This window comes from Neobacillus sp. Fa239 (assembly GCF_055395235.1).
Genome location: NZ_AP041611.1, coordinates 2,897,161 through 3,012,503, shown reverse-complemented (window position 1 = coordinate 3,012,503; position 115,343 = coordinate 2,897,161). Strand labels below are relative to the sequence as shown.

The 115,343-nt window shown below is 37.6% G+C and carries 107 protein-coding genes, 1 other RNA gene, 5 pseudogenes and 2 riboswitches (2 of these 115 only partly in view); of the genes and pseudogenes, 86 read left to right on the top strand and 27 right to left on the bottom strand.

Going from position 1 to position 115,343, the window contains the following annotated elements:
* A protein-coding gene (locus ACZ5XR_RS14565; protein WP_464496997.1) for a DUF3231 family protein crosses the window boundary here: on the top strand, positions 1-209 show its 3' end. The gene continues 832 nt to the left of window position 1, outside the view; the window shows 209 of its 1,041 coding nt (coding positions 833-1,041); its start codon lies beyond the left edge, outside the window; its stop codon occupies positions 207-209.
* 673 nt (positions 210-882) lie between these two features.
* Here the strand turns inward: ACZ5XR_RS14565 and ACZ5XR_RS14560 are convergent.
* On the bottom strand, positions 883-1,104 hold the full coding sequence (locus tag ACZ5XR_RS14560; protein WP_464496996.1) for a hypothetical protein: 222 nt from the start codon (positions 1,102-1,104) through the stop codon (positions 883-885).
* 365 nt (positions 1,105-1,469) lie between these two features.
* Here ACZ5XR_RS14560 and ACZ5XR_RS14555 point away from each other — a divergent pair, with 365 nt between their 5' ends.
* Positions 1,470-1,595 (top strand): hypothetical protein, encoded by a 126-nt coding sequence (locus tag ACZ5XR_RS14555; RefSeq protein ID WP_464496995.1) that lies wholly within the window; start codon positions 1,470-1,472, stop codon positions 1,593-1,595.
* Between the two features lie 782 nt (positions 1,596-2,377).
* Here ACZ5XR_RS14555 and ACZ5XR_RS14550 read toward each other — a convergent pair.
* A complete protein-coding gene (locus tag ACZ5XR_RS14550; RefSeq protein ID WP_464496994.1) occupies positions 2,378-2,500 on the bottom strand; it encodes an anti-repressor SinI family protein in 123 nt (40 codons plus the stop codon).
* Between the two features lie 28 nt (positions 2,501-2,528).
* Positions 2,529-2,615, bottom strand: a riboswitch (cyclic di-GMP riboswitch).
* Positions 2,616-3,293: 678 nt separating this feature from the next.
* Complete coding sequence (locus tag ACZ5XR_RS14545) at positions 3,294-3,428, bottom strand: FbpB family small basic protein (RefSeq protein ID WP_464496993.1); 135 nt, start codon at positions 3,426-3,428, stop codon at positions 3,294-3,296.
* Positions 3,429-3,669: 241 nt separating this feature from the next.
* Between ACZ5XR_RS14545 and ACZ5XR_RS14540 the strand changes: the two genes are divergently transcribed.
* The gene (locus tag ACZ5XR_RS14540; protein ID WP_464496991.1) at positions 3,670-4,107 is read left to right on the top strand and encodes a P-loop nucleotide/nucleoside kinase family protein; all 438 of its coding nucleotides are present in this window, start codon (positions 3,670-3,672) and stop codon (positions 4,105-4,107) included.
* Positions 4,108-4,448: 341 nt separating this feature from the next.
* Here ACZ5XR_RS14540 and ACZ5XR_RS14535 read toward each other — a convergent pair whose 3' ends face one another.
* Positions 4,449-4,658, bottom strand: coding sequence for a hypothetical protein (locus tag ACZ5XR_RS14535; protein ID WP_464496990.1), 210 nt, complete (start codon positions 4,656-4,658; stop codon positions 4,449-4,451).
* Between the two features lie 614 nt (positions 4,659-5,272).
* Here ACZ5XR_RS14535 and ACZ5XR_RS14530 point away from each other — a divergent pair.
* Complete coding sequence (locus ACZ5XR_RS14530; protein WP_464496989.1) at positions 5,273-6,286, top strand: DUF3231 family protein; 1,014 nt, start codon at positions 5,273-5,275, stop codon at positions 6,284-6,286.
* A 303-nt stretch (positions 6,287-6,589) separates the two neighbouring features.
* Here the strand turns inward: ACZ5XR_RS14530 and ACZ5XR_RS14525 are convergent, their stop codons facing one another.
* Positions 6,590-6,751, bottom strand: a complete 162-nt coding sequence (locus ACZ5XR_RS14525) for a hypothetical protein (protein ID WP_464496988.1) — start codon at positions 6,749-6,751, stop codon at positions 6,590-6,592.
* 243 nt (positions 6,752-6,994) lie between these two features.
* On the opposite strand from ACZ5XR_RS14525, the gene ACZ5XR_RS14520 reads away from it, so the two are divergent.
* The 6 genes from ACZ5XR_RS14520 (at position 6,995) to ACZ5XR_RS14495 (ending at position 12,136) form a co-directional block, all read left to right on the top strand.
* Positions 6,995-7,576: a L,D-transpeptidase gene (locus ACZ5XR_RS14520; protein ID WP_464496986.1), complete on the top strand. Its 582-nt coding sequence runs from the start codon at positions 6,995-6,997 to the stop codon at positions 7,574-7,576.
* A 178-nt stretch (positions 7,577-7,754) separates the two neighbouring features.
* Positions 7,755-8,537 carry a metal ABC transporter ATP-binding protein gene (locus ACZ5XR_RS14515; protein WP_464496985.1) on the top strand — a complete coding sequence of 261 codons (783 nt, stop codon included), beginning with the start codon at positions 7,755-7,757 and terminating at the stop codon, positions 8,535-8,537.
* A complete protein-coding gene (locus tag ACZ5XR_RS14510) occupies positions 8,538-9,371 on the top strand; it encodes a metal ABC transporter permease (RefSeq protein WP_464496984.1) in 834 nt (277 codons plus the stop codon).
* 38 nt (positions 9,372-9,409) lie between these two features.
* Complete coding sequence (locus ACZ5XR_RS14505; protein WP_464496983.1) at positions 9,410-10,330, top strand: metal ABC transporter solute-binding protein, Zn/Mn family; 921 nt, start codon at positions 9,410-9,412, stop codon at positions 10,328-10,330.
* Positions 10,331-10,343: 13 nt separating this feature from the next.
* Complete coding sequence (locus tag ACZ5XR_RS14500) at positions 10,344-10,757, top strand: Fur family transcriptional regulator (protein WP_464496981.1); 414 nt, start codon at positions 10,344-10,346, stop codon at positions 10,755-10,757.
* Between the two features lie 311 nt (positions 10,758-11,068).
* Positions 11,069-12,136: a glycosyl hydrolase family 18 protein gene (locus ACZ5XR_RS14495; protein WP_464496980.1), complete on the top strand. Its 1,068-nt coding sequence runs from the start codon at positions 11,069-11,071 to the stop codon at positions 12,134-12,136.
* Positions 12,137-12,242: 106 nt separating this feature from the next.
* Here the strand turns inward: ACZ5XR_RS14495 and ACZ5XR_RS14490 are convergent, their stop codons facing one another.
* Complete coding sequence (locus ACZ5XR_RS14490; protein ID WP_464496979.1) at positions 12,243-13,232, bottom strand: N-acetylmuramoyl-L-alanine amidase; 990 nt, start codon at positions 13,230-13,232, stop codon at positions 12,243-12,245.
* Positions 13,233-13,736: 504 nt separating this feature from the next.
* Here ACZ5XR_RS14490 and ACZ5XR_RS14485 point away from each other — a divergent pair.
* On the top strand, positions 13,737-14,561 hold the full coding sequence (locus ACZ5XR_RS14485; RefSeq protein WP_464496978.1) for an MBL fold metallo-hydrolase: 825 nt from the start codon (positions 13,737-13,739) through the stop codon (positions 14,559-14,561).
* Between the two features lie 461 nt (positions 14,562-15,022).
* On the opposite strand, the gene ACZ5XR_RS14480 is transcribed toward ACZ5XR_RS14485, so the two are convergent.
* On the bottom strand, positions 15,023-15,313 hold the full coding sequence (locus ACZ5XR_RS14480) for a GNAT family N-acetyltransferase (protein ID WP_205178585.1): 291 nt from the start codon (positions 15,311-15,313) through the stop codon (positions 15,023-15,025).
* Positions 15,314-15,344: 31 nt separating this feature from the next.
* On the bottom strand, positions 15,345-15,560 hold the full coding sequence (locus ACZ5XR_RS14475) for a (4Fe-4S)-binding protein (RefSeq protein WP_464496976.1): 216 nt from the start codon (positions 15,558-15,560) through the stop codon (positions 15,345-15,347).
* 363 nt (positions 15,561-15,923) lie between these two features.
* Here ACZ5XR_RS14475 and ACZ5XR_RS14470 point away from each other — a divergent pair, with 363 nt between their 5' ends.
* Entirely contained in the window at positions 15,924-16,097 is a 174-nt protein-coding gene (locus ACZ5XR_RS14470) for a hypothetical protein (protein ID WP_464496975.1), read from the top strand.
* A gap of 136 nt (positions 16,098-16,233) precedes the next feature.
* Here ACZ5XR_RS14470 and ACZ5XR_RS14465 read toward each other — a convergent pair whose 3' ends face one another.
* Entirely contained in the window at positions 16,234-17,457 is a 1,224-nt protein-coding gene (locus ACZ5XR_RS14465; RefSeq protein WP_464496974.1) for an IS110 family RNA-guided transposase, read from the bottom strand.
* Between the two features lie 406 nt (positions 17,458-17,863).
* Between ACZ5XR_RS14465 and ACZ5XR_RS14460 the strand changes: the two genes are divergently transcribed.
* Positions 17,864-18,031: a hypothetical protein gene (locus ACZ5XR_RS14460; protein WP_464496972.1), complete on the top strand. Its 168-nt coding sequence runs from the start codon at positions 17,864-17,866 to the stop codon at positions 18,029-18,031.
* Between the two features lie 450 nt (positions 18,032-18,481).
* Here ACZ5XR_RS14460 and ACZ5XR_RS14455 read toward each other — a convergent pair whose 3' ends face one another.
* Positions 18,482-19,273, bottom strand: a complete 792-nt coding sequence (locus tag ACZ5XR_RS14455) for a 3D domain-containing protein (RefSeq protein ID WP_464496971.1) — start codon at positions 19,271-19,273, stop codon at positions 18,482-18,484.
* A 482-nt stretch (positions 19,274-19,755) separates the two neighbouring features.
* On the opposite strand from ACZ5XR_RS14455, the gene ACZ5XR_RS14450 reads away from it, so the two are divergent.
* The gene (locus ACZ5XR_RS14450) at positions 19,756-19,905 is read left to right on the top strand and encodes a DUF6946 family protein (RefSeq protein ID WP_464502328.1); all 150 of its coding nucleotides are present in this window, start codon (positions 19,756-19,758) and stop codon (positions 19,903-19,905) included.
* A 160-nt stretch (positions 19,906-20,065) separates the two neighbouring features.
* Here ACZ5XR_RS14450 and ACZ5XR_RS14445 read toward each other — a convergent pair whose 3' ends face one another.
* A complete protein-coding gene (locus ACZ5XR_RS14445) occupies positions 20,066-20,443 on the bottom strand; it encodes a hypothetical protein (RefSeq protein ID WP_464496970.1) in 378 nt (125 codons plus the stop codon).
* Positions 20,444-20,932: 489 nt separating this feature from the next.
* Between ACZ5XR_RS14445 and ACZ5XR_RS14440 the strand changes: the two genes are divergently transcribed.
* Positions 20,933-22,789, top strand: coding sequence for an ABC transporter ATP-binding protein (locus ACZ5XR_RS14440; protein ID WP_464496968.1), 1,857 nt, complete (start codon positions 20,933-20,935; stop codon positions 22,787-22,789).
* Positions 22,790-23,022: 233 nt separating this feature from the next.
* Here the strand turns inward: ACZ5XR_RS14440 and rnpB are convergent.
* Positions 23,023-23,408: RNase P RNA component class B (rnpB, locus tag ACZ5XR_RS14435), an RNA gene on the bottom strand.
* 279 nt (positions 23,409-23,687) lie between these two features.
* The gene (locus tag ACZ5XR_RS14430; RefSeq protein ID WP_464496967.1) at positions 23,688-24,389 is read right to left on the bottom strand and encodes a 3D domain-containing protein; all 702 of its coding nucleotides are present in this window, start codon (positions 24,387-24,389) and stop codon (positions 23,688-23,690) included.
* Between the two features lie 571 nt (positions 24,390-24,960).
* Between ACZ5XR_RS14430 and ACZ5XR_RS14425 the strand changes: the two genes are divergently transcribed.
* The 12 genes from ACZ5XR_RS14425 to lacD all read left to right on the top strand — a co-directional run bounded on the left by ACZ5XR_RS14425 (position 24,961) and on the right by lacD (position 36,654).
* Positions 24,961-25,269 (top strand): magnetosome magnetite crystal formation protein family, encoded by a 309-nt coding sequence (locus ACZ5XR_RS14425; protein ID WP_464496966.1) that lies wholly within the window; start codon positions 24,961-24,963, stop codon positions 25,267-25,269.
* 72 nt (positions 25,270-25,341) lie between these two features.
* Positions 25,342-25,476: an aldo/keto reductase gene (locus ACZ5XR_RS14420; RefSeq protein WP_464502327.1), complete on the top strand. Its 135-nt coding sequence runs from the start codon at positions 25,342-25,344 to the stop codon at positions 25,474-25,476.
* An 80-nt stretch (positions 25,477-25,556) separates the two neighbouring features.
* Positions 25,557-26,606 (top strand): LacI family DNA-binding transcriptional regulator, encoded by a 1,050-nt coding sequence (locus ACZ5XR_RS14415; RefSeq protein ID WP_464496965.1) that lies wholly within the window; start codon positions 25,557-25,559, stop codon positions 26,604-26,606.
* 104 nt (positions 26,607-26,710) lie between these two features.
* Positions 26,711-27,985 carry a Gfo/Idh/MocA family protein gene (locus ACZ5XR_RS14410; RefSeq protein WP_464496963.1) on the top strand — a complete coding sequence of 425 codons (1,275 nt, stop codon included), beginning with the start codon at positions 26,711-26,713 and terminating at the stop codon, positions 27,983-27,985.
* 209 nt (positions 27,986-28,194) lie between these two features.
* Complete coding sequence (locus ACZ5XR_RS14405) at positions 28,195-29,445, top strand: ABC transporter substrate-binding protein (RefSeq protein WP_464502326.1); 1,251 nt, start codon at positions 28,195-28,197, stop codon at positions 29,443-29,445.
* Positions 29,446-29,531: 86 nt separating this feature from the next.
* Complete coding sequence (locus tag ACZ5XR_RS14400; protein ID WP_464502325.1) at positions 29,532-30,452, top strand: carbohydrate ABC transporter permease; 921 nt, start codon at positions 29,532-29,534, stop codon at positions 30,450-30,452.
* A 75-nt stretch (positions 30,453-30,527) separates the two neighbouring features.
* Entirely contained in the window at positions 30,528-31,301 is a 774-nt protein-coding gene (locus ACZ5XR_RS14395) for a carbohydrate ABC transporter permease (protein WP_464502324.1), read from the top strand.
* A 98-nt stretch (positions 31,302-31,399) separates the two neighbouring features.
* On the top strand, positions 31,400-32,311 hold the full coding sequence (locus ACZ5XR_RS14390) for an ROK family protein (RefSeq protein WP_464496962.1): 912 nt from the start codon (positions 31,400-31,402) through the stop codon (positions 32,309-32,311).
* 13 nt (positions 32,312-32,324) lie between these two features.
* Positions 32,325-33,491 carry an SIS domain-containing protein gene (locus ACZ5XR_RS14385; RefSeq protein WP_464496961.1) on the top strand — a complete coding sequence of 389 codons (1,167 nt, stop codon included), beginning with the start codon at positions 32,325-32,327 and terminating at the stop codon, positions 33,489-33,491.
* Between the two features lie 43 nt (positions 33,492-33,534).
* Complete coding sequence (gene nagA, locus ACZ5XR_RS14380; RefSeq protein ID WP_464496959.1) at positions 33,535-34,713, top strand: N-acetylglucosamine-6-phosphate deacetylase; 1,179 nt, start codon at positions 33,535-33,537, stop codon at positions 34,711-34,713.
* The gene (lacC, locus tag ACZ5XR_RS14375) at positions 34,713-35,648 is read left to right on the top strand and encodes a tagatose-6-phosphate kinase (RefSeq protein ID WP_464502323.1); all 936 of its coding nucleotides are present in this window, start codon (positions 34,713-34,715) and stop codon (positions 35,646-35,648) included. The genes nagA and lacC overlap by 1 nt, the downstream gene beginning before the upstream one ends.
* A gap of 16 nt (positions 35,649-35,664) precedes the next feature.
* Positions 35,665-36,654 carry a tagatose-bisphosphate aldolase gene (gene lacD, locus ACZ5XR_RS14370; protein WP_464496958.1) on the top strand — a complete coding sequence of 330 codons (990 nt, stop codon included), beginning with the start codon at positions 35,665-35,667 and terminating at the stop codon, positions 36,652-36,654.
* Between the two features lie 227 nt (positions 36,655-36,881).
* Here lacD and ACZ5XR_RS14365 read toward each other — a convergent pair whose 3' ends face one another.
* A complete protein-coding gene (locus ACZ5XR_RS14365) occupies positions 36,882-38,297 on the bottom strand; it encodes a LysM peptidoglycan-binding domain-containing protein (protein WP_464502322.1) in 1,416 nt (471 codons plus the stop codon).
* Between the two features lie 312 nt (positions 38,298-38,609).
* Here ACZ5XR_RS14365 and ACZ5XR_RS14360 point away from each other — a divergent pair.
* Positions 38,610-38,786, top strand: a pseudogene (locus tag ACZ5XR_RS14360) (butanediol dehydrogenase); the annotation flags it as partial.
* Positions 38,787-38,893: 107 nt separating this feature from the next.
* Here ACZ5XR_RS14360 and ACZ5XR_RS14355 read toward each other — a convergent pair.
* Entirely contained in the window at positions 38,894-40,093 is a 1,200-nt protein-coding gene (locus ACZ5XR_RS14355; RefSeq protein WP_464496957.1) for an MFS transporter, read from the bottom strand.
* 208 nt (positions 40,094-40,301) lie between these two features.
* Between ACZ5XR_RS14355 and ACZ5XR_RS14350 the strand changes: the two genes are divergently transcribed.
* Positions 40,302-41,378, top strand: coding sequence for a M42 family metallopeptidase (locus ACZ5XR_RS14350; protein WP_464496955.1), 1,077 nt, complete (start codon positions 40,302-40,304; stop codon positions 41,376-41,378).
* Between the two features lie 122 nt (positions 41,379-41,500).
* On the opposite strand, the gene ACZ5XR_RS14345 is transcribed toward ACZ5XR_RS14350, so the two are convergent.
* Positions 41,501-42,049, bottom strand: a complete 549-nt coding sequence (locus ACZ5XR_RS14345; protein ID WP_464502321.1) for a cell wall hydrolase — start codon at positions 42,047-42,049, stop codon at positions 41,501-41,503.
* A gap of 418 nt (positions 42,050-42,467) precedes the next feature.
* Here ACZ5XR_RS14345 and ACZ5XR_RS14340 point away from each other — a divergent pair, with 418 nt between their 5' ends.
* From ACZ5XR_RS14340 to ACZ5XR_RS14260, 17 genes are all read left to right on the top strand, one after another.
* Positions 42,468-43,385 carry a hypothetical protein gene (locus ACZ5XR_RS14340; protein WP_464496954.1) on the top strand — a complete coding sequence of 306 codons (918 nt, stop codon included), beginning with the start codon at positions 42,468-42,470 and terminating at the stop codon, positions 43,383-43,385.
* Positions 43,386-43,489: 104 nt separating this feature from the next.
* A complete protein-coding gene (locus ACZ5XR_RS14335; protein ID WP_464496953.1) occupies positions 43,490-44,362 on the top strand; it encodes a gamma-glutamylcyclotransferase in 873 nt (290 codons plus the stop codon).
* Between the two features lie 2 nt (positions 44,363-44,364).
* The gene (locus tag ACZ5XR_RS14330) at positions 44,365-44,889 is read left to right on the top strand and encodes a hypothetical protein (RefSeq protein WP_464496951.1); all 525 of its coding nucleotides are present in this window, start codon (positions 44,365-44,367) and stop codon (positions 44,887-44,889) included.
* A 151-nt stretch (positions 44,890-45,040) separates the two neighbouring features.
* Positions 45,041-45,865, top strand: coding sequence for an Nmad3 family putative nucleotide modification protein (locus ACZ5XR_RS14325; protein ID WP_464496950.1), 825 nt, complete (start codon positions 45,041-45,043; stop codon positions 45,863-45,865).
* Between the two features lie 699 nt (positions 45,866-46,564).
* The gene (locus tag ACZ5XR_RS14320) at positions 46,565-47,377 is read left to right on the top strand and encodes a phytanoyl-CoA dioxygenase family protein (protein ID WP_464496949.1); all 813 of its coding nucleotides are present in this window, start codon (positions 46,565-46,567) and stop codon (positions 47,375-47,377) included.
* A 40-nt stretch (positions 47,378-47,417) separates the two neighbouring features.
* Entirely contained in the window at positions 47,418-48,413 is a 996-nt protein-coding gene (locus ACZ5XR_RS14315; protein WP_464496947.1) for a Gfo/Idh/MocA family protein, read from the top strand.
* A 40-nt stretch (positions 48,414-48,453) separates the two neighbouring features.
* Positions 48,454-49,743: an extracellular solute-binding protein gene (locus ACZ5XR_RS14310; RefSeq protein WP_464496946.1), complete on the top strand. Its 1,290-nt coding sequence runs from the start codon at positions 48,454-48,456 to the stop codon at positions 49,741-49,743.
* A 57-nt stretch (positions 49,744-49,800) separates the two neighbouring features.
* Entirely contained in the window at positions 49,801-50,754 is a 954-nt protein-coding gene (locus ACZ5XR_RS14305) for a carbohydrate ABC transporter permease (protein WP_464496944.1), read from the top strand.
* A 10-nt stretch (positions 50,755-50,764) separates the two neighbouring features.
* Complete coding sequence (locus tag ACZ5XR_RS14300) at positions 50,765-51,634, top strand: carbohydrate ABC transporter permease (RefSeq protein WP_464496943.1); 870 nt, start codon at positions 50,765-50,767, stop codon at positions 51,632-51,634.
* A gap of 574 nt (positions 51,635-52,208) precedes the next feature.
* Entirely contained in the window at positions 52,209-53,120 is a 912-nt protein-coding gene (locus tag ACZ5XR_RS14295; RefSeq protein WP_464502320.1) for a LacI family DNA-binding transcriptional regulator, read from the top strand.
* Between the two features lie 303 nt (positions 53,121-53,423).
* Entirely contained in the window at positions 53,424-55,127 is a 1,704-nt protein-coding gene (locus tag ACZ5XR_RS14290; RefSeq protein ID WP_464496942.1) for a sigma-54 interaction domain-containing protein, read from the top strand.
* Positions 55,128-55,311: 184 nt separating this feature from the next.
* Positions 55,312-57,384: a hydantoinase/oxoprolinase family protein gene (locus tag ACZ5XR_RS14285; protein ID WP_464496941.1), complete on the top strand. Its 2,073-nt coding sequence runs from the start codon at positions 55,312-55,314 to the stop codon at positions 57,382-57,384.
* A 3-nt stretch (positions 57,385-57,387) separates the two neighbouring features.
* Positions 57,388-59,175 carry a hydantoinase B/oxoprolinase family protein gene (locus ACZ5XR_RS14280; protein ID WP_464496939.1) on the top strand — a complete coding sequence of 596 codons (1,788 nt, stop codon included), beginning with the start codon at positions 57,388-57,390 and terminating at the stop codon, positions 59,173-59,175.
* A 33-nt stretch (positions 59,176-59,208) separates the two neighbouring features.
* Positions 59,209-60,456 carry a hydantoinase/carbamoylase family amidase gene (locus ACZ5XR_RS14275; RefSeq protein ID WP_464496938.1) on the top strand — a complete coding sequence of 416 codons (1,248 nt, stop codon included), beginning with the start codon at positions 59,209-59,211 and terminating at the stop codon, positions 60,454-60,456.
* A gap of 189 nt (positions 60,457-60,645) precedes the next feature.
* Entirely contained in the window at positions 60,646-62,112 is a 1,467-nt protein-coding gene (locus ACZ5XR_RS14270) for an NCS1 family nucleobase:cation symporter-1 (protein WP_464496937.1), read from the top strand.
* Positions 62,113-62,149: 37 nt separating this feature from the next.
* Positions 62,150-62,899 carry an aspartate/glutamate racemase family protein gene (locus ACZ5XR_RS14265; RefSeq protein WP_464496936.1) on the top strand — a complete coding sequence of 250 codons (750 nt, stop codon included), beginning with the start codon at positions 62,150-62,152 and terminating at the stop codon, positions 62,897-62,899.
* A gap of 244 nt (positions 62,900-63,143) precedes the next feature.
* Complete coding sequence (locus ACZ5XR_RS14260; protein WP_464496878.1) at positions 63,144-64,514, top strand: IS1182 family transposase; 1,371 nt, start codon at positions 63,144-63,146, stop codon at positions 64,512-64,514.
* Between the two features lie 156 nt (positions 64,515-64,670).
* Here the strand turns inward: ACZ5XR_RS14260 and ACZ5XR_RS14255 are convergent, their stop codons facing one another.
* Positions 64,671-66,467 (bottom strand): GmrSD restriction endonuclease domain-containing protein, encoded by a 1,797-nt coding sequence (locus ACZ5XR_RS14255; RefSeq protein WP_464496934.1) that lies wholly within the window; start codon positions 66,465-66,467, stop codon positions 64,671-64,673.
* A gap of 215 nt (positions 66,468-66,682) precedes the next feature.
* Here ACZ5XR_RS14255 and ACZ5XR_RS14250 point away from each other — a divergent pair, with 215 nt between their 5' ends.
* Together ACZ5XR_RS14250 and ACZ5XR_RS14245 are read left to right on the top strand one after the other, a co-directional pair.
* Entirely contained in the window at positions 66,683-68,764 is a 2,082-nt protein-coding gene (locus ACZ5XR_RS14250) for an AAA domain-containing protein (protein WP_464496933.1), read from the top strand.
* A gap of 34 nt (positions 68,765-68,798) precedes the next feature.
* Complete coding sequence (locus ACZ5XR_RS14245) at positions 68,799-69,458, top strand: DUF2726 domain-containing protein (RefSeq protein ID WP_464496932.1); 660 nt, start codon at positions 68,799-68,801, stop codon at positions 69,456-69,458.
* A 418-nt stretch (positions 69,459-69,876) separates the two neighbouring features.
* On the opposite strand, the pseudogene ACZ5XR_RS14240 reads toward ACZ5XR_RS14245, so the two are convergent.
* A pseudogene (locus tag ACZ5XR_RS14240) lies at positions 69,877-70,217 on the bottom strand (DUF898 family protein).
* A gap of 2 nt (positions 70,218-70,219) precedes the next feature.
* Between ACZ5XR_RS14240 and ACZ5XR_RS14235 the strand changes: the two are divergent.
* The 3 genes and pseudogenes from ACZ5XR_RS14235 to ACZ5XR_RS14225 all read left to right on the top strand — a co-directional run.
* Positions 70,220-70,459, top strand: a pseudogene (locus ACZ5XR_RS14235) (3'-5' exonuclease); the annotation flags it as partial.
* 79 nt (positions 70,460-70,538) lie between these two features.
* Positions 70,539-71,105 carry a hypothetical protein gene (locus tag ACZ5XR_RS14230; protein WP_464496930.1) on the top strand — a complete coding sequence of 189 codons (567 nt, stop codon included), beginning with the start codon at positions 70,539-70,541 and terminating at the stop codon, positions 71,103-71,105.
* Positions 71,106-71,210: 105 nt separating this feature from the next.
* Positions 71,211-71,501: a YgiT-type zinc finger protein gene (locus tag ACZ5XR_RS14225; RefSeq protein WP_464496929.1), complete on the top strand. Its 291-nt coding sequence runs from the start codon at positions 71,211-71,213 to the stop codon at positions 71,499-71,501.
* A gap of 408 nt (positions 71,502-71,909) precedes the next feature.
* On the opposite strand, the gene ACZ5XR_RS14220 is transcribed toward ACZ5XR_RS14225, so the two are convergent.
* The 3 genes and pseudogenes from ACZ5XR_RS14220 to ACZ5XR_RS14210 all read right to left on the bottom strand — a co-directional run.
* Complete coding sequence (locus ACZ5XR_RS14220; RefSeq protein WP_464496928.1) at positions 71,910-74,225, bottom strand: TOTE conflict system archaeo-eukaryotic primase domain-containing protein; 2,316 nt, start codon at positions 74,223-74,225, stop codon at positions 71,910-71,912.
* Positions 74,226-75,044: 819 nt separating this feature from the next.
* Complete coding sequence (locus ACZ5XR_RS14215; RefSeq protein WP_464496926.1) at positions 75,045-75,188, bottom strand: YjcZ family sporulation protein; 144 nt, start codon at positions 75,186-75,188, stop codon at positions 75,045-75,047.
* 36 nt (positions 75,189-75,224) lie between these two features.
* Positions 75,225-75,311 (bottom strand): annotated as a pseudogene (locus ACZ5XR_RS14210) (YjcZ family sporulation protein); the annotation flags it as partial.
* 322 nt (positions 75,312-75,633) lie between these two features.
* Here ACZ5XR_RS14210 and ACZ5XR_RS14205 point away from each other — a divergent pair.
* On the top strand, positions 75,634-75,765 hold the full coding sequence (locus tag ACZ5XR_RS14205; protein ID WP_464496897.1) for a YjcZ family sporulation protein: 132 nt from the start codon (positions 75,634-75,636) through the stop codon (positions 75,763-75,765).
* Positions 75,766-75,818: 53 nt separating this feature from the next.
* On the top strand, positions 75,819-75,905 hold the full coding sequence (locus ACZ5XR_RS14200; RefSeq protein ID WP_464502319.1) for a YjcZ family sporulation protein: 87 nt from the start codon (positions 75,819-75,821) through the stop codon (positions 75,903-75,905).
* Between the two features lie 486 nt (positions 75,906-76,391).
* On the opposite strand, the gene ACZ5XR_RS14195 is transcribed toward ACZ5XR_RS14200, so the two are convergent.
* Positions 76,392-77,216, bottom strand: coding sequence for a Cof-type HAD-IIB family hydrolase (locus ACZ5XR_RS14195; protein WP_464496925.1), 825 nt, complete (start codon positions 77,214-77,216; stop codon positions 76,392-76,394).
* Positions 77,217-77,588: 372 nt separating this feature from the next.
* On the opposite strand from ACZ5XR_RS14195, the gene ACZ5XR_RS14190 reads away from it, so the two are divergent.
* Positions 77,589-78,152 (top strand): YitT family protein, encoded by a 564-nt coding sequence (locus ACZ5XR_RS14190; protein ID WP_464502318.1) that lies wholly within the window; start codon positions 77,589-77,591, stop codon positions 78,150-78,152.
* A 271-nt stretch (positions 78,153-78,423) separates the two neighbouring features.
* On the opposite strand, the gene ACZ5XR_RS14185 is transcribed toward ACZ5XR_RS14190, so the two are convergent.
* Positions 78,424-78,888, bottom strand: coding sequence for a CoxG family protein (locus ACZ5XR_RS14185; protein ID WP_464496924.1), 465 nt, complete (start codon positions 78,886-78,888; stop codon positions 78,424-78,426).
* 1,019 nt (positions 78,889-79,907) lie between these two features.
* Positions 79,908-80,141 (bottom strand): hypothetical protein, encoded by a 234-nt coding sequence (locus ACZ5XR_RS14180; RefSeq protein WP_464496923.1) that lies wholly within the window; start codon positions 80,139-80,141, stop codon positions 79,908-79,910.
* Positions 80,142-80,382: 241 nt separating this feature from the next.
* On the opposite strand from ACZ5XR_RS14180, the gene fdhF reads away from it, so the two are divergent.
* The 27 genes and pseudogenes from fdhF (at position 80,383) to ACZ5XR_RS14045 (ending at position 108,197) form a co-directional block, all read left to right on the top strand.
* Positions 80,383-83,337: a formate dehydrogenase subunit alpha gene (fdhF, locus tag ACZ5XR_RS14175; protein ID WP_464502317.1), complete on the top strand. Its 2,955-nt coding sequence runs from the start codon at positions 80,383-80,385 to the stop codon at positions 83,335-83,337.
* Positions 83,312-83,809, top strand: a complete 498-nt coding sequence (locus tag ACZ5XR_RS14170; RefSeq protein ID WP_464496921.1) for a helical membrane plugin domain-containing protein — start codon at positions 83,312-83,314, stop codon at positions 83,807-83,809. The genes fdhF and ACZ5XR_RS14170 overlap by 26 nt, the downstream gene beginning before the upstream one ends.
* Before the next feature lie 19 nt (positions 83,810-83,828).
* Positions 83,829-84,038, top strand: coding sequence for a heavy-metal-associated domain-containing protein (locus ACZ5XR_RS14165; protein ID WP_464496920.1), 210 nt, complete (start codon positions 83,829-83,831; stop codon positions 84,036-84,038).
* A 14-nt stretch (positions 84,039-84,052) separates the two neighbouring features.
* Positions 84,053-84,184 (top strand): hypothetical protein, encoded by a 132-nt coding sequence (locus ACZ5XR_RS14160; protein WP_464496919.1) that lies wholly within the window; start codon positions 84,053-84,055, stop codon positions 84,182-84,184.
* Positions 84,185-84,232: 48 nt separating this feature from the next.
* Positions 84,233-85,027 (top strand): formate dehydrogenase accessory sulfurtransferase FdhD, encoded by a 795-nt coding sequence (gene fdhD / locus ACZ5XR_RS14155; RefSeq protein ID WP_464496917.1) that lies wholly within the window; start codon positions 84,233-84,235, stop codon positions 85,025-85,027.
* Positions 85,028-85,342: 315 nt separating this feature from the next.
* Positions 85,343-85,906, top strand: a complete 564-nt coding sequence (locus tag ACZ5XR_RS14150; RefSeq protein ID WP_464502316.1) for a YitT family protein — start codon at positions 85,343-85,345, stop codon at positions 85,904-85,906.
* A 383-nt stretch (positions 85,907-86,289) separates the two neighbouring features.
* Positions 86,290-86,739, top strand: coding sequence for a hut operon transcriptional regulator HutP (hutP, locus tag ACZ5XR_RS14145; RefSeq protein ID WP_464496916.1), 450 nt, complete (start codon positions 86,290-86,292; stop codon positions 86,737-86,739).
* 111 nt (positions 86,740-86,850) lie between these two features.
* Entirely contained in the window at positions 86,851-88,398 is a 1,548-nt protein-coding gene (gene hutH, locus ACZ5XR_RS14140) for a histidine ammonia-lyase (RefSeq protein ID WP_464496915.1), read from the top strand.
* A gap of 254 nt (positions 88,399-88,652) precedes the next feature.
* Positions 88,653-88,835, top strand: coding sequence for a YolD-like family protein (locus ACZ5XR_RS14135; protein ID WP_464496914.1), 183 nt, complete (start codon positions 88,653-88,655; stop codon positions 88,833-88,835).
* A gap of 104 nt (positions 88,836-88,939) precedes the next feature.
* The gene (locus tag ACZ5XR_RS14130) at positions 88,940-90,232 is read left to right on the top strand and encodes a Glu/Leu/Phe/Val family dehydrogenase (RefSeq protein WP_464502315.1); all 1,293 of its coding nucleotides are present in this window, start codon (positions 88,940-88,942) and stop codon (positions 90,230-90,232) included.
* Between the two features lie 351 nt (positions 90,233-90,583).
* The gene (gene hutU, locus ACZ5XR_RS14125; protein ID WP_464496912.1) at positions 90,584-92,257 is read left to right on the top strand and encodes a urocanate hydratase; all 1,674 of its coding nucleotides are present in this window, start codon (positions 90,584-90,586) and stop codon (positions 92,255-92,257) included.
* A 172-nt stretch (positions 92,258-92,429) separates the two neighbouring features.
* A complete protein-coding gene (locus tag ACZ5XR_RS14120; RefSeq protein ID WP_464496911.1) occupies positions 92,430-93,041 on the top strand; it encodes a HutD/Ves family protein in 612 nt (203 codons plus the stop codon).
* A gap of 180 nt (positions 93,042-93,221) precedes the next feature.
* Entirely contained in the window at positions 93,222-94,712 is a 1,491-nt protein-coding gene (locus tag ACZ5XR_RS14115; RefSeq protein ID WP_464496910.1) for an amino acid permease, read from the top strand.
* Positions 94,713-95,457: 745 nt separating this feature from the next.
* On the top strand, positions 95,458-95,544 hold the full coding sequence (locus ACZ5XR_RS14110) for a YjcZ family sporulation protein (RefSeq protein WP_464502314.1): 87 nt from the start codon (positions 95,458-95,460) through the stop codon (positions 95,542-95,544).
* 84 nt (positions 95,545-95,628) lie between these two features.
* On the top strand, positions 95,629-95,784 hold the full coding sequence (locus ACZ5XR_RS14105) for a hypothetical protein (protein ID WP_464496908.1): 156 nt from the start codon (positions 95,629-95,631) through the stop codon (positions 95,782-95,784).
* 256 nt (positions 95,785-96,040) lie between these two features.
* Positions 96,041-96,220: riboswitch (cobalamin riboswitch) on the top strand.
* A 156-nt stretch (positions 96,221-96,376) separates the two neighbouring features.
* Positions 96,377-98,152: a nicotinate-nucleotide--dimethylbenzimidazole phosphoribosyltransferase gene (gene cobT, locus ACZ5XR_RS14100; RefSeq protein ID WP_464496907.1), complete on the top strand. Its 1,776-nt coding sequence runs from the start codon at positions 96,377-96,379 to the stop codon at positions 98,150-98,152.
* Positions 98,149-98,727: a cob(I)yrinic acid a,c-diamide adenosyltransferase gene (locus ACZ5XR_RS14095; protein ID WP_464496906.1), complete on the top strand. Its 579-nt coding sequence runs from the start codon at positions 98,149-98,151 to the stop codon at positions 98,725-98,727. The genes cobT and ACZ5XR_RS14095 overlap by 4 nt, the downstream gene beginning before the upstream one ends.
* A 55-nt stretch (positions 98,728-98,782) precedes the next feature.
* Positions 98,783-99,748 (top strand): ABC transporter substrate-binding protein, encoded by a 966-nt coding sequence (locus ACZ5XR_RS14090; RefSeq protein ID WP_464496904.1) that lies wholly within the window; start codon positions 98,783-98,785, stop codon positions 99,746-99,748.
* Positions 99,745-100,767, top strand: a complete 1,023-nt coding sequence (locus tag ACZ5XR_RS14085) for a FecCD family ABC transporter permease (RefSeq protein WP_464496903.1) — start codon at positions 99,745-99,747, stop codon at positions 100,765-100,767. The genes ACZ5XR_RS14090 and ACZ5XR_RS14085 overlap by 4 nt, the downstream gene beginning before the upstream one ends.
* A 4-nt stretch (positions 100,768-100,771) precedes the next feature.
* Positions 100,772-101,653: an ABC transporter ATP-binding protein gene (locus tag ACZ5XR_RS14080; protein WP_464496902.1), complete on the top strand. Its 882-nt coding sequence runs from the start codon at positions 100,772-100,774 to the stop codon at positions 101,651-101,653.
* 141 nt (positions 101,654-101,794) lie between these two features.
* Positions 101,795-102,718, top strand: coding sequence for an ABC transporter substrate-binding protein (locus ACZ5XR_RS14075; RefSeq protein ID WP_464496901.1), 924 nt, complete (start codon positions 101,795-101,797; stop codon positions 102,716-102,718).
* A 396-nt stretch (positions 102,719-103,114) separates the two neighbouring features.
* Positions 103,115-103,540, top strand: coding sequence for a GlcG/HbpS family heme-binding protein (locus ACZ5XR_RS14070; RefSeq protein ID WP_464496899.1), 426 nt, complete (start codon positions 103,115-103,117; stop codon positions 103,538-103,540).
* A 205-nt stretch (positions 103,541-103,745) separates the two neighbouring features.
* Positions 103,746-105,710: pseudogene (locus ACZ5XR_RS14065) on the top strand (beta-N-acetylglucosaminidase domain-containing protein).
* Between the two features lie 81 nt (positions 105,711-105,791).
* Positions 105,792-106,706 carry a ketopantoate reductase family protein gene (locus ACZ5XR_RS14060; protein ID WP_464496898.1) on the top strand — a complete coding sequence of 305 codons (915 nt, stop codon included), beginning with the start codon at positions 105,792-105,794 and terminating at the stop codon, positions 106,704-106,706.
* Positions 106,707-107,360: 654 nt separating this feature from the next.
* Positions 107,361-107,492 carry a YjcZ family sporulation protein gene (locus ACZ5XR_RS14055; protein WP_464496897.1) on the top strand — a complete coding sequence of 44 codons (132 nt, stop codon included), beginning with the start codon at positions 107,361-107,363 and terminating at the stop codon, positions 107,490-107,492.
* Between the two features lie 53 nt (positions 107,493-107,545).
* Positions 107,546-107,629, top strand: a complete 84-nt coding sequence (locus tag ACZ5XR_RS14050; protein ID WP_464502313.1) for a YjcZ family sporulation protein — start codon at positions 107,546-107,548, stop codon at positions 107,627-107,629.
* A 349-nt stretch (positions 107,630-107,978) separates the two neighbouring features.
* A complete protein-coding gene (locus ACZ5XR_RS14045) occupies positions 107,979-108,197 on the top strand; it encodes a hypothetical protein (protein ID WP_464496896.1) in 219 nt (72 codons plus the stop codon).
* A gap of 114 nt (positions 108,198-108,311) precedes the next feature.
* On the opposite strand, the gene ACZ5XR_RS14040 is transcribed toward ACZ5XR_RS14045, so the two are convergent.
* The gene (locus ACZ5XR_RS14040) at positions 108,312-108,488 is read right to left on the bottom strand and encodes a Spo0E family sporulation regulatory protein-aspartic acid phosphatase (protein ID WP_464496894.1); all 177 of its coding nucleotides are present in this window, start codon (positions 108,486-108,488) and stop codon (positions 108,312-108,314) included.
* Positions 108,489-108,976: 488 nt separating this feature from the next.
* Between ACZ5XR_RS14040 and ACZ5XR_RS14035 the strand changes: the two genes are divergently transcribed.
* Positions 108,977-109,180, top strand: a complete 204-nt coding sequence (locus ACZ5XR_RS14035; protein ID WP_464496893.1) for a hypothetical protein — start codon at positions 108,977-108,979, stop codon at positions 109,178-109,180.
* A gap of 196 nt (positions 109,181-109,376) precedes the next feature.
* Here ACZ5XR_RS14035 and ACZ5XR_RS14030 read toward each other — a convergent pair whose 3' ends face one another.
* Complete coding sequence (locus ACZ5XR_RS14030) at positions 109,377-110,147, bottom strand: L,D-transpeptidase family protein (protein ID WP_464496892.1); 771 nt, start codon at positions 110,145-110,147, stop codon at positions 109,377-109,379.
* 303 nt (positions 110,148-110,450) lie between these two features.
* Between ACZ5XR_RS14030 and ACZ5XR_RS14025 the strand changes: the two genes are divergently transcribed.
* From ACZ5XR_RS14025 to ACZ5XR_RS14010, 4 genes are all read left to right on the top strand, one after another.
* Positions 110,451-110,948, top strand: coding sequence for a DinB family protein (locus ACZ5XR_RS14025; RefSeq protein WP_464496890.1), 498 nt, complete (start codon positions 110,451-110,453; stop codon positions 110,946-110,948).
* 251 nt (positions 110,949-111,199) lie between these two features.
* Entirely contained in the window at positions 111,200-111,505 is a 306-nt protein-coding gene (locus tag ACZ5XR_RS14020; protein WP_464496889.1) for a YciI family protein, read from the top strand.
* A 175-nt stretch (positions 111,506-111,680) separates the two neighbouring features.
* A complete protein-coding gene (locus ACZ5XR_RS14015; protein ID WP_464496888.1) occupies positions 111,681-112,829 on the top strand; it encodes a hypothetical protein in 1,149 nt (382 codons plus the stop codon).
* Positions 112,830-112,914: 85 nt separating this feature from the next.
* A complete protein-coding gene (locus ACZ5XR_RS14010; RefSeq protein WP_464496887.1) occupies positions 112,915-114,081 on the top strand; it encodes an iron-containing alcohol dehydrogenase in 1,167 nt (388 codons plus the stop codon).
* 607 nt (positions 114,082-114,688) lie between these two features.
* Here the strand turns inward: ACZ5XR_RS14010 and lgt are convergent.
* A protein-coding gene (gene lgt / locus ACZ5XR_RS14005; protein ID WP_464496885.1) for a prolipoprotein diacylglyceryl transferase crosses the window boundary here: on the bottom strand, positions 114,689-115,343 show its 3' portion. 143 nt of this gene lie beyond the right edge of the window; the window shows 655 of its 798 coding nt (coding positions 144-798); its start codon lies beyond the right edge, outside the window; it ends in the stop codon at positions 114,689-114,691.

Here is a 115,343-nt window from a genome sequence, read left to right as displayed (position 1 = left end):
ATCACAAGGTGGATATGTTTTCGATGAAGATCAGATCATTTGCTAACTCCATCGCCGTCAATGGCAGAAAAGATATTGCCTTTATGTATAGCAGAAATATGTGGAATGTTTTCTCATTTGTCGAAGAGGGTGCCCAAATTTTGATCGAACATGGCTGGATGGAGCAACCTCCAAAATCAATTGACCGAGCGCATTTGGCGGCTGAATAGAACGCCTTAAAATGCGTTTAAAACAGATGCATTGAAGTTGGAATAATAACAGGAATGATAAATAAGGGAATGGTTCGTACCGATGACTGGTAAAGTACTTTTTAAAGATGTACTTTTTAAAGACATTTCATGAATATTGGGCTAATCATTCGTTTTTAACCTGGCAATGGTTGATGTTATTGCTGACAACAATTAATTAAGTGGATTGTATGGATAAAGAACGTTGATAAAAGGCGGACTCATTTGATTTTAAACTACGGTTTAATTTTTGAATTCATTTCGCTTATATTTGATATGGTTGGAACTAATCATGCGCATGGGCATATCCGATTCGCTTGTACTGGGCTTTTATTCCCCCTTTAGTGCCATTTGATTTGACTTACTTACCAGTAATTTTTATTTTGGTATACCAAAGATATGGTGGAAAATGGATCAGCTTTCTTATAGCAATTTTCTCTACTTCCGCCGTTATATCATTCCTAATTGAACCGCTATTCCACCTTTTGGGAATTTATGTTTTGTACGAATGGAAATAAATATATTCTTTTCCGATTTACATTTTGGTAGCGGTTTTTGTTAAACTATTAGTTGAATTGATAAAATAAAAAAGCTGCATTAAGTGTACTATGGGTATTGCTTTAATATGGGGTAATACCAACAAACTCTTTAAATTTTAATACAAAAAAGGAAAGTAAGGTCCATGTGGTCCCCAGTATGGATTCCCATAATGACCATAACCAATAATTGGTTGATTAATATAAGGACTTATATGATTGGGATTGTGATTGGAAGTGTGGGTTTGGGGAAAATAGCTAGAATAGGTATGGCGATTATATTTTGCTTTACAAGAACCAGGATGTCCAGGATCTGGACCAGTTGTAATATGTTGAGTCATTCTAACACCACTTTCAAAGATCTTTATTTTTATAGTATGAGTATAAAGTTATCTTTGTTTGTATTATCAAATTAATTCTCAAAAAAATAAACGAATTCATCATATTGCGGGGGTTTTTAAATTTGGAAGGTGCTTGTTAAACTAACGGGTGCTTGAGTGAAAGAACGTTTTCCGGCAATGATCGCTGCGGCGGTCATTTTTCTTATTGAAGTAACGTGGCAGATTAGTATAAGTACATCCCTTAACAAATTCATTACAATTTTGGAGCAACAATGATTGTTATTAGAATTTATTTATTTATCTTTAATCTATTTTTCATAAAATCCTGGTATATTAGCTAAAAGCTCTTAAAGGAGGCAATGAAAATGTGGGTACGTATTATTCCTATAATATTCTTTAGTATGACAGCCTTTTCTCTTGTTGCTTTTCAATCAATTGAAATTGTACATGCCTTTTTCGATTTTATATCCAATAAAACAAATATTAAATAAATGAAAAGCCCCTCTGGATTTAGAGGGGCTTTCTTTTTGAACAGGCAGCATTTCTGTAATGAAGAAATATGAGGTTTGGATATAACAAAGCACCTAGGTAAGAAATGAGTGTCCAAAGCTTGGCGGCAAAAAGGACACAAATACTACCAGGAGGCTATTTAAATGAATTATTACCAATGAAAAGATTGCTCAAATAGCTTCTCAAACATTGATTATAAGTGTTGATATTGCCAAATACAAGCATGGAATTGGATGTCGAAATGCAGAAAAAGGGAAAAGATTGTTACAGAAAATGAATAAAAATGAACTGATTGTTGACTGTTTTTTATTGCTGCAGTGTTAATCAAGCGTTAGAGTTTGCTGGTTACTATCGTCAGGTAAATTAATACGGTGAAGTATTGTTTGTAATTCTATGTTTTATAAATAAGAACAGGGAATGAAGATTAACCTCATTCCCTGTTCTGTATATCCCATAATTGCTTTTACTCTGCTTGTACCATAAATTTAAAATTCAAATAATTAGTATATGAGTCCTTATTATTAGTAAATGCCTACTGTTAACTATTTTTATCATCATAGAGAAAGTCCTAAATATTATTTGCTTTTTCTATTAAAGGAAATATCATAAAATACCTTCTTTTTATAGTTGTATTTGTACTTGATTAAGAACACTTGACTTAATTTTAGAATAGAATTTTCATCATGTAAATAAATGAGTGGTTAAAAATACCTAATAATTTTTTGAAATAAATGGCGAAGAAAAAAAATAGACCAAATAAAGGTCAAGATTGTTTTTTTAGAAATTCTTTAATTTCATCAATAGAAATTCCTAAATTTCGAGCCTTAATAATAAGGTCAACCCATTCTTTGTCTAGTTCTTTTTCATAAACTGTTGCAGCAGTCATTACATTAACCTCCTAAAATATTACTATTTTAGGTAGCTCAGCCGTCATTGCTATGAATAACTTTAGACCCGTAGCTTTGCGTCCCAATCTTTCGAAGGGTTTGCCTTTTTCTAAATATTGTTAATAAGTTGAAATAATTGTAACACAAACGTTCACTATATTGAACAAAATGAAAACCGAAATAGTTCGACAATATTTGCGGAGATGCTGAAAAAGACTTTGAATTTATTTGCCTTTTATTTATATATTTTATTTAGCTAATTCAAATTTCTCCAATTTGTGTTTCATAACTAAAGGTAAGTAATACTTGAATCCACTTAATAAAAGGGGAGGTAATTTATGGGGGATAAGAATGTACGATGTGACTTTTGTAATGACTATTTCGAAGAAAATAACATCGTAGATACAGGCTATGAGTGGAAAGCATGCGAAGGTTGTGCTGATGAGTTGATTAAGTGCGAATGCTGTAGCCAGTTGTTCCTATATGAGGAATTAAGGAAGGATAAAGTAGATGGAATTTACTACTGTGAAAATTGTCCGTAGTAATAGATAAATTAAAGGATAAGTTTAGAGTGGCTGAAAATGGTAACGGGTTCGGTTTTGGGCTAAAAAAATGCAATTCACACGTCTTTTTGGATTCCATTTGTGGCCACTCCTAAAAGATTCAAGGCACGGAGTCGTATCATGACTTGGTGCCTATTGGATGATTTTTCAACTATTTAGTTTCCCGGACAGTTTCTCTCCAACGGAAAATAATCAGAGAACAAAAAGAGAGTAACAGGATGTAGTTGCTCTAAGATAGTCGTATTCGCTTAAAGTGTTTTTCCTCGATTTTTTTCTCAATTTTATCTACTAGATCAAGGTCTTTGATGATTTCCTTTTTATTATCCAACACTAGTTTATTAAAGTTTATAATTCGTTTTCTCATGAGGTCTGTCACCTTTCTTGATATTAAATTATGATCATTAGTTTATCATCTAATCGTTAAAAAATACTTAATAAAGAGGGAAAATTCTGTAAAATTAGACAAAATGAAATATTAAAAAATACCTATCCCTATGGAATTAACAATAATTAAAGTAACGAAGCAGGTTTATTTAAGAAGATGTTTAGATGAGCTATTTAATTTAGGCATATAACTTTAAAGAAAAGTTTGTCTTTTTGAAAGATTGGAGATACCTGCACGTAAACTTGAAAAGAAATATTCAGCAGTGCGTCTTACTCCTGAGGAATGGCACATCCGTTTATTCGGTCATGATTATGGGGAGAACATGACGGAATCAGATGAAGCGAAGCATGATGCTAGACATGATACTGTGGAATCTCTTATGTGGGACCTTGCAGCTAGAATTTTAGTTCTAAACATTGATGTTATCCTAGATTTTGGATGTTGGGTTCGAAGTCAACGAGACGAGTTCCGTTCTCGAGCAAAGGAATTAGGAGCTCAATTTAAAATTCATTTTGTTGATGTACCTGAAGAGTTATTGTTTGAACGTCTAAAAACTAGAAATAAACAGAATCCAGATGGGACTTTTTTAATACCTGAAACTAAACTTAAAGAGTGGATACCAATCTTTGAGCCACCTTCTTCAGAGGAACTTGAATAATTCTATACTTATAACTAAACAAGCTAATATTAGAACCTCCAACTAAAAAATGAATAAGTATTTTATCTCTCTAATTCCATTTTGCATTAAAAATATTTGGAAAAATTCTATATAAAATATAGGTATTTATATAGAGTATCTTTATGGTTTGTGAAAAATTTGACTTAAAAAAACCGGATGCTTGAGTGATAAATCGGATTCCGGCAAGGATAGTTGTGGCGGTCATCTTTTCTTGTTCCGCTAACTGGTCAGGTTAGTTCAAGCGGAAACTGCACTTATTGAAGCCATAATGGGTTCGAGTAAAAAAATTTAAAGTATCTAATTGGATAAATTAATATGTATTACAAATAATATTTTGAGGAGGGGGGTATAAAAATGGTTCCTGCAATAATTCGGATAGGATTAGTTTTAATATCAGGGGCTTCACTAATTTTTTTACCTAAAAAGTCATTTTGTAAATATTTACCTGTTACAACCTTTACATCCGTACTTGTTTTAAGTGTATGCGCTTTATCAATCCCATATAAATTTTGGATAGTTAAGGGGAACAAGACAACATTAATCCTTACTGATTTATGTTATGTATTCGGTTCCTTCTTCGCAGGAACACTGTGGATTTTTCATTTAACATTTGGAAAATTTCAGCGATATGTTGCAATAAATTTTTTAATGGATATGCTTCTTGCATTTCCTCTTAATTATGTATTTCAAAAATTAAAGGTATATAAGTTAGTTAATTGGAAAAGTATACATATTTTCTTAACATATTTCGGTTTTTCATTCATAATTTACGGATTTCAATTACTTTTAGAAAAGTGTGTTCCGTATTATAAACGATGATTATAAAGAACTGAGATAAAAGATTCTCTTCTTCAAGTAACGGGGCGGGTAATAGTTAAAGAACAAAACCCTGCGGCGGTTCTTTTTCCTTCTTGTGCTAACGAGCAGTTAAGCACAAAAACAAAAACATCAAAATTAAAAATTGTCCTATCACACCTAACGTATACTTAAAGGGTTTTGGCATTGGCGTTTAAAGGTCGTCAATGCTTTTTTTGTTCTTTTGTTTTAAATTCCTATTTATTTACATTTTTAAAACATATTTAGTAAATTGGTCGAGAAATATAAGAATACAAACAAAAAGCTAAATCACATGGGGGTAATTGTATTGGCTCTAACCAATCCTTTAAGTGCATCAGAGGTCGGTACACTTTGGCTTACATACATGGAAAAAACAATGATTATGAGAATATTGGAATACTTTATCGAAAAATCAGATGAACAGCAAGGCAAAAACCTTTTAGGAGGTCTATGGCAGGAATTAAATTATTATGTTTTACAAATGGAACAGTTGTTTAAAGAACAAGGAATTGTAAAACCTGTTGGATTTACAAAAGAAGACGTGAATTTAGAGGCACCTGCTTTATGGGACAATGGATTTGACATCATGTTTCTTCGTATTTTAAAAGAAGTGAGTATGGGTATGTACACCATGAATATGAACATGGCTTATAACGACCAAGTAATGACGATTTATGAGGGGTTAACGGCTGTCACCCACAAAATTTATAAATTAGCTACACTGTACCTGCTTGAAAAGGGGATCCTCTCCCTTCCGCCAAAAGTGACCATGCCAAAAACAACTGAATTTATTGAAAATAAAAATTATATGGGTGGGTTTAATCCATTTGTTGACAAAAGGGCTTTAAATGATCTTGAACTTGGCATTCTTCATCATGCTATTGAATCAAATAATATTGGTATGCAATTGCTTATTGGTTTTGCCCAATGTGCAAAGACCAAAGAAGTAAAAGCATTCTTTGTAAAAGGAATAGACCTTTGTAAGAAACAAATCCAAACATTTGAACAAATTCTATTAGAAAGCAATGTTCATTTCTCTGCTACATCTGGAAGTACGGTAACGACTTCAACAATTGCACCATTTTCTGAAAAACTCATGATGCATTGTGTATACCTTCTTAATGGCTTCTGTATTGTCGGAAATAGTTTCGGGGCATTTTTTGCTATGAGAAACGATATCATCATGAAAAATGCATTAATCGCTAAAGATATATTTTTCTACGGACAAGAAGGGATTGAAATTAAGATTAAACACGGTTGGTTTGAAGAACCTCCGCAAATGGAGGACCGAGCTGCCATTATAAAAGGAGAAATGAATTGATTTGTTTCTGTAGCTGAAAATAAAACTTGTGTTATTTTTAACACCTAAATGTTCGATATGGAGGGATGTATTTTGAGAAAGCTTTTACGCTTATTTTAAACTATCTGGGGCTCATGTTTAAGAAGGGATTGCTGCGGCAATCCCCATTTTAATTGAACCAATAATAAAGGAGAAGAACTTGTTCAACTAAACATTGTAAATACCCAAAAAAAAGATAGAGTATCAATATTAATACCAAAGAAAAAAGACACGATTTGGTTTCCTGCTATATTCTATGTATTTTTTCGAAATTTGATTAATGAACTATTCTTCATCCCAGAACGAGTAAAGATATTTATCCAAACTACCTGTTTTCGACACTTCATTCGTAGATTCTTCTCTCATTTTCGATATGGCTTTTTGTACATCTATTGAAGAAAAACCTTCCGTTTTTATACGATCAATTGTTTTTTCGATTGTACTCATTAAAAAAGCCTCCTCATTTTAGTAAGAAAATATTTTATGTTTAATTTTGAATTCCCCCTATTTTAACAAAAAAAATAATATTTAGACAATTTTAAGTAATTTTTGGAACAGGAAAGACCTTCTGAATATTATAGAAATTCAGGGTTTGGTGTGCAAAAATTGTTAAAAAGTCCCTGTTTTATGATAGAGATATATTTTAAAATTTATTTGTATGATTAATTAAAGTAGAGAGAAGGGATGAGGATGAAAAAAATTCCTCGATTATTCGAAATAGGTTTGGGGCTTTTATTAGGAAGTTTCATTTTACTATTTGGATTTTATAACTCTTACTTTCCAACACATACTAACAAACATCAGATAAAAAGTGAGAATAAGGCTAAACCTGTTAATTGGTTAAAGCCTACTGGAGGGACCTATCCTGAATTAGTTCCAAACGCTCCCATTTGGATCAAAGTTTCTAAAGAAAAACAAAAGGTTTACATTATGAACGGAAATAAGATTATCTATACAATGATATGCTCAACTGGGCTAGATACAAGTCCCGACACATTTACCCCTGAAGGAACCTTCAATATCCAGAGGGAAAGGGGGACAAGTTTTTATAATCCCAGTGAAAAAGAGGGGGCTAAATACTGGGTTTCGTGGAAAAATCATGGGGAGTTTTTATTTCATTCGGTTGCAACGGATAAGAAGGGAAATGTGATTCAGAGTGAGGCATTGAAGCTAGGGCATAAGGCATCACATGGATGTGTACGACTAGCTATTCCTGATGCAAAATGGATTTATGATAATATAGAATACAACACTAAAGTAGTTATAAGCTAATAAATTACACTAAAAAGCCAAGATAGAAGAAGGTTCTTCTTATCTGGCTTTTTCTTTTTAATATTTTCATTTGATTTAATACTACAAAGAGAAATAATTGACATATTAAATCGAAATCGTTACTATTTATAAATAGGAATAATGCCGATTTAATTATTAGTTTAAAGGATGTGTAGATTTGACTGAAGCAGTCACCCTTAAAAATGTAAATGTATCTTTTGATGGGAAATGGGTGTTACGGAGCCTAAATTTCTCAGTTGAATCTGGTGAATTTTTAGGAATTATTGGCCCAAACGGTTCAGGGAAAACTACGCTTATGAGAGTTTTACTTAAAATGTTTAAACCGCAAGAAGGTATAGTTGAAATCGCAAATGCTTCTGCTCTTGGCTATGTACCACAATCCAGACAAATTGATCCTGAAACACCGTTGTCAGCTCGGAATTTTGTCAGTTTAGGGCTCCATCATAAATTTAGACCATGGCTATCTCGCCAAGATAGAAAAACCGTTGAAGAGGCTTTGGAATTGACTAATGCTATGGATTTTGCAGAAAAACCAATTGGGAAGTTATCAGGCGGGCAACGCCAACGTCTTTTCTTAGCTCAAGCATTGGTGAGAAACCCGCAAATATTGTTACTTGACGAGCCTACTTCAAATTTAGACCCAGGTGCCCAAGAAGCAATTGCATCGGTAGTGGATCAAATTCGCCGTGAACGTGGGATAACAGTTTTATTTATCAGTCATGATGTTAACTTGATTTCGAGGTATGCGGATAAAATCCTGTATATGACCAAAGGCTCTTATGCTATCGGAACAGTTGATGAAATCATGCAGTCCTCTGTTTTATCTAAACTCTATGGGATGCCAGTAGAGGTTATACATGCAGGTTCTAGTTTGCTAGTCTCATTTGCAAATACAAAAGAAACCGCCAAATCGATTTGTATCCATTCGATGGCGGATTAGGTGGTGTTTTTTATTTTTCAATTTGATTTTATGCAACATGCTTTTATTGCAGGAACGATTGTTTCTATCATGTGTGGAATAATAGGAGTATACGTGATTGCTAGAAATAGCTCATTTATTGCCCATACATTTTCACATATTGGATTCTCTGGCTCTGCCTTTGCTGTATATATGGGATTTAGCCCCTTAAATGGGTTTCTTCTTTTTACAGTTGCAAGTGCACTGGCAATTGGTCAGATGGGTGTGAAGATCTTTAGACGTGAGGTATCCATTAGCGTGGTTTTAAGTGTGTTCTTAGGACTAGGATTATTGTTTTTGTCTCTTTCAACCAAAAACGCAAACTCGATGACTTCACTTCTTTTTGGAAATATACTTGGCATAAGTTCAACTGCCGTATGGCAAATTTCACTTCTATCAGTTTTCGTTATTCTTTTACTAACACTGGGGTATAAGATTCTAAATTTTGATTCATTTGACCCTGTGGGTGCTCAAGCAGCTGGCTTGCCAATACGTTTTATTTCCATCAGCTTTTTGCTTTTACTTGCAGTCGCAACCACAGAAGCTTCGCAAATGGTGGGTGCTTTACTGGTCTTCACCCTAATGACCACTCCAGCAGCAGCTGCTCGTAACCTAACTCATTCCATTGGCCGAATGATATTGATTTCCTCGTTAATAGCTTTGATTGGAGTTTGGGTTGGTTTGATTGTTGGCTACTATTCTAACTTGCCAATTAGCTTTTTAATCACAGCAATTGAGGGTTTATTGTATTTTATGTCCCTTGGATGGAGATCCCTTCATGAGCGAACGAAACCTAAAGAAGCTACTACTGTATAGTAAAACTTAAATCTGTGTACTAAGGGGAATCTTAAAATATGATAAAATTAAGCAAATTTTCAAAGATTACTGGTCTTGCGGCAACCGTATCTTTGATATTTCTATTAAGTGCCTGTGGCACTTCTTCGTACTCGTCAAACGCAGTTAATTCATCTGGGAAAATTAAAATCGTTGCAGCAGAGAATTTCTATGGAGAGGTTGCAAAATCTGTGGGTGGTGATCATGTTGAGGTTACCACCATTTTAGACAATCCTAATACGGACCCACATGACTATGAACCCACTCCTGATGCGGCAAGAACGGTTAGTAATGCCCAAATGATTGTGTATAACGGTATCGGATATGACAGCTGGATGGATAAGCTCATCAATGCTGATTCCTCTTCAAAATCGAAAACCATCACCAAAGTCGCAGATGATGTGATGGGGAAAAAAGAAGGGGATAATGAACATATCTGGTACAATCCAGATACAATGCCGAAACTTGCGAAGAAACTAGCAAATGATCTGGCAAAGATAGACCCAAGTCAGGCTAAAACGTATCAAAAAAATGCTCAATCATTTATTGATTCGTTAGCACCATTTCGACAAAAAGTCCAAAAACTGAAACAAACTACTGGAGTAAAGATTGATGTTTCAGAGCCCGTTTTTGATTACATGGCAAATGCACTTAATTTGGAAGTAAATGATCAGAAGTTTTCTAAAGCAATCGATAACGGCACTGAGCCTTCCGCTTCAGATGTTGGTCAATTACAAAATGATATAAAAGGTAAAAATATCAAACTATTCGTTAACAATATACAAAACTCTAGTCCGACAGTTGACAATCTTGTAAAAATGGCCAAATCCTCTGGAGTTCCAGTTGTAAAAGTAACTGAAACAGAGCCCAAGGGTAAAAATTATTTGCAGTGGATGAATGATCAATTAGATCAAGTTGGTAAGGCTTTAGGCATTCAGTAAGGAGGACGTATTCATGGATGTGGATAGTGCTTTAAGACTGTTAAAGGACCACGGATATAAATATACAGGTAAAAGAGAAAAAATCTTAGAGATATTTTTTAATGAAAAACGATACATGCCTGCGAAGGAAGTCATGAATTTTATGGAAGATAGTTATCCTGGTCTTAGCTTTGATACAGTATACCGAAATCTCTCACTTCTTGAGGAATTAGGGATACTAGAAGCAACGGAGTTTCTGGGAGAAAGACAGTATCGTTTTTCTTGTTCATCAGAAGATCATCATCATCATCACGTGATTTGTACAAAGTGTAAAAAAACGATCCAATTGGATATGTGCCCAATGCAGATATTACAAGATATGTTTGGGGATTTTAAGATTACAGGTCATAAATTTGAGATATATGGTTATTGCAGCGAATGTGGATAAGGATAATTTGATGGGAATATTTAACGTGCCTTTTGGTACGTTTTTTTATTTGTAATTATATCTATTTTGTTGGATGTGAATGACGAAAATTAATAGTTTTGGTGTTCTTGCCTCTGCTGATGTTCATATACATTAAATGCAGGCAATTTCACCAATCTTAGTTTTAAAAGTATCGAATCCGATTACAAGATTACTGATATTGAAAAAGAAAAAGGGGGAAGGGAAACATTAATAAGTACAATATTTCTAGCAAACTTCGATTTCATAGGTCATTCTGGATTTTATTCCTTTCTTCACTTTTTTTTATTGTAATGATCATCCCCACTATTATAGTTTATAGTTCAGGGTATGGTGAACGTTTTAAGGAGACATTAAACGCATCGACTCAAAAGCAAATTTCCTCAAAATCTCAAAAAGGGCAAGAGTCTATACAAAAATCTTCTTTAACAATTGGCTGGATCTCAGGAGATAGTCAAAATCTTCAACACTTAACTGATTATAAAAACTTAAAAGTTGTGACTCCAGTCTTAGCAACTATCGATGACCAATTTTCTTTACAAGTTACTTCCATTTCTAATGAAACAAACACCATACAAGCACAAAAGAAAGCGGTCTGGGCACGGATCATAATAAACACTGATACAGAAAACAATGTCCATGCTTTCCTTACTAATCAATATAAAGTTCAGGAATTGATTAAACAAATTTACCAATCTGCACTTAAGAATGATTGGAATGGGATTAACATAGATATAGAAAATGTGAGTAGTGGAGATCGTGAGGCCTTTTCACAATTTATTAAAAATTTATCAAATGAGTTAAATAATACTTCAATTGTTCTTTCCATTGACCTTCCTCCAGATCCCAGTGGAAAAAACAATAACAAATCACCATTTGATCACGAGATACTTGGAAAGTATTGTAATTATGTTGTTTTTATGGGATACGATCAACACTGGTCCACAGATCCTATTCCTGGCCCTGTAACATCATTATCATGGTTAAAACAGAATTTACAAGAATTTATACAAACAGGAATTTCTCCTGAAAAAATAATATTAGGACTTCCAGCGTATACGAGAATATGGGAACAAAATCAGCGAGGAAGCATTGTAAAGGATCCTGCTGAATCTATTCAGTATGTCCAAAGTTTAGTGGAACAAAATCATAGAAATCTATCATGGGATTCTACTTTAGGAGAGTATTATACTTCTTATTATGTAAATAACCTACAATATAAAATTTGGGTACCTACTGTAAAATCATTTAACATTTATCTGAATTTGATTTCACAATTCCACCTTGGTGGATCCGCAGTATGGAATCTAAATTTTATTAACACTAGTTACTGGAATCAAATATATTCCAAATTTGGATGATATAGAAAAAGAGGCAAAAAATTTATACTGGATGAATCCAAAATCATTTTGACTTAAGAGAAAAAGATCAAAGACACTAATTCTATTTTCGTGTCTTTGATCTTTTTTACGTTTCTTTTTTTTGAGATGAAAAATAATTGAGCAATCCCAGGTAAACTCCTTGAGCCACTTTGTCACGGTAAGCAGAGGTTTCTACAATCGAATCATCTTGTTTATTTGAAAGGTAGCCAAGTTCAATCAGTGTACATGGTTGTGAATTGTTTCGTAAAACGTCCAAATCATCGAATCTTGTTCCATCATTGTTTTCTCCCGTTGTTTTAACAACCTCATTTAAAATATCAGTGGCTAAAGCGGAATCTTTTGATTTTTGATAATAAAAATCAGTCAACCCATTTATGGATGGGTCATTATAACAATTGTAATGAAAACTTATGAAAGCATCCGAATGGTTTTTATTTGAGATTTCTGCCCGTTGTTCTAAGGTAATATAAGTATCGTTTGTCCGAGTCATAATCACATCGGCTCCTGCTTTTTCAAGCTTTTGTTCAACAACTTGAGCTGTAGCTAGGGTTAATGTTTTTTCATATGTTCCAACAATGCTTGTTGCCCCATCATCATTCCCTCCATGACCTGGATCCAGCACAATGGTTTTTCCTTTAAGGGACTCTAAATTATTTTGAATAGACTTTTTTGATGTTGTGTTCCCACTAACAGGTTGTGTTTTATTGTTGTTAGCTGTTTCCTTATAAATGTAATTTGTGTTAACCCACCCCATCGCACCTGAGGAAGTTTCAATTTTTGCCCATCCAGACCGTTCTGCATTGATGGTTATTTTTGTTCCAGCATTTACTTTTCCTACAACTGAGCTAGATAAACTGGGTTGTTCCCGAACATTTAAACTATTGACTCCTACGATAGCTTTTATTTTCTTAGTGATAGTAATTCGTTTGGGGGTTTTATCCTGAGAGTTCATCTTCGCTTGTTTTGTATCAACATTAATCACCCATCCAGTTTGGCTGTTTGATACTTTAATTTGATATTTTTGAGAAAGAATGATGAGGGAAGGTAATACAAAAACAAAAATCACAAGTACCATAATAAGTCTTACGTTCTTCATTTGGATGCTATGTAACCTCCATAATTTTTAAAAACTGTAAAACTAATATGGACAAGTATTTATCAGATTATAATCACTGTTATAAAGTTAATAAATAAGTGGAGGAGAAAACATGATTGTTAATGGATGGCTTGAGAACCTCCGTTGGCAGAAGATCGAAAAAAATTAGCGATGACAAAAAAGTGAAGTTGTTTTTCAGCTTCACTTTTTATGCTTATAAAATGTCGCAACATAAAAAAATACCTTATCCATAAAAATTACTGACATTAACAGCAAAATAAAAAACGGTTAATATCTTTTTCTTATTCCAAAAATATTGTGAATTTTTGCACAACGGGAGCAATAGTTTAATATCATGCTGCCATAATTGGCAACTTTCTTCTTGTACTAACGAGCAGTTTACTTGAAGAAGGATTATTGGATTATTAGGTGAATTTTAAAAGAGAGGAAATAGGAAGTGAATAAGTAAAGGAGAGATATTTTTTGAAAAACTTTATTTGTGAAACTTGTGGAGTTCAGTATGAGAGTTCAATTGAAGCACCAAAACAATGTTTGATTTGCGAGGAAGAAAGACAATTTGTTAGTTCCAAAGGTCAGGTGTGGACCACGTTAGAAAAGCTGATAGAGGTGGGTACATATAGAAATATCATTAAGCTCCAGGAAGAAGGATTACATAGCATAAAGACTAATCCAAGTTTTGGAATCGGACAGACAGCTTATCTTGTACAACATAAAAATTACAACTTATTGTGGGATTGTATTACATATATTGATCAATCAACCATTTCACATATTAATAAATTAGGCGGAATTGATGCTATTGCTTTATCACATCCCCATTATTACTCTAGTCAAGTAGAATGGGCTGAAACATTCGATGCTCCAATTTACATACACGAAGATGATAAAGAATGGGTGACTAGAACCAGCGAGAAAATCATTTTTTGGTCTGGAGAATCTCTAGAATTGCAGGAAGGTCTTATCCTTCAAAGAATTGGAGGACATTATAAAGGCGGTACTGTTTTAGAGTGGGAAAATGGAATCAGTCAAAATGGAATTTTATTGAGTGGAGATATAGTACGCGTGGCGGCTGATCGTAAGTGGGTGAGTTTTATGTATAGTTATCCTAACTTCATACCTCTGCCCAGCGTAACAGTTGAAAGAATTGCAGATAGGGTAAATGATTTTACATTTAATCGATTATATGACGCATTTAATCTGATTATTAGAGAAGATGCAGATTTGATGGTTCAAAGGTCAGCTAAAAGGTATATTGAAGCACTAAATGGAACATTATTTAATACTTAATTTACTAATTTATTAGGAAAGCTTGAAGAACTTATGAATAAACTTTTTCCTCAAATTCAGTTACCTATACCAACCTGAACATTTAACAGTAAAGTTAGTAAATAGAGATGACAAGGGGAACAAATCATATTCTTCAATAAAAGAGTGCTTGAGTTTATGGTCTGAGCTGTCATAGTGGCAGCTCTTTCTTGTTGAACTAAAGCGGCAGGTTAGTTAAATAAGGGGTTGTTTATGAATGTCGTATTTGACATAATTGCGACGAAAAAAAATCCAGTTTACCTACTGGACTTATTACGAGTTATGAATAATTGGAAGGTATAAATTACAAAAGCATAGCAAATGGCAGTGTAAAAGATGTGTTTTGGCTAGCAGTATGCCCTGATTTAGTGATTAGTCTACTTGACCTTATTTTTTTGTCCAGTTAAGTGTAGCTGATTCAACGCATATATAATAAAATGGCATCAATTTGCTAGTACACCTTGATACTCTTCCTTACTTTCAAGAACACTTTTTGCGTAAGGACATACAGGAATAATATATAAGTTTTCATCTCTTGCATATTCAGCTATCTTGTTTACTAATTCTTTGCCTAATCCACGACCATTATGTCCCTCGTATACAACTGTATGGTTTACAATAATTAAATTTCTTCCATTTACATCTTTTCCGCTTGGGATAAATTGAATTTTTGCAATAATTTCATTAGATTCCTCAATATAGAATTCATTCTTGCCCATTTTAATTTCAGTCATTTCCTCATTCTCCTAACTTTTTTAGTTCTGTTTATTTTTGCTCATAAGTAAGTGCTCTGCTTGGACAACGATCAATCACTTCCATGATTTTTTCAGCTGTTGCATTCTGTGGTGATACCCAAGGGCTTTTCTGGGTATTGAATACACTTGGCAATCCCTTTACACATTCTGCTGCATGTTTGCAAATATTGGGTTTCCAATATATTTTGATACCTTCAGCTTCATAAGTTTTAATATTTTCACTCATAATATCCTCCTTCTAATAGTTCTGTAGGAATAATAATTTTAATTCCTCTTAATTCTTCCTCTGATCTAAATTTCACAAAACTGTATGATGGGTTTTTACCAACAAACGAGCCACTTGGAAGCAACATGATAAAAACAATATTAATTTAATAGTACTTTATATTATGAGGAATCTCCAATTTGAGACTTGTTATTTAAAAATAAAATACTGTAGACGTAGTGATGTTATTTATAATTGGATTTTATTCCACAGAAATATAAACAGCAAAGGGGCAGCATTCATGTAATAAATAAGTGGTAATTGAGTAGGTTTGTGAAACATTGTACTAAAATTAACGGGTGCTTGAGTGAAGGAGGTAAATAGGTGTCGGTGTCTCATCTTTATACGCAATTTGAAAATACTCCATTATGGAACTTGATTAATAAGATAATTGATGACCTAGTTGAGAATGATGATATTGAAGAAAAAACTCAGAGAGAATATATCGTTGGATATATAATAACTAAGTTAATTGAATCCAGTGAGGGAAAAGAATAATAAATCCTTATAAAGCTCCCATGAAAATAAATTCTGACTTTCAAGGAAAATGGCAATACTAAAGAAGACGCAGCTCAATCGTTTTAAAAAAAGGGAGAGCGCCTGAGTTTTGGTAATGGTTATATGTTAGATTGGATCAGGAAACTTCAGGTTCTTTTACTGATACTGTATAACCTAGACTTTCAAGTCTTCGCATAGAGTGACGAACAATAGATTGCTGTCTTTGAATATCAAAATAATCTTCTCCTAAGTCAACATACATTTCTTTCCGAGTTAAAAGATAGTAGGAGATTCTTAACATGGCATGGGCAACGACTATGGCTGCTTTTTTACTTCCCTTTCGTGCAGCCGTTCGTCTATACATATGACCAAGATAATTTTTAGATCCTCTGACGGATTGGGCTGCTTCAGTTAAAGCAGATTTTAAATATTTGTTTCCCTTTTTAGATTTAGATGACTTTCTTTTTCCAGCGCTCTCATTATGTCCAGGTACTAGTCCTGCCCACGAACATAAATGGGCTGCGCTTGGAAACTGATTTTTGATGTCGGGTCCAATTTCAGCTAAAATTTGTTCAGCCATACGAGTGGCAATCCCAGGAATCGAATCTAATCGTTCAATATCTTCCTGAAATGATTTGACTCTTTCGGAAACTTCCTGATCAAGCATATCAATTTGTTCGGTTAGAAAATCTATGTGTGTAAGAATCGTTCGAATCATCATACGTTGATGAGGACGAATATAACCTTTAAGAGCGAGTTCGAGATCGTCTTTCTTTTTCTTTAAGGTTCGTCGAGCAAGACTAGCTAGTTTAACAGGATCATCTTCACCATTTCCTATGGCTCGAAGCATATCTTTAGAGGAAACACCCATGATTTCAGATACCACAGAAGCAAGTTTAATATTAGCACCCTCTAGAACCTTCTGAATTCTATTATGCTGTCTAGCACGTTCTTCAATAATACTCCGACGATACCGAACCAATTCTCGTAGCTCTCGCTGATTTCGATCTGGAATGAAGCTAGCTTTAAGTAATCCGTGACGAAGAAGCTTGGCAATCCATTCAGCGTCTTTTACATCTGTTTTACGTCCCGGAACTGCCTTCATATGTTGTGCATTCACAACTAAAAACACAATGTCTTCGGCTTCAAGAATATTAACAATCGGTTTCCAAAAAACACCTGTGCTTTCCATCGCCACATGAGTACACTCATGTTCTTTAATCCAATCAATCATTTTTAATAGAAAAACAGTTTTGGTTGAAAATGTTTGAATCTCCTTTCCATCTGGTGTGATAATACATGCAGTAATACTATCTTTATGGACATCCATACCGCATGCACGTTCAATGATAACTTCCATTGAGAACATCCTTTCTACGGCAAATTTAAATGGAGGCTGGTGCAATAACCAGAATAGGATTAATCTCCCATAAGTGCTTCCCGTAAGGGAGCGACAGTCTGTGATGCACCGTGGTCGTTGGAGTCAGACTAACGGATGGGCTCTAATGGCACCATAGCTTATCGACCTTCTTCTCCCAGCCGTAGTTGCAGTATTGACGGTTATAGTGCATTTTCATTCGCTGTGGTGCAGTGCGTTTTTTGCGCTGCATGGTTGGCTAACGGGGTGCTTATGTGGAAGATTAAGGCTCCCAATATAATGGCGGCTTTTCTTGTTGAAGTAATTGAAGTAATGGAACGATAAAAATAAATAAATGAATGAATTTTGTCGTAATTAACATAACTATGACTATTAAGGAGATGAAAAAATGGAAGAAGATTTTTATTTCTCAAAAAAACAATTTATAAAAGGTTTGATGATGCCGAAAAGTATAGGTAGTTTGATGATGAGAAGAGGTGATGTATCACTCGCTAAGATTAATGGTGTTTGGATTTTACACAATAACCAGGACTTGACTAGAGATTCCGCCTATTGATTCGAAAAACATGAAAATGGGGGATTTTTCTTTGCATAACCGGAAATCCTCCCCTTATTTCCCCCGAAAAGAGCTCCATTCTGAAATTAACCGGAAAATCTCCGCTTATATTAAAAATCTTCGGTTATTCAATAAAGGATAAGACTGCTTAAGTTTATAAGTATTTTTTGTAAGATAGATTGTCTTTCAAATTGAGGTGCATTTCCCTATACAAATTTTTATGCAATTTCCACCCAAATGGTTTTACACCAATAAAAAATGAATGTCAACTTCATATGCAAATTGGCACTCATTTTAACTTCCATCTTTAATGTGTGTGTTAGGAAACGGAACCCGTTAAGATATTTAATCGGTTTTTTTCTTATGCCTTCAGCATAAAAATTCAAAGAAGTTTTAACAAGTCAACTCTTAGAAAGAAAAGGTTTTGCCATTTTTGTAGAATATACCCAATTATAAGATGGTAAGCTTTAATTGTTTCCTCCCAAAATGAAGGGCAGATCGTACGGAAGCCATCATAACATCAATTCGATTCCCTTTAATCGCTCCGCCAGTATCTCCAGCGATATAGACGCCAAGACCCTCTATATAAACTTTACTGCCAAGGGGGATCACAGATGGATCAACGGCAATGACCCTTACATTTGGATGGGCATTAACGTTAATTCCTGTAGCCGTTATACCGGAACATCCAGCACATGTAGGTGTATACGCTGTGGCAGTTACAGTAATGACATTTCCTGAACTTGGAACCGTTGCGGAAGCGGTTGCTACTCGGTATACTCTTTTCTTATGTATAGGTGCTACTAAAACCTTTGGCTGGGAAGGGGTACGGTTAGCTAGCATGCTAGGTTTTTCTAATACTGCATCATATGTATTGGTAGAACGATTAGGCATTACAAGATTTAAACCAGGTTGGATGAGGCCAGAAGTTAGAGCGTTACGTTCCATAAGCTGTGAATCATGTAAGTGGTTTGTTCTCACTATGGCCCATAATGTGTCAACTTTTTGAACAGGATTAGAGATTTTCGGCGAAACCATTAGAACTTGCACAGGGCGAATGAGGTCTGTATGTAGATGATTCCAATCATTGATTATTTCTACCGTTGTATTATGTACTTGTGCTATTTTCCAAATAGTATTTCCATTTTTCACATGATTCGTTGCAGCTTTTGCATTAGCACTTATTAAAATGGCTGAGAGTACAATAATAATTTTCATCATTGTTTTAACTTTGGTAAACATGTTTAATCCTCCATGCCTGTATACTAATTTTTTTTATAATATCAAAGAGATCCTTTGAAACGAATAACAGGAGAATGTTAATTTGTTAACAAGCATGGCATTTATATTTCAAATTATTTCAAAATTATCTAAAAATTTTGAAATTGGTCAATAAATGACACTTCATGGTGAAAAGTCTGTAGGGATATGTCACTTTGTAAAACCAATGTTAGATATTACCAAAAAAAAATGGCAAAAGGAAGGCTCGGATTAATCTGAGCTATTTTTTGTTATAACGCAGCATATATTATGTTTTGTATTTCACGTTTCTTGAAAAAATTAATTTTCGACAGGATTATATTTTAAAAGTCTTAAACAGAAATGATGAAGTGAAAAAATCCACACTTGAGAAGAGTATGAATATTAAATCAGCAACCCTTGATCAGATTTTAAAGCTCCTTGGCCAAGAAGCGAGGCGTGGATTGGGGATTGGGAAATTCTAAATTCCTTCACTTGGAGCAATATCATGGCGAGAATTCCTTAAAGACCCTGAGAAACAATGGAAAAACGGGTATTCTTATTTTGAATTAGCAAATTGTTTGGAGGATGCAAACAACTTATCATCTAGAAAAAGCTGGAGTCGAATCCCATAAGAAAACCGAACCGTTATATCCGAGCATTCTTTTACACTGTTTGTACAATTTATCAAACTATATATCAAATAAGACGCTTTATCGCGTCTTATTTGATTGGCTGTTGTTTATTCAGGGAGAAATTCGTTAACCACCCTTTGAACAAGTATAATAAAATATTCTATTCTTTAACCACTAGCCAAAGGTATACTTCTGAATCTACGGTTGCGACATTATGAAGCGTAACAATCATGACATTAGGGTGTATAGGACCCGTTTGTAATGTATAGATGTTTTCCATTTGATCAGTTAAGTATCCTGCACTAATAACTTTTTCCTCAAGCTGTGCTTCTAATCGAAACTCAACATATTCGCGGCTCGTAATCCGGACTCCTGGTTTCCACGAATAGCGTTTGAATCCTTGCCCAAGATCTTCTTGGACGGCATTTTGGTAACTCAAATCAATTCGTTTTTCACCTGGGAGCCTATTCATGGTATCTGCGGATTGATCTCGAACCGTATAATGCAGCCATCCATTTACAGGTAAAAAGTTATTCATTGGCTCAACTCCTCATTAGAAAATATGAAAATAATAAAAAAGGAGGTATTCAAAATTGCTTTTCCAATTGAAATTTGGGATATTTGGCCAATCAACATAGATGAACTTATACACTACCTTTTTTATATACTTTAATTATATGAATATACCTTTAGAGTTATGCGAAAGTTACTTTCCTTTTAATTGGATAGTAATTTTCGCTGTTAATGTTTATTCAATTATGCTAAACAAGAAAGTAAAGGTAGGATATACCCGGAAGGAAACAAATTCACAGATTAATAAACTATTAATCATGTAATTAAAACGAGTGTCAATGTGCATGAATTGACACCCGTTATTTTATTAGGTATGAAAAAGGATATGGTATGATGATACAAAGACAATAAACAAATGTGGATAGATAAATCCAAGGAAGGGAGCATTCTTTTTTATACTAGCAGCTATAGAATCCGTCCTGGTCACACATTGGAAGAGTGAGGATTGATAGAAATGAGTATGCAAGAATTTCGAGGTATGGGTGGTGGAGGAAACCGGTGGAAGATGAGGGAGCTTGCGAAGAATGAGCATATGGACTGGCCCATTTTAAAGCGAGCGCTAAAAGCGTTTTTACCTTACTGGCCGCACTCCATTATCGTGACCGTTGTGATTTTGACCACCTCCATTGGCGGGGTTCTGCCTGCTTGGATGACCCAAAAGATCATTGATGAGGGCATCAATAAAAATCATATGACCGTCATTGTGTGGTATACGGTTGCCCTCATACTGGTTGCCTTGCTTAATGGTTTAATTGGCGTACTGCAGACATGGCTTAGCAATAAGATTGCCCAAAGCGTGATGGCCGATTACCGGATGTCCATCTTTCAGCATTTGCAGAAGCAAACGGTCAGTTTTTTTGCGTCAAGGCAAGCAGGGGATTTGGTGTCACATGTGACGAATGATGTGACCGCCATCCAAAATGTGGTCACCAATACCCTTGTAGGTTTTGTCAGCAACCTCTTGAACATTATCGCCACCTTGATTTTAATGTTTAGCATGAACTGGCGTCTTGCCATCCTCGCGATCATTGTCGTGCCTGGTTTTGTTTTTCCTACACAACGAGTAGGAAAGACTAGACAAAAATTGCAAGCGGAAAATCAAGATCTGTTATCCAGAATGACCGTCCAATTGAGTGAAACCCTTGGCGTCAGCGGGGCTTTATTAATTCGCATTTTTAACAGGCAAGCTGCGGAAGAAAAACAATTTTCAGAGTCAAACCGTGCCCTACGGGATTTGCAAATCCGGCAGACTCTTGTTGGCCGTTGGCTGTTCATGTGGCTGAGCATGTTTTCTTCCGTTGGTCCCGCACTTTTATGGGGATACGGTGGCTGGCTTGTATTGCACCAGCAAATGGGACTTGGTGTCATCGTTGCCTTTACAACCCTGCTGTCACGTCTATACGGACCACTCATCCAACTCGCCCAGCTCCATGTGAGCATTCTTTCCTCGATTGCCCTTTTTCGAAGAATATTCAGCATTTTGGATATGGAGCCTGAAGTCCAGGACGGCCCTAAGACCATACCTGCGAACAGTGTACAGGGGCAAATTCGCTTGGAGAATGTTTCTTTTTCCTATCAATCTAAATTAAATGAAAAAAATAGAATTCCACTGAATGAGACGAAATGGGCTTTGGAAGAGATAAACCTGATCATGAATCCTGGTGAGACGGTTGCCTTGGTCGGTCCAAGCGGGGCCGGAAAAACAACATTGCTGAATCTGATTCCGCGATTTGCCGACCCGGAAAGCGGGCATTTGTTTTTGGATGGGATGGACATTCAAACGTTGACGTTAACTTCACTGCGTTCACAAATGGGACTTGTTCCACAGGATTCGTTTTTTTTCCATGATACTGTGCTAAACAATCTTCGAATAGCCAAGGATGATGCCACGATGGAAGAGATAGAGAAAGCATGTCAAGCAGCGCAAATTCATGATATGATTGCGGATTTGCCAGAGAGCTATAATACGGTAGTAGGTGAACGCGGCTATCGTTTGTCAGGGGGAGAACGCCAGAGACTGGCGATAGCACGAGTTTTACTGCAAGGCCTTAAAATTGTTCTACTTGACGAGGCCACCAGTGCCTTGGATACGGTGATCGAGCGGAAGATTCAGGATGCTCTTGCTGTCTTGTTCGAGGGAAGAACAGCCCTCGTCATCGCTCATAGACTATCTACCATCCTTAAGGCGGATAAAATTGTGGTCATGGAAAAAGGGAGAATTCATGCGGTTGGTACCCACCATTCACTTTTGGAGACGAGTTCGTTGTACAGGGAGCTGTATGAGACGCAGTTTTTGGAGAGTCAGGGATGAGGGTAGGCAGTATTGTCATAATTTATTTTAATAATCAATTAAACTCATGAGTAAAAGGAAACCAAGGTAATCTCTGGTTTCCTTTATTATTTTTCAATAAATACAAAGAATTATGTACATGAGAAGGGATTGAAACTGAGACCATCGGGTTATAGGAATAAAAAATCAACCACTGGGTCCACCCTTCGAACATAGTGCTCTGCTCCAATAACGATAAAATCAGCTCGTGAAATGGCTGTAAGCCAGGTTTTGTGCTTCTGTACTACTATCGGCTGCAAGCCTTGTACTAGAAGTTGTAGTCATCTATCTATCGACCGATGGCCGATTCATCCGTTAGGTTCATTTCCCGCAGGATGATGCCCCTACCTAAATTTGGGTTGCTCGCTCGTGGGGTTTACCCGTTCCACCTTTTCCGTTTCCAGAAAAGCTCCGTCACTGTGGCACTTTCAGGCTATTCTCAGCATATCCCGAAGGACTTAGCATGATTTCGCCGCCGTCAGTTAATACTATGGATCAACTGCCCATCCTTGCGAATGGCACGAACACTACAGGCATCTCAGCTCTGTGCGAGCCTGGACTTTCCTCAGCTCCTGTTAAGGAACCGCGACTACTCACCATCTCATGTTTTTATTCGTTTTGAAGCGACAAGTAATAATATTTCCTAAATCAGCTGGATAATCTTTAGTTGTTTGCTTCCAGTGTTACCAATATGACGAGTTGAGACTTCAGTCTATTATGGTTGAGTGAAGGTCACCAACTACAAATGTTTACTATTAGTTTCTGATACCTAGGACATGAAAAAACTTGGTTCATTATGGAAGAAATAAATAAAAAACACTGCAACCCCAAGAAATCGATAGGGGATGCAGTGTTTTTGTTATTTGAATTCCTAATTTGGTTAATTTAATATGGTTACCTTTAGGTTTTTTACTCCAAAGTTGATTGCGTCTTGTTCGGAAGGAACGAAGACATCAATTCTATTTCCATTAATCGCGCTGCCAGTATCTGCGGCGATTGCTTCACCTACGCCTTCCACATAAACCTTACTGCCAAGAGGAATAACTTTTGGGTCAACAGCGATAACTTTTGCATCTGGATTTGCTTTAAGATTAACGCCAGTTTTTGTAATGCCAGAGCATCCCTCACAGGAAGCGGTATAAGCGGTAGCTTTCACGGTTATTTCTTTAGGGCTGGAACTATTGGTTGATGCAGCTTTTACATCAGCTGCATGTTGATCTTGAGGAGCAGGCTTATCTGTTACCGGATTATTTATCGTATTTAAGACATCATTAGGATGAATGAAATCAGAAATCGTTTGGTTCCATTCCTTGATTTTATTAATGTTAATATGATTTTCAGTAGCAATATGAAATAATGTATCGCCTTGTTTAACCGTATACTTTTTTTCAGGTGCAATCGTTAATTGATCTCCAGGGTGAATAAGGTCTACCGTATCATTTACCTTTTGGATGTTATCTATAGAAGTATTATTATCGGTTGATTGGGTGTTTCCATTTTGGATTGTTGCAGCTTGTACATTAGCACTTATTGTAGTTGAGAGTACAGCAGCTGCTAAAAGTATTTTAATTTTGTTTAGCATTCTTTTTACCCCCCATGTTTTTTGCGCTAATTTTTCCTAATCGTAACATGGATTCCTGATAGGCAAATAACAGAGGGATGTTACTTTGTTTACATAAACGGCAATTTTATTACAATAACATTTCGTTATTAACTAAATAATCAAAAAATTTACCTTTTTTAAATCATAATGAATTCCAAAAGCCTTGAAGGATACCTTTCTACACTGACATTCCTTTTATTACAATAATGTTACAAAATAGGAGTCTGAAGCTAATCTAAACCCAATAATTACATCTAATACCAATACTTTTTACTAGTAGCTCGAGTAACTTATATGCGGACAATCCTAGACCAATAAAAAATTTATAAAAAATCAGGATTTGAGGAAATGAATGAAATCATAAGGGGACGTTATTGGATAGAATAAATGGAGGTTAATACAAATATTTTCAGCAAACTGTGTTTCATATTTGAATATCGTGTGGCATTTATTTAATAAGAAGGTTATTCCGAAACACATTTTTATTTATTGATTTTCCTCATCCGGGCTCCAGTCGAACATGATCATGTTAAAAGGGAGTGAATTTCACATGGAAAATAAGGGACTTAAAATACTGATTCATGCAAGTACTTGGTTTGCACCTATACTCGTTCCCATTATCACTTATTTCATTAGTTCAGAATGGGAAATTAAAAGCTTATCGTTACAGGCTATAATTTTTCATTTTGTTATCTGGGTTTTAATTTCTGTGTCTGCAATTTTTTCTTTCATATTAATCGGGATTCCATTCCTCATTATTTTTGGACTAATTGCTTTAATTGCTCCGATCGTTGGAATTGTTAAGGCACTTCATGATCGTCCTTTTCGATATCCCATTATTGGATCGTGGTTTGAGTAATAAAACTTAAAAACAGTGCCTAAAAATAAGGCACTGGTTTCGTTTTTATTTGGGCAAAATAACAATCACTTAATGGATACATATTTTGAACAAGGGGTCAATATGATTGATACAGCACAGGTTTATGCTAACTGGCTTCCAATCGAACCTAGTATAAGTGAGAAAACAATTGGAAAATGGATGAAAGTAAGGAAAACGTTATGTTGACAGAAAATTATTGCTAATGCTATAGTTAAAATAATTATAGTAGTAATTGTGCTATGTTTGAATTCTGAGGTGTATTGTTAGTGGTAAGATTAAAGGATATTGCCGAATATGTAGGCGTTTCCATCTCGACTGTTTCGCGGGTCATTCAAAATGACCAAACACGAAATGTAAATCAGGAAACTAGGAATAAAATATGGCAAGCTGTCAAGGAATTGGGATATGTACCAAACCAGCATGCACGAAATTTGGTGAATAACAAACAAACAAAAACGAATACAAGAACAATGAAAATTGGCTGGGTGGCCAATCCAACACAAGCTGAGATTAACCCATATTTTGCCCAAATTTATACAGGTATTCGTGACACCCTTACAAGTCACGGTTATACCTTAATTACCATTACCAAAGACGAGCTTGAAAATGAGTCGCTTCTTTTAAATGCAATCCATGATTTAGGCATCGAAGGACTGATTCTAATTGACAAAATTGATGATAGTATCATCAACTATATCCAGCAAACAGTGCCTCTGGTAGGAGTGGATTTTTTCTATACCGATAAAAATATGGCCGTTGTTGATTACAACCGCGAGGCGGCAATAAAGATGGTCGTTCGCCATTTAATCACCCAAGGACATAAGGAAATAGGATTCATTGGTGGAGGCATTCATAAAACCTATGAAGATTTACATGCAGAAAATCGTTTTAAAGGCTATCAATCGGCAATGGAAGAAGCAGGTCTTTCTATCTGTTCTGATTGGGTTATTAATACGAAGTGGAAAATGGAAAATAGCTATGAAGCCATGAATCGGCTCATTAAAAGTGACCGTGGAAATTTGCCAACAGCCATGGTTTGCGCCAGCGACATGATGGCCATCGCTGCCATGAGAGCTGTGATTGAAAATGAGCTCAGCATCCCTGGGGATATTGCCTTCTTTGGAGTCGACAATATCGAGATGAGTAAGTATTCGTCACCACCCCTATCATCGGTTGAAATTCCTAAATACGAAATGGGAAAAATGGCAGCAAAAACAATTATGGATATGGTGGAAGAAAAAATTACCCTTCCAGTAAAGCTTATTTTACCGTTTGAATTAATCATTCGGGAATCATCATCTTTAAAACGAACCTGACTGGTTCTTTTTTAATCAATGTTTGGAAAACGTTTGGATAAATGATGGAAAATTTTCCGAAAGGAAAAATTATATAAATTGAAGAATTAAAAGGGGAGATTGTGGTGAAAACAATGACAGCCATTATAATCGGGGCAGGTGACAGAGGTGCAAGAGCCTATGCGCCCTATGCCTTGGCATATCCTAATGAATTAAAGATTGTCGGGGTTGCGGAACCGGGAGTTGAAAAAAGAACGAACTTACAAAAAGCACATGGGATTCCTGATGAAAATTGCTATGAATCATGGGAAGAGGTTCTGAAACTTAATCACAAAGTTGCTGATATAGCCATTATTTGTACTTTGGACAGAAATCATTTTAAACCCACAATGAGAGCATTGGAATTAGGTTATCATGTGCTGTTGGAAAAACCTATGTCTCCGGATCCGTTAGAATGTATTGAGATGGAACAGGTTGCAAGAAAGTATAATCGGCAGCTAACTATTTGCCATGTGTTAAGGTATACCGACTTTTGGTCATCAATTAAAAAGGTAATTGATAATGGAGATATTGGAGAGATTGTATCACTGCAACTAAATGAAAATGTAGAAGCCATGCATATGTCCCATAGCTTTGTCCGAGGTAATTGGAGCAACAAAGAAAAGTCAAGTCCAATGATTCTGCAGAAATCCTGTCATGACATGGATATTATTTCGTTTGTTATGGGAAAAGAGTGTAAAAACATTAGCTCCTTTGGTTCGCTAATGCACTTTAAAGAGGTAAATGCCCCGGCGGGTGCGCCTCATAGGTGTTTGGATGGCTGTCCCGCAGAACTTGAATGTCCGTTCCACGCAGGCCGTTATTATCTTGGCGAAGGAAGAGGCTGGGCGAAGAAATTTACAGAGGATTATACAAATGAGGGCATTATTAAAGCATTAAAAGAAACACCTTATGGAAAATGTGTTTACCATTCAGATAATAACGTTGTGGATCATCAGGTGGTTAACATGGAATTTGAAGATGGAGCAACTGCAACATTTAGTATGTGCGGTTTCACAAGAGAACAAACAAGGATTGTCCAAATCATGGGTACAAAGGGAGAAATCCGAGGGAAAATGGATGAAAATAGTTTTTCCGTTTTTGACTTTCTGACCAGACATGAAACCGTTATCAAGTTAGATAACCCTGTTGGCGGACACAGTGGCGGCGATAATGGCATCATCAGAACCTTCCTCCGCGAAATTCAATTTGGAAATAACGGAAAGAGTGTATCCTCCGCTTCTGCTTCTGTAAGGAGCCATCTGATGGCATTTGCTGCCGAGGATTCGAGGCTAAACAAAGGCCAATCTATTAATATTGATGAGTATTATCAAAGTTTGCGAGAAAAAAGCAAAGCTTAAGAAAAGATTGTTCACACACTGGTTTATCAGGCGTGTATCAATAATATATGTCAATGTATGAACGATGGGAAAACGTTATTATTGGAGGTGGTGAACGTTATCTGATACATGGTATAGAAGTCTCTTATTATTCATCTAAGAAAAAGCTCTTACGTTTTAAAAAGTGATTTGTAATCTATTAAAACTTAAATAAGGGGAGAGAGAATATGATGAAAAAGTGGCTAATAGTGGTATTAACTGTAGTTCTAGGGTTGCTTGGCTTAGCTGGTTGCAGCAGCAATTCCACTTCTGGTGATGCAAAAGATGGAAAAGTAGAAATTACTTATGGATTTTGGGATAAGAATCAAGTCCCTGCCATTAATGAGATTATTAAAGAATTTAACAAAAAATATCCAAACATCACAGTAAAACCTGAACTTACGCCTTATGGACAATACTTCCAAAAACTTGAAACAGCTGCAACTGGCGGTGCCTTACCTGACGTTCTATGGATGAATGGCGCGAACGTTACCAAGTATGCCGAAGGAAAGGTCATTCTTCCATTAAGCGACTTAGCTAAAAAAGATAACTATAGCTTAGATAATTATCCGAAATCATTAATTGATCTTTATACGGTTGACGGAAAGCTTTACGGAATTCCAAAAGATTTCGATACTATCGGATTGTGGTATAACAAAAAGATTTTTGATGCTGCGGGTGTGAAGTATCCGGATGATACTTGGGACTGGAATAAATTAAAGGAAGTTGCTCAAAAGCTTACTAATAAAAATAAAGGGATTTGGGGTTTTGCTTCGACAATTGCCAACCAAGAAGGATATTATAATTTCATTTGGCAAAATGGCGGACATGTCCTTTCTAGTGATGGCAAGACTGCCATGTTTGACGAGCCCGCAACTGTTGAAGCACTAAAATTCTATACTAGCTTCATTAAAGAAGGTTTGTCACCAACACAAGCGCAAATGACAGAAACTGCACCATCTGATTTATTCGCTTCAGGAAAAATTGCGATGATGTTGGATGGTTCCTGGATGGTACCGGTATACGGGAAAAATACGGATATAAACGTTGCTGTTCTTCCAAAAGGAAAAACACGTGCGGTTTCTATTCACGGTTTATCTAATGCGATTGCAGCTAATAGCAAACATCAAGATGCGGCATGGAAATTTGTTCAGTTCCTAGGATCTAAAGATGCGGCAGATGTATACGCAAAAACGGGCACAGTAATCCCAGCTTATAACGGTTCGCAAGCTCTTTGGGAAAAATCATTTCCAAATTTAAACCTTCCAGTATTTATTGATAGTACGAAATATGCTATTCCTCTGCCAAATGTGAAGAATACACAGGAAATTTGGCAATACGAGACAGATATCCTGAAAAAGGCTTGGGGCGGGGAAGAAAGTGTCGAGGACGCAACAAAAGAGTTAACGAAGCAAGCAAATACGGCATTATCTCAGCAATAGAAAAACAGAAGAGAAGAATGTACTTCTTCTCTTCTATTTCCTTAAAGGGAGGGAATACGTTGAAAGAAATTCCTCTTCAGACTGAAGTGAGAGCAACGAAAAAGTTAAAGATCACTACCTTGGCAAAGACAAGGAAACGATCCGATTATCTTTGGGCCTATCTGATGATTGCTCCTACTATGTTGGGGTTATTCATTTTTTATCTATGGCCCATTATCCAGACCATTTACTATAGTTTTACCGTATGGGGCGACTTCGGGCAGTACCATTGGACAGGGTTGGCAAATTATAAACGGATGTTTGGAGATGCAGACCTCTTACAATCTTTTAAAAATACGGCTATTTATATAATTTTTACTGTGCCAGTTGGAATTTTCCTTTCTATTGTTATAGCGGTTCTTTTAAACCAAAAAATTAAAGGGAAATCCGTTTATCGAACATTGTACTTTTTACCGGTAATCACCATGCCGGCTGCAATCGCGATGGTGTGGAAGTGGCTTTATAATGCTGATTACGGATTGATCAATTATCTATTATCGCTGGTTGGAATCAAGGGGCCGCAATGGGTTACAGATCCCAAAATCGCCATCTATTCTTTGATTGTTGTCGCGATTTGGAGTGGAATTGGTTATAACATGGTTATCTTTCTCTCGGGGTTGCAGGGGATTCCGAAAATGTATTATGAAGCGGCTGAAATCGACGGTGCCGGCCCCATAAGGGTGTTCTTTAAAATCACACTGCCATTACTTTCTCCCGTTATTTTCTTTGTGTCAATCATGTCTCTTATCGGGGCATTCCAAGTGTTTGACTTGATTTTCATGATGATTGGCAAGGGTAGTACAGCTTTGGAAAGCACAGAGTCGATTGTGTATTTATTCTATCAGCATGCCTTTGTATTAAATGATAAGGGCTATGCTGCAGCCATTGCTGTGCTTTTGTTAGTTGTGATTCTGATTATTACCGCGATTCAAATGGTCTTACAGAAAAAGTGGGTACATTATGATTAAAAGGATGTGTCACCGTTGGAAAAAACAAGACGGTTTGTTATAAGTAAAACATTTCTTATCCATTTTATCTTGATTATGGGCTCGCTAGCCATGTTATTGCCTTTTGTCTGGATGATTCTCACCTCGCTAAAAACATATAATGAGTCCATTCATGTCCCACCCGTGCTGATCCCAAAAGATTTCCAATGGGGGAACTATAAAGATGTATTTGGACTGTTGCCTTTTTTCAAATTTACGTGGAATACCGTCATCATAACGGTGATCAAGACGGTAGGCCAGCTATTTTTATGTTCGTTGGCGGCCTATGCCTTTGCACGGATTGAATTTCCAGGGAAAAACTTCCTGTTTTTATTGGCGTTATCAGTTCTAATGGTGCCAGGGCAAGTTTTTTTACTGCCGCAGTTTATGATTATGGTGAAATTGGGCTGGTTGAATTCATTACAAGCGGTGATTGTCCCAGGTTTATTTAGTGCCTTTGGTACGTTCCTCTTACGGCAATTCTTTATGGGGCTTCCAAAGGAATTAGAGGAAGCTGCTAGGCTTGATGGCTGCAACCACTTTCAAATTTATTGGAAGGTCATGCTTCCTTTGGCGAAACCTGGTTTAATTGCCTTGGGGATTTTTACAACCCTTTGGAGCTGGAATGAATTGATGTGGCCAATGATTGTAAATAGTTCTCCGGAAACAATGACCCTATCTGTCGGTTTATCATCACTTCAAGGGCAATATTCGACTAACTATCCGATTCTAATGGCAGGCTCATTCTTAGCAATCTTGCCAATGCTGATTCTGTTTATCTTCCTGCAAAAGCAATTTATTGAGGGGATAGCAGTAACAGGTGGGAAATAAATATTACATGCGGCTGGAAACGATCGCATGTAATGTTTTTCATCTGTTGGGGCAGAAGGAAAGTTTGAAAAATGTAATTTCAAATGCAGGGGTGCTATATGAAAAAGGCAATTGGCATTGATATCGGCGGGACAAAGATTGCAGCAGGAATTATATCGGAAGCAGGGGAATTGCTGAAGCGCTCTGAAGTAAAGAGCGACCCTACAGATAGGGAAAAGATGTTTGCTAAGGTGGTTGAAGCGGTAGAACAACTCTTTCAAGACACTTCTTACTCAATTGAAGATATGGAAGGTATAGGTGTCGGTGCTCCAGGCAAGGTTGACCGTGAAAAAGGAATTGCGATTTTCCAAAATAATTTACCATGGGCGGAGTTTCCTGTTGCTTCAAGACTTGGTGACCAATTTGGTCTTGAAAAAATTAGGGTAGACAACGATGTTTACACGGCAGCATTTGCCGAATGGAAGGCAGCAGAAATGAAAAACAATGAAACGTTCGTATATATGACGATTAGTACTGGAATCTCCTGCGCGGTTATTCATAATGGATCCTTTTTTAGCGGGGCGGGCTTTGCTGGAGAGGTCGGCCTTCTTCCAATATTTTCAAAAACAAGCAAAAGGGTAGATCGGCTTGAAAGACTATCTGCCGGCCCGGCGATTGAAAAAAGGGCACAAAAGGAGTTGCAGGAGACTAATCTTTCGACTAAGGACGTGTTTGAACGCTATCAAGACGGGGCACGCCAGTTTCAAGCGATCATCGATGAGGTAACGGACAACTGGGTACAGGGCCTTTATTCCATTTGTTGCTTGCTAGACCCGCATAAATTAGTGTTCGGCGGAAGTGTCATCACCAACAATCCTTTTTTGCTGAAAATCATTAAAGAAAAACTCAAATTATGCCAAATCCCAGAACAACAGCATCTCTTAAACCACATTTCAATTAGTACAATTAAGCAGAATAACGGCGTTATTGGAGCTGGATTAAGGGTGTTGGAAGAGATTCAATCAAATTAGAGAGGTGTCAGATATGTACACATTAAGTCCCGAAAAATTAATGCATTTAGGGGCAGCCGTAACAACGGCAGAAATCAAACAACAGCCAGAGTTATGGGCTGAAACATTATCATTATATGTGGAGAAGCGAAATATCATAGAAGCATTTTTGAAAAGTTTATCAGATAAGTATAATCACATTCGGGTTATTTTTACAGGAGCAGGAACTTCCGCATATGTCGGTGACACGGTGACCCCGTATTTAAAGGGAAAAATAGATGAGAAGCAGTGGGACTTGATGAGTGTTCCAACAACAACGATTGTATCAAATCCGTATCAATTTTTAAAAGCAGACATCCCGACATTACTAATCTCTTTTGCAAGAAGCGGCAACAGCCCTGAAAGTGTTGCGGCAGTCGAGCTCGCGGAGCAAGTAGTAACTGATCTATACCAAATCACCATCACCTGCTCTAGGGATGGGCAATTGGCACAACGGGCAAAAAGAGATGAAAGGAATCTCTTATTATTGATGCCTGAGAAGTCTAATGATCAAGGGTTTGCGATGACAGGAAGCTATACCTGTATGACCCTAACGGCACTGCTCATTTTTGATACGCTATCAATGGATGAAAAATGGAACATTGTCGAAACAATCCGCCGTATGGGGGAAAGCGTTATTAGTAGAGAAGTTGATATTGAAAAGGTGATTTCTTCTGATTTTGAACGAATAATTTATCTTGGGTCGGGGGGCTTTGAGGGATTAGCAAGAGAGGCACAATTGAAAATTTTAGAATTAACTGCCGGTAAAATTGCTACTTCATTTGATTCATCACTCGGATTCCGCCATGGTCCTAAATCATTTGTGAATGAGAAGGCAGTTGTTTTAGTATTTGTTTCGAATCAACCATACACACGCCAATATGATTGGGATATATTAACTGAATTGAAGCAAGATCAAATCGCAAGTTCCATATGCGCAATCGCAGTGGAAGGGGATATGAATTATGCTGGTAACACGTTCTTATTCGAAAGTGATGCCAGCACTGTTCCAGATGCCTATCTTTCCATGCCATATATAATGGTCGGACAAACGATAGCTTTACTTTCCTCCATTAAAGTCGGCAATACACCAGATACCCCATCGCCAAGTGGTACGGTCAATCGGGTCGTTAAAGGTGTAACAATCCACGAATATAAGTAAAGGGATGGTGCTGGCCACTCCCTTCCTAAACAGAGGTGCAGGTATGGAACAACAATTTGTGTTTGCAGACAGGTTTTTTCTTGAAGATGGAGTGGCAGGCCCAGGTTATTTAGAAATAAAGGACGGAAAATTTGGCTCCTTTTACCTAAGTTTGCCATTTGATACCGCCGATGTTATCAATTACGCGGGAAAATGGATTGCCCCCGGTTTAGTCGACACCCATATTCACGGCTTTAAAAATCACGATATTATGGACAATGACTTTGAGGGGTTGAAGGCAATATCTGAAGGGCTGCTTTCGTGTGGTGTAACCTCGTTTTTGCCTACTACACTGACCTCTTCGCCTGAATTGTTGAATGAAGTGGTGGAGTTGATTGGTGAAAACTATAAAAAGGTCCAGGGGGCAAAAATAAAAGGCATCTTTTTGGAGGGGCCATTTTTTACCGAAAAACATAAAGGGGCCCAGAGCAAAAAGTATTTCCGTGATCCATCTATCGAACTACTGGAAATGTGGCAAAAGAATTCTAATCATTTTATAAAAAAGATTGCCCTTGCTCCTGAAAGAGACGGAGCGGCTGAATTTGTTGAGCATGCTGTTAACAGCCAGGTAACGGTCGCACTCGCCCATAGTAATGCGACATATGCTGAAGCAAAATATGCAGTGGAGAAAGGTGCTTCGATTTTTGTGCATACGTTCAATGGGATGAGGGGACTGCATCACCGTGAACCAGGCATGGTGGGCGCCGCAATGAATCTGCCAGGAGTGTTTGCGGAAATTATTTGTGATGGGCACCATGTTGATCCTGCTGCCGCTAACATTTTAATGAATGCCCGCGGTAGGAAGGAAACGGTCATGGTGACCGACTGCATGATGGCTGGCGGCATGCCGGAAGGGCACTATCAACTTGGAGAATTTCCCGTCGAAGTAAAAAACGGGGCAGCTCGACTTGAAAGTGGAAGCTTAGCGGGCAGTATTTTGCAATTAAAAGAGGCTGTCAAAAATGCAGTCGATTGGGGGATTGCCACCCCGGAAGAAGCCATCTATATGGCAAGTACAGCACCAGCAAAAAGTATCGGAATGGATGCGGAATGCGGTATGATTGCGACCGGTTATGATGCTGATTTTATCGTATTGACACCAGATCTTGGTTTAACAGCCACGTATCTCAATGGTGTTTGTCGATTTCAAGCGAATGACGCCATTGAGAAAGGGAGAGAATGATGATTTTAACCGTTACGATGAATCCATCCGTCGATATTTCCTATCCGATTCCAAATTTTAGGCTGGATAATGTGAATCGTGTCGAAATGCCCCGTAAAACAGCCGGCGGAAAAGGGTTAAATGTAGCCAGGGTCATTAAACTGATGGACGAAGAAGTTTTCGCGACTGGTGTACTTGGCGGAACCATTGGAGATTACATTGTTTATGAATTAAAGCAAAGTGAGATTAACAATGACTTTTTTAAAATAAATCAAGAATCAAGAAACTGCATTGCGATTCTCCATGATGGTAAACAAACGGAAATCTTAGAATCCGGGCCAACCTTATCATTTGAGGAAGGGAGAGCCTTTTTAGAAAAATATCGGGAACAACTTTCAAAAGCTTCAGTTGTGACGATTTCGGGTAGTTTACCAAAAGGGCTTGAGCCTGGATTTTACCGTCAAATGGTTGAAATGGGACGGGAGAAGGGGATTCCCGTGATTGTAGATACCTCTGGAGAATCATTGAGACAGGTTCTGTTCCATAAAATAAAACCTTTTGCGATTAAGCCTAATATTGATGAGTTGTCTCAGCTTCTAGGAATAAAAGTGGGGGATAGCCTAAGCAGTTTGAAGCATTTATTAAATAATGATTTGTTTCAGGGGATTGAATGGATTGTCGTTTCGATGGGGGGAGAAGGTGCTTTTGTCAAGCATGGTAACGATTGTTATCTGGTTACCATCCCTAGGATCGATGTTGTAAACCCTGTCGGCTCTGGTGATGCCACTGTTGCCGGTTTAGCAGTTGCCCTGAAACGTGAGCAACCCGTTACGGACATTTTAAAAACAGCGATGACAACAGGAATGCTCAATGCAGTAGAAGCAGGAACCGGTTATATTGATCTCGCAAAATTTGATGCTTTTTTTGAATTAATAAAGGTTACGAAAGTAGATTAATAGAGGTGAAAAGTAGATGGTAGAATTAACGCAAAATAAATTGGCGGCTCTTAAGCGTTTATCTGACGAGAATGGAATTATCGGAGCTCTGGCCATTGATCAACGTGGTTCGTTAAAAAAAATGATTGCGGCAGGAAAGTCAAATTCTGTTGGTGATGAGGGAATTATCCGCTTTAAAGAATTGGTTTCAGAAGAGTTGACACCCTATGCAACATCGATTCTATTAGATCCGGAATATGGTCTGCCAGCAGCAAGAGTCCGCCATTTGGATGCGGGATTATTGGTGGCCTATGAAAAAACCGGATATGATGCGAAAGCTGTGGGCCGTTTGCCAGATTTATTGCCAAAGTGGTCTGTCAGCCGTCTGAAGGAAGCCGGAGCAGATGCCGTTAAATTTTTGCTGTATTATGATGTGGATGAAGATAAAATTATAAATGACTTTAAGTATGTTTATATGGAACGGGTCGGGTCAGAGTGTGCAGCAGAAGACATTCCATTTTTCTTGGAAATTGTTTCTTACGATGCCGGAAATGATGATGTGAAAAGCTTGGAGTATGCAAAAGTAAAGCCTCATAAGGTTATCGAAGCAATGAGAGAATTCTCCAAACCAAAGTATAAAGTGGATGTTTTAAAGGTTGAAGTTCCAGTGGATATGAACTTTGTGGAGGGATTTTCACAAGGTGAGATAGCCTATAGCCAGGATGTAGCGGCAGCGTATTTTAAGGAGCAAAGTGAAGCGACTGATTTACCATTTATTTTCCTAAGTGCCGGGGTAAGTGCAGAATTATTCCAACAGACCTTGAAGTTCGCCAAGAAATCCGGTTCTACCTTCAATGGCGTCCTCTGCGGCCGGGCAACATGGAAAAATGGAGTAGCTCCTTTTGCTGAAAATGGCGAACAGGCAGGACGCGCCTGGTTGCAAGACACTGGCAAAAACAATATTCAAAAACTAAATGAAGTCTTAAAAGAAACAGCAAGCCCGTGGTTTAACAAAATCTTAGGGTAATGGGTAATGCTTAAATATGGCATGTGGGCAGGAAGACCTCTTCACATGCCATTTTTTATAAAAACAATCTGTTTGTGTTCCGTATCCGTTTTCTCTTTGATGACCCCAGATTACCGGGGGTTTGGAATTTTTTATTCTGTAGTGATGCCGAGCTTACCAAGAATACATGCATAGCAGGCTGCGGCTTCCTTTTTTAATAAGTCGACAAGAACCGTCCCCCATGGCCCTTATGATTTTTTAATAACATTGAAATTGGCGTTGAGTACCGTCCAGTTTTGCTGAAATGCCGGTCCAAGGACCCAATAGCTTACACCAAGAAGATTGTATTCCTTGGCCGTGTCATATTTTGCTTGGATACTTCGGGCATCCTCAAACCATACTTCATGCTGTTTACCGGATTCATCTGTGTAATGGTAGAAGGGGGCTTGAGAGCTAGGGTCATAGCTAATCGCAACGCCATATTTTCCTGCCTGGGTCACAGCTTCTCGAGGACCAAGAAGTTTTGCATACGTACCATAAACCCAAGGGATTTTCCAATCATATCCGTACAATGGCACACCCATCATAATTTTATTTCGAGGAATCACTGTAACCGCGTAATCAAGTACCTTTCTAACATCAGGAATAGGAGCAACGGCCATTGGTTTCCCGCCAATCCAACCCCAATCATAGGTCATAATGACCACAAAATCCACAATTTCCCCATGCGCAGCATAGTCATGTGCGGAGTATAATAACCCTGATTGGTCGGCTCTGATTTTTGGTGCAAGGGCCGTTGAAACAGGGAATCCTTCCGGGCGCAAACGTTCAACCACTTTTCTTAAAAAATTATTGTAGTTTTCCTTGTCCTCAGGGTACACATATTCAAAATCAATATTTACGCCATAATACCCTTTTTGTTTTAACATGGTTAATAAATTGGTAATAAGGGTATTTTGAATATCTGGGTTTCTTAAAATCAGAGCGGCTCGATCAGAATCAAACTTAGTACCGACGTAATTCGTAATGACCAGTAATGGTGAAACGTTTCCTGCCCGAGCAACTGTAAGGATGGAGGCATCATCTAATGGAGCAATTCCTCCCGTTTCTGTAACACTATGACTGAATGGGCTGATATAGGTAAAATATGGTACGAGCGGAGCTATCAGATTGACTCCTTTTTGACCCATATCAGTTAAGTAGGCATTTACTTCCATTGGTGTTTTGACGGTTTCGGGGATCCTCAGTCTTTGTCCAACATGAATCAACGCAGGATTTTGAATTTGGTTGGCCTGGACAATCGCTGCAACGATTACACCATAGCGATTGGCAATGATGGATAAGGTTTCTCCGGGTTGAACAATGTGGTAGATCACAGGAATGGTCAGAATTTGACCGATATAAAGTCTGGATGGGTCGGTTAGCGGGTTTGCATGGATAATATCCTGTACGGTTACACCAAAACGGCTGGCGATTAACCATAGGGTGTCTCCACTACGAACTACATACTGTTGATAGGGAGCTGGGATGATTAATGCTTCGCCTAAAACCAATCGGTTTGGATCTTCCAAACCATTGACTGTTACAATTTGGCTAATCGTGGTTCCGTATTTCTGGGAGATACTCCAAAGAGTGTCACCTCTTTGGACTACATGGAATTTCATCATCATCGCCACCTCAAAAGAAGCCTAATAAATACGCAATTTGTTTTTACGATATTCACAGAATATAATTTGGTGAATCGATTTTGTTCACTCAAGTATTTCATTTTGGAAAGACGGGTGCTTGGGGTGCTTTCATCAGTTTGATCATTCTTCAGGCATTGGCAAATGCTTGGCGGTATGTAGCCTGTAATTGAGCCGAAGCAAAGAGCAAGTCGGTTTCATACCAAAAAGCAAGTTAGCATATTTTGTAGTGTTTCATTTCAAAAAAAAATCTCTCCAGACTATGTGGAAGAGATGTTTTTTGAAATTTATGGGGGCGGCTGTTTCTCAGAGTACGCCGTGATTCCAGAAGCCATGCTTCATAACATTCCAGAAGCGGTGTCCTATGAGCAGGGGGCACTTGTTGAACCATCAGCTGTAGCTCTTCATGCTGTACGTCAGAGCAAATTGAAAGTAGGAGATAAAGCTGCTGTTTTTGGAACTGGTCCATCGGATGGGCCATCACGTTCGAACCTAGTAGTCTTCAATAAGCTAAAAAAACAGCCTGGATGCAGCCAGGCTGTTTTTTACTATTAATCCAATGGAGCTGCCATGTCTTATGCTTGCTGTTTTTCCATCCGATCGCTCGGCAAATAGGCAGCAAAAAGGGAGCCTGCGAGCGGAAGGAGTGAAAGAATAGTAAAGACGGTCGCAACACCAAAAATGTCCGAGATGCCTCCCATGAAGACAGAGCCAATTCCACCAGCCCCTACACCGAACCCGATGGACAATCCTGATGCCATCCCAATATTCTCAGGGAGCATGTGCTGCATATAGACGACGCTGACCGAGAAGGAGGACAGGACACTAAACCCAAAAAAGAGCAAGTCAATAACGGCCCATACCCCATGTACATAAGGAAAAATCAGCGCAAACGGAGTCGCAATCAGCATAGAAAAGACAAGTAAACGTTTCATACCGATTTTGTCTGACCAAAGCCCGCCAAAGAAGGTTCCGAGTGCACCCGCCCCAACAAAGACAAAACTAAGGATTTCCGACTGTTGAACGGACAGATTGTGCAAATAAAAAGGTAAAAAGATCACCACTCCAATTTGGCACCACGACCTTAAGATGATCACACAAGAGAGCAGACTGGCCCCGAGGATATTGTTGGTTCCTTTCAATACCTTTTTTCTATTCAGGTTAGCGGACTCTAATTTTTGCCGTAACCATGGCAGGATTTGCCCCGTTAGGACAAGGGATAAAAAGGCAACGGGAATGAGCCATAAAAGTCCGCGTATCCCTGAATGCGTGATATAAAGGGAAACCAATAAGGGACCAAAGGCCTGTCCAGAATTGCCGCCTACTTGAAAAATGGCCTGGGCAAGTCCTTTTTTAGAACCTGACGCAAGATGCGTCCCTCTGGAGGCTTCCGGGTGAAAGGCACCAGAACCCAGCCCAGAAATGGAAATAAACAGGAGAAGCCATCCAAGCGATGGTGCCAGCCCGGTTAAAGCAAGCCCCATGATGGAGCAAAACACCCCAGCTGGATAAAGCCAAATCCGGGGTTTCCGATCCGCAAACATTCCAAATAGCGGCTGTGAAACAGACGATGTTAAATAAGAAAGTAAAACCACTAAAGTGGATTGGGTATAATTAAGATGAAACCCGTGTTTGTATAATACCACTAAAGCCGGAACCATCCCTGTGGTGACCAGATCATTTAAAAAATGCGATCCGCTAAAGGTAAAAACCGCGCGACGAAATAGCGGTTCCTGAACTTTCGCTTTCGCTAAGTATTGAGGATTTGCTGACAACGATGACACCTTCTATTTGATAGTTTAAAAGCTATTTTTTTTGCCTTATTTATAATAGCTTAACAGAATAGAAATGTCATGTCCGAATCGAGGATTCTAACCAAAACAAGGCTTACTTACTTGTCTACAATCGTAACCTATGTAAAAATAGAATAGTATATTTTGATTTTTCTATCTTTTCTAAAAAATCCTTAGGAGGATTCCTCATTTGTTTAAAGAAACATTTTTGGAAGAATTGAAGCATCTAGCTAGTTTACAAGGAACACCTGGCCAAGAAATGAATGTAGTCAAATCCCTATTTGAGCTGTTTACATCTCTCGCTGATCAGGTAGAAGTTGATCATATGGGGAATCTTTATGCTTATTTACACGGGAATCAGCCTGGACCAACGCTTATGGTTTCAACCCATTCTGATGAAATTGGTTGTGTGGTCCGTGATATTGATGATCGAGGTTTCATAAGAATCGAGCGTACCGGTGGAGTGCTTGAAACACTTCTAGTGGGACGGAAAATAAGTGTGAACGGACACTTCGGTGTTGTCGGCGTCAAGGCAGGGCATTTACAAACCGAAGAGGAACGGAAAAAGGCACCAGGTATTTATGAATTATATGTGGATGTGGGAGCAAGTTCTAAAGACGAAGTTTTGAATATGGGGATCCAGATTGGCGACCCCATCACTTATATAAGTGAAATTGAGCAATTTACGAACAAAGATTTGATTTGCGGTAAAGCAATCGACAACCGTAGTTGTTGTGTACTATTACTAGAACTTTTTAAAGCACTGACAAATCGTGAATTTAGCGGGACTTTAGTGGGTGTTGTTGCTGTACAAGAAGAGGTAGGATTGCGCGGGGCAAAAGTGGCCACCTATAAAATTAATCCAGATTATGCACTTGTTTTGGATACAATTCCTTGTGCCGATACACCGGATAGTCTTGGAAGTGGATACCCAGTTGGCATCGGAAAAGGACCCGTTATTCCTGCTTTATCTGGCGGTTCCGTACGTGGAAATATCATGTCACCGCAAATGAAAAAATTAATGATCTCTCATGCTAAGAAACTGGATATCCCTTATCAGCTCGCTGTTATGACAGGTGCAACAACTGATATATCAGCCGTTCACCTTGAACGGGAAGGAATTCGCTCTGGTGCCATCACATTTGCCCGCCGGTATTCCCACTCACCAGTGGAAGTTGCTAATCTGAATGATTTTGAAAAAGGCTTGCAGCTGCTTCAATCCTTAGTAAAAGATTTGGGTAATTGGGGAGAAATGAGCTTTATTTAAACATTTGAATTTCCACTGAAGATTCTGTTTAAAAAAATTCATTAAAAATTACGAAATAGTATGTCTTTTAATCAGATTAAAAAGGCACCAATCTGCTAAGATTAGTGCCCACTTTTTAGATATTATTTAGAAAATACATGATGTCCAATAATCGTTGTAACATGACGTGATGAATTCCAAAAACTTGTTGAAGTTGAAGGATTATAGAAAAATAATGAACCATTTCCTCTACCCATTAAAGCTACTGCTTCATTAACGGCTCTTATCGAATCTGAATCCGCTGGTTGATTAATTTGTCCGTTTTCTACAGGTGTGAATGCATAATGCCCACCAGAAATTTGATAGATGACTCCAGGCACTGTTTTAGGGAATTTAGGGCTTAGCAAACGGTTCAACACTACGGATGCCACTGCGACTTTCCCAGCGTATGGTTCTCCCACTGCCTCTGCATGAACAAGTCGTGCCACTAGTGCTTTATCTGATCCTGTAATTGGAGAGTTCGGGATGACAATATTTTCTCCTGGATATATAGTTTTCCAATGATTAGCTGCTTCTAAGCTATTTAAGGGAACTCCGAATCCTGATGCAATCTTATAATAGTTTTGGCCAGGTGAAACCGTGTGAGTAAAAGTAGCCGCTTCAGATTTACTATTTAAAGTGAAGGCTGACATGGATAAGATAACTCCTGCCGCGATAACAAATTTTTTAAGTTTATTTAGTTTGTTTAATTTTTTCATGTTTTAGTACCTCCTAGTATTTCACTCGGTTGTTCTACTATTAGGATATCAAATGTAATATTTATTTTTGCGAACCAAGATTTGGCATGGATAAAAGGGTTCTCCATTCAATTGATATAAAGCAAATTTGATAGACTGTGTTAATATTATCCATTCAAATACTTTTTCCATTATTAAGTGAAGGGGGAAAAATAACGAAATATTATTACAAAACGTTTCAGGATTGTAACAATGTAAATTTAAATAAAATCAACATTATAATTTAACAGAACCTTTTTTTTAATAAAGGATTTTTCATTCTGGTTCAAGAATATTGGTTAGAAATTGGTTTTGACATGAAAGGAAGAGGAACTTGGAAAAAAACAAGCTTGAGAAAGAGTACGAGCAATTGATGATGGAATATACTCATAATCCCAACCCTGAAATGTTAGATCGAATATACAAAATAGCCGACAAACTAGTACTGGATGAGAAAACAGCCTACCATTTAAAGCATTTGGCTTTAGAGCGGCTTGAAGAGCTTGAAAAAGTAGTCGTACTCAATCCTTTGCTTCAGTACCGAAAAGCCGTAACCCTTTTATTAATGAAGAAAAAGAATCATGCATTAAAATTGTTTCGAGAAATCATTGAAGCAGAAAATGCAGAAACGTACATAAAAGATCGATGCCTAGGATATATTCTTCGGCACTACGACTCAGTCCTTCGTCTTAACGAAGCAGAAAGATACTTGAAAGAATTAAGGAATTCAATTGATTCTACAGCGTTACATATGCTGGAGGAAATTGAACTGTCTGGCATTTATAATTTTGAAGAAGATTTCGAAGCGGAAGAAACGTTAGAAGAGCCACTCCTTATTTTTACCTCTTTCGATCGAATGGAGCAAACATTTTCAAGAAAAGTGACTGAAGCCAGTTTTCGGCTTGGAAACCGTCCCAATGATTATGATCTATATTTAGATCTGGTGCAGCAAAAATTCTTTATTTTTGGAAAAGAAATCGAGTTTTCCAAAAGGGAAGTGGATGCCTTATTTTTGATGGCTAGAATGGGTCTGAATTGCAGCATTGCCGACCTATATTTTGCCGTATACCGAGAGATTTACGACCATCAGAAAAAACAAAAAGATAAATTGCAGCAATTTACAAGCCGGTTCCGCCGGGAAAAGCTGGCTCCCATTGGGTATGGTTTTCAAGGAACAAGTCTCCCGAATTCAACTTCATTTTGTCTACTTTATAACCGTCAATATGCTGACTATCTATTTGAATTAGGCTAAAAGCTGAGTGCTTTTTAGCCTTTTTTGTTTTTTAAGGAAAATGTCAGTGATTGTCAGTGCGAATGTTTATGATGAAGTTAATCAAATCGAATGGAGTGATACGCATGAATCATTACGTTTTTGTTTATGGAACGTTAAGAAAGAATGAAGGTAATCATTATTTGCTGGAGGATGCTAGGCTTGTGGCAGAGCAGGCATGGACCAATGGTCATCTTTATGATACCGGTTTAGGATATCCAGCCGTAAAAGAATCAAGCACTGGTAAGGTGTACGGTGAAATATATATAGTCAATGATTACCAGCTTGATAGATTGGACGAATTAGAAGGATACAAACCTGATGGAAACAACAATTTGTATAATCGTAAAAAACAAATCATTTTCCATGATACTGGTTCAGCAGAAGCTTTTATCTATCTAATTGCCAAACAGAATGAAACCATGTTAAAAAAGCAGATTACTTCAGGTGACTGGAAACTGAGAGGGCTTCCTGGCAAGACACAAAACTTATTGTATTTTGCTTACGGCAGCTGCATGGATGACAAACGCTTTAAAGAGGATGGTGTGGAGCATTATTTTCAGAACCTGGCAGGTGTAGGAATACTAAACAACTATTCTCTTCGCTTCACCCGTAAATCCTCCTATTACGGTATGGGGCGTGCTGACATCGTGGAGGCAGGTGGAAGAGTAGAAGGAAAAGTCTATGAAATTCCCACGAAGGATTTAAGAGAATACCTTTACGCCCGTGAAGGTGCACCCAAAGCCTATCGTCCTACCTTTGTCACCATCCAAATAAACGGAAAGAACGTGTCGGCATTAACCTTTGTGGTCACAAACAAAAAGCTAGAAATTGCTCCACCTGGATGGTATGAAGAGGAAATTCTATGCGGTGCAAGTGGTTTCTTAAGTGAGGACTATATCGCAAACATTCAAAAGCATGTAAACTCTTTAAAACTATCAAATAATGGAGGAATGTAGAAATGGCGACTTTTACTGCACAAATTCTCATTGGACAAAAGCATTCTTATGACGGTGGCATCATCAATATTACCCATTCTCTTTATCTTTCAGAAAATGACCGACCGGCATGGGTCTTAACTCCAACCGATGTCTTCAATGAGAATCATAATAAGCAGCCTAATATTATCTGGATTCCAACTCTAGAAAATATGCTTGAAGATGCATTGGTGATGATTGGAATGTACGTATTAAAAGATAAAAATCTCCTCTCATTGGCCAATCAATTTTTCAGGAATCCGAAGGAGAACTTTATAGAATTATATGATGATATCAATCCAGAAGAGTTGCAGGAATTGTACAAAATAGCGCGGCAAATAGAAGGCTCCCATAAAATCATGCTTTCTGTTTTTCAAGGCTCAACGATACGGAGTCAGCTATCAGCCTTGAAACAGTATCAAAATGATGTGGAGGTATGTGTATCCACTTTTTCAAAGGAGTTTTCACTTTGGAGTATGCGGTTTGAGATGAATGGAGAGTTGGATTGATGCCATGGGGTATTCCCATGGTTATTTCAATTTTATTATGAAAGTTTGCTTTTCTTTTCTTTTTCCAAACTAAAAAGGAATTTGGTATTTTTTGCAGAAGTTTTTTCTTAAGTAAAATCTGTGACTAAGCTTATAAAGGAGGAAAATGAATATGACCAAAAAAGTTATCCTAAGTAGAAAGGGATTTGACTCTTCTGCAGGCGGAAAGCCTAGTTTCGTTTATGAAGACCGGCTTATTTCGTTACCTATTCCTGGGGAAGGGTCAGGTATTCGTTATAAGGACATATTCTTTGATCAAAATACTAAGCTTGATAAAGTGATGCAAGAGGTAGGAATTAAACATTATGACTCTGATTGCCACCTAGATCCAGATTTAAAATTCGACTCAATTCAAAATCGTCATAAAGAATGGAATCCGGCATTCGGGCAAGCTGATATTCCAGAAAAAGTTTTAAGAAATAATAACGTAGGACCGGGGGATATATTTTTATTCTACGGTTGGTTTAAAAAGATTGATAAAAAAGATGGTAAATTTAAGTATATACAAAATGCTCCTAATCTTCATATCATTTTTGGTTTTCTTGAAGTTGACAAAATTGTCGATTTAAATGATCCAGATGTAATGATTCCTCAATATCTGGAGTATCATCCTCATGTCGTAAAAAAAGATAAATATTTAAATAGTAATCGACTTTATTTGGGAAAAAATGCTGGTACATTTCACTTTAATGACTCTCTAGTGCTGACAAGAAAAAATGAGAAACGGAGCAGGTGGGAATTACCAAGTTATTTTGAAAATGAAAAGTTCTTAGGTGGGACAAATAAATCCATTCTACCAAATGGGAATGTAAGAATTGAATTTATAGGGAGAAACAATCAAGAAGTTTTAATAACAGATTCTCGTGATGTAGTAGAATGGGCTGAAAAATTGGTTAAAACAAATCGTATCCAATCTAATCAAATCACTATAAAGTGACAATAGTAAACAAAGATTCAACAGTAATTTTCATATAGGAGTGAAAAAATGGGGAAATTTTATATTTCTTCACTTGGAGCAATATCCTGGCGAGAATTCCTTAAAAAAACAGCAAAAGTATCGAAAAATAAATTAGTAGAATTACAAAAAAATAAAGCTTTGTGAGGCCCGATTTTACTGGGTCTCATTTTTGTTTTTTCAAAAGTATGAAAATTATGTCTAATTAGACTAAATGTTTGTTTTAGTGGAAAAAATCAGGGTCTAAAATGGCCGAAATCTTGTCTGAAGCGAGTTAGACAACAATTTTGAAAACGATTACACTTCGAATATTAAGTTATGAAAGGAGATGTTATTATTTTGGATTGCTGTATAGCTTGTGGAAAAGAACTAGTTTCTTGGGAAAAAAACCGGGCGGAGTGCCTAGATTGCAGGGAAAAAGCTAATGAAACATATAGTGATTTTGAAGCACAAGATTAAACAGAACCAAATTCAAAAAGATAGGTTAATCAAGAAATCTCTAAATTTCAGGAGATTATCTGACTAAAGCAGATGTTTTAAATTACTAAAAAGACAGTTTATAACACCATGGTTGAAAACGTATTTTCAGGAACTGAAGTTAAAAGAATATCGGTACATTAAGAATGATAAGTGTGTAAGCGATTTCAAAAAAATAATTTGATGTATAAGGAGAGGAAACAAATGCAACTTAGCAAACAAGAATTGGAGAGCCAATCATTAACGCCGGAAACTTTACAGGAAGCTGTAGACCAGATTCAGGTCAATGGATATGTTGTATTCGAAGGTGCATTGCCAAAAAACTTAATTTCAGAACTGCAAACGACATTTTTTTCGATACTTGAATCAAACTTGAATCGTCTTAAAGCTGAAGCAAGACCTGTAAATGAAGAAACACCAAGGGGAAAAAATCGATACATGATGCATCTGCCATTTATTGAGCCATTTATTGATCCTCAAATTATTACAAGCCCATTCGTCTTACCAATCATGGATCAATTATTAGGAAAAGAATATACCATTCGCTATTTTGCATCAGATACGCCACTGCCAGGATCAGATTACCAAAATGTTCATTCTGATGATCAGCCTCTTTTTCCTGAATCGGACTTGACATTACCACCAGCTGCTCTTGTTTTAAATATACCTCTTGTAGATGTAACAGAAGAAAATGGGCCGATGGAAATTTGGCCAGGGGGATCGCATCGGATTCCAGAAAAACTAAACCATCCCAAACGCATTCAAGAACTTGCAGAGTACCTGCCATCTAATAGAGTTCTCATACCTGCTGGCTCTTTGTTAATCCGGGATCTTAGGATGTGGCACCGCGGCACACCGAATAATGCCGACACACCACGCCCTAATATCGCTTTAATTTATAATCGTCCATGGTATGTGCGTGATCACCAAAGTCCTCTCATAAATATTCCTAAAGATACATATGAACAGCTTTCGTCAAAGGCAAAAGAACTGTTCAGATTGGAGAACATTCAGTAATTTGGCACTTTAGGATGTAACATGTGAAGGGAGAACATATATGATTTCTGTTGCTTTACTTAGTAATTGGCATGTGCATGGAAAGGATTATGCACAAGAGGCGAGTGAAAATCCCAATCTTTCGATTAAGACTGTATGGGATGAAGTTCCTGAAAGGGGAAATGCATGGTCTGCGGAGCTCGGAGTTCCTTTTGAAGCAGATCTTCAAAAGGTGTTATCCAATCCTGAAATTGATGCGGTGATTGTTACCACTCCTACTAATCTTCATAAGGAGGTTATCATTGAAGCAGCAAAACACGGAAAGCACATCTTTACCGAAAAAGTACTGGCCTTTACGGTAGAAGATTGTAATGAGATTTATAAATACGTAGAAGCCGCCAATGTAAATCTGATGGTTTCACTGCCGAGACTGGTTGAACCTTATTATCTTTATGCCCAAGATATGGTCGATCGCGGTATTCTTGGTGAACTCAGTCTGATTCGTTGTCGTGTGGCACATGATGGTGCGATTCCATTTGCCGGTCATCCACACGGGTGGTTGCCAGAAACCTTCTTTGAACCGGAACCTTGCGGAGGCGGAGCATTTATCGATTTAGGTGCACATCCAATCTATTTAACAAATCGACTTGCTGGTCCAGCTGAAGCTGTTTCTGCTAGATTGCAGCCATTCCTTGGATATGAAGTGGATACGAATGCGGTTGCCATTGTAGAATATCTTTCTGGAGCGATGGGCATTCTTGAGACCAGCTTTGTCACAGGGTACAGTCCATTTTTCCTGGAAATACACGGAACAAAGGGTTCGTTATTGATAGAGGATGGGCAGATTAGAGTTAAGAGCAGTCAGTTTAAGGAAGACGGTTGGATCGTACCAAAGATACTTCCTCATAAATTGCCAAGCCCTATGGAACAATGGGTTGCACAAATTCAAGAGGGGATCACTCCATCCATAATGAAAACAGATGTCGTTGCACTGACTCAAATTAATCAATACGCAGCCCAATCACATCAAGCAGGAAACCGTATCTCTATCATTTAAAGATTTCCAATGCAGTATTTTACTAGGAGAGTGAGTTCATATGAATTGGATAAAAAACAAATTTTATCTGCCAATATCTTTAATATTATCGATGATACTAGTTACTGCTTGTTCTTCCAATAGTTCCGTTAATTCATCTGCCGACAACGGAACAACTTCTAATAATGCCAAACCACAAAAAATTACGGCGATTATCGATACGACGTTTGCATCCTATCTCCAAAAAGTGGGTGCGGAATTTGAAAAGAAATATGGTGTAAAAGTTGATTACATTACTACGGATTATAATAATATGCATGACAAAATCGTAACCAGTCTTGCCAGCGGCAGTTCAGATGTTGATTTAGTCGAAGTCGATACTGTTTGGACCAGCGAATTTGCAAAATCGGGCTTTCTGGAGCCACTGACAAAATATGCAACTGCTGATACTAAGAATCAACTTGTTCCAATTTCTTATAATCAGCGTGTGCTGGATGGCCAATTATATGCATTTCCAGTTAGTAATGAAGGGAAATTTTTGTATTACAATGAAAAAATGTTAAAACAAGCCGGATATGACGCTCCACCTAAGACATGGGATGAGTTAATTAGCATGGCCAAAACGATGAAAGACAAAGGAATCGCTAAATATGGGATTGTTTGGGGCTGGTCTCAAGCAGAAGGGTTAATATGTGATTACACCAATTTCCTCAACGCTTTCCACGGGAAATTTCAAGACTCCAAGGGCAATTGGGTTTTCAATCAAGGTGGCGGCCTTAAGGCTCTGGAGTTTATGGTGAGCATGATTAAAGATAAGAATTTAACCGATCCTTCATCTACCACTCTAAACGATGGGACTGTACTAAATACTTTCGCATCTGGTGGAATTCCATTTATGGTTAACTGGTCCTTTGGTGTTAACGCTTTAAAAAACAATCCAGACATTAAACTTGCGTTGGTTCCAGGTGAACCTGGCTTGTCACAAAGTTCAACTGTAACAGGTGGAGGAGCAGTCGGCATCGCCAAAACCTCCAAAAATAAAGAATGGGCTTGGAAGTTCATTGATTTTATGAACCAAAAGAGAAGTGATATTGTTGTAAATGACTATATTGGTAGTTTACCTGTTTGGAAGGACATGGTAAATAATCCTTCCTTAGAGGCAAAGTATCCTCAATTAGGGTTAATGACAAAGCAATTTGATTATGCCATGAGCCGACCAAATATAGCTGCATACTCAGATTGGTCCCATATTTTACAAGTTGCACTGACATCCGCTTTAATTGGTGATAAAACACCAAAACAAGCTTTAGATGATGCAAAAAAAGAAATCGATTCCAAAAATATTAAGTAACGAAGGGGGGCTTCCCCCTTTGAATAGCAAGAAATAATGTTTGGAAGGTGAACAAAAATGGATGGGGAATCGACATTAGGAGTGGAACAAACATTAGATTCCGTAGCGAAAAAAAGATCGCGAAGGAAGTTTTTTAAACACAGTGAAAGTGGTTTGGCATGGCTTTTAGTAATACCAAGCTTGATATTGATATTTGGCTTGACAATCTATCCAGTTCTATATTCATTTTGGCTAAGTTTGCATGCGAAAACACTACTCAATCCAATTTCAACGTTTGTGGGTTTTAAAAACTATATTACTATTTTATCCACTTCGGAATTTTGGAATTCTCTCGGAAGAACAATATACTTCGTTGTGATATCGTTGTCCGTTCAAACGATATTGGGTCTGGCAATTGCGATCGTTTTGAACAAAGAATTTATTGGGAGAAAATTTGTTCGTGCTTTAATCCTTTTACCTTGGGCTATACCAAATATTGTGAATGGTGTTATGTGGCAGTGGATATATAATTCCGATTTTGGTGCGCTAAATCATTTACTGATGCAATTGGGGATCATTAAAGAAAATATTCATTGGTTAAGCACGCCATTTTTAGCATTAAACATGGTAATCCTTGCTGATACTTGGAAGATCATACCTTTCTACGTCATGTTGTTTTTGGCTGGTATGCAAACGATTCCAAATGAGTTGTATGAAGCAGCCCGAATCGATGGTGCGAATAGGTGGAAAGGATTTTTGCATATAACACTTCCTATGCTAAAGCCTATTTTGTTGGTCATTCTAGTGCTGCGCACGATGCAGTGTTTTGGAGTATTCGATATTATTTATATCATGACCAAAGGAGGACCTGCAGACGGAACAATGGTAGTCTCGTTTTTAACCTACTTTAAAACTTTTAGTAATTTAGACTTCGGTATGGGTTCTGCGATCTCATTTCTTGTAGCAGCATTGATATTGGTGATATCCCTCGTATATATTAGAATATTGCGCACGGATGATTCCTCACTCTAGGGGGTACAGTATGAAAAAAATATTAATAAAAACCGGGTTTTATGTAATCGTCATAGCGATCGTTTTACAAACTATTTTGCCGTTGGCATGGTTGTTTATTTCTAGTATTACAAATAATGATGAATTGGTATCGAATGCGATGCATTGGCTCCCAACTCATCCAACCATAGACCGTTATAAATCTATTCTTTTTGGAAAATCTATCTCATTTCGAGGAGTGTCCCTCGATGCCCCTGCACAAATGTTTCGACAATCCATTGTGAATAGTCTGGTGATTTCAGCTTCTGTTACCTTAATATGCTTATTCTTCGGGACACTTGCAGCGTACGCACATGCCAGACTTCGTTTCAGGTTTAAAAATCAATTATTGCTTTTGTCAATTGCATTACAAATGCTTCCACCAATTGCAATTGTTATTCCGCTATATATTTTAGTCAAACAATTAAATATGACCAATTCTTATATCAATTTAATATTGATCTATTGTTCCATTACTGTGACTTACGTAATTTGGATTATGAGTGGATTTTTTAACAGCATTTCAAAAGAGATGGAGGAATCGGCACGGATCGATGGATGTTCGCGGATCGGGGCACTATTTAGGGTGGTCCTCCCTGTTTCTCTTCCAGGACTTGTGTCAACAGGAATTTTAAGCTTCTTAACGATATGGAATGAGTTTCTTTTTGCCATGGTGTTTATAAATGACAATAACTCAAAAACCATTGCACTGGCCATCGGTGAATTTTCAACTCAATTCAGTGTGGATTATGGAATGATGGCTGCAGGTGGCATTATTGCAGCAATTCCCCCAATTCTTATTGCATTTGGGTTTCAAAAATACATTGTTCAAGGACTTACGAATGGTTCTGTAAAGGGATAGGTTTTGGAGCAATAGGCACAAACGAAAAGAACATATTATGAATAGGGATTTCATATCTCAATTGGTAGTAGAATTGGTGAATACTGGATTATCGGCGGTATTGGGTGGGACTTACTATATTTTCTTATGTAGCTTATTACAATAAAACTTTTAAAATTAGTAGTGTATTTTCGATGTAGCCAGGAGTAATGGAGTATAGGTGGTACATATTGACTAGATTACGCAGGTTAAAATATCAAAGTTGTTTAAGAAATCGTACAGGTGACTTTAGCTTTACACGACGTGTTCCCTAGAAACTAGATAAAGGGAACATGCCGTTTCTTCTCAAAGTCCGGAAGTTGAGAAAGGGCTTAAATCGTAACATGCCTTGGGAAAAGGGCGCCTAACGCATTTATGTTTTGGTTTTATATTTATGATAAAGTGCTTTTTTATATATAAAAATTGTAAAAGGAAAAGGTGGCATGGTGAAAATAAACGATGTTGCAAAGCTAGCCAATGTTTCAACAGCAACTGATCAAGAGTTTTATCTAATAATAAAAATGTCTCTAATGACACTAGAAAAAAAGTATTAGAAATAATTAATGAATTAGATTACAAACCTAATAGACTTGCAACAAATTTACGCAAAAATTCATCAGAAACGATCGCCGTTATATTACCAAACATTGCAAATCCATTCTTTGCGGAAATAGTCAAAGGGTTTCGGGACGAGGCAATTAAAAAAGGATATCATATACTTTTATGTGATACGTGTAACGATTACGGTCGAGAAGAAGAGTTTGTAAAGTTAGTCAAACAGAGATTTGTTGATGGAATCATTTTGGCTACTGCAAGAATGCCTAAGAATGAGATTTATAAGTTAAGTCAGGGGTTACCTGTTGTATTAGCCTGTGAGTACATTGAGGACTATCAAATTCCTACCGTATCCATAGACAACGTTTCAGCAGCTCGTGAAGCAACTGAATATCTAATTGAACAGGGCCACAAACGAATTGGATTAATTACAGGTCCTCTGGAAGTCATATTAAGCCGAGATCGGGTTAAAGGTTACCGTCAGGCTTTGCTGCTTCGAGACCTTCCCGTTATGGATTTTTATATACAAGAAGGCGACTTTTCCGTCAAGTCTGGGTATGACATTATGATGAAGTTCCTAGCTAACAAAGAGAGACCAACTGCTATTTTTGCTGCTAATGATGAAATGGCAGTAGGGGCTATAAAGGCCTGCAAAAGTAAAGGTCTAAATATTCCGGATGACATTTCTATCATAGGATTTGATGATATTTCACTAGCTACACTAGTTGAGCCTGAATTGACAACAGTATATCAACCGAAAGATCAAATAGGAAGTCAAGCTATGAAAATGCTGTTAGCCATGATTGAAAAAAAAGATTTGAAACAAAAACAGATCGTTTTGCCTCATAAATTATTAATTCGTCAAACGACAAGCAAAAGGAAGGAAACTAAAAATTTCGTACTGCCCTTTTAAATGACGCCATGTAACAAGGTATAAGGAAAATTTTTAATCTCACTTCAAGAGTAATTTTGTAATTAAAAGTTTGTATGTATTAATATAGATTGTAATCTGCAATAGGCATTGGACACCTATACAAACACTGCTCATCATCCAAATCAAATCCTAAACACTTGATAATGTAGGGACACTCTTCTAATTCCTTCAATATTGCCATCATATAGATTTCACTTGTTGTTTTATGTGAAAAAACAATCAAACTAGTTAAGCTTGGTTTTAATCCAAATTTTCATTAGAAGTCGAAAAGGAGGGGCTGTTTTGTTGGATTTTCAAGAGATAGGGAAGAATCTCCCTTTTGGTTTGTTAATTGTAAATTTTAAAGGTGAAATTGTTACTGTGAACCAAATCGGCGAAAATCTACTAAGCCTTAGTCAATCGAATCGAAAGCCTATTCAAGAAGTATTACCAGGAAGCTCCATCATTAAAGTGATTAAGGAAGGGAAATTTGAACTTGCCCAATATAAATTGGAGGAGGAAATGTATGTCATTCATATGGCTCTCCAACCAGGAAAACTTGGTGCAATCATATTTATTCCTGAAGGCGTCATCCAAAACTTTTTAAACACTTCGCCAAGAGTAATCGAGTTAAAACAAGAACTGGAAGCCGTCATGAATTTAAGTGGAGAATTGGTGACCATAACGGATGCAAATGGGATTATTTTAAGAGTAAATAATGCCTGTGAGCGAATTATGGGTGTAAAGGAGCATGAATTTATCGGGAAGTCCGTATCCGAGATGGAAAAAAGCGGGGTCGTTAGTTCTTCTTCCACCAAGGATGTACTGGAGAAAAAGCAAAAAGTGACGATGAATCAAATAACCAAGTCGGGACGTCGATTGATGGTCGACGGCCATCCGATTTTTCATGATGATGGGTCATTATATAAAGTCATTAATATTTCGAAAGATGTAACGGAAATCTCAATTCTGCAAAAAAAATTGGAAGATACGAAGGGGTTACTAGATTTCTATCAAAAAGAAATTAGAATTCTTCAGAAAAACGATCAGGAAATGGTATATCGTTCAAAAGCGATGGAAGAGGTATATCATTTGGCAAGCAGAGTGGCGGATGTCGATGCTACCATTTTCCTGCATGGTGAAACAGGTGTGGGGAAAGAAGTACTTGCCAGGACGATTCATAAATTGAGTAATCGAAAAGATGAACCATTTATTAAGGTTAATTGTGGCGCCATTCCGGAAAGTATTATGGAATCAGAACTATTCGGATATTCAAAAGGGACGTTTACAGGCGGGAATAAAGAAGGGAAAAAGGGGCTTGCTCTGGCCGCCAACAAAGGCACATTATTTTTGGATGAAATTGGCGAATTACCATTAAATTTACAAGCAAAACTACTTCAACTCCTTCAGGAAAAACAATTTACCCCTCTTGGAAGCATTACACCCGTACAGGTCGATGTTCGCTTTATTGCTGCGACAAATCGGAATTTGGAGGACATGGTAAACGATGGGAGCTTTCGGGAAGATTTATATTATCGCTTATATGTAATCCCCATCACCATCCCGTCGTTGGCTGAAAGAAAAGAAGATATTCCATCATTAATAAATTATTTTACTGAAAAATATAGTCATAAATATAAACAATATAAATCATTTGACCCTGAAGTCATTCAGCTTTTTATCGATTATGAGTGGAAGGGAAATGTGCGGGAACTGCAAAACACCATTGAAAGACTGATTCTGACAGTCCCTGCTTCACAAATTGGAATTCATCATCTTCCGGAAAAATTTATAAACACAAAGCCGCAAATGAAAAAACGCTTTCACCCCCATTTAAACCTAAAACAAGAAGTAGAACAATTTGAAAAGCAGCTTCTGATCCAAGTTTTAGAAACCTGTGCGACAATGAAGGAAGCAAGCCAAAAACTTGGCGTCGATGCCTCTACCATCACGAGAAAAGTGCAAAAGTACGGAATTAACATTGCAAAATTGCAATTTCATGTGTAAAGATGCAATGTTGTATTTTTCGCCAATTTATCTGAATATTTTTAATAATAAAATATTAACTCGTTGCATTTCTGCAATTTTTACCGAACGTTTTGATGAAAAAAAGCGAATTTTTCGCTTTTTTTATTTTGGCATTAATCTTGCATTAATAATGATTGAAACAATTTATTTGGAGGTAGATTACATGAAACTATTTGGAGTCGATGTCGGAGGAACATTTACAGATGTAATTTTTAATGACACGGAAAGACGATTCACAGCGATTCATAAAGTCCCGACAACGTTGGAAGATCCGTCTACTGGTGTGGTTCAAGGAATACTTGAACTTTGTGAACGTCAAAATATTGCCCTGGATGAAATCGATCATGTTTTTCACGGAACGACTATTGCTACTAATGCCATACTTGAAAACGATGGGGCCAAAACCGGCATGATCACGACGGAAGGATATCGGGATATCATCCATATTGGAAGACATCAACGTCCGCAAAACTATTCCATCATGCAAGAGATTCCTTGGCAGGACCGCCCATTGGTACAGCGGAGAAATCGTCTGGCTGTTAAGGAAAGAATGGGTCCGGCAAAGGCTCAGGTGATTACTGCATTGGAGGAAAACGAAGTTCGTGGAGCTGTAGCTACCTTAAAGGAAAGCGGCGTTGACTCCATCATCGTTAACTTTTTATTTTCCTATATTAACCCTCAGCATGAACAACGGGTAAAAGAAATTATAGCGGAAGAATACCCAGAGGCTTTTGTCACGATTTCTTCTGATGTTTCTCCGCAGTTCCGTGAATTTGAGCGGTTTACAACTGCCTCACTCAATGGGTTTGTCGGCCCAAAGGTAAAGCACTATATTCAAAATCTCGAGCAGCGTTTAAAAGATTCAGGGATTTCAGCGGAACTACATATTATGTGTTCAAATGGAGGAGTCGCCACTCCTCAGACGGTATCTGAAAAACCAGTTAATACATTGCTGTCAGGTCCTGCTGCAGGGATTCTTGGCGGAGCTTGGGCCGGAGAATTAACGAATCGTGAAAAGTTAATTACGTTTGATGTAGGAGGAACAAGTGCCGATATTGGCATTATCACGGATAGCGGCTATAGTGAATCGTCCACCCGCGATACATGGATTGCCGGATACCCTGTAATGGTACCGATGATTGATATTCATACCATTGGGGCCGGCGGGGGAAGTATTGCGCACATTGATGAGGGAGGAGCATTCAAAGTAGGGCCGAGAAGTGCCGGGTCACGCCCGGGACCTGCTTGCTACGGTCATGGCGGTTTGAAACCGACGGTCAGTGATGCCAATGTGGTTCTCGGAAGAATCGATGAAGAGAACTTCCTGGGCGGAGAAATGAAAATTTATCCGAATGCCGCCTATAAGGTCATTGATGAATTGGCTGAAAAATTAGATCTAAGCAGGGAAAGAACAGCAGAGGGTATCCTGCAAATTATGAATAACAATATGGCGAATGCGATTCGTGAAAAAACGATTCAAAAAGGGGAAGACCCAAGGGAATTCTCACTGGTGGCCTTCGGTGGTGCGGGCCCGCTCCATGCCGTAGATGTTGCGCAGATCTTAAATATTCCGGAAGTGATTATTCCTCTGTATCCTGGTATTAATTGTGCAACAGGCCTACTAACAACTGACTTAAAATATGACGTGATTAAAACGGAATTTATGCTAAGTACGGATCTGGATTTCCTCAGCTTGAATGAAGATTTTAAAGCTTTGGAAGAAAAGCTGATTCAGCAATTAATGGATGACGGGATTTCTGAACAGGATATTCAAGTGGCAAGAAGTGCAGATTGCCGCTATGCTGGCCAGGGATATGAACTGCGGATTGATTTGCCAAGCGGTGTACTCGATGAAGAAACAATTGTTGAAGCATTCAATAATTTCCATGAAAGTCATCGCGCTGAATACGGTCACAGCTTTACTGAAAGCCCAATTGAATTTGTCAATATTCGTGTTACCGGTTTAGGGCTAATGCCAAAAATTGAAAAGCAGGTCATTCATCACAGCTACAGCCTGGAAGATGCGTTATTGAAAACAGGAGAAACCATTTTTAATATCAATGGAAATCTTGAAAAGGTAGAAACAAAGTTTTATCAAAGAGAAAAGATTCCTGTTGAAACAGAATTTTATGGACCTTGTATTGTATTGCAAAAAGACACAACAACCGTGATCCCTCCAAATTGTATGGCTTTTATCGAAGAATACGGAAATATGATCATTAAGGTAGGTGTATAATCCATGACACAAGTGAAAACGAAAGTAAACAAAATTGACCCCATTACGGTTCAGGTTGTTCTGGGGGCATTAGAAAACGTAGCGATTGAAATGGGGCACAAATTGGCGAGAATGTCCTATTCCAGTATTATTCGAGAATCAGAGGATTTCGGTTGTGCGCTTGTGGACATTAAAGGGCAGCAGTTATGCGAGTCCTCCCATAGTACACCACTTCAATCCGGTCCGATTCCCGGATATGTTGCAGGGATCCGCCAAATCATGGAGGAGCGCAATGATACTTTTCATCCAGGGGATGTCATCATGCATAACTCTCCTTACCACGGAGCCTCGCATGGACCCGATGTAGGATTTTGTATTCCGGTATTTTATAAAAATGAACTGATTGGTTTTTCCGTAACAACCGCACATCATTTGGATATCGGGGCTTCTACACCGGGCAGCTGCGGAATTGTCGATGCGGTAGATGCCTATGCGGAAGGACTGCAATTTAAAGCAATAAAGGTATATGAAAAAGGAGTAAAAAACAAATATATCTGGGATCTGTTGCGGGATAATATCCGTGCTCCGAAAATGGTCGTCGGGGATATGGAAGCGCAAATTGCGGCAGCAAAAATTGGTGCGCAAAGATATATTGAAATCATTGAAAAATATGGACTTGAAACTGTCGGGGCCGCAAGTGAAGAGCTGATGAACTATTCGGAAAAAATGATGCGCGATGCCATTCTTAAGCTCCCTGATGGAGAATATACGGCTGAGGGCCATCTGGACGGTTATTTAGACAGCGATGATCCAACGAAAAAGGACTTAACCATTAAAGTAACCGTAAAGGTTGAGGGCAGCAATATTACGGTTGATTTAACAGGAACTTCTCCGCAAGTGCCGGACAGGCCGATCAATTTGCCGTTAGTGGGAACCGTTGATATTGCCGTGTATTTAACCTTAAGATCAGTATTATTGGATTCGACTATTTACGGGAATTTCCCGCAAAACTCCGGTTTAAATCGCCCGGTAAAAATCATTGCACCGAAAGGAACCTTGTGTAATCCTATTTTCCCGGCACCAACGATTGCACGATTTAATGGCGGAAATATTGTTGCGGACACATTGATGAAGGCACTTGCACAGGTTGTGCCCCATCAGGTGAGCGCCGGTGTCGGAAACCTTCAGGTCATTGCCTTTAGTGGCAAAAATAAAGAGGGGAATTACTGGGTCCATATGGATATCATGGAGGGAAGTTACGGCGGACGGTTTGGAAAAGATGGAATGGATGCCGTCGATACTTTATATGCCAATACAAGAAATAACCCGATTGAGGATATTGAATCGCACTACCCGTTAAGAATCAATCGTTATGAACTGAGAGATTATGAATGTGCTCCTGGCAAATGGCGGGGAGGAATCGGTTCGATCCGGGAAGTGGCATTTTTGGAGGATGGCGGTTTTTCCGTTGAAGCAGACGGATATAAATATGCCCCATGGGGATTTGACGGAGGAGAAAATGGAGCAGTTGGTAGTCTTTCTATCCAAGAGGCCGGAAAAGATCAACCGGTGAAAGTTCCTTCCAAGCTTCCGAACAAACAAGTGAAATCTGGAAGCAAAGTCCAATTTGTCGGACCTTGTGGCGGAGGCTATGGAAATCCCTTAGAAAGAGACCCGGAAAAAGTCCTGTCCGACTATTTGGACGGATATATTACAAGAAATAAAGCTTTAGAGGAATATGGCGTCGTGATCACGGATAAGGAGACCATCGACTCTGAAAAAACAGATCAAATTAGAAAAAATATTCTGTAAACCCAATATATAAAGAGTGGAAGGAGGGGGAGCATGCAAACAGTTTCCAAGATTAATGGTGAAAGACTTTATCAGCGTGTAATGGAATTAGGGGAGATTGGAAAAACCGAACACAATGGGGTACAGCGTGTAGCTTTAAGCAAGGAAGACCGGGAGGCTCATATTCTCGTTTCCAAGTGGATGGAGGAGGCCGGTCTTACCGTCTCCCATGACCACTTTGGGAATTTAATTGGTAGAAAAGAAGGGAAAAACCCTAACTTACCGGTTGTGATGATTGGATCCCATATTGATTCCGTAAAAAATGGCGGAAAATTTGATGGTGTAATCGGGGTTTTGGCAGGAATCGAGGTGGTTCATGCCATTTCCGAATCGAAGCTTAACCATGAACATCCGATCGAAGTGGTAGCGTTTTGTGAAGAGGAAGGCTCCCGATTTAATGATGGACTCTTTGGAAGCAGGGGGATGATTGGGAAAATAACGTTAGAGGATTTAAATATCATAGATGATGAGAACATTACCAGATTTGACGCTCTTCAATCCTTTGGCTTTGGTATCAATCCCAATTCCATTGAACAGTCCATCCGCAAAAAGGGTGAAATCAAGTGTTATTTTGAACTGCATATTGAGCAAGGGCCTTTTTTGGAAAAGAACGATTATCCGGTTGGAATTGTCAACGGGATAGCCGGTCCCGCCTGGTTCAATGTCACATTAACAGGAGAGCCTGGTCATGCCGGAACCGTCCCGATGAACCTCCGAAGAGATCCATTGGTAGGTGCCGCGGAAATCATTCAAGAAGTAGAAAAACTTTGCATGGTTGGGCCAGAGGCCCCTACTGTCGGGACGGTCGGAAGGATTGCCGCATTTCCAGGAGGAACCAATATAATTCCTGAAGCGGTAGAATTTTCACTGGATATTCGGGATATTGACCTAAATCGACGAAACCGTATTATTCAACAAATAGAGGCGAAGATTGAGCAAGTATGCAACACCAGAGGTTTGGAAGTTGCCATAGAAAAAAATATGGCTGCAGCTCCGCTAAAATGTTCAGACAATCTTATCCAATCATTACTGGGTACGAGCAAGGACTTAGGACTGGATGCTCCTTTGATGGTGAGCGGAGCAGGGCACGATGCCATGTTTCTCGGAGAAATAACAGAAATGGGGATGGTGTTTGTCCGATGCAGAGATGGAATTAGCCATAGCCCGAAAGAATGGGCAGAATTAGATGACATCGCTGCAGGAACAACCCTGCTCTATGAAACCCTTTTAAAACATATATAAAATTCTTGTCTGGCAGTCATCTTTTACTGCCAGACAAAGGATTCACCCGTTTTGTCTTTACAGAATATTTAGTATCTTAAAACAATCTCCTTATGTCCACTGCAAAAAGACAATATAAGCAAATTGTCCACGGATGGTGCCTGTCACCAAAATTGACACCAAATTTAAAATAAAGGAGAAGTGGTCTATTTGGATTCTAAAGATATTACGATTAGTAACCCGGATTCTTCATTATTTAATGAAGACCTTGCACCGGTACCCAAGGAAAAGAGGAATTGGGGCTGGCCATCTTATACGATGGTCTGGATGGGGATGATTCACAATATTGTTTCCTATGAGCTTGCAGGAGGCTTGATTGCAATTGGAATGAGTACCTGGCAAGCACTAGCTGCTGTTGTCCTTTCCAATGTATGCCTAATTCTTGGACTTTGGTTTAACAGTGCTGCTGGAACCAAATATGGTGTGCCATTCCCTGTATTGATCAGGGCATCGTTTGGTCCAAAAGGGGCACATGTCCCTGTTTTGCTTCGTGCTTTTATAGCCATTTTTTGGTTTTCGGTGCAGACGTATGCGGGTAGTAAAGCAGTTGGTGCGATCATTAGTGTAATTTATCCTAGCTGGACTGCTCTTGGTGCTCACACGTTTTTGGGAATGGGACTAAATGATTGGATAGGATTTGCTATTTTCTGGCTGCTGCACGCCTGGGTCATTTCGCATGGAATGGAGCGGGTCAGGAATTTTGAAATGTGGGCTGGTCCTTTAGTAATCGTGTTAGCTTTAGGATTGGTGTTTTGGTCTATCAAGGTGGCACATGGTATAGGGCCCATTTTCTCCATACCGGCAAAACTATCAGGCGGGACATTTTGGAACAGCTTTTTCATAGGTGTTACGGGAATGATTGGAGCGTTTGCTACATTAGTTTTAAACATCCCTGACCTCACACGTTTTGCCAAAAGTCATAAGGACCAAGCAATCGGTCAGGCTGTGGGATTACCAGTGATGATGACGTTTTTTGGTTTAATGAGCATCATGATTACCGTGGGAACCGTTATTGCTTTTGGTAAACCAATTACCGATCCGGTACAACTCCTACTTCAATTTAAAGATCAACCGGTTGTAGTCATTTTGGGGGCATTTGCCCTATTAATTGCCACTCTCTCAGTCAATGTTGTTGCAAACGTTGTATCTCCGGCATACGATTTAATCAATTTACTTCCTAGTAAACTCAATTTTGTTAAAGCAGGTATGATTTCAATTGTCATTGGCGTATTTTTTGCACCATGGCTTTGGTTCAATAATTCGGGCTTAGTTTTTAATATTGCGGGAGCTATTGGAGGAGCTTTGGGACCAGTGGCAGGAATTATGATCGTAGATTACTATTTAATAAAAAACAAAAGATATGATTTAAACAGTTTCTTTGTAAAAGAAGGAGAATATATGTTTAGAAATGGCTGGAACCCGCGGGCATATGTCGCGATGGCATTAGGGGTAATTGTTGCCTTGATTGGACTTGTGGTTCCTGCACTACAGTTTCTCTATACCTATAACTGGTTTTTAGGGATCATCGTAGGTGGGTTTTCCTATTATTTCTTGATGAGGCCAACTCAAAGCCAGTCTGTATCAACATTGGTTGAAGAGGGAGTAACAGTAGAATAAAACGAAATTTAAGAAATTGATAGGGAGGAAACATGAAATGAAAATTAAAGTAATCAATCCGAATACAACTTGGGAAATGACAAAAGGAATTGAACATGCAGCCCTATCTGCTGCACGTCCAGATACAGAAATCCTTGCTGTAAGCCCAAAAATGGGCCCAGCCTCCATTGAATCTTTCTATGATGAGTACTTAAGCATCCCTGGTGTGCTTGAAGAGGTCAAAAAGGGAGAGGAAGAAGGGGTAGATGCATTTGTTATTGCATGCTGGGGAGACCCTGGTTTACAGGCTGCAAGAGAAGTGACTGACAAACCAGTTTTAGGGATTGCAGAATCATCGGTTTATTTAGCATCCATGCTTGCAGCGAGATTTTCTGTTGTCACTGTGTTACCAAGAATTAAAACGATGTTAGAAGACCTCGTTGATTCCTATGGGATGAGCAAAAAGATCCTAAACATTAGATGTACCCCTTTAGCTGTCCTTGATTTTGAAAGAGATCCTGAAGGTGGCATTGAAACGCTAAGACAGGAAGGAAAAAGAGCGGTGGAGGAGGATAAGGCCGAGGCAATTTTACTTGGCTGTGCAGGGATGGCGGAATTTGCTGACAGCCTTGAAAAAGAATTAGGTGTACCCGTTATTGACGGAGTAACAGCAGCTGTGAAATTTGCTGAATCCATTGTCGATCTAGGGAAGAAAACAAGCAAACTAAAAACCTATAAATACCCACAAAAAAAGGAATATGTAGGGGTGCTGGAAACATTTGGGCAAAGTAAATCTCCCATAAAATAACGAGTAAAAATATTGTGACCAGTTATGTATAAGATGAGTTCGTATCGCTTATTTAAATGGATACAAGTAGAAATTCTTGGAAATCTCGGAGAATATTTTAGTTAATGCAATGAGTAATATAACTTAAAACCAGTGCCTAAGAATAAGGCACTGGTCAGACTGTCGACAAATCCGAGAAAAATCGGGTCTGCCGGCAGTCTTTTTTGTATAATTGATATATGAAGATTTTAATGAGGTGGATACTATGCTTTCAAAAAATACACAGATGAATCGTGACCAAATAGAAATGATAGCTTTAGAACAACTTGTACCTGCGAACCATTTGGTTCGCAAAATAGAAGCTGCCATAGATTTCTCATTTATCTATTCACTTGTACAAGATATGTATTCATCTGATCGAGGTCGTCCGAGTATTGACCCTGTAGTATTGATTAAGATGGCGTTTATCCAATATACCTTCGGTATTCGCTCTATGCGTAAAACTATAGAGGAAATCGACACAAATATTGCTTATCGTTGGTTTTTAGGCTTTGGATTTTATGATAAAGTACCACATTTCTCAACCTTCGGTAAAAATTACGAAAGACGTTTCAAGAACACTGATTTGTTTGAGCAGATTTTCTATCGTATTTTGAAGGAAGCTTCTGATAAAAAATTAATAAGCAGTGATCACGTTTTTATTGATTCCACACATGTTAAAGCAAGTGCAAATAAGCGTAAAATTGAGAAGAAAGTCGTTCGAAAAGAAACCAAAGCATATGAAGCGCGATTACAAGAGGAGATTAATAGTGACCGCGAAGATCACGGGAAAAAGCCATTTCCTCCAGATAAATTTGAAAAGGAAGAAAAGGAAGAAAAGAAAGAAATTAAAGAAAGCACCACGGACCCAGAAAGTGGTTATTACGTAAAGGACGAGCGTACTAAACAGTTTGCTTACTCATTCCATACAGCTGCTGATCGAAATGGTTTTGTTCTGGGTACGATTGTTACACCAGGGAATATACACGATAGCGTTATTTTTGAACCACTTCTAGAAAAGGTCATTGAAAAACACGGGAAACCTGAGGCTGTTGCTGCTGATGCTGGATATAAAACGCCTGCCATTGCCCAATACTTATTTGAAAATGATATAACGCCTGCATTACCTTACACTCGCCCTCGTACGAAGGATGGCTTCTTAAGAAAGCATGAATATGTTTATGATGAATACTATGATTGTTATATCTGTCCGAAAGGACAAATATTAAAATATGCAACAACGACAAAGGAAGGTTATCGACAATACTTCTCTAACCCCATTGAGTGTAAAAATTGCCCATTATTATCACAGTGTACACAGAGTAAAGAACATAAAAAACTAATTCAACGACATGTGTGGGAAAACTATTTAGAAGAAGCCGACCATCTTCGTCATACAGAAGAAAATAAAACTATATATGCAAGACGTAAAGAAACGATTGAGCGTGTCTTTGCGGATGCTAAGGAAAAGCATGGAATGCGATGGACAACCTTAAGAGGTCTAAAAAAATTGTCTATGCAAGCGATGCTTACTTTTGCTTCCATGAATTTGAAAAAGATGGCCAGCTGGACATGGAAAAGTCCGGTAATGGGGTAAATATATGAATAAGATAAGTCTAAGTTTTGCTCTTACGAGCAAAAGTCCAACAAAAAGGCATCCGAATGGACACATTCGGATGCCTTTTGTCTACAATCTGAGAGCTTAAGCAGCTCTTTTTCTTATCTAACTACATGATAAAAGGGATACAAAGAATCATAACTTCTCATAAAACCGTTGAATCTTATTTGCCATAAGATTTCTCCGTTCAACTAAAAATTCCTCGTAGTTGGTTCGGTCTAAATTAAATAAAGTTGAAGGAACACAGTTCATCATCATGTTTAATTTTAATTCATCTTCACTTGTAATTTCTCCTATCCTGATTTCTCCGCCATTGCACTGTCTGTTTACTATTCCCATATAATCTGAAGGAGCTTTATCCTTTATTGAGAGGTTAACTATTTGTTCGGTGTAAACATAGTTAGCAATTTGGTTATATTTCCCTCGATTATTAATTCCATTCTTCTGAAGATATTTTTTAGGGAAAATATGATGAACATCTCCACGTTCTTCAATTAAGTTGCTAACAGTAATTGATTTCGATAAAAAGGCATTATCTTTATCATAGATTTGTGCCATGATAAATAAATTGAAATAAGGACTACTTGTCACAGAAGTGTCTAAGTTTGTGACTAAAATATTGTTCCAATAAGCTTCGGAAAGCTCGCCAGCCTCTACACTCTTCAGATAATTGAAAGGTTTATCGGTAATATTAAATCTCCGAATATCAAACTCAAACATAGTTTCAGGTGATCCAGAATACCTTTCTGTGAGGACCGACAATACGAGCCACTTTCGAACAATTTGATTAATTTCATTTCCATCAATATTTTTTGCTCTTAGTAAAAGAAAGAGTGTATATGCAAAGTTTAATGCATTTTTGGAGCGTATAAGCTTTGGTGTAATAATTCCTGCAGACTTAACAATCATCACAAAGCGTTTAAAATTTGTTTCATTAATAAACTCAAGAACGCCAGCATTTAAATTTTGAAATGAGGATTCAATTATTTCTTCCTTATATTCTCTTGTTTCAAAATCACGCCCAGAAAGCAAACTGACCAAATTTGAAATTTTTCCTCTTAAAAATTTATATGTAAAAGCAACCCTTAATAAATCAGAATAGCTTGGTTCATAAATGGAAGAGTGGTAATCTTTAACCCATTTTATTTTTTGAAAATTATGTGTTGATGCAAATTCTCCATCATTATTTTCTATATTTGAATAATCAGCTGGATTTTTAATCAAGTGACAGAAATAATCTATGGTTTTTCTAATTTTAGGTCCTTGATAAGATTCATTAACAGTTATCTTGGACATTGCAAAATCTGCTTGGCTTAGGACAACGCCAGCAGAGTTTATTCTAATAAATATTTCTGTTACTGTTTCAATATCAAGGGTATGGGATAGTTCAATCATCCCGATACTACTGTACTTTATTTGGATCAATTTTTGGAGAACTCGATTCATTTCATTATGTCCCATTTCAGAATTTATCGAACAGTAGTCATTTATATAACTGAAAGAATTGAATTCAGGTGAAAAAATGTCAGCAATATCTGGGATCCATTTAACGTTTTTAAGAATAGCAGGGTTGCTTACTTCAAACTTTTCTTCAATAGGATTGAAAGCTATACGGATTTTCTTCTTTTTATAATTGGAGTCTACAACTTCCAGGCCTGTTATGGCAGCAGTTAAAGCTGTGATTCGTTGTTGTCCATCTATCAGGATTTTCTTTCCCATTGAGATAGAACCATCTTTAAGTTTTGTATCAGGATTTTGCCATGTAATGATATATCCTACAGGATAATTTTTATAAAGTGAATCCATTAAATCCCTTACTTTTGTTGCATCCCAAACAAAGGGTCTTTGAATTTCTGGAATGGCTATCATTTTATTCTTAATCCAACTAATAATCGATTCAACAGTACTATTATTAACCGTATAATTAGACAATTTATGCACTTCCTTATTTATGCAGTATAATTCAATTATAACGTAATTTCTGGATCAATTTCCATTTAGTTAGTATATCTGGAAAACTCTAAACCTATTTTTCATCAATATGGTATTATTTATATTTAGGATAACAATCACAGGACTAAAGGACTATAATGTTAAAGTTATTATCTTTATTGAACAGGGAGTTTAACAAGAGGTGGAACTTGACAGTGAATATAGATCAAAACCTTATATTAGTAAAACGAGAAGATAAGACTGAGCAAATTGACTTTTTTCAATATAGAAATGGTAAATGGCAAGTTAAATACCTGAATAACACGAAAGTATACCAGTACAATAATGAAAACGTTATTTGGCTTAAAGATCCTAAAATAATAGATCATGAAACCAACGTGATTTATGAGAATAATCAACCAATAACAGGCATTATTAAAATTCTTGATTTTGGTGAATATGTAAAACTTGTATTTAAATCCGGGTATAAAAAGGTTTTCAAACGAACATGTATTCTAATTGAAGAAACATGCTTAAATAATCAAACTGCAAATAATACATTCGAATATTTAAAAACAATTGCGAATCATGTTAGTATAAAGCTTGAAGAGGGTATTAGCTTTTTGAGGAAGCAGTATAATACTCTAATAATGATAAGTCCAAGAAGTGCACTATCTTCATATTTGGAGAGAAAACCTATAAATGAAAAAAATAAATTTGAACAAGCTATCTTCCCGTTTGGATTTAATATTAGTCAAAAATCGGCAACAGAAAAAGCACTAACGAACCAGATAAGTGTAATTGAAGGACCTCCTGGCACCGGAAAGACCCAAACTATTTTAAATATCATTGCAAATGCAATAATAAACGACAAATCCGTTGCAGTTGTCTCCAATAATAACTCTGCAACAGCTAATATTCTTGAAAAGCTCCATAAATATAATGTGGATTTTATTGCTGCTTATTTAGGCAATAAGGATAACAAAGAAAGATTTTTTACAGATCAGAAAAATACATATCCTGAAATGAATGATTGGATCATTACACATTCAGAGTTTCATGAAAAAAAGGAAGGTTTAAAGACAGCGCAAAAAAAGTTAGATGAAATGCTTGAAAATCAAAATAAACGGGCTGCTTTAAAGCAGGAAAAAACTTATCTTGAAACAGAGTTTGAGTATTTCAAAAAATATTTGGATGATTCAAATTTAAAGAACATCAAATTAGGATCCCTTTTAAAATTTAACGCAGATAAGATTTTGAAAATTCTGGTTGAATACAAACAAAATATAAATAAAGGTAAAATGACATTTAGAGAAAAGGTTTATAATTTGTTTTTTCGCGGAATTTATAATTTGAAATTTTATAGATATCCACCTGAAATTGTTATTACTTTTTTACAAAAATCGTATTATGAAAAAAAAATTCATGAAATACACCTTCAAATTGATTCCTTTTCAAAAATGATCGAAAATTATAACTTCGAAATGGAATTGGAAAAATTCAGTCATGAATCTATGGAATTATTTAAGGCGAAATTGGCCGAAAGGTATAAAAGTGGATATAGGCCATCTTTTACAAGTGATGCTCTCTGGAAAGAAAAGGACTTCAATTCATTTATAAAGGAATATCCAGTAATCTTAAGTACAACTCATTCTTTGCGTAATTGTGCGGTAAAAAATTATCTATTCGATTATGTAATTATTGATGAGGCTTCCCAGGTGGACGTCGTTACAGGAGCCTTAGCACTATCCTGTGCAAAAAATGCCGTCATTGTGGGTGATACTAAACAGCTTCCAAACGTTGTACCGGTTGAAATGAAGAAATTAGCGGATAGAATTTTTGAATCTTATAAGTTGGATGATCCATACAATTATGCCAATCAAAGTTTATTATCTTCTTTCCTAAGTTTGTACGAAAATATACCTAAAACCCTATTGAGAGAGCATTATCGCTGTCATCCCAAAATTATCGGATTTTGTAATCAGAAATATTATAATGATGAATTAATTGTTCTAACAAATGAACATGAAAATGATAAACCTTTGGTTTTGTATAAAACCGCTAAAGGAAATCATGCAAGAGGGAAGTTAAACCAAAGACAAATTGATATTGTTATTAAGGAAATCATTCCTGAATTTAATAATAAAAAACAATCGGTTGGGGTTATTTCTCCATATCGGTTACAAGCTAATTCACTTAAAAAAGAAATAGGAAATCAAAATATTGATGTAGATACTGTTCATAAATTCCAAGGTCGGGAAAGAGATGTAATCATCCTTACTACGGTTGCAAAATGAAATTACAGTTAATGATTTTGTTGACGATCCGAATTTGATTAATGTTGCTGTTTCACGAGCTGTAGATAAGTTGATTGTTGTTGTATCCGAAGGTAGTGAGCAATGGAAAGGAACTAATATAGGGGATTTAATTAGATATATTCAATATAATAATTTTGATATCATTGAAAGCCAAATCTATTCTGTATTTGACCTTCTTTACAATAGTTACTCAGAAAAATTATTAGAAGTAATGAAAAGGAGTAAAAAGGTTTCAAAATATAAATCAGAGAATCTAATGAACGCCGTTATTGAAAAGGTTTTAAGCTTTCCAGAGTTTCAAAGCCTCGACTGGGTGCTACATCAGCCATTAAGGATGTTGATTAAAGACACAACAGAACTGACTGTCGACGAAAGTAGATATGCGATGAATATCTTAACTCATACTGATTTTGTTATTTTTAATAAGCTCGATAAGATGCCTATTTTAGTTGTTGAGGTTGATGGACATGCATACCATGCAAATGATCCAGTCCAAAAAAAGCGCGATAAAATGAAAGATAGTATTTTACAGAAGTACAATATACCATTCATAAGAATGAAAACAACTGAGAGTAGAGAAGAAGAAAGACTTCTCCAAAAACTAAAAGAAATATTACACCTGGATACACTTGGAAGAACCAAAACATTTTCTAATAATGAAATTTTGAAATAAGGACCTTACTAGATAGTGATGAAATTTAAAAAGGCGGTGAAATCCCGCCTTTTTATACTAAAATTTGCATTTCGGAGAATTACTGCATCCTTTGAAAACTTCCCGGAGAATCAGAATTATGAAATACCTTGATCACGAATAAGAATTCAAAAGGATTGATTCCTATGAGATTGTTGAATTCATTTTAAACTTTGATGTAAAGAAAGAAGATGAAGAGATGGTCTTTATCTGGACTAAGGAAATATGTGAATATCGACTCCATTATCATTTTGAAAGGAAGGCTAAAAAAACCCAAAATCATTAGATTCTGTTTTTTAGTTTAAAGTAGTATGATTGTTCTAACACTTTCATTAGATTTGATAATTCTCTCTTAAGGCGGATTAAAAAAGCCTTCCATTATAGGAGGGCTTTCACCTACTTAATCGGCAAATACAGTATGTTTAACTTTCCACTTTTCCATTGCAATGAACAACCAGAAACTATAGATTCCTAGAGTTATAATGCACAATAACCACCATTTTATCCAGTTTCCAAACAATCCTAATGCTGATCCAGTAAATTTTAATCTTTTGCCATTTATTACAGTATGTCTTGTTTTCCATCCTAAAATCATAGTAATTGCCCAAGGGTAACAAATTCCAAAAGTGAAAATTATTACGATTCCACCTAAAATTGACCACCCTATTTGTATTGCGGTAAACCGCCATCAAAATAAGACTTTCCCTCAGTTTGTGTAGCATAATTTTGATTAATTTTAATAGGATGGAAAGATTAAAATCAGTACCATCGATAGCAGCAAAGGGTTGGACTTTCGTGCAGTATTTATTGTCAATGTCGATTCGATGCCATTTCCATTGGAAGAGGATAAGGAAAGAGAAGTGTCCTTGCTGTATATAGGGATGACTAGGGCTAAGGAGTACCTTTGCTTGTCATATTCGGGAGAATCGGAGTTTACTCAGTATTTGGATCAAATCTTAACAAACAGATCCCGGATGTCTAAGAGAATTGAACAGTTTAAGTGTGTAGAATATAAAAATTTCTGTAAAAAAGTTGTTTTTAGCGTTACGGGGGTGAACCGTGTTGGGTAAGGAGTTGCGTAAGGATTTTAAAACTGAATTAGATAAAACGGTAAAATTTATTATAAATGTAGATGATGGAATAATAGTGTTAAGTGACGAAAATGTGAAAGAGGCAAGAAAAAGAGGGAGAGAAGAATCTTGGGATGAAGACATTTTTGAAAAAGGATTTGATATTAAGGATACTTTTACAATAGAGCAAAAACATTTGGTTCTAGATGAGTTAAATAATTTAACAAAGAGAGATTACAAATATTGTGAAGTAAATCATATTATTCTGGTACATGGTCATATTCTTAGGAAAAAATCCGAAGTTTTAATTGACCGTGGTTTTCCTTCTGACATAGAAGAACTGGCTAAAGAAATAAATCATGTTATTTGTTCTGTTGAATCAGTTTTAAAAGCTAAAGTTACATTTAAAAGAGAGAATAATGGGATAAGCAATAAATATCTTCAATATACCATACAGGGGTTTTACAAAGGGGAGGAGAAAAAGCTAGCAATCAGATTTATAAAATCATCGAATTTACCTCCGGTAATAGCCGTTACTGTTTTACCTACATACGAATAAATTGAAGTTAAATGTATATATTATTTAAAAAATCCCTTCTATTGACAATTAATTTATGAAAAGGATATCATTTATATACTATTAGAATTCAATGGGGGAGGGAATATGATGGGAGTAGATTCAACTTTGGCGGGAAGTAAAGATAATGTAGTTAAAAATTATCCGTATGAATCTATTGAATGTGCCGACTGTGGTGGAGAAGCTGTTAATGACACAACGAGTATTGAAGAGTCTTATGACAACAAAGAATTTACAATCATAAATGTCCCTGCTTTTAAATGTGTTCAATGTGGAGAATATTTTATTAGTACAACTGTTATGTCTGAGGCCTCAAAATTAGCAAAGAATCACTTTAATAATACAGGAGAAGTACTATTTGATTATAATACAAAATAAAAGCGTGAAAGCCACTTAAATTTTTTAAGAGGCTTTTACGCTTTTATTTTGACACGTTCAATCTCTTCATAGTAGTTCTTTTTGTCTCATTTTGTTATACCTAGTTGGATAGTTGGAGAAATTCAAAGGTAGAAAACATGATAAAGGATAATTTGAAGGCTTTGTTAATAAAGTATTTAAAAACTATTCAACTACCTACTACTAGAAGAAAAAAGATGAATATCCAACAATTACGCAATCAATCATGCAAAGTCCCGAGATATGTTGATTATTAAATAGAGGCGCTTAATAAAAGGATTTCTATTGTTGCAACTGAAATTTTTCGATTAACCGAACAATAACATTAATAATTTAAAGAGACCACTTTAGAGGGATGGTCTCTTTTTTAGGATTTTATTAGAAATGCACTTAAAAAAATTTCATTTGTTCACTGACAATACTACTTTCTTTTCCGTCAAGAATATATCCCATCAATTTATAACCATTAAGACGTTTTTCAAACATACTGGTTAATAATGGGACGTGTTCATCTACATAATCAAACACTCTAACTTCCTCTTTGTTTAAATGAATCCTGTGTAAACGTCCAACATATTGTTGTAGAGTTCCTTTCCAGGAAATTGGCATTGTTAAAAATAATGTATCAAGTCGTGGATCATCAAATCCTTCACCAATGTATTTTCCTGTTGCAATCACTAGTCGTTCTTCGTTTACGGGTATTTTTTGAAGACGTTCTATTTCAGTTTTCCGATCCTTTTTACTCATGTTACCTGTTAAGACAATAATGTTTTTAGCAAATCCTTTAAAAAGCTTTCGAAGATTTTCGAGATGTTCTACTCTTTCAGTAAGAATAATGGGGGAGCGGCCTTTCTCTAATTCACTTAATACATCATCAAAGATTAATTGATTCCTTTTTTCACTAATTGAAATTAATTGGTATATTTCTTGAATATTAGTTGTACTTGACTGGAAATTGGTATTTCTCTTTATTAGTTTATGGACAAATGGTCGAATTTTAGCTTGTTTTTTTGAATCCGTTTTATAACGTATAGGCCCGCATTGCATAAAGATAATTGGCTGAAGACCATCTTTACGAATAGGTGTAGCTGTAAGACCGTGCACATATTTAGCCCGAATATGTTTTAATACTTTTTCAAAACTAAAAGCGGAAATATGATGACATTCATCAACAATAATTTGACCATATTGGGTAATAAGTGATTTTATTTCACCTTTAGAATTAAGACTTTGTATGGTTGCTACATCAATATATCCGGTTACTTTCTTTTTGCCGCCACCGATTTGTCCAATTTCTTGTGAAGATCGATTTAGAAAAACAGATAGACTTTCAACCCATTGTTGTAAAAGTTGAGTCCTATTAACAATAATCAATGTATTTGTTTTTCTTTTAGCCATAATTGCGGCTGCTGTAACCGTTTTACCAAATCCAGTAGAAGCTACTAATGTCCCATTTTCATGACCTAATAAGTTTATTACAGCTTCTTCTTGTTGAGATGTTAATTGACCATTAAAATCTAATTTAATGGTTTCACCTTCATATTGTTGATTGTCTAGTTCCATCTCTATCGAATTTTCATTAAAAATACTTTCTAAGGCTTCAAAACAGCCACGCGGAAGAATCAGATGTTCTGAATCTTCTTCAAAACAACTAATAACCTTTGGCAATCCATAAGTTGATAATCTTCTGGATTGTGCTTTATAGAATTCTGGATTATTAAATGTAGCTAGTGATATCATTTTAGAATAAATAGAAGATGGGATTCCTTCCTTTTTAATAAAAAGACCATTCTTAATAATAACTTTAATTTTCTTTGGAATTGCTTTGGTATTAGTTTCTTTCACTTGGGATTGATTCATTTTTTTTATTACTGATAAAACATCGTGTTGATTTATTTTTTCAATTGATGACAAGTACAACCACTGATCTTCAAACGGTAGGAAATTTTCATCTACAAAAACACTATTACCGTTGTTTTTTGCTTGAAGCTGTAGAGGTAAGGCAATGAGGTTCCCAAATCCTCCTTTAGGTAAAGTATCTTGATTTGGAAACATTCTGTCAAAGGAGTCCATTCCAATTTGATAGCGTTTCTCAAGAGTCTTTGTTAAAAGAAACATACCAAGTTTTCTTGCGAGAGCTGCTGAGATTTTCTCAGAAAAGAAAATCCATATATGTGCACCATTACCAGAACTTGACCGCTCAATGTAAACAGGTATATTTACATTCTTACATTCACCTATAAATGCCAAAACATCTTCTTTCCAGTTTTGCTTATCAAAATCAAAAGCAAGGAAGAAACAAGTCTCATCTTGAAGAAGAGGGTATAAACCAACTGTTTTTTCCCCACTTAGATGTTTATAGAGTACTTTATTTGTAAGAGGAGTTAGTTTACGATGCCTACAATCGGAACATTTAATCATTGGTTTCTGACAAATTGGCTTTTGCCATTCTAACTCACATGCTGGTGTATAACCTCTCTTTCCATCTCTTGACTCCCATCGGTAAGCAAATACATCTTCTCTCCCTTTGAATAGAGTTTTAAAAAGAGCGATTTTTTCATCTGGTAACGATTTACTAGTAACCATTTTTCTCCTGATTTCTACTGTTTCTTCTCTTTGATGCATTATATTCGATAGAAGCTGTTTTAAATATTTATTTTCTTTTTTCAAAAGTTCTAATTCGCTTAATAGTTGATTAAAATCCACTTTAAATCCCTCAAAAAAGTTTTATATAATTCATATTACCTTAAAATCTATTTTTTAATCAAAAGGTGTATCAGGGGATTTGAAAATCAAATTAGACCGTGGAGTCAGTTCTAATGGCATAAAAAGCCATCATAAGCAGGAAATTTTCATATGAATGTCGTACTATTGTTACAAAAACTTCAAAAAACTGCTGCTTCTTCGTACTCGAAAATTTTTCTCCGATTGCTCAAATGTAATTCTTTTAGATTAATTATTCTTTCACTTAATTATTTTGCTACGAATTTTAAGCAAAACTTCTGAGTGTTCTCTAAGACCGTGCCCATTGTTTCAAAATCCGCCATTGAGGTTCGTTGGTTGAAACCTGTATTCTATGTGTAAAATTTACAAAACGTACTAAATCACCACAGTCTAGTCGGAGGTACTTTACACGCATTAATCGGTTATTCTGACCATCCATGCATTATTCAAGTTGCGGTTTGGTTTTTTTCCTCGGAGTATCACTTTTGCTGTTTAATAGGAAAGAGGCTGTATAAAATTGCCACGCTATCAAATCTATATCTTAGTTAATGTCGATTTAATCCCGCCTAGCATTACCTGTTAGGCTTTTTTATTTGGATAGGGCTCAGTCAGATATTCTCAATATAGGACCTAATCAATTTCTTTCGAGTAGGTCTGCGTTCGACTTTTTCCTTTTTTCTACCAAAATAGCCCATAAAAAATAGCCATCAATTTAATTTTCCGAGTTTTCAAAAGATCCAAAAAACTCATTATACAAAAAGAAAAAAGCCTTTTTGTTAAGACTTTTTTCGAGAATTTGAATTAGTAAAAACAGGTTACTCCAACGATAATTAACAGGATAAATAATACTACGATTAAAACGAATGGATTGCCTCCGCAAAAGCCACCTCCGAAGCCATATCCTGGGCAACCACAACCACCGAATCCACCACCGTACCCATTCATAATAAATTCTCCTTTCATTAAGGAATAGGTTATTTATTAAACAAAACCACAGCCACCAATAAAAGCAGTTCCTACAATAATTAAAAGGATAAACAAGACAACGATTAAGGCAAAGCCACCACCTGCGAAACCTCATATCGGTTAAGCCTTATTTGGAGAATTTTTTAGAACAGGTCAAGAATTAATTCGTAAAAAATCAGCCCTTGTCCATTCCATTTCATGATCTTGTACATAAATTATTAGTACACCACCAGCTAGCCAGACATATACATTACCTCTTTTATTTAAAGAACGTTTGCCTATAAAGCAGACGTTTCTTTGCATTTATAGGCATGTCGTCTATTTTGCAATATCAATATGATGTTTGTCCAAGCAATTCTTGTCTTATGAAATATGATACATAGTGAGTGATTTATTTCACACAATCTAACAGGTGGTGATATGTATGTTTGGATACGGATTCGGAGGCTGCGGCGGTTATGGCTACGGTGGTGGTTTCGGCGGAGGCAGTACATTTGTTTTAATCGTCGTATTATTTATCCTTTTAATTATTGTTGGTACTGCTTTTGTTTTTTAATAAACCAATACACGTTCTAGCGGAAAGAATGATGAAGGCTGGAGGTGTGATAAATGGACGGAGTAAGAAGTAGTTTTGCGTTAATCGTAGTATTGTTCATCCTTCTTATCATCGTTGGTACATCATTTATGTTCTACTAATAATAAGATGGGTGGAGCAGGAAAAAGCCCCTTTATCAGTTTTTTTCGATTATCATTATCAGCATTATTTAAAGCCGATTTTCCTAGCATAGGAAAAATCGGCTTTTTTGATGTTGAAATTTGCTTAGGTATATTTCAAGCATTTAGGTGTTTGGCCCCTTAAAACGACAAACATTTTACAATCACTTATTTACCATCAAATTTTGTGTACAAAATCACTCTTGAATAGGATACTAACAATCATTTAGTTAGTAATAGGTAGAATTTTATCAATCGAAATAATTATAAGTATATGGTAAAATAGTTAAAAAAAGGGAGATAATTTGCTCCCTAATTTCCCAAAAATTAAATTCGGAATAATTTACCACGGTTTAGATAACTTCTCAACAATATCTCTTCTTGAAAGAACAAACGATGGATAAATATATTCATCTTCGACAACAAACAAAGAACGAATTCGAGCTCCGTGAGTCCCTGACTCCTTTATTAAATTCTAACTAGGTCTGCTTTTAAGATAAACTCTTCAACAACTTTAGCAACGCCGTCTTTCATATTGGTATCAGTTATAAAATCAGCCTGCGCTTTTATCGCTTCAGACGCATTGCCAATCGCAACTCCAAGGCCGGCAAATTGGATCATTGATAGATCATTATTGCTGTCGCCTATCGCAATGACCTCATCTCGGGTAATGCCAAGCTGTTGAATGAGGCTGTTTAGGCTTGTCCCTTTTGTTACACCTGTTTCAGTAAACTCCAGAAAGAACGGTTTTGACCGCATAATACTTAAGATTCCTGCAAATTCCTTCTGCAACTTCTTTTCCACTTCGGCAAGAATCCCGGGTTCTTTAAGCATTAATATCTTAACAACAGGCTCTGTCACGGCATCGATAAAACTGTCGACCACTTTTATTGGAATTTTAGTCAGTTCACCTTCAATATCTGTATACTGATTTGATTCTTCGGTAACAATCTTCTCACCGACATACGTATGAATCCATACATTTTCACGTCGGCTGATTTGGTATAATTGATGAACGACCTCAATAGGCAATGTAGAACTGAACCATTCATCACCTGTTTGGCAATTAATGATTTTTCCTCCGTTAAATGAAAGAATAAAGCTGCCGTATTCTTTTAAACGCAGCTCTTCGGCAATGGGCAGCATTGCGCTTGTTGGCCGTCCAGATGCCAGCACTACTTTTACACCCGCTTCCTGCGCTTCCATTAAAGATTGCTTTGTCCGCGGGGAGATGGTCAAATCATCACGCAGCAATGTATCATCTAAGTCCAGGACAATCATTTTATATGTCATATTAGTTGTTTCCTTCCTATTAAAATTTCATAATTATTGTACTATAAAACTATGTTATATAAAGAAATATATTTTTCCACTTGCAGTAATTATTCTTCTGGCTGTTACAGAATCGAATCTAGTCTTTCAATATCTTCTTCATAAGAGTTTACTCGTTGGGCTATTTCTTGATCTAACCTTTCAAATGGCTCAGTTAGAAAATCAAAGTCAGTTAAAATCGTTTTGAGGATTAATCGCTGATGTGGGAGCGCTGTGTATAACAGCAGGATTTCTGGATATTTGAGGAACTTAATTTTATCGCCTGTGATTAGATATTTCTTAATTTATTAATGGCAACATATTATAAATTAAAAATACAGAATAAGGTGATAGATCATTTTTAAAAAATTAGTCGCTACCCTCGTTGGAAGCTTATTACTAGGAATCGGTATAAATGGATTTTTAGTACCAAATCATTTGATAGACGGAGGAATAATTGGTATAGCCCTGATTCTTCATTATTACTTTGAATTTCAGACAGGAATGACCATGGTAATATTGAGTCTTCCTATTTGCATAGTTGCCTCAAGGAATGAAAGAGGCTATTTTTTTAGCAGCTTACAGGGGTTATTGGTTTCTTCATTGTTCATTGATTTACTATCTCCTCTTAGTACAAAATTTTCAGTTTCCATCATAGCTGGCGCTTTGATAGGAGGAGTATTAATTGGAACAGGAGTAGCACTTATGCTTCGATATCAGACGAGCACTGGGGGAACTGATTTGCTTGCCAAAGCAATTTCAAAGGGAACTTCGTTAAATATTGCATTTTTAATTATTTTGATTGACGGTCTTATTGTAGTAGCAGGTTTTGCTTTATTGGGGCTAGAGAGATTCCTTTGTTCTTGTCTGGCAATTGTTACTATAGGTCTAACAACATCCCTCCTGGAAGGGCAATAGATCGTGGTATTTGATCACCAGGTCCTTTGTTCTGTGAAAATGATGACAGATGTCTCATTAAAAAGAAGACGAAAACTATATATTGTATAGTTTCGTCTTCTTTTTGCTTGGCAACTTTGTTAAAGAAAAAAAGGGGAGTTAAAAGTTTGATCTCTTCTGAATGAATTTGTCCAATGACTAGGAAATTCTACTAAGAAAGTATTGAAGAAATGCCAGGTGTCGGAGAAAAACGGCATGAATAATCCTGTCATCAAAAAAAGAAACACCTATATCAGGTTGTTCTACGTCGTGCCTTATGAAGCTCTTCCAATTTTGTAGAGATAGCCATTGCCATTTCTTCCGTTACTTTGGGAAGGTAAGATTTTAAAAACTTATTAACCATTCCTCCTATTGCACCTCCAGCAGTAATTTCAAGAGAAAATGTCATCCTTGTCTTATTTTGATCTATTCCTTCTGCAAGGAAAGATCCTTTGCCTGAAAAATTCTCATTTACCCCTTTTAAATTAAAACTAACCTTTGTCGGTGCCATCCATTCCTTTATAGTTACCATCAGGCTAATCTTTTTCTTTATTAATCCGATGATACTATAAAATTCCCACGTAGACTGACGGTTTGTAAATTTACGATGTTGAATATATCCAGGAATAAGCGGCGCCCAGTTATCCATATCCTTAACAAAATTCCAAACCTCATTGATTGGTACATTTACCTCAACTTGATACATCCCGCTTGGCATTCATGTTCCTTCTTTCCATTTCAATTCTAGGGCCTTCATATATTTATATGTTTGTTTCGTCGTTTGGAAAGGCATTATAAAAATTAGGCCTAACAACAAGGGGGAGAAAATAAGGGTGCTTGTGATGAAGAAATTTGGTGTATAAAAAAACCTCACTTCAAGGTTACAGGGTCTTAAAGGGAAGCAAATAGAGGAAATTTGAGTAGCCTGGGAACAAAATGAAGATGAGTGGTTTATTGATTTTGTAAGAAAGATCTGGGGAAAGGAAGATAAAAGAGAATATATTGCTGCAGCGAAAGGGACGTACCGAAGAAGTTCTCTAACAACATCCTGTCGCCTCGAAGCATGGTATATTTTTTATCCAACCTGTGGTGACGGGTTTGAAATCAAAGACCGTTTAAAAAAATATCCGTTTTGTTATGGCACAATGCGACGGGAAGAAATGACCCAAGTGATAAATAATCATCACTTGAGTCATTATTTAAAATTCCAATACTCAGCTAAAAATTCGTTTGCGAATGAGAATGTAATAGGAAGGTCATTGAAGGTGAGGCGGTGTTCTATTGAGCCTTTTATTTTTGTAAATTAATTCAGAAAAATATTGGAGCAAGGCATATTATGGAGGGTGTTTCTAAGATGTGAATAATTGCCTTGCTCGTATATTAGTTTTCACATTCTACATGTTTTATTATACAAAAATTGGAAATTATACATTTTCCATATTGCAAAAATAATTAATTTAAATTTTCAAAGACTGACTCCCCAAGGGATTTTTTACCTAGAAGATGGATACTTAAACGTACCTGTGTTTTATAACCCTTTTTAAGAGTGCAGGGAAGATGCAGCCGCCGCTGATAGCGAATGAGATTGATGAGAATATGGCTGTATCAGTATTTATATTTGAAAAAACCGATAGTAAAGAAAACAAGGGTAAAGGCGCCTGTCCCCCAGTGCATTAAGACTTTAACACGTCGGGAGCAAGGCGCCTTTTTGTGATTTTACCTTTATTAAAATGGTTCCTAAATTGTTGATCTTGATGGTAATAAATAAATTTCACAGGTGGGGGGCTGGTCTAGTTTTGAAGTCTGCAAACGACCTTCCATGACAAGCTCATGTAAACCGTTTTCAACATCTGAAACAGGAATTCCTAATAAATCAGCCACTTTTACAGAAGAAATAGACATATACTTTGGTCGGTGTGTTGATGAAGTGATCATGCTCTGGACATATTGAAATAGGCTTTCTTTTTCCAAAAAAATCCCTCTCTTTCTTTTCGCCCTAACTAAATTCCAAAAATCTATCAGTCATTAATAAAATTCCCATAATAGTAAACATTATCACATGAACCCAAGTGGAAGGAAGAAAATAAATTTCAAACCCATAGCATATAAGGGCTGCATAAAAGGATGAATCGAGAAGAAAAAGTGAGGAACTGTAGCTAATAACCGGATAAATGGAGGAAACATCGTGGAGGAGTCAACCTTTTTAGTGGAGATGAATGGAAAAGAGTACGAAGCGAAACAGGATCAAACGATATTAGATGTCGCTAGGGAAAAAGATGTTTTTATACCTGGCATTTGCTATCACTCGAGCTTAGGAACGATTCAAACATGTGACACTTGCTATGTAAATGTAGGCGGTGAAATGGTTCGTTCCTGTGCGACAAGAGTGGTGGAAGGAATGAAAATTGACAGCCTTTCACAATCAGTTAAACGTGCACAAAATGAGGCCATGGACCGCATTTTAAAGAACCATGAACTTTATTGTACGGTTTGTGATAACAATAACGGGAACTGCACGATCCATAATACAGTGGAAATCATGGGAATCGAACATCAGCAATACCCGTTCCAAGCAAAACCATACCCACCTGATAATTCACATCCATTTTACCGATATGAGCCAGATCAATGCATATTGTGTGGCAGATGTGTGGAAGCTTGTCAGGACTTGCAAGTAAATGAAACCCTAACCATTGATTGGAGTAGAGAGGCACCACGTGTCATTTGGGATAATGATGTACCAATTGATCAATCATCCTGTGTTTCATGCGGACATTGTGTCAGCGTATGTCCATGTAATGCACTCATGGAAAAATCGATGTTGGGGAACGCAGGCTTTTTGACAGGGATTCCTCCTAAAATTTTAGGGCCGATGATTGATTTAACAAAAGAGATTGAGCCAGGTTATAAAGAGATTTTTGCCATTTCCGAAGTAGAAGCATCCATGAGAAAAGCCAGGATTAAACGCACGAAAACCGTTTGTACCTATTGCGGTGTCGGCTGCAGCTTTGAGGTTTGGACAAAAGACCGTGAAATATTGAAAATCCAAACAGATGCAGAAGCACCGGTTAATGGAGTTTCCACCTGTGTAAAAGGGAAATGGGGTTGGGATTTCGTCAATAGCGAAGAGCGATTAACAAAGCCATTAATTCGAAAAGGAAATGAGTTTGTTGAATCCACTTGGGAAGAAGCACTCGATCTCATCGGTGAAAAGCTTGGACATATCAAAAGAAAATATGGACCAGACTCAATTGGATATATTGCGTCATCTAAATGCTCTAATGAGGAAAACTATTTGTTCCAAAAATTAGCCCGAGCTGTCATGGGCACAAACAATGTTGATAATTGTTCGAGATATTGCCAATCCCCCGCTTCAGCAGGTTTGATGAGAACGGTCGGTTTAGGAGGGGATTCTGGGACGATTAAGGACATCATGGCATCTGAACTAATCATCATTATCGGGGCAAATCCTGCAGAATCGCATCCGGTATTAGCAACCCGTATCAAGCGGGCCCATAAACTACATGGACAAAAATTAATTGTAGCAGACCTAAGAGAAAACGAAATGGCACAACGGGCTGATTTTTTTATTCACCCAAAACCTAGCACGGATTTAATATGGCTGTCTGCGGTTACGAAATACATTCTTGACCAAGGGTGGGAGGACAAAGATTTTTTGAAAAATCGTGTAAATAATTTTGAAAAATACGTAGCCTCTCTTGAGAAATTCACTCTAGAATACGCAGCAGAAAAAACAGGCCTTACAGAGGAAGAATTGGTAAGGCTTGCGACGATGATTCATTCCGCCAAATCAGTTTGTGTTTTATGGGCAATGGGGATCACTCAACATAAGGGGGCAACAGATGCTAGTACGGCTATTTGTAATCTTCTTTTAATAACGGGTAATTTCGGCCGCCCTGGTACCGGTGCCTATCCACTCAGAGGACATAACAATGTTCAAGGAGCTTGCGATTTTGGAACCATGCCAGCCTGGATGCCCGGCTATGAGCCAGTCCAGGATTCACAAGTGCGAGAGCGGTATGAAAGAGCATGGGGCGTGAAACTACCGGAAGAGCCAGGCATGGACAACCACCATATGGTTGAAGGAATGGACAAAGGAAAGTTGAAGGCCCTTTATCTGTTTGGTGAAGATATGGCTCTTGTCGATGCAAATTCAAATCATGTGGAAGCGGGATTTGAACGGTTGGAGTTTTTTGTCGTTCAGGATATTTTCTTTAGCAGGACAGCACAGTTTGCTGATGTCGTTCTGCCTGCTGCACCAAGCCTTGAAAAGGATGGCACGTTTACCAATACCGAACGAAGGATTCAGCGTTTCCATAAAGTGTTTGAGCCACTGGGAGAATCGAAGCCTGATTGGGAAATTATACAGGAAGTCGCCAATCGTTTGGGAGCCAATTGGAATTATCAACATCCAAGCGAAATTATGGAGGAGGCTGCAGGTCTTGCTCCATTATTTGCAGGTGTAAGCTATGAACGTCTGGAAGGATGGAATAGTCAGGTATGGCCTGTATCGAAAAATGGGAAAGATACGCCGCTTTTATATACTGAACGATTCGCATTACCTGAAGGCAAAGCCAGATTGGTGCCAGTTGATTGGACACCGCCTTTTGTTGCAGGTGAAGAATATGATTTACACTTGAATAATGGCCGTTTATTAGAGCATTTCCATGAAGGAAACATGACGTATCAATCTGAAGGTTTAATTCACAAGGTTCCGCATCCTTGGTTAGAAGTTTCACCTGAGCTTGCCCATGAAAGGAACTTGGAGGACGGCTCTTTGGTTGGGCTTACTTCTCCCTATGGATATGTTGAAGTAAGGGTCATTGTCACGGATCGAGTAAAAGGAAAAGAACTTTATTTAACGATGAATACAAGAGAAGAAATCGAGGCAGTGAATCGTTTAACAAGTAGTTACCACGATATGGTTACCCATACTCCGGCGTATAAGGAGGCTGGTGTGAAAATGGAATTACTGGAAACAAAAGGGGAACCCCCGTTACCTAGACATAATCATCGATATGGAAATAGGGTTCCACAATTAAGTGTGAAGGTGGAAGATAAGTGGAAACGTCCTGATTACACTCCAATCCCAGAACTCATTCAATTAAGGGGAGACGAATATGGCGAAGGCAATCAAGCAAATTAGGAAAGCGTTACCTAATCAAGAAATGGAACAATCACAGGCCGTTTCTGAGATCATTCAGGAGTTGGCTGCTAATAAGGAAGCCATTTTAGAAGTTATTAGCATCATAAAGGCGCTCCACGAGACGAAAGTTTTGGAAGCCGTTAGTTCCATGATCGAGAATAGAGTGGATATTGGCGCTATCGCTATTCAACAGGTTAACCAGCCAACCATGCATAATGTTATAAAAAATGGAATGAGTGCTTTTTCGTTTTTAGGTTCCTTACAGCCCGGACAGCTAACAACGATAATGGATGGACTTGGGCAAGGTTTAAAACGTCTTTCTAATACTGGTCAAAAAGGCGAAAAGCAAAGCCTTTGGAAATTAAGAAAAAGACTTTGGAGCCCGGAAATACGGGCAGCCATGACAACCATGGTCGATTTTATGGATGGAATGGGCGAAGTATTTTTGCGTAATAGACGGGAAAATCCATAAAGGAAGGATGATTATCAGCTTGGCAACGGGTGTTGTTACAGTGAGAAATATGGTAAGTCAGCAGGATGCAGATAAAGTGTTACAAGCCTTAGAACATGTATGGGGTCTAAGTAGGGCCGAAGTCATATTCTCAAAGAGTCAAGCGGTCTTTACTTATGATGAACGGATGGCGTCTTCACAAGATTTTGAACAAGCAATTATTGATACTGGATTTGAAATTGCTCATTAATGGGAGGTGTGGCAATGAAAATTTGTGAAATATGTGGTTCAAAAGAAGAAATGGATAATAGTAATGAGGAAACCATTGTATCGGTCATCCTCCATGTTTGTGAAAGCTGTAGAGAAGACCGCAAATGGCACAATTTTGAAACCTGAATATTTTGTTTAAGATCATCCAATCTGTTTACAGCAGGTGAGATAACTTTGAAACCAATTGAGGTTAAACGGGAGATTCTTCGGCTTAAAAAAGGAATTTTCGAACATATTGAAGACAGCGTCGTAACGGAATATCCAGTAACAATCAAAATTAATGGGGAAGAATTTGTTACACTCGTCTGTACACCTGAATATATTGAAGATTTAGTTGTAGGATTTTTGGCCTCTGAGGGAATCATCCGAAAATATGAGGATATTGAAGATATGTGGATTGAAGAAAAAAATGGATTTGTTCATGTGACAACCAATCATATCAATCCTTATTATCAAAACTTCCATAATAAACGCTATGTAACCTCATGCTGTGGAATGAGTCGACAGGGATTTGTTTTTGTAAATGACGCCATAAATGCCAAGAAAATGGATTCTTTCAGCATGAGAATATCCTCAGATGAATGTTTTAAACTAATGAATGAGATGCAACAATCATCCATTATTTTCAAAAGTACCGGTGGGGTACATAATGCATCATTATGTAAGGTCGATAAAATGATTATAAACAGGATGGATATCGGACGTCACAATGCATTGGATAAAATTTACGGGCACTGTTTAAAAAAAAATATTTCACTTCAAAACAAATTGCTTGTGTTTAGTGGACGCATTTCATCAGAAATCATATTAAAAGTAGCAAAAATTGGCTGTGAGATGGTCTTGTCAAAATCAGCCCCAACTGAACTTGCGCTACAGCTAGCGGAACAGCTGGGCATTACCACCATTGGCTTTGTCAGAAATGAGACATTAAATGTGTACACCTGTAAGGAAAGATTGGATGTCGTGTAACACCTAAAAACCTCATTTAGAATTGTAACGGTGAACCGTACCATAAGTAAATGAGGATATTAGCCAAATACCTCTCCTTAAGGTTGGGGAGGCTAGAACATTTTTTGTTAAAAGGGGTGTGTCATGAGGATGTTGACACTCCCCATTTTAGTTTTAGGAAAAGGGAGAACCATTTCATTCTCCTTGGTCAACGCAGTGTATGCCAGTAGGATTTTTGGATATTTGAGGAACTTAATTTTATCGCCTTTGATTAGATATTTCTTAATTTATTAATGGCAGCATATTATAAATTAAAAATCCAGAATAAGGTGATAGATCATTTTTAAAAAATTAGTTGCTACCCTCGTTGGGAGTTTATTACTAGGGATTGGTATAAATGGATTTTTAGTACCAAATCATTTGATAGACGGAGGAATAATTGGTATAGCCTTGATTCTTCATTATTACTTTGAATTTCAGACAGGAATGACCATGGTAATATTGAGTCTTCCTATTTGCATAGTTGCCTCAAGGAATGAAAGAGGCTATTTTTTTAGCAGCTTACAGGGGTTATTGGTTTCATCATTGTTCATTGATTTATTATCTCCTCTTAGTACAAAATTTTCAGTTTCCATCATAGCTGGCGCTTTGATAGGAGGAGTATTAATTGGAACAGGAGTAGCACTTATGCTTCGATATCAGACGAGCACTGGGGGAACTGATTTGCTTGCCAAAGCAATTTCAAAGGGAACTTCCTTAAATATTGCATTTTTAATTATTTTGATTGACGGTCTTATTGTAGTGGCAGGTTTTGCTTTATTGGGGCTAGAGAGATTCCTTTGTTCTTGTCTGGCAATTGTTACTATAGGTCTAACAGCATCCCTTCTGGAAGGGCAATAAATCGTGGTATCTTGATCACCAGGTCCTTTGTTCTGTGATAATGATTACGGATGTCTCATTCATTTTATCCTTTATCAAATGTTTTTAGATTATGCGTTTAAACAATCCTCTAAAATTAAACCCTTTAAATGTTAAATAACAATGACCTGTTTATTTTTGATGCCTAAATAGAATAAACACCGTTCGGAAGAAGGAACGGTGTTAAAAATAGTCATTTAAAAGATATTCGGCAACTTTTCCTCTGAAAGTAGAACAAGGATTATTTTTTGGCAGAATATATAAATAAATTATATGAAAAAAATATATTGACTAAACAATATGAATACGTTTAAAATGAGAGCAAGTTATTAGTTGATTTAGAAAATTAAAAAAGAGGTAACGGCATGACTAAGGAGTTCGACAGAAGAATCGGGCATCAGGCAATCATGTACGCGTTTGCAGATGAAGAGGAAGAGGCCACATTAGCAAGTAAGTTAGCGCATATGAATTGGCGCTATGGAAAAGGAAAAGTCGGATCAATGGAGTTGCAAAAAATAGTAGCAGCCATTGAGACGTCAGCGAAAAGGCAAGAAATAGTCGACCCTCAACTTTATCGTGAAATGCATGCGCTGTATCATGCGATTATTGAAGCGCTTCATGGAGTGACACGTGGTCAAGTAGAGCTTGGCGGTATGCTGAGAACAGCAGGGCTACGGTTTGCAATACTTCGAGGCCAGCCGTTTGAAAACAAGGCAGAAGGCGAATGGATTGCTGTTGCTGTGTATGGAACAATTGGAGCACCGGTTCGTGGGCTTGAACATGAAGCGATTGGTTTGGGAATTAACCACATTTAAATAATTAAAAGCCTATAGTTATTAGTTAAACAGGGGGCTGTATTGAAGACGGGATACGTCTATCAATACAGCCCCCTTTTGGTTGTAAAAATATGATAAGGGGTGTAAGAAATGATTGAATTAACAGGTCAAAGTTTAACATTAAAACAAATGAAGGACGTTTTAAAAGGTAAGCAGAAGGTAAGCGCTTCAGAAAACAGTATGGAGGCTGCCAGAAAGAGCAGGGAGGCCGTAGAAAGAATTGTTTTAGAATCAAAAGTCGTCTATGGAATTACAACAGGGTTTGGAAAGTTTAGCGATGTCTTAATTAATAAAGATCATGTTGAAGAACTTCAGCTTAATTTAATTCGTTCGCATGCATGTGGAGTGGGTGAACCATTTCCTGAAGTTGTCGCAAAAGCAATGGTTCTCCTTCGCGCTAATGCACTTTTAAAAGGCTATTCTGGAATTAGACCTCTTGTGATTGAAAGGTTATTAGATTTAGTAAACAAGGATATTATCCCTGTGATTCCCCAACAAGGTTCTCTTGGGGCAAGTGGAGACTTAGCACCGCTTTCACATTTGGCATTGGTGTTAATCGGAGAAGGAGAAGTATTCTATAAGGGAAATCGAGTGAGCTCACTTGAAGCATTTCAACAAGAAGGAATCTTTCCAGTTACGCTTCAGGCAAAAGAAGGACTTGCTCTAATTAATGGAACTCAAGCAATGACAGCAATGGGAGTGGTAGGCTATTTGGAGGCAGAACAACTTGCGTACCAAAGTGAGTTAATATCCTCTATGACCATTGAAGGGCTAAATGGAATTATTGATGCCTTTGCTGAAGAAGTTCATATTGCACGTGGGTACAAACAGCAAATAGATACAGCAGAGCGAATCCGCGGTTACTTAAGCGATAGTCTTTTAACGACGAAGCAGGGTGAATTAAGAGTACAAGATGCTTACTCACTTCGGTGCATTCCGCAAGTTCATGGTGCAACATGGCAAACACTCGATTATGTAAAAGAAAAATTAGAAATTGAGATGAATGCTGCAACGGATAATCCATTAATTTTTGACAATGGAGAGAAGGTAATCTCTGGCGGAAACTTCCATGGCCAGCCAATTGCTTTTGCAATGGATTTTATGAAAATTGCAGTTGCGGAAATGGCTAATATATCTGAAAGAAGGATTGAACGGTTAATCAATCCACAGCTAAATGATTTACCGCCATTTTTAAGCCCTGAGCAAGGCTTGCAATCAGGGGCTATGATCATGCAATATGTGGCCGCATCTCTTGTATCAGAAAACAAAACTTTGGCACACCCGGCAAGTGTAGATTCAATTCCATCCTCGGCGAACCAAGAAGATCATGTGAGTATGGGAACGATCGCTTCAAGACACGCACATACTATTATTCAAAATACAAGAAGAGTTCTGGCTATTGAGATGATTTGTGCGATGCAGGCGGTTGAATACCGAGGAACCGATAAGATGGCTTCATTGACAAAAGCTTTATATACGGAAGCAAGAATGCTTATCCCAAGCATTACGCAGGATCGTGTGTTCTCAAAAGATATTGAGGCAGCAGCAAGCTGGTTATATCAAATCGACTGGAAATCATTTGTGGATAAAAGCTTACATGTCAGAAAAGAAGAAATTTCCGAACAGAAAACATGGTGATGGGGTTGTTTTCAGACCAACTTCACTTAAAATTATCCCAATTGCAAATAAAGACGGAGGAAGGGAATAGCAATAGTGGTTACTAAGCTGGCCTCCTGTTCAAATTCAGTATACGTCATTCCGGAGCATTGTTTGCTCCGGTGACTATTTACTTAATACTGCAAATTACAGTACCTATACGATCTAGATGATTCAATTTTAGAAAATTGGATAAAAGCCTTGAAGAGATAAAGTTTGGGAGAAGGGTTTAACAGATGTTTTTAAAAGAGTTAACAAAAAATGGATATATTACAATTACTTACTATGAGAATGGTTCATTACTAACATGCAATGGCCGCGTATGTCTAATAGATTTACAGAAACAAACGCTTTTATTAAAAGATAAACAGCAAAAAAATCTCTCCATTCGTTTATCGGTTATTAGAAAAATCAGTTAAATTTTTGTCTTATCTTCATACAAGCAGAATTCGGATTGGCGTTAAAACAATTATAGGTTATTTGTACTATAAATAGTTTATATTGAGAGGCGGAAAGAATGAAAATGGCAGTTGATATAAAAAGCGAACGAGTTCAAAACCAGGATGGCATGCAAAGTGAACCATTAGATTTATTAACTTCAACCCAATCTATTATAAAAGAAGCAGTTGGAAAACTAGGGTATAACGATGCAATGTATGAGTTATTAAAAGAACCGCTTAGAATTTTCACGGTCCGTATCCCTGTCCGAATGGATGACGGCTCTACTAAAATATTTATTGGTTACCGTTCTCAACATAACGACGCTGTTGGTCCGACAAAAGGGGGAATACGTTTTCATCCAGAAGTAAATGAAGAAGAAGTAAAAGCATTGTCCATGTGGATGAGTTTAAAATGCGGTATTTTTGATCTTCCATACGGTGGCGGGAAAGGTGGGGTTGTATGTGACCCTCGTAAAATGTCATTACTTGAATTAGAACGTTTAAGTCGAGGATATGTTCGTGCTATTAGTCAAATAGTCGGGCCAACGAAAGATATTCCTGCACCAGATGTATATACAAATCCGCAAATTATGGCATGGATGGTGGATGAGTATAGCCGTATTCAAGAATTTGATTCCCCAGGGTTTATTACAGGAAAGCCAATCGTTCTTGGAGGTTCTCACGGACGTGAAACGGCAACGGCTACTGGAGTGACAATTTGCATCGAAGAGGCAGCAAAACGAAGGGGAATTGCAATAAAGGGTGCACGCGTTATTATCCAAGGGTTTGGGAATGCAGGAAGTTTTTTGGCAAAATTTATGAAAGATGCAGGGGCAATAGTGATTGGTATTTCGGATGCATACGGTGCGCTTTATGATCCGGAAGGGCTTGATATTGATTATCTGCTTGATCGTCGCGATAGTTTTGGTGCAGTAACAAATTTATTTACAAATGTTATTACCAATCAAGAGTTACTTGAAAAGGAATGTGAAATTCTTGTTCCGGCCGCGATTTCTAATCAAATTACCCGTGAAAATGCAAATGAGATTAAAGCTAAAATAATTGTTGAAGCCGCGAATGGACCAACAACACTTGAAGCTACACACATATTAACAAATCGTAACATATTACTTGTACCGGACGTACTTGCAAGCTCCGGAGGTGTAACTGTTTCATATTTTGAATGGGTACAAAATAACCAAGGTTTTTATTGGTCAGAAGAAGAAGTAGCCCAAAAGTTACGTGATAAAATTGTCGACTCCTTTGAAAGGGTTTTCTCTACGGCCAAACAATACCATGTAAACATGCGCTTGGCTGCATATATGGTTGGAATAAGAAAAATGGCAGAAGCATCCCATTTTCGTGGCTGGGTTTAATGATAACTAAGAATAAGGCTGCAATGGAAACAGGCGTTTCCTAAAAAATGTAAATGCAGAAGATATCAAAATACGTCTATTAACCCTAGTAGAAGAAAAAGAACCTGCATTTTTATATATCTAGCAAAACTTTTTATTTCACTGGAAATTGGCGCTGTGAAAAAACGGCATTTTTCTAAGGAATTATAAAAATATTGACCATATCTAAAAATATTACTATTTTTTTATAGGTTTTTATATAAACACTCATAATTTTTAAAAATATTATATGTTTTCGAATTTTAAATTCGTATTTTTCATAAGATTTAATTTTTATAATTAAGCCATGGTTAAACAAAAGGGAGTGGAAAAATGGAAACGAAAACATCTGAAAAAAGAGTTATTAAAAATTATAAAGGCACTGAATTACATGCAAAGGGCTGGATTCAAGAAGCAGCATTGCGCATGCTGTTAAACAATCTTGATCAAGAAGTAGCGGAGAGACCGGAAGATCTTGTTGTATATGGCGGAATAGGGAAAGCGGCCCGTAACTGGGAATCCTTCGATGCAATTGTGAAAACGCTATTAGAATTAGAAGAAGACGAGACTCTATTAATCCAATCAGGTAAACCTATAGTTGTTTGGAAATCACATAAAGGTGCACCGCGCGTTTTACTGGCCAACTCTAACCTTGTACCTGCCTGGGCAAACTGGGAGCACTTCCATGAGCTTGATAAAAAAGGCCTTATTATGTATGGCCAAATGACGGCTGGCAGCTGGATTTATATCGGAAGCCAAGGGATTGTTCAAGGAACTTATGAAACATTTGCTGAGCTTGCGCGCCAGGAATTTGGCGGTTCATTGAAACACACAATCACGTTAACGGCCGGTCTGGGCGGCATGGGCGGCGCTCAACCGCTTGCAGTTACGATGAACGACGGTGTATGTATTGCAATTGATGTAGATGAATGGAGAATTGACCGCCGTATTGAAACAAGATACTTGGATGTAAAAACAAAAGAACTTGATGAAGCGTTAAAATTAGCGTTTGAAGCGAAGAAGGAAGGCAAAGCGCTTTCGATTGGTTTACTCGGAAATGCAGCAGAAATTTTACCACAAATGATTGAAAAAGGCTTTAATCCAGATGTGTTAACAGACCAAACTTCTGCCCATGATCCGCTCAATGGGTATGTACCGATTGGCTATTCGTTAGAAGAGGCAGATAAATTAAGAAAAGAAGATCCAACTCATTATGTGAAGCTTTCGAAGCAAAGTATGGCGACACATGTAAAAGCCATGTTAACGCTGCAGCAAAAAGGCGCCGTTACATTTGACTATGGTAACAACATTCGTCAGGTGGCAAAAGACGAAGGTGTTGAAAATGCATTCGATTTCCCTGGATTCGTTCCAGCCTACATCCGTCCATTGTTCTGCGAAGGAAAAGGACCTTTCCGCTGGGCAGCATTATCTGGCGATCCAGAAGATATCAGAAAAATTGACGATGCATTACTTCGTGTATATAAAGATGATGAGCATCTTTGTAAATGGGTTCGTATGGCTCAAGAAAAAATCGCGTTCCAAGGGCTTCCTGCACGTATTTGCTGGCTTGGATACGGTGAAAGAGCACGCTTTGGTAAAATCATTAATGACATGGTTGCGTCGGGTGAAGTTTCAGCTCCCATCGTTATCGGTCGTGACCACTTAGATGCTGGTTCTGTTGCTTCTCCAAATCGTGAAACAGAAAGCATGAAAGACGGCAGTGATGCAATATCTGACTGGCCCATCCTAAATGCGATGATTAACGCTGTTGGGGGCGCAAGCTGGATTTCTTTACACCATGGCGGCGGCGTAGGTATGGGATATTCCCAGCACTCTGGTATGGTTATCGTTGCCGATGGTACGAAAGAAGCAGAAGCACGTTTAGAGCGCGTATTAACAACTGACCCTGGTATGGGTGTTGTCCGCCATGCTGACGCCGGTTATGAAATAGCGATTAAAACAGCGAGAGAAAAAGGCATCAAAATGCCAATGTTAAAGCAAGATTAAGAACAAACCGAAAAGGTTTGAAACTAATGAGTAAAGCACTTTTTATCAGAAATGCTTCTCAACTCGTGACCTTACAAGGGAGCTCAACAGCTCCCTTTGTTAAAGGTGCGATGTCTGACCCAAGTTGTTTTGGAAGGTAATAATTAATTGGATAGATATGTGGAGTGGAAATATGACTTATTCAATAAAATTTGTAAAAAAAAAGGAACAAGCTATGAATTTTTGGTCCGGTGGAAAAACAAGGCAACTGGCCATATATCCTGAAGATGCGGATTATAGTAAACGGAATTTCCAATGGCGCATTAGTACTGCTGATGTCGAAGTTCAAGAATCCCTATTTACGCATCTACCAGGTGTCCAAAGAGTAATAATGATAATTAATGGTGAAATGTACCTTGAGCATGAAGGAAAACATTCGGTGGTTTTGAAGCCTTTTGAGCAAGATCGCTTTGATGGTGGATGGACAACAAGAAGTAAAGGGATAGTTAAAGATTTTAATTTAATGTTATCAGAGGGTTGGGATGGAGGGCTTTCCTTCATTCAGTTTAATAAGGATATTCAAGATTTAATGTTGGATGCAACAGGAACGGCAGAGGTTTTTTATTGTGTTGAAGGAATGGTAAGAGTTGAAATAGGTGAAGATGAGCCTTTATTTTTCGAAAAAGGTGATACATTGATTATTATGAGGGAGAATTTATCTGAAGAAACGAATATTAAGTTTTGTAATAAAATTAAAAAAGAGGTTTCTATTATTAGAGCAATAATTGTTAATCAATACCAGTAGACATTCTTATTAACTTTAATTTGGTGCAAAAATTGCATATCAACCGAGGGGCGCCTATGGAGTTATTTAGGTTAATAAAATTAACTGCCTAAAATATTGATCTTCCTAAATATGTTATAGAAAATTTTGTAAGTGCTTTCATAAAAAGGAACAAATTAACAAAGGGAGGATGAATGGAGAATGAATTCAGTTCAACAAGAATTAGACTTTACAGAGGAATTGGTTCAAGAAGAAAAAAAGCTACAACGGGCATTGAAATCCCGGCATTTAACGATGATCTCGATTGGAGGGGCAATCGGGACGGGATTGTTCCTTGGAAGCGGTGCGGCTATTTCCCAAGCTGGGCCGGGAGGGGCATTGTTTGCTTATATTTTTATCGGGGCAATGGTGTACTTTGTCATGACAAGCTTAGGGGAACTATCTGCCTTTATGCCGACAAGCGGTGCGTTCAGCACATACGGGACCAAATTTATTGATCCGGCCTTTGGTTTTGCTCTTGGATGGACTTATTGGTTTAGTTGGGCTATGACCATAGCGGTAGAATTAACTGCTTCAACGATGGTAATGAAATTCTGGTTTCCGGATAGTCCATCGATGCTTTGGAGTTTCGGATTTTTAGCACTAATTTTTCTATTAAACTATTTATCCGTTAAGGGATATGGTGAAGGGGAATATTGGTTTTCCATTATCAAAGTTGTGGCAATTGTTATCTTTATTGTCATAGGGCTGCTAATGATTGTTGGAATTATGGGCGGACAAGCAATCGGATTTAAAAACTTCACAGTGGGAAAAGCACCTTTTAGTGGAGGTATACTTGGCACTTTTGCGATTTTCCTGGCTGCTGGTTTCTCTTTTCAAGGTACAGAAATTGTCGGGGTTGCTGCAGGCGAAAGCGAAAACCCTGCTAAAACGATCCCGAAGGCAGTTAAAAGTATTTTCTGGAGAATTCTCATCTTTTACGTATTGGCAATCTTTGTCATAGGGCTCATTATCCCCTACAACAACCCAAGTTTGTTAAGTAATGATATCATGGTTAGTCCATTTACTCTTGTATTTAAAAAGGCAGGGCTTGCCTTTGCAGCGGGACTTATGAATGCTGTCATTTTAACAGCCATTTTATCGGCAGGTAATTCAAGCGTATATGCTTCAACGCGGATGTTATATGCCATGGCAAAAGAAGGACAGGCGCCGAGGATATTTGCTAAACTTAATAAGCGTGGTGTTCCTTTTGCAGCCATTATTTTAACGACGATCATTGGCATGTTTGCCTTTTTATCTTCCATCTTCGGTGATGGCGTTGTGTATGTATGGTTAATGAATGCAGTCGGCATTACAGGATTTATTTTCTGGCTTGGAATTTCAGCGAGCCACTATCGGTTCCGTAAAGCATTTGTGGCTCAAGGTTATTCACTTGATAAGCTGCCTTATCGGGCAAAATGGTATCCATTTGGACCAATATTTGCGCTTTCTGTTGGTTTACTCGTCACTTTAGGTCAAGACTACCAGGCGTTCCTTTCAAACAAAATTGATTGGGGCGGAGTAATTGCCGCCTATCTTGGCATTCCTCTATTCTTTTGCTTATGGTTTGGCTTTAAGTTCATAAAGAAAACAAAGGTAGTGAAACTAGAAGAATGCGAATTTGATTTTGACTATGCGAAAAAACATGATTGATCAATCTTAGGAAAAGGTGCCCAAGAGCCAATTTTTGGGCACCTTTAACTTTTGAAAATGGACAGCACTCTTAAATGTTAGGGTGTTTTTGTTTAATGTGAGCCATTGCGTAACTTATTTTACTTCTAGGAGTGCCGCCAAAAGGGGCTTTCTTTGGAGTAACACTTGTGATGTTTTATAGGAAAGCGGCTGTATCAAATCGATACGCTATTAAATCGATACGCTATTAAATCGATACGCTTTTAAATCTATATCTTAGTAAATGTCGATGTAATCTCGTCTAGCATTACCTGCCAGGCTTTTTAATTTGGATAGGGCTAAGTCACATATTCGCCATAAAGGATGGACTCAAACTGCTATTGCAGGTGTAACTGGTTTTGATAGGAAAACAATAGATGTTTTAAAAATAAATCTCCCTTGCAATAGATGTTGAAAGTATATTTCATTAAATCTTTCTTTAGTTGTTTTGCATATATTGCAGGAAATATTATCACTAGTCTCTAACTAGGGACTAGTATTGGTCTCATAGTAGAGACTGGTTCTGAGAAAATCATCTTAGATTAGTTACCTCTACGAGGCGTTTGCATGAATTGCAGACGCTTTTTTATTTTTAGGGTTAAGCAAATTACGGATTTCGTCGAAATATGATGATTATTGTCCAATCCAAACTTGTCCTAAGAAATATATTAAATAGAGGAAAGTATTCTTTCTTCAGATAACCCAATAGGTACTGGAGGTGATATACATGCTTGATGGATTGAGTATGTCTTTTACGTTAATCGTAGTATTGTTCATTCTACTAATCATTGTTGGTACTTCGTTTACGATCTAGTAAATTTTTTTTCGGGATTAAGTGCAGGCTGAGTAAACTTTCCCTTTGTCTAGACTACTGAAACGAAAGGAGGATGAATTACACATGTTTTTTTTCCCTGGCGGCTTTAGAAGAAGGTTTCTCCCTATTGAAATCGAAATCGAGATAGAAAGAAGAAGACGTATTGAAATCGAAATCGAGATAGAGAGAAGAAGACGTATCGAAATCGAAATTGAAAGAAGAAGACGCAGATTCTTTTAGACAAATGATTTAAACATGTTTCCAAAGAGCCTACGGGCTCTCTTTTTTAGGCTATTTTCACTTAAAAGTTTAAGAACTATTGACATGCATCAGTTACTGGAAATGGGACGGTTTAAGTGGCAAAGAAAAAAACCAATAGTTTCGTAGTGTACAAAACTTACAACTTTTAGCCCTTTTTTGGAAGTTCGAATGGAGATGAATGATAAAAGTTAATTGACAAAATTTACGAGCATATTTAATATTAAATTGTCCAATTAAATAAGAAATTTTCTCAGGTGCTTCAATTCGAAGATAATAGGGAAACCGGTTAAAGTCCGGTACGGTCCCGCCACTGTAATCAGCATTATTCGAACCGTTCAGCCACTGCAAAACAATTTGTGGGAAGGCTTCGGTGCTCGCTGTAAGTCAGGAGACCTGCCTGTGAAAAATAGCACAATATACCTTCGAGGAGAGGTAGGTTGAAGAATTATATATGAGGATTCCTGTACGTGAATCATATATACATATTTCAACATAAACTCTGCCGAATAAGGCAGAGTTTTTTCTTTTTTTGTAAGGGGTCGTTGCTAGATTAAAAGAAAGGAAGATGGTTTTGACAGATATTATTTATAATCGTGCAGCTGCAATCCGTCCGTTGAATAGCAAAGCGATGCAGAGAGCAGAGTTTCGCTTAGATGATTTAACAAAACCAAAAGGAAGCCTTGGAATCTTAGAACAAGCCATCATTCAGCTCGCTGGAATTACTGGAAACATTATTCCTTCAATAGATAATGCCGGCTGTGTTATTTTTGCTGCTGACCATGGTGTCAATGAAGAAGGGGTATCAGCTTATGATTCTCATGTTACGGAAGAAATGACGGTAAATATGTGCATGGGAGGTGCAGTGAGCAGTGTTTTGGCAAGACATAGCAGGATTGACCTACAAGTCGTTGACGTTGGAATAAATTCAAAAGTGAGGCACCCAAAAGCGGTGGTTCGTAAAATTTCCCTAGGTACCCGGAATTTTGTGCAAGACTATGCCATGTCTCGGGAGCACGCAGTAGAGTGTGTGTCTGTTGGTATGGAAATAGCTGATCAACTTATTGATGAAGGGAAGGAACTGTTGATTTTTGGAGAGATGGGGATTGGAAATACAACCTCCGCTGCAGCAATGGCTGCTGTTCTTTTAGATTTACCTGTGAAGCAAGTCGTAGGAAAGGGGACGGGCATTAGTGATAGGCAGCATCAGCATAAGATACAGGTTATTGAAACAGCGTTGACTAAACACTGTATTTGCAAGGATGATCCATGGGATATCCTAGCTGCCGTTGGCGGATTTGAAATCGGGGCAATGGCAGGAGCCATGATTGCCGCTTCCAGCCGGTCCATTCCAGTTGTACTAGATGGATTCATGACAGGTATCGCAGCGTTATGGGCCTCCCGTTTCAATAAGGATATTAAAAATTATTTGATTGCCTCCCATTGTTCATTGGAACAGGCACATACCTATGTATTAAAAGCATTGCAATTAGAACCAATGGTACAATGGCAGCTTCGCTTAGGTGAGGGGTCGGGAGCGCTGCTAATACTGCCCACTTTGCAGCAAGCGTGCCGAATTATGGCGGAGACATCTACCTTTGATGATGCGAAAGTGAGTAACCCACATCGTACGGAATTAAAAGAGGATGCTTTCATGGATTATGATGGTGAAGACACTCTTGGGCCATCTAAACTTGATTTTTCTCCTGCCGAACAGAAGGCAGTCTATAAAGCATTGGCGGCCCGCAGGGATATTCGTTCTTACTTGCCTGACCCCATTTCAAAGGAAGCTCTGGGACGCATTATTCAAGCTGCTCATTTAGCTCCATCCGTCGGTTTTATGCAGCCTTGGAATTTTATCGTTATATCAGATCAAAACATTTTAAATGAATTATATCGTGCAGTTGAGAAAGAAAGGATTCGGGCTTCGGTAAAATATACTGATATGAAACAAGACCATTATTTGCGGTTGAAGCTGGAAGGACTATTACAGGCGCCGATGACTATATGCGTAACGAATCATTCGGGAAGAGGAGGCCCGCATGTTTTGGGGAGGAATACCATTCCGGAAACGGACTTGATGTCAACAGCCTGTGCTATTGAAAATATGTGGTTAGCAGCTCGGGTAGAAGGGATTGCGATGGGGTGGATTAGCATCTATCAGAAGGAAGATGTTCGCAAGATTTTAGGAATCCCAGATTCGATTGATCCAGTCGCATTGCTTACTATCGGTTATACCTCCCATTTTCCGGATATCCCGATATTGGAAAGGGTCGGATGGGGAAAAAGATTAAATTTGAAAGAGCTCATCTTTCAAAATATATGGGGGGAAGAGGAGAAGGATGTATGAAAATTTACACACGCGGAGGAGATAAAGGTAAAACCTCCATTATTGGTAAAGCCCGCCGTTTTAAAGATGATATTCGGATAGAGGCCTATGGAACCGTTGATGAAGCAGGCGCTTATATCGGGCTTATTATAAGTGAACTTGAAAAAAGGTATGAGGATATTCGGGAACATCTCTTATCTGTCCAACAAATGCTTTGGAATGTCGGCGCAGATTTAGCTGCTGCTCCTGATGCAGATTACACCTACCGTACACCGGAAAATGCTGCTGGAGTGCTTGAACCCTTGATTGATTCCTATAAGGAGGAAGCAGATCAAATCACTAAATTTATTTTGCGTGGCGGAAGCCGTCATTCAGCGCAACTTCAAGTCGCCTGTACAATTGTCCGACGGGCAGAACGATGTACTGTAGCTTGTATGCGCCAGGAGGGAATTCATTTACCAGCTTTAAAATATTTAAACAGGTTATCTGACTTGCTGTTTGTCATGGCCCGGGCTGTTAACGCCAGAGAGAACATAAAGGATATCGAATATAGCAACAGCACGGAAGTATTCAAGAGCCCTGACAAAAGAGATTAGGTTGGATATGAATTGAAAAATAAATTTTTATTTAATGAAAAGGAGCCATCTTAAAATGAAAAAGCAAACACTTTTTACTCTGATTTCTATTATTGTCCCGACAGTTTTTTTAGCGGCTTGTGGAAATCAACAGACTGCTGCGTCTCCAAATAGTGCGAATGTAACTTCCCAAAGTCAGCCAAAGGAAAAAACATCAGCATTCCCTTTAACGGTCACAGATGAGGCTGGAAATAAAGTCACAATTCAAAAACAGCCACAACATATCGTATCCGTGACAGAAGGTACTGATGAAATCCTTGCAGGCATGATACCAAAAAGCAAGTTGGCTATGGTGACAACCTATTCAAGTGATCCACAATATTCCAATGTCATAAATTTTGTTAAGGGAATTCCGCAAATTCAAAATGCCAATGCAGAGACAATCATTGCGGCTAAACCTGACCTTGTATTATTAGCATCTTATACAAACCAAGGAATAGTTAATCAAATTAAACAAGCGGGCATTCCCGTCTATGAGTTTACCGATTTTACTTCTATTAGTTCCGTTGAAAAAAGTATCGAAGTGGTCGGCCAATTAGTAGGGGAGAGGGGAAAATCCAATCAGTTGGTACAGTCAATGGAATCGAAGATCAATACTATTTCAAATGCTGTTAAGGACAAAAAGAAATTGACGGTATTAGACTACAGTTCCTATGGTTATGCGGCTGGGGACAATACAACTGTTAACCAAATGATTGAAATGGCCGGAGGAATCAATGCAGCCAAAGGCTTAAACGGATGGCAAAAAATTTCTGAAGAAGAAATTGTCAAATTAAATCCTGATGTGATGATTGTTGCAGACAGTGAAAAAGGGTTTGTAAAGAAGGTTTTGAGTGATTCTGCGTTACAAAATGTCAATGCAGTTAAGAATAAACAGGTTTTTGCTATAAATGGGGCCGATTTATCATCTGTATCTCAATATATAGTCAATGGGGTTTCTGATGTTGCACATGTGTTAAATCCTGATGTGAAGTTGCAGTGATTGGAAACCGGATCATACCTATTTTTGTAGCCATTGGAATATTCTTTATTATGGTATCCGCTCTTGAAATTTCCATCGGTCCAGTGTCCATACCGGTTCAGCATCTCATTGGTGAAGCATGGGGGTATTTCCATGGCATGCGTACAACCGATGCAGTGGTAGTTGGGGCCGTACGTTTGCCGAGATGGTTAGCTGCTGTAATGATTGGCGCAGGGTTAGGGGGTACAGGAGCTGTTATGCAGGCTCTTTTCCGTAATCCAATGGCTGACCCTGCTATCATTGGGGTATCCAGCGGTGCTTCCCTTGGAGCGGTTATCGTGATTCAATCTGGTCTTTCTCAATTAAGTCAATGGAGCACGCCCCTTGGTGCATTTACAAGCGGAATAATAGTTGTTTTCGTTATTTATCAATTATCAACTTATAAAGGAAGAACAGCCATTTATTCCTTACTTTTAGCAGGGGTAGCCATTAGCTCGTTTTGCAGTGCCATCGTGACCTTGCTTTTATCCTTGGCGCAACTTGAAACAATGCATGAAATGCTGTTTTGGCTCATTGGCGGTTTGGATGGTATCACTTGGCCGTCAGTTGGCATCGTATCTATTGTTGTTCTTCTTGGATTAGGGCTTTATACCATACAAGCCCCTTCACTCGACATTATTTCCATTGGGGAAGAACAGGCTGAAGGAGTAGGAGTGCCTTTACAAAGAACAAAGCGATTTCTTTTCATCATATCGGCATTGGTTGTTGGAGCTTGTGTAAGTGTAAGTGGTGTCATTGGATTTATAGGGCTGATTGTTCCTCACTTGCTTCGCATGGTGGTTGGTCCCCGCCATCAATTTCTTATTCCTGCATCTGCTCTTGGGGGAGCATCCATTCTTTGTTTATGTGATGTGATCGCCCGTATGGTTTTTGAACCAGTTGAATTAAATGTAGGAATCGTTACTGCTTGTTTAGGGGCTCCTTTTTTTCTTTATTTATTACGAAAACAAGATCGAGGTATCTATCGAGAGGAGGGGTAACAACATGAGAAGTTCTTCGGTAATAACCAGGCCTGAAGTAGAAGAAGCATGCCACATGTCAGAGCCAATCATTCAGGTTTCAAATCTCGGATACGGATCCCTGCTTCGAGAGATTCATGGGACCTGGCAAGGAGGAAAACTCATTGGCTTAGTTGGACCTAACGGGGCGGGAAAATCAACTCTATTACGCTTATTGGCGGGAATTTTAAAGCCTACGAAAGGTGAAATTCGTGTCAATGACCATCTTTTACATAAGAAACGGACGAATTGGCGTGCCAGGCAGATTGCTTATTTACCTCAGCATATGAACGATCAAATTCCCTATACTGTATCTGAATTTGTGGCTATGGGTCGGTTTGTATTTCGCACTCAATCCGGGGCATTGACGAAGGCATGCCGGGAGAAAATTGAAGAGGGGTTACATCGGCTGAATCTGGTCCCTTACAGGGATACCCCAATGGTTCAGTTATCGGGAGGTGAACAACAGCGGGCAGCCATTGCTCGCTGTCTGGTTCAAGAGAGTCACATCCTATTGTTGGATGAACCTATTGCGAGTCTTGATCTGTACTATCAGATGGATATTTTGCAGCAGCTAAAGAATTTGTCATCTCAAAAATACCTTGTCATTGTAGTTCTTCATAACATAGAACTTGCGGCAAGATTTTGCAGTCATTTGATTATGTTAAACAAGGGACGAATCCTTCATCAAGGCCCGACACACGAGATATTTAATGAGCAAATGGTACAGGATCTTTTTGGTATGCCAATCCAAATATATCCCGATCCATATAGTGGACATCTCCGTATGAGTATTCACTCGAGTGAGGGGGATTTTAGACTTAATTCTACTCGCATGTTAGTTGAAAAATCAGTGCATTTGGAATGAACATAAAATAGTAAAAATCTTCATATTTATAACTCTACTCGTTTAAATATTAGCTAAGAAATCAATTGCTGAAGAAACGTTTGATTGGATAAAAATTGAAAATGAAATATTACTAGACTTTAACTTGAGGAGGCAATCTAAATGAAGGTATGCTCGTTTTTACCCGCCGCTACCAATATGATCTATGAAATGGGACTAGAAAGATATCTGAATGGAGTCACATTTGAATGTCCATCGGATAAACCAAAAGTTGTTCGCACCCATCTCGAGGGGCGTAATCTTTCAAGTACAGAAATTGAAACTTTTGTAACAGAATCATCAAATATGGGAAAAAGTTTATATTATGTGGATATGGAATTATTATCAGATATAGCACCTGATCTTGTGTTTACTCAAGATGTATGTGATGTATGTCAAATTAGCACCTCTGTTGTTCAAAGAGCCATTGGTTCCCTTAAAAAGCAACCAAAAGTGGTACCATTAATACCGCGAAGGCTACGGGATGTATATCAGAATGCACTAACCATTGCAAAGGAGCTAGGAGAAGAAAAGATTGGTCTTGATTACTTAGCTTCCTTACAAAAGAGAGTACGTGCAATTACTGACAAACTTCGTGAACATCAAGCAGAACCAAAAAGAGTGATGGTTATGGAATGGTTAGATCCCATTTATAATTGTGGACATTGGATTCCTGACCAAATCTCTTTGGCGGGTGGAGTAGATATGTTGTCCAATCCTGCAGGTTACTCTGTAATAACTCCTTGGGAAAAAGTACAACAATATGATCCAGAAGTATTAGTGATCGCACCTTGTGGTTTTCAGGTGGAACGATCTATACAGGAAATCGCTCAGCTAACAAGTAAACCGGGGTGGAGTGAATTGACTGCAGTAAAAAACAAAGCAGTCTATCTTGCCGATGCAGATTACTTTACAAGGCCAAGTACCACTTTGGTAGACGGGATTGAGTTACTAGCTGCCCTCTTCCATCCACAACTGTTTGAAATTCCAGAAACATGCATGAAAAAGGTTGTACCTATTTCAGATACAGAATTATCATCGGTGTAAGTGATCATTCCTCAACAAGGTTTGGCGGGTTTCCTTTAGTAAATTGGTTTGAGTTACATGAAAGAAGGCAAGCCAATTACTGGCTTGCCTTTATCTATATAATAAAGCATTAAAAAACAACAAGTTATGTTCATATTCCGCCTCTTCCGCTTGAAATGAGAATGTTCCCAACAATACGGATAGAACCCTCTTTCCTTAAACACGTCTATTCATTTAATCATTTTGCTCCCTTTTCACTCCATTAACTTTTCCATGCAATGGAGACCGCCCATATAGGATAATAGATTCACTTTTTATTTTGCAGTTGCTATAAATAAACGACAGTTATAAAATAAAAACTGATAATTCAGTAAAGCTACATAGAAAATACAAACTAGCAAGAAGGAGAGATTAAAAATGAGTTTAATAACTTTAGATCTGGCAAAAAAAATAATAGATGGGGCTGAACAGGAGGCCAATCGACTAGGAGTTTCGATGGTCATCACAATCGTAGATGAAGGTGGTAACCTTATTGCTACCCATCGGATGGATGATGCTTGGCTCGCGAGTATCGAAATTTCTAAGAATAAGGCGTGGACTTCAGTTGCCTTAAAGATGCCAACATCAAATTTAGAAAAGGCCACCGTACCAAATGCATCACTCTATGGGTTGAACACCACAAATGATGGACGGATTGTTGTCTTTGGAGGCGGAATTCCACTTGTAAAAGAGGGTAAAGTAATTGGTGCTGTAGGAGTTAGTGGTAGCACCGTTCCTGACGACGTTAAAGTGGCAGAAGCTGCAGTAGAACGTTTTGAAGAACTTTTTACAGTAACCAGATAATATAAGTCTAGTGAAAGAGCAGTATTAAAAGCTGCTCTTTTATACGTTTCACGAATAACATAAGGAAAAAAACAGGATCTGAGTGATTCAATGACTTCAAATCGATACCTGTGTTGCTTTTGCCAATCAAACTCAAATGTTGGAAGAATTAAAAAGTAGCAATCTCCTTTTAGGAATAATTACAAATGAGTAAGGAGGATATATTATGAAGCTGATCAACCGAATGACTATTAGCGTAATTTTATTGTTGATGTTGAGTGCATGTTCAAGTACTTTGAATCGTTCCGGGCCTACTCCGAAGACAGATCAAAGTAGCCGAGGGGAGATTTCTTCCAAATATGAGGATACAACCAGCGGTGCTAATACCAGTATAAATAGTAAAACAGATTCAAAGAGCATTCTGCTCAACTTAATGTCCCTTGCGAAATCAGGAAAAGTCGATAATTCCCCTTTTACTGCTGGGAAGTCAACCATGACCGATGTCCAACATGATTGGGGCAAACCAACTAATCAGGTTGTTGCGGGTAAAGGGACTTATGCCACCTACAATTCAAAACAAGCTGCTTTTGGGTTTAACCAACACGAGTTGATTTTTGATGTGCGATCTTACAGTAAACTAGTTCAAAGTTTGACACTTTCTGATGTAAAAGGCGTGTTTGGTAATCCGAAATCCACCACGAAGCCGACATCGAAACAAGTGAATGAAATTTATCAAGTGAATGACACTTTCCAGCTTGAATTCATTATTAATACAGATTCTAGCAAAGTGGATCATATTTCTGTTTTCGATCCGAATGCCGTGTCATCACAGCCACCTAGCTCTTCACTTCAAGTCCCTATTCGAGGAGTCATCGAGGGTTTTTATGGAACTCCATGGAGTAACACACAGCGTCTCAATATGTTTACTTTTATGGAGAAAGAAAAGTTAAACACGTATGTGTACGCACCAAAAGACGACCCCTATCAACGCTTGAATTAGCGCTCAAATTATCCGTCAGCCAAACTGTCGCAAATGAAAATATTAGTTACAGGCGCTAAAAAAGAGCACGTTAATTTTATTTATTCGATATCACCGGGTATGACCGGAACTTCAACAAACGCGGTTAACAAGTCTATCACCTATAGTTCTCAGTCTGATCGAAAAGCATTAGAAGCAAAGATTGATCAACTGCGGTCAATTGGTGTTCATACATTTATGCTATCTTTTGACGATATCGTAACGAGTTTAAAGTCAGCTGATCGAAAAGCTTACAGTTTAGACTATCCGAAAGCGCAAATGCAAGTAGCGAATCAAGTCTTATCAGATGAAAAAGCAAAAGATCCAAGTTTCCAGTTATGGTTTGCCCCTACTTCTTATTATGGATTGACGGATGGGCCATATTGGAGGACGCTTCGATCTATTTTGAACCGCAACATCAAGGTCATATGGACAGGTAATTGGGTGTTAAATCAAAGTATTACAAGCACACAAGCTCAAACGATTACAAAGTTGCTAGGACGCAAACCGATCTTATGGGACAATTATCCTGTCAATGATTATACGTATGTTCAAAAACATAAGCCTCAGTTGTTGATGGGGCCGCTAGAAGGAAGAAGTGCCTCACTCACAAAAAATATAACCGGATATATGAGTAATCCGATGATACAGCCAAGTGCTTCAAAACTTGCGCTCGAGACGATCTCGGACTATTTACAAAATCCTTATGGTTATCACTCAAGAACTTCATGGGAGAACGCCGTTAAGAATATGCCAGGAATCACGGATCCATCCTTATTTAAGACATTTGCTGAATTTAATACGGCGAGTATCTTAAATACCACTGGCTATTCACCAATAAAATCAATGGTAGCGGCCTACCAAAATGCGTCGACAAATTCACAAAAACAAGCAGCGGAAAAAACATTAAAAAACGAATTGAGTACACTCGAGAAACTACCCAGCATGTTGCCACCGACCATTTCCGACAAAGAGCTACTATATGAAATTCAACCGTGGCTAACCAAGCTAGGTGAAGAGGGACAAGGTGGACTGGACGCGCTCGTGTACCTGAATAAACCAAATCAGACTAATAAACAGCGGCTTGCTGACCAAATTAAACGAATTAACGGCTCACCTTATAAAATTGGAGATGACATCGTTTCATTCATGCAGTGGGCAGAAAAGCAATAATTGAGCAGTTTTGTTGAAGAGGGATTATGATATAAGTAGGATTCATTGAGATATGTTGCTGATACATAGGGGGAATGAAGAATGAGAATTTTAGTCGTCGGTGCAGGAGCCGTCGGTGGATATTTTGGCGGCCGTTTACTTGAAAAAGGAGTAGATGTCACTTTTTTGGTTAGAGAAGGACGAAAGCAGCAATTAGAAAAGACGGGACTTGTCATTGACAGTGTTCATGGAAACGCCGTTCTTACTCCAAAAACGATGTTATCGGGGGACGAAGCAGAGCCATTTCATTTCATCATTTTGTCAACAAAAGCCTATCATTTGGAGGGTGCCATTGAAAGTATTCGGCCCTATGTCAGTCAGGAAACTACAATCCTGCCATTGTTAAACGGCATATTGCATTTTAACATACTGGCAGAGGAATTTGGCTCGGACCGTGTGCTTGGAGGGCTTTGTTTTATCGAAACAACACTTGACAGAGAAGGAAGGATTATTCAAACAAGTCCTTCACATGATTTGGTGTTTGGCGAACAGACAGGCGAAAGGACGGAGCGTATTTTAAAATTGGAAGATGCCTTCACTGGAACGAATACCGGTTATCGATTAAGTCATCATATTACTCAGGATTTATGGAATAAGTACCTGTTTATTTCCACTATGTCGGGAATTACAACGTTAATGAGATCGCCAATTGGCCCGATTCGAGAGGATCCTAGTGGAAGGAATGTTGTTTCGAAGCTGTTAAATGAGATTGTTGCTGTGATGAAAAGTGCGGATGCCCCGCTTCCTGCTGAAATCCAGTCACAGCTGATGAAGCAATTTGACAAATTAGGCTTTTCTATGAAATCTTCGATGCAGCGGGATATGGAAAAATTGCTTCCGGTAGAAGCAGACCATTTGCATGGTTATTTGCTGGACATCGCTAGGAGGAAGAATATTGCTGTTCCATTGTTAGAGGCGGTTTATGCTAATTTGAAAATCTATGAGCGAAATTTATAACGAAACGTTGGTGTTGTTATACCATTAAAGGTGGTGGAAGGGATACGGTTGCCGGTTTCTTTGCTGAAGTATGGGATCAATAAAGGACCTACTCCATTTCGATCGAGTAGGTCTACGTTCGACTTTTTCTTTTTTTCCAATTAGCCCATAAAAAATAGCAATCCGTTTAATCTTCCAATTTCTTTTTCCTTTTGATTCAGAACATAAAAGAATAATTGAATTACTTCAAAAGATCAACTCGATTCTAGATGTTCCAATTCCAACAGAATCCATTACAAAACTACCGAAGATTTCTATATCAACTCTGTGCAAAAAAACAATTTGAAAGAATTTCTTGATATTTTTGAGTGGTTTATTTCTGAAGTAAGATCAAGTTAAAGACCAAGAATTAATTCGTAAAAAAATCAGCGCTTGTCCATTCCATTTCATGATCTTGTACATAAATTATTAGTACACCATCAGCTAACCAGACATATAGATTACCTCTTTTATTTAAAGAACGTTTGCCTTTTAAAGCAGACGTTTCTTTGCATTTATAGGCATGTTGTCTATTTTGCAATATCAATATGATGTTTGTCCAAGCAATTCTTGTCTTATGAAATATGATACATAGTGAGTGATTTATATCACACAATCTAACAGGTGGTGATAAGTATGTTTGGATACGGATTCGGAGGCTGCGGCGGTTATGGCTACGGTGGTGGTTTCGGCGGAGGCAGTACATTTGTTTTAATCGTCGTATTATTTATCCTTTTAATTATTGTTGGTACTGCTTTTGTTTTTTAATAAACCAATTCACGTCCTAGCGGAAAGTATGATTAAGGCTGGAGGTGTGATAAATGGGCGGAGTAGGAAGTAGTTTTGCGTTAATCGTAGTATTGTTCATCCTTCTTATCATCGTTGGTACAGCATTCATCTACTAATAATAAGATGGATGGAGCCGGAAAAGGTCCCTTTATCGGTTCTTTTTCGATGATCAATATCAGCATTATTTAAAGTCGATTTTCTTAGCATAAGAAATATCGGCTTTTTTGATGTTGAAAATTGCTTAGCGTATATTTCAAGTATTAAGGTGTTTGGACCCCTTGGAAAAATCCGAAAATGTGCGCTAAGCTAATTCTTAGAACAAAAAAAGGATAAAAAATGTTGGATTATTGTAAATATTCAGTTAAATCGACAAACATTTTACAATCCCTAATTTATAATGGAGGAAGGTGATTCTTGTTTGTCCAATAGGTTTTCCTATATTTTTTAAGAATGGGAGATGTAAATATGGATTTTTATGAAAAGTTACCTACTGATTTTTTAATTGCTTTTTATGATGAAATGATGAAAAACATTGAAAAAGGATTATTAACGAAAAATATGTATTATGAATTAGGTTTACTGATTTCAGTTGCAAGGAACAGGGGGATTACATTAGAGCAACCATGCGACTTTGAACAGATCGTCGATCAAAAAGCTATGGAGGATTTTATTCATTTTACGTAACATGTAACGTAATAAAGGACAGTTTGATACCATCTTGGAACTATTTCAATGTAACCATCAAAAGAAAATTAAAAAAAATTCCCGTATTCAGTGGTGAGAATACAGGACTTTTAATCAAACTTCTGTATGTTGCTGATTTTTACTTTTTTGATACATCGTGATGAGCTCGTCCAATTTCTGACTGTAACAAAGGGTGTCATTGCTATTTAATCCAGTATTCCCCGCAATTAGGATCAACGTCTTTCTCATCTGATTGATCCGGTCCTCTAGTTCCTCCATCTCGATATCCATTATACATTCCCCTGATTCACTTTAACTGTTTAATCCGATAAATTGTAGTCCTCAACTATTATTATGCAAAAAATTTTAAATAATTGGAATACATCTGACAAAACCCCCTAAAACATTACAAAAAACTGTATAAACAGACGAATCAAGGGCTAATAGAAAGGAACGAGAGCCCTTTCTTTCAGATCGTACTTACCGCTTTTTCCGGTTACCGCCTTCATTAGCGTACCTTTTCCATTTTATAGCATAGGGAATTTTATTTTTAAAATATGAAGTTTCTTCCTCAAATAAATAACAATACAATAACCCAGAGTAAAAATTCCTTTCTCCTTTCATTAATATGATTGAACCCTCACTTTTCATAACAACTTCATAACACTTTCATAACAACTTCACAACACTTTTATAACACTTTCATATCAATATCTTAATATAGTAAGGACTGTAGTAAAATCAAGTTAATAAATTGTAGTCAACCATGAGGAAGTGAAATGATGAAATTTAAGGTAAAAATATTAAACGCAGAAGGAAAAGAACTAGAAATTGAAAATAAGATCATCGGTGATATCCTTTTTGAATCTGAAGAAGCAATTGAATTTTTTATACAGGTCATAAATAACAGTTTACCACCTAATTTTAAGTACATAATCATTCCTGAAAAGGAAACGAATAATCATTTAGTTAGCCATAGATAGAATTTTATCAATCGAAACAGTGAAAAAGAGACTTCATTTTCTTCACGAATAACTGTATTTTCAAAATCAAATTAATCGTCACCAAAATAAAAAAGGGGTACCTGCCTCCCGAGTTACTAGGGGCAGGTACCGCGAAATAAAACAGCTGCACTATTTTAATCTATTAAAATTCGACAATAATAGGGCCTTACACACGTTATATCCCCAGTGCTTTTTTCGTCGCCTGGCCTACTATACCATCTACTTGCAAATGATGAGCTTTTTGGAATTGCCGGACGGCATTTTTTGTGTTTACCCCAAATATGCCATCAATTCCTTTTGTATTGTATCCAAGCGATGTAAGTTTTCTCTGTAGCACAGTTACAGAAGGCCCCTTGCTTCCTAGTTTAAGAATTGCCCCACTTGTACTAATAGGAACAGGCACTTCAGATCCTCCGGTAACTTTATACCCATTGGCCGCAGCAATCGCATCAAAGGATTTTGCCGAATACGTAATAATCACAGGGGTATTGATCGCAACCTGGTTGTACAGCCATTGCACGTCACTATTATACATACGCACACAACCGTGACTGACATAGTGGCCAATAGAGCTCGGATTGTTGTTACCATGGATGCCGTAAGTGTCTCCCCATGTTCCACGTGCATTCAATCCTAGCCATCTATTGCCAAGCGGATTACGAGGGTCTCCTCCCGGAATATGTCCTGTATAATAGGGGCGATTGACAATTTTAGTGACAATTTTAAACGTGCCTTCGGGTGTTAATGTCCGGCTTTTCCCTGTCCCTACTGGAAATTGTTTCATCAATTTGCCATTCGCATAGTAAGCAAGCCGGTTGTTTTCCTTGTTAATGATCATTAACTTGCTTATCATCGCCGCGGACGCGGACCCTTGGGGTACAACTATACTAAAACAAAACACCAGAAGAAATGCCATGACAAAAAGACTAATCCATTTTCTCCGCAAAATGAATCCCTCCATATTTCTTATCTGTTTAATATTTTAGCATTATCTTCCAATCTATTATTCTATAAATCATCGACAATTTCAGTAGACCAGGCTCTCTATTCGACAAAGTGGTTCTGGGACCAAAAATTTTCTTACTTATTTTTAAAAAATAGTTAGAGTTGTTTGAAATAAAAGCAATTGTAGTCAGGTACATGAAGAAGGAATTTAAACTGGATTGTTCGAATAAGTTATAGTGAACTTGGTTTTGTTGTATTTTTTTACTTTTGATAGATTACGCTAAACAGTGAGGAGATTGGTTTTATGCAAGTTGTAGCCAAAATGTTTTTAGAACAACTCGACATACATTGCTATAAGAATGAATGGTTTGCATCCATGGATCAGGCGCTTGATGGAGTCATCGCAGCTGAGGCAGCATGGACAAGTTCGGGAATCAGCAATTCTATTTGGCAGATTGTCAATCACTTGATATTTTGGAATGAAGACGTGATCCATCGAATTAAGGGCACAGAGAATCCGCATAAAGCAGAAGACAATGATGAAACCTTTGGAAATTCGGGGGATCCAGAAGACGAAATTGGGTGGGCCCAGACCGTGCAGCGCCTTTATGAAGTTATGAATAAATTAAAAACGGTTATTGCGGACCTTGACGATGAAAAGTTAACAGCTCCGTATGCAGCTAACAGTTCCTCTATTGAGCGTTTACTCAGCAATATCATGATGCACGATACGTATCATCTCGGCCAAATTGTTCTATTGAGAAAGTTGCAAACCTCTTGGAGTGGCGTTGATTGGTCCTAACGAAATGAATGGGCTGTTTCCGTTAAGGCAGAAGTAGGGGTATCGCCAACATTTCAGAAATTTTGTACGCTAAGCGAATTCAAACATAACGAAAAGCTGGTCTTGTTATACCATTAAAGGGGATGGAAGGGATAAGAATTGCCGGTTCTTTGCGGAAATAGGGGATCTCGATGATTCCACCCATCCCCTACAAATTATTAAGCTTTAAGAATAGTCAAAATGAACAAATTTGAAAAAGGAGATATAGATAAATGCAATACATAGTTACGGCATATGATGGCACTGATGAACAAGCAATGGATAGAAGATTAATGGCAAGGGAAGAACATTTAAAATCAGTTGAAAGAAGATTTAAAGAAGGACAGCATTTGTATGGTGCAGCTATACTTGATCATGAAGGAAAAATGATAGGCTCAATGATGGTAGTGGAATATGCAACAAGAGAAGAACTGGATCATTGGCTGAAGGTTGAACCATATGTTGTAGGAAATGTATGGCAGAAAATAGAAGTAAAGCCTTGTAGAGTGGCATCCACATTTATGAAACTTTATGATTGAAGAATGAATGAAACAAATTTCAGAACAAGAATGGCTATTTAAGGGTCACCTATTTTGGGTGGCCCATTTTGTTTTAATAGACCTAATCAACAAAAAGTGGAATTTTTAGAGGGTTATCTAAAAATTTGTAGAAATAGTAAAATAACAATTTCTAACTACTAGGCGGGGTGTATTTATGGACGAGATTCAATATGCCTTTATAGACGAAAATGGGGATTATCGATTTGATTTTGAAAATAGTGGTGTTTCAACACATTTCATCGTCGTGTTCCTTATTGTGAAAGAGTCAAACAAAGAGTACTTAGAGCAAGAGCTAGAAAGAATTAGACAACAAATCGGAGAAGAAAACTTATTCCAGGACCACCAACAAAGCGTACGATTCCTAAACGAGGCAAAGGAGTTACCTTTTAGTATTTATGCCTATACATTCGATAAACGAAAAATAAGAGATGATAGCGGCATCATGCATAAAACGCCGTTTATGAAATATGTGAATCGATTGATTTACGATGACTTAAATCGATCGTTCGAACAGCTGGATTTAGTCACAGACGAACAAGAATCCAAGCTTTTCTTGCGAGAATTTAAGAGTTATATCCAGCAGAGGACGATTCCTGACTTATTTAATTATGCCACATTGGGATTCAATGACAGCCAATCAGATCATCTTCTTCAATTGGCGGGAATGATTGGCGAGTTTCTTGCTAGAGGTTATCATCAACATTCTCCCAATACCCAATACCGTTCCAATGTAAAGACCATAAGACATAAAATATCCGCTATCAATCTTTTACCTCGAGATTACAAAAATTATCTATATGAATACAAACCAGAAAGTCCAGATTCTAAGTATGATGAGTTAATCATTAAGCAATCTGTTAATTTGACGTATAAATATATTGAGAGACTTCGGAATAGTGAAGAAGAGGATGAAAAGGTTCGTATTGATTTTCTCAAATTCCTGCTGTTTAATTTAAAAGAAAATCCACTGGAATATGTGTTCACCCAAGAAATATTGGATAATCTGAATGAACTTCGAGCGATTAAAATCAATCAACATTATTTTCGTTCAAACATTGTTTCGAAACTCCGTGATAGTGGTTTACTCATAGCGAGTAGTAATAAAGGCTATAAATTACCTGTCTGCTTAAATGATCTATATGACTTTGTCAATCTCTCAAGTTTAACCATCCACCCGATGATTCAAAGAATCTCTAAATGCAGGGAACAAATCCTAGTTGCCACGAACAATGAAATCGATATTCTTGGACAAAAGGAATATGATTATTTAAAAAAAGTCATTGAGTTGGAAAAGGTGAAATAAAAAAAGCCAAAACCGTCCGGTTCTAATGGCGTATAAAAAGCCAGCAGAAACGTCCCGATGGTTTAAATATGGAGGAGCACTAGAAATGGAGAGTTATAGTTATTACTGTCATACAAGAATTGAGATGGGACTAGGGAAATCAGAACAATTACCAGAGCTATTGAAGTCCCTTGATATAGGGTCATCTATACTTTTAGTCAGTGACCCAGGGATCGTGAAAGCCGGATTGGTCAGACCTATTCAAGATATACTAGAGCAAACAGGATATCTAGTTATTTTATTCGACTCCGTCTCCCAAAATCCAAGAGATACGGAATGCCTGGCTGGTGCAAAGTTATTTAAGGAGGAGAACCTAGAGGCGGTTGTGGCAATTGGCGGTGGAAGCGCGATGGATACCGGAAAAGCGATTGCGCTTCTTGGCCCGAATGGTGGTACTCCTAGGGAGTATGTAGAAGGAAGCCTGAAATATGCTAATATCGCTCCCATTATTTGTGTCCCGACTACTGCAGGTACTGGTTCCGAAGTGACCCGTTCTTCTGTTATTACCGAGGCCGCAACGCACCGAAAGCTGACTCTAAAATCTGCATCATTACGACCAACGATGGCCGTTCTGGATCCTAAATTAACGTTCACTGTTCCGAAATCTGTTACAGCCGCAACCGGTGTAGATGCGCTCGTTCATGCGATTGAAGGTTATACCTGTAAAGTAACCAATCCAATCTCCCAGGCATTCGGTGCAAGAGCCATGACTCAAATCGTTTCTTCCTTGCCAACTGCCTTTAAGGATGGAAAAAACCAGTTGGCCCGCTACAAGATGCTGGAAGCCAGCCTTCTTGCAGGATTATGTTTTGGTTCTGCTGACGTTGCAGCTGTGCATTGTTTAGCCGAGGCGCTTGGAGGTCTTTACGATACACCTCATGGAGTGGCAAACGCTGTATTTTTACCTTTTGTGTTGAAATTTAATGCGGAAGAAGAGAAAGGTATTCATGCGGATTTAGCTCGCTATATGAAATTTGCTACTGAATTAGATTCAGATGAAGTGGCCGTTGAAAAACTCATTACCGGGATCCGCCAATTCACAACGAACCTGGAGATACCTAAATTAAGAGATTTGCCAGGAGTCAGGAAAGAGGACTTTGACCGAATCGTGGAGTTATCAGTACAAAACAATTCTACACCGAGTAACATAAGGAAGATTGGCGCAGATGATTATCGCCAAATCCTTGAGCAGGCATATGAGGATATTTTCTAAAGAGTAGTAGTATAGTGCGCAATGTCTAAACCTTCAATCCGATTTAAGTAGCAATTTTTGAAAAAAAGATAAGAATGTACTTAAAAAAATGGAGGTTTTCGAAAAGAAAAGCCTGTTAACGTCCAGTAATGGGCGTTTTTTATTTTGGTTACTAATCTAGCTTAATAAGTTAAGCAACGGAAATGGGGGGAAATATAAGTGGACTTATTCAAGTAATGGGGTTCGAATCTATATAAATTCAATACAATACTAAACTAGTCCAAGCGAAAGTTAATTTTCTCCCATAATCTGTCTGAAAATCATTACAAGGCACTGGTTGACGTTTTGATTTGATAAATAAGCGGAGAACTTTCTCTTAATTAAGAAATAGCACTAAAAATAGCCTAAATAGACGGAAAGATTCCGACTATTAACTCGAAAAACGTTAAAAATGGGTAATTTTGCTTTGCTTAATCGGAAAGCCTCCGCTTATATACCCCGAACATAGCTCTATTCTGCAGTCTAACAGGAAATTCTCCGCTTATTTTACATATCACTGGTTACTCATTTAAGTATAAGAATTCTTATGTTTCAAAATAACATATATAAAAAGGTTCACTCTGTGTTTTTAATTCAAAGTTTCTTCTTTCATTTTATTTTTTCTGTCCCGCATTATTAAATAAACCATAAATCCAAGATCGATTATAATAATGGCCATAGCAGACCATTGTCCACCAGTAAAATGGTGATAGCGAGGGGAGTCTCCTCGAAAATACTCTAAGATAAATCGTTCAAGGAAATAAAGGAAAACGTAAAATGAGAGAATCCACCCTTTAACTAGCCGGTGACCAGCAAATATAAGAATCATAAATAAGATACAGAAAAGAATCATATCTCCTTGGCTTTCCCAAACTTCAGCCGGCCACAATGGTTTACTGCCATAGTAATCGTAGGCATAAGAACCTTTTGGATACACAATCCCAAAATTCCCTCCTGTGGGACTTCCAAATGCGTCTCCGTTCATAAAACAAGCAATTCGTCCAATACCTTGGGCCAAAATCATAGCCGGTGAAAGATAATCGGCAAATTCCAAAAAACTTATTTTATGATAACGTGAGTAAATAAATAATGTAACAATCCCTCCTGCAATCGCCCCTTCAACTGAAATACCGCCTTTCCATATCTCAAATATTTGAAGTGGGTGTTTCGAATATGTCGGCCATTGAAACACAAAGACATGCCAAATCCGAGCACCAATAATGGCACCGAACACACCGTAAATA

Bases quoted from the DNA above. Each gene is read 5' to 3' on its own strand.
- hutP (WP_464496916.1), top strand. From the start codon at position 86,290: ATGACTAAGGAGTTCGACAGAAGAATCGGGCATCAGGCAATCATGTAC.
- ACZ5XR_RS14050 (WP_464502313.1), top strand. From the start codon at position 107,546: ATGGGCGGAGTAGGAAGTAGTTTTGCGTTAATCGTAGTATTGTTCATC.
- ACZ5XR_RS14055 (WP_464496897.1), top strand. From the start codon at position 107,361: ATGTTTGGATACGGATTCGGAGGCTGCGGCGGTTATGGCTACGGTGGT.
- ACZ5XR_RS14300 (WP_464496943.1), top strand. From the start codon at position 50,765: ATGAAAAAAATATTAATAAAAACCGGGTTTTATGTAATCGTCATAGCG.
- lacD (WP_464496958.1), top strand. From the start codon at position 35,665: ATGGTAGAATTAACGCAAAATAAATTGGCGGCTCTTAAGCGTTTATCT.
- ACZ5XR_RS14045 (WP_464496896.1), top strand. From the start codon at position 107,979: ATGGATTTTTATGAAAAGTTACCTACTGATTTTTTAATTGCTTTTTAT.
- ACZ5XR_RS14280 (WP_464496939.1), top strand. From the start codon at position 57,388: ATGACACAAGTGAAAACGAAAGTAAACAAAATTGACCCCATTACGGTT.
- ACZ5XR_RS14060 (WP_464496898.1), top strand. From the start codon at position 105,792: ATGAGAATTTTAGTCGTCGGTGCAGGAGCCGTCGGTGGATATTTTGGC.
- hutU (WP_464496912.1), top strand. From the start codon at position 90,584: ATGGAAACGAAAACATCTGAAAAAAGAGTTATTAAAAATTATAAAGGC.
- ACZ5XR_RS14315 (WP_464496947.1), top strand. From the start codon at position 47,418: ATGATTTCTGTTGCTTTACTTAGTAATTGGCATGTGCATGGAAAGGAT.
- ACZ5XR_RS14560 (WP_464496996.1), bottom strand. From the start codon at position 1,104: ATGACTCAACATATTACAACTGGTCCAGATCCTGGACATCCTGGTTCT.
- ACZ5XR_RS14525 (WP_464496988.1), bottom strand. From the start codon at position 6,751: ATGAGTACAATCGAAAAAACAATTGATCGTATAAAAACGGAAGGTTTT.
- ACZ5XR_RS14070 (WP_464496899.1), top strand. From the start codon at position 103,115: ATGAGTTTAATAACTTTAGATCTGGCAAAAAAAATAATAGATGGGGCT.
- ACZ5XR_RS14545 (WP_464496993.1), bottom strand. From the start codon at position 3,428: ATGAGAAAACGAATTATAAACTTTAATAAACTAGTGTTGGATAATAAA.
- ACZ5XR_RS14320 (WP_464496949.1), top strand. From the start codon at position 46,565: ATGCAACTTAGCAAACAAGAATTGGAGAGCCAATCATTAACGCCGGAA.
- ACZ5XR_RS14120 (WP_464496911.1), top strand. From the start codon at position 92,430: ATGACTTATTCAATAAAATTTGTAAAAAAAAAGGAACAAGCTATGAAT.
- ACZ5XR_RS14265 (WP_464496936.1), top strand. From the start codon at position 62,150: ATGAAAATTAAAGTAATCAATCCGAATACAACTTGGGAAATGACAAAA.
- ACZ5XR_RS14095 (WP_464496906.1), top strand. From the start codon at position 98,149: ATGAAAATTTACACACGCGGAGGAGATAAAGGTAAAACCTCCATTATT.
- ACZ5XR_RS14495 (WP_464496980.1), top strand. From the start codon at position 11,069: ATGATCATCCCCACTATTATAGTTTATAGTTCAGGGTATGGTGAACGT.
- ACZ5XR_RS14200 (WP_464502319.1), top strand. From the start codon at position 75,819: ATGGACGGAGTAAGAAGTAGTTTTGCGTTAATCGTAGTATTGTTCATC.
- ACZ5XR_RS14425 (WP_464496966.1), top strand. From the start codon at position 24,961: ATGGAAAATAAGGGACTTAAAATACTGATTCATGCAAGTACTTGGTTT.
- ACZ5XR_RS14440 (WP_464496968.1), top strand. From the start codon at position 20,933: ATGAGTATGCAAGAATTTCGAGGTATGGGTGGTGGAGGAAACCGGTGG.
- ACZ5XR_RS14420 (WP_464502327.1), top strand. From the start codon at position 25,342: ATGGATACATATTTTGAACAAGGGGTCAATATGATTGATACAGCACAG.
- ACZ5XR_RS14480 (WP_205178585.1), bottom strand. From the start codon at position 15,313: ATGACTGAAATTAAAATGGGCAAGAATGAATTCTATATTGAGGAATCT.
- ACZ5XR_RS14215 (WP_464496926.1), bottom strand. From the start codon at position 75,188: ATGAATGGGTACGGTGGTGGATTCGGTGGTTGTGGTTGCCCAGGATAT.
- ACZ5XR_RS14465 (WP_464496974.1), bottom strand. From the start codon at position 17,457: ATGGAAGTTATCATTGAACGTGCATGCGGTATGGATGTCCATAAAGAT.
- ACZ5XR_RS14160 (WP_464496919.1), top strand. From the start codon at position 84,053: ATGAAAATTTGTGAAATATGTGGTTCAAAAGAAGAAATGGATAATAGT.
- ACZ5XR_RS14385 (WP_464496961.1), top strand. From the start codon at position 32,325: ATGTACACATTAAGTCCCGAAAAATTAATGCATTTAGGGGCAGCCGTA.
- ACZ5XR_RS14130 (WP_464502315.1), top strand. From the start codon at position 88,940: ATGGCAGTTGATATAAAAAGCGAACGAGTTCAAAACCAGGATGGCATG.
- ACZ5XR_RS14205 (WP_464496897.1), top strand. From the start codon at position 75,634: ATGTTTGGATACGGATTCGGAGGCTGCGGCGGTTATGGCTACGGTGGT.
- fdhF (WP_464502317.1), top strand. From the start codon at position 80,383: ATGAATGGAAAAGAGTACGAAGCGAAACAGGATCAAACGATATTAGAT.
- ACZ5XR_RS14080 (WP_464496902.1), top strand. From the start codon at position 100,772: ATGAGAAGTTCTTCGGTAATAACCAGGCCTGAAGTAGAAGAAGCATGC.
- ACZ5XR_RS14390 (WP_464496962.1), top strand. From the start codon at position 31,400: ATGAAAAAGGCAATTGGCATTGATATCGGCGGGACAAAGATTGCAGCA.
- ACZ5XR_RS14040 (WP_464496894.1), bottom strand. From the start codon at position 108,488: ATGGATATCGAGATGGAGGAACTAGAGGACCGGATCAATCAGATGAGA.
- ACZ5XR_RS14170 (WP_464496921.1), top strand. From the start codon at position 83,312: ATGGCGAAGGCAATCAAGCAAATTAGGAAAGCGTTACCTAATCAAGAA.
- ACZ5XR_RS14460 (WP_464496972.1), top strand. From the start codon at position 17,864: ATGGAAGAAGATTTTTATTTCTCAAAAAAACAATTTATAAAAGGTTTG.
- ACZ5XR_RS14365 (WP_464502322.1), bottom strand. From the start codon at position 38,297: ATGAAATTCCATGTAGTCCAAAGAGGTGACACTCTTTGGAGTATCTCC.
- ACZ5XR_RS14020 (WP_464496889.1), top strand. From the start codon at position 111,200: ATGCAATACATAGTTACGGCATATGATGGCACTGATGAACAAGCAATG.
- ACZ5XR_RS14185 (WP_464496924.1), bottom strand. From the start codon at position 78,888: ATGCCAAGCGGGATGTATCAAGTTGAGGTAAATGTACCAATCAATGAG.
- ACZ5XR_RS14555 (WP_464496995.1), top strand. From the start codon at position 1,470: ATGTGGGTACGTATTATTCCTATAATATTCTTTAGTATGACAGCCTTT.
- ACZ5XR_RS14075 (WP_464496901.1), top strand. From the start codon at position 101,795: ATGAAGGTATGCTCGTTTTTACCCGCCGCTACCAATATGATCTATGAA.
- ACZ5XR_RS14475 (WP_464496976.1), bottom strand. From the start codon at position 15,560: ATGAGTGAAAATATTAAAACTTATGAAGCTGAAGGTATCAAAATATAT.
- ACZ5XR_RS14305 (WP_464496944.1), top strand. From the start codon at position 49,801: ATGGATGGGGAATCGACATTAGGAGTGGAACAAACATTAGATTCCGTA.
- lacC (WP_464502323.1), top strand. From the start codon at position 34,713: ATGATTTTAACCGTTACGATGAATCCATCCGTCGATATTTCCTATCCG.
- ACZ5XR_RS14325 (WP_464496950.1), top strand. From the start codon at position 45,041: ATGACCAAAAAAGTTATCCTAAGTAGAAAGGGATTTGACTCTTCTGCA.
- ACZ5XR_RS14500 (WP_464496981.1), top strand. From the start codon at position 10,344: ATGGATGTGGATAGTGCTTTAAGACTGTTAAAGGACCACGGATATAAA.
- ACZ5XR_RS14025 (WP_464496890.1), top strand. From the start codon at position 110,451: ATGCAAGTTGTAGCCAAAATGTTTTTAGAACAACTCGACATACATTGC.
- ACZ5XR_RS14225 (WP_464496929.1), top strand. From the start codon at position 71,211: ATGATGGGAGTAGATTCAACTTTGGCGGGAAGTAAAGATAATGTAGTT.
- ACZ5XR_RS14520 (WP_464496986.1), top strand. From the start codon at position 6,995: ATGAAAAAAATTCCTCGATTATTCGAAATAGGTTTGGGGCTTTTATTA.
- ACZ5XR_RS14260 (WP_464496878.1), top strand. From the start codon at position 63,144: ATGCTTTCAAAAAATACACAGATGAATCGTGACCAAATAGAAATGATA.
- ACZ5XR_RS14405 (WP_464502326.1), top strand. From the start codon at position 28,195: ATGAAAAAGTGGCTAATAGTGGTATTAACTGTAGTTCTAGGGTTGCTT.
- ACZ5XR_RS14275 (WP_464496938.1), top strand. From the start codon at position 59,209: ATGCAAACAGTTTCCAAGATTAATGGTGAAAGACTTTATCAGCGTGTA.
- ACZ5XR_RS14335 (WP_464496953.1), top strand. From the start codon at position 43,490: ATGAATCATTACGTTTTTGTTTATGGAACGTTAAGAAAGAATGAAGGT.
- ACZ5XR_RS14195 (WP_464496925.1), bottom strand. From the start codon at position 77,216: ATGACATATAAAATGATTGTCCTGGACTTAGATGATACATTGCTGCGT.
- ACZ5XR_RS14285 (WP_464496941.1), top strand. From the start codon at position 55,312: ATGAAACTATTTGGAGTCGATGTCGGAGGAACATTTACAGATGTAATT.
- ACZ5XR_RS14505 (WP_464496983.1), top strand. From the start codon at position 9,410: ATGATAAAATTAAGCAAATTTTCAAAGATTACTGGTCTTGCGGCAACC.
- ACZ5XR_RS14090 (WP_464496904.1), top strand. From the start codon at position 98,783: ATGAAAAAGCAAACACTTTTTACTCTGATTTCTATTATTGTCCCGACA.
- ACZ5XR_RS14035 (WP_464496893.1), top strand. From the start codon at position 108,977: ATGATGAAATTTAAGGTAAAAATATTAAACGCAGAAGGAAAAGAACTA.
- ACZ5XR_RS14550 (WP_464496994.1), bottom strand. From the start codon at position 2,500: ATGACTGCTGCAACAGTTTATGAAAAAGAACTAGACAAAGAATGGGTT.
- ACZ5XR_RS14310 (WP_464496946.1), top strand. From the start codon at position 48,454: ATGAATTGGATAAAAAACAAATTTTATCTGCCAATATCTTTAATATTA.
- ACZ5XR_RS14430 (WP_464496967.1), bottom strand. From the start codon at position 24,389: ATGCTAAACAAAATTAAAATACTTTTAGCAGCTGCTGTACTCTCAACT.
- ACZ5XR_RS14330 (WP_464496951.1), top strand. From the start codon at position 44,365: ATGGCGACTTTTACTGCACAAATTCTCATTGGACAAAAGCATTCTTAT.
- ACZ5XR_RS14115 (WP_464496910.1), top strand. From the start codon at position 93,222: ATGAATTCAGTTCAACAAGAATTAGACTTTACAGAGGAATTGGTTCAA.
- ACZ5XR_RS14490 (WP_464496979.1), bottom strand. From the start codon at position 13,232: ATGGTACTTGTGATTTTTGTTTTTGTATTACCTTCCCTCATCATTCTT.
- hutH (WP_464496915.1), top strand. From the start codon at position 86,851: ATGATTGAATTAACAGGTCAAAGTTTAACATTAAAACAAATGAAGGAC.
- ACZ5XR_RS14445 (WP_464496970.1), bottom strand. From the start codon at position 20,443: ATGAATAACTTTTTACCTGTAAATGGATGGCTGCATTATACGGTTCGA.
- ACZ5XR_RS14110 (WP_464502314.1), top strand. From the start codon at position 95,458: ATGCTTGATGGATTGAGTATGTCTTTTACGTTAATCGTAGTATTGTTC.
- ACZ5XR_RS14395 (WP_464502324.1), top strand. From the start codon at position 30,528: ATGGGCTCGCTAGCCATGTTATTGCCTTTTGTCTGGATGATTCTCACC.
- nagA (WP_464496959.1), top strand. From the start codon at position 33,535: ATGGAACAACAATTTGTGTTTGCAGACAGGTTTTTTCTTGAAGATGGA.
- ACZ5XR_RS14105 (WP_464496908.1), top strand. From the start codon at position 95,629: ATGTTTTTTTTCCCTGGCGGCTTTAGAAGAAGGTTTCTCCCTATTGAA.
- ACZ5XR_RS14010 (WP_464496887.1), top strand. From the start codon at position 112,915: ATGGAGAGTTATAGTTATTACTGTCATACAAGAATTGAGATGGGACTA.
- ACZ5XR_RS14135 (WP_464496914.1), top strand. From the start codon at position 88,653: ATGTTTTTAAAAGAGTTAACAAAAAATGGATATATTACAATTACTTAC.
- ACZ5XR_RS14345 (WP_464502321.1), bottom strand. From the start codon at position 42,049: ATGTCAGCCTTCACTTTAAATAGTAAATCTGAAGCGGCTACTTTTACT.
- ACZ5XR_RS14455 (WP_464496971.1), bottom strand. From the start codon at position 19,273: ATGTTTACCAAAGTTAAAACAATGATGAAAATTATTATTGTACTCTCA.
- ACZ5XR_RS14015 (WP_464496888.1), top strand. From the start codon at position 111,681: ATGGACGAGATTCAATATGCCTTTATAGACGAAAATGGGGATTATCGA.